Origin of the sequence: Herbaspirillum sp. DW155 (assembly GCF_037076565.1) — a bacterium.
Lineage (GTDB): Bacteria > Pseudomonadota > Gammaproteobacteria > Burkholderiales > Burkholderiaceae_D > Herbaspirillum.
In genome coordinates this window covers 4,246,689-4,362,031 of the sequence record NZ_AP029028.1, presented here as the reverse complement: position 1 = coordinate 4,362,031, position 115,343 = coordinate 4,246,689, and the positions used below count along the sequence as shown (strand labels likewise).

Below are 115,343 nucleotides of genomic sequence, written 5' to 3'. Positions count from 1 at the left end.
TAGAACCTCTGCCGCTGCTGCCACTGCCGACTTGCCCGCTTCCTTCGAGCAGGCCATGGAGGAACTGGAACAGCTCGTCGCCCGCATGGAAGCCGGTGAACTGCCGCTGGAAGCGTCGGTGGCCGCCTACAAGCGCGGCTCCGAACTGGTCAGGTTCTGCGCCGGCCAGCTCGACAAGGTGGACAGCCAGGTCAAGCTGCTCGAAGGCGACATGCTCAAGCCCTTCAGCGCAGCCGATGCTGCCGGCGGGGACGAGTGATGAATGCACAGATGCCGGCCGCCAGCGCGCAGGCCCCGCTTGATTTCGCCGACTGGATGCGCCAGGTGCAAGGCGGCATGGAAGACGTGCTGGATCGTTTCCTGCCCTCGTCGTCGGTCGTGCCGGCGCGGCTGCACGAAGCCATGCGCTACACCGCCATGGACGGCGGCAAGCGCGTGCGTCCGCTGCTGGTCTACGCCGCCGGTGACATCTTCGATACCCCGCGCGCCCTGCTGGACCGGGCCGCTGCGGCCGTGGAGATGATCCACGTGTATTCGCTGGTGCATGACGACATGCCCTGCATGGATGACGATGCGCTGCGCCGTGGCAAGCCCACCGTGCACGTGCAGTATGACGAAGCCACGGCGCTGCTGGTCGGTGACGCCCTGCAGGCGCAGGCCTTCGATATCTTGTCGGCACCGCTGGAGGCCGAACTTGGCAAGAGCGATGCCGGCCTGCCGGCACGTCAGCTGCGCATGCTGAATCTGCTGGCCCAGGCCGCCGGTTCGGTAGGCATGTGCGGTGGTCAGGCCATCGACCTGGCCAGCGTGGGCATGACCCTCTCGCTGGCCGAGCTGGAACAGATGCACCGCCTGAAAACCGGCGCCCTCCTGCGCGCGGCGGTGCTGCTGGGTGCACTTGGCGGCAAGGCTCTCACGGCAGCGGAAAGCGCGGCCCTGGACGAATACGCCCGCGCCATCGGCCTGGCCTTCCAGGTAGTCGATGACATCCTCGACGCCACCGCCGACTCGGCCACATTGGGCAAGACGGCCGGCAAGGATGCGGCCGACAACAAGCCGACCTATGTCTCGATCCTGGGCCTGGCCGAATCGCAGGCACTGGCCGAGAAGCTGCGCGGCAACGCCCATGCGGCGCTGGCGCCCTTCGGCGAGAAGGCGCGCCGGCTGCGCGAACTGGCCGACCTGATCGTGCAGAGAAAGACCTAAGCGACGTAACAAGCGATGTAACCCAGGCATGAAGACGGATCGCGCGGCATGTGCCAGGCGCGGCCCTCAGACCCCAACACGGTAAGAACAGATGCTCCTCACTACCATCAACGACCCGGCCGACCTGCGCCGCCTGTCCCGCCATCAATTGAAGCCGCTGGCTGAAGAGCTGCGCGGTTTCCTGCTGGACTCGGTGTCCAAGACCGGGGGCCATTTGTCCTCCAACCTGGGCACGGTCGAGCTGACCATCGCGCTGCATTACGTCTTCAACACTCCCGAAGACCGCATCGTCTGGGATGTGGGCCATCAGACCTATCCGCACAAGATCCTCACCGGCCGGCGCGAACGCATGGCCACGCTGCGCCAGCAAGAAGGCATCTCCGGCTTCCCGCGCCGCATCGAAAGCCAATACGACACCTTCGGCACCGCGCATTCCTCGACCTCGATCTCGGCTGCGCTGGGCATGGCCCTGGCCGCGAAGACGCAGGGCTCGGACCGGCATGCGATTGCCGTCATCGGCGACGGCGCCATGACTGCCGGCATGGCCTTCGAAGCGCTCAACAATGCGGGCGTGCATGAGGACATCAACCTGCTGGTGATCCTCAACGACAACGACATGTCGATCTCGCCGCCGGTGGGTGCGCTCAACCGCTACCTGGCACGCCTGATGTCGGGCAAGTTCTACGCCACGGCGCGTGACGTAGGCAAGTCGGTGCTCCCTGGCCCCGTGCTGGAACTGGCCAAGCGCCTGGAAGAACATGCCAAGGGCATGGTGGTCCCGGCCACCATGTTCGAGGAATTCGGCTTCAACTACATCGGCCCCATCGATGGCCATGACCTCGATTCGCTGATTCCCACGCTGCAGAACCTGAAGAACCTGAAGGGGCCGCAGTTCCTGCACGTGGTCACCAAGAAGGGACAAGGCTACAAGCTGGCCGAGGCCGATCCGGTGCTGTACCACGGCCCCGGCAAGTTCAACCCCAGCGAAGGCATCAAGCCCAGCGCGGGCGGCAAGCTGACTTACACCCAGGTCTTCGGCGAATGGCTGTGCGACATGGCCGCCGCCGATGACAGGCTGGTCGGCATCACCCCCGCCATGCGCGAGGGCTCGGGCATGGTGGGCTTTGAAAAGAAATTCCCCAATCGCTACTACGATGTGGGCATCGCCGAACAGCACGCCGTCACCTTCGCCGCCGGCATGGCCTGCGAGGGCATGAAGCCGGTGGTGGCGATTTACTCGACCTTCCTGCAGCGCGCCTACGATCAGCTGATCCACGACGTGGCCCTGCAGAATCTGGACGTGACCTTCGCGCTGGACCGCGCCGGCCTGGTCGGTGCCGATGGTGCCACCCACGCGGGCAATTACGATCTGGCCTTCCTGCGCTGCATTCCCAACATGGTGGTGATGGCCGCCTCCGATGAGGATGAGTGCCGCAAGATGCTCTCCACCGCCTATCAGTATCCCGGCCCGGCTTCGGTGCGCTATCCGCGCGGTGCCGGCATCGGCGCGGCAGTGGACAAGACCCTGGAAACCCTGCCGCTGGGCAAGGGTGAAATCCGCCGCCAGGGCAAGGGCGTGGCCATCCTGGCCTTCGGCAGCCTGCTGGCGCCGGCCCTGGGGGCGGGCGACAAGCTCAATGCCACGGTCGCCAACATGCGCTTCATCAAGCCGCTGGATGTGGAACTGGTCAAGCAGCTGGCCGCCTCGCACGATGCGCTGGTGACGGTGGAAGAGGGCTGCATCATGGGCGGCGCCGGCGCGGCCGTCTCGGAGGCATTGGCCGCAGCCGGCATCGACAAGCCGGTGCTGCACCTGGGCCTGCCGGACCGCTTCATCGATCATGGCGATGCGGCGCAACTGCTGGCGCAGTGCGGACTGGATGCCCAGGGCATCGCCCAGTCCATCGCCCAGCGCTTTGGCAAGGATCAGCCCAAGCTGGTGGTCAACAACGCCTGATCGATACAGATTCCCGGGACTTAGTTTTTGCAGCGCTGAAACTAAGAAAATCCGGGGAGAAAACTAAGTAAACGAAACGCCCCGCCGGTTTCCCGCGGGGCGTTTCGTTTCTCTGCGCAGAAAAGGGCAATCAGCGTTCCCGCCCCTTCTGCCACAACACATCCTGTCCGCCTGCTTCACGGTTGAGCACCCGCGCCAGCACGAAGCACAGGTCCGAAAGCCGGTTCAGATATTGCCGCGCCGGTGCATTCACTCCCGCCTCGGCCTTCTCCAGCATCACCACGCTGCGCTCGGCGCGGCGGCACACGGTGCGGCATACGTGCGCCAGCGCGGCAGTACGCGAGCCGCCCGGCAGGATGAATTCCTTCAGCGGGGGCAGGGTGGCGTTGTACTTTTCCAGCAGGGCATCGAGCCGCGCCAGATGGGCATCGGCCAGCACCACATAACCCGGAATGCAAAGCTCCCCGCCCAGGTCGAACAGGTCATGCTGGATCGAGACCAGCTCCTCGCGCAGCGCCGCCGGCAGGGTCTCGCACAGCAGCAGGCCCAGCTGCGAATTCAGTTCATCCACGTCGCCCAGCGCCTGGATGCGCAGGTTGTCCTTGCCCACGCGGCTACCATCGCCCAGGCCGGTGCTGCCGTCGTCGCCGGTACGGGTGGCGATCTTGGAAAGTCGGTTGCCCATCATTGCTCCTTGTTGATCCGGGGGCAGCTTAAGCGCAAGGCCCGTGCAAGGCAAGCGCTTCCCGCCCGATGCGAGCCGTGCCGCATGCGGCGGAAAAATCGTGTAAACAATTCGCTGGATTTGTCCTGCCGGGCTGCCTGGGCAGGGACATTTGCGCAAACTCCGGCCCGCAAGAGAGTAAAATTCATCGCCTGAATGCGTGGTCAGTCCACTTCAGCGGCAGGGGATGCCGCTGCGCGGGCCCTGCATCTTTTTCTGCATGCGACCATAACAAGAACCGAGACACGAGACACGAGACCCCTGAGAGAACCTGCATGAATCACCTAGTTGATGCCCGGAAACTGAAACGCCCCGTTCCCCAGGCCCTGCTCGACGAGCTCAAGGCCCTCTTCGGCGAGCGCTGCTCCACCACCCTGGCCATGCGCGAGCATCATGGCCGTGACGAATCCTCCTACGATCCCATGCTGCCGGACGCCGTGGTCTTCGCCCGCAGCACCGAGGAAGTGGCCGCCTTCGTCAAGCTGTGCAGCCAGTACGATACCCCTATCATTCCCTATGGTGCCGGCACTTCGCTGGAAGGTCACGTGCTGGCCCTGCAGGGTGGCGTGACGGTGGATCTGTCGCAGATGAACCAGGTGCTGGCCGTCAACGCCGAAGACCTGACCGCCACTGTCCAGGCCGGCGTCACCCGCAAGCAGCTGAATCAGGAGATCAAGGACACGGGTCTCTTCTTCCCCATCGATCCCGGTGCCGATGCCTCGCTGGGCGGCATGGCCTCGACCCGCGCTTCCGGTACCAATGCCGTGCGCTACGGCACGATGAAGGAAAACACCCTGACCCTGACCGTGGTCACGGCCCAGGGCGAGATCATCAAGACCGGCACCCGCGCCAAGAAATCCTCGGCCGGCTATGACCTCACCCGCGTGTACGTGGGCAGCGAAGGCACGCTGGGCATCATCACCGAAGTGACCGTGCGCCTGTATCCGCAGCCTGAAGCGATCTCGGCGGCGATCTGCTCCTTCCCCACCGTGGCCGATGCCGTCAATACCGTCATCCAGACCATCCAGATGGGCGTGCCGCTGGCGCGTGTGGAGCTGCTCGATGAAAACGGCGTGCGCGCCATCAATGCCCACGACAAGCTGAGCCTGCCGGTCAATCCGCTGCTGCTGTTCGAATTCCACGGCAGCGAGAATGGCGTCAAGGAACAGGCCGAGCTGGTGCAGGACATCGCCAGGGAATTCCATGCGCTCGGTTTCGAATGGGCCACCCGTCCCGAAGACCGCACCCGCCTGTGGACCGCCCGTCACAACGCCTACTTTGCGCTGCTGCAAATGCGCCCCGGTGCGCGCGCGATTTCCACCGACTGCTGCGTGCCGATCTCGCGCCTGGCCGAATGCGTGCTGGCCACCAAGGCCGACTGCGAAGAGCAGGGCCTGATCCACGCCATCATCGGTCACGTCGGCGATGGCAACTTCCACGTGCAGATGATGGTGGACCCCAACGACCCCGCCGACATCGCCCGCGCCGAAGGGGTCAACGCCCGCATGGTGGCGCGTGCTCTGGGCATGGATGGTACCTGCACCGGCGAGCATGGCGTGGGCCTGCACAAGATGGATTTCCTGATCCAGGAACATGGCGAGGGCGCCATTGCCGTCATGCGCGCCATCAAGCATGCGCTGGACCCGAAGAACATCATGAACCCCGGCAAGATCCTGCGCTGGGAGCAGTGAGGTCGATGTATCTCGCGGGCCAGGAGTGAAAAACTTAGTTTTAAGCGACTGGCCTTTTAGTTTTTCGGCAACACAATATTAGTTTTCATCAGGTTTGCTTGAACCGCAGCAGGAATCCACCATCCATGGCCACCCGCCTTCCCCCCGTCCATGCCCTGTCCGCCTTCGAGGCGGCAGCCCGTCACAATTCGTTCGCGATTGCCGCCGAGGAACTGTGCATCACCCCCTCGGCGCTGTCGCACCGTATCCGTCTGCTGGAAGAGTTCGTGGGCGAGCGCCTGTTCTATCGCGACGGCCGCTCCATCGGCCTGTCCGAATTCGGCCGCCGCTATCTGGACGTGGTGCGCAGCGCCTTGCGCACGCTGACCGATTTCCCCATGCCGCATCGCAATGCCGCCATGCAACCCAAGATCAAGGTGATGTTGCCGCCGACCTTTGCGCGCCACCTGTTGATGCCGCGCATTGCCGACTTCACCCAGCGCCATCCGGAGATCGTGGTCGAGCTGTATCTCTCGGTGCCGCTGTATGACCTGTCCCTGTCGGAGAGTGATGTCGAGATCCGCTTCGGCGCCGGCAACTATCCCAACATCATCACCGAGAAGCTGTTCGAGGAACCGGCCTTCGCTGTGGCCAGCCCCGCCTACCTGAAGACCCTGCCGCCGATGAAGTCGCCCGGCGACCTGCAGCACGCCACCCTGCTGCGTTCGGCGCTGGAGCCGTGGCAACCCTGGTTCGAGGCGGCGGGCCTGAAGGACTGGGTGGAACCTTCGTCGGGTTTGCGCGTGGACGATCTCGGCCTGCTGCTGGAAGCGGTGCGCCACGGTTACGGCATCGGCCTGACGCGCCAGCATTTCGCTGAAGAACTGCTGGCCCGGGGCGAGATCGTGGAGCTGTTCGACGTGCGCCTGCGCACCCCGCCGCACGCCTACTACGTGGTCTACGAGCGCGCCGTGCGCGAGCGGCCCGAGGTCGATACCTTCATCAACTGGATGCAGAACGCCTTCCGCAGCCTCTGACGCAGCTTTGCATCGCCCGCCCCATCCGGCCGCCCTGAAAATAATTCACGGCGGCCGGTAATTCTTTTCAGCGGGGCAGCAGGCAACACGGCGCCGTGCAGGCGGGCAAAATTCGTTACACTTGTCGGACTGAAAAAGCCCGTCTGACGCGGGCTGACAACAAACGAGACAGCGTGAGCTGCAATACCGGACGCACAGAGAGGGGCGTCCACTTCCCACGCCTGCCTAGCTTACCGCCGAGGTCCAGCATGAATGCTCCCGCCCAACCGTCCTTTGCGCCGGCCCGCCAGCGCGAAGTCGTCGATGCCCTGCGCCGGGCCGTGCCCGCGCACTGCGTGCTGTCCGACGAGGAAGACACCCGCCCCTACGAATGCGACGGCCTGGCCGCCTATCGCCAGCTGCCCATGGTGGTGGTGCTGCCCGAGAACGAGGCCCAGGTCATCGCCGTCATGAAGACCTGCCATGCCCTGCAGGTGCCGATCGTGCCGCGCGGTGCCGGCACCGGCCTCTCCGGTGGTGCCATGCCGATTGCCGATGGCGTGGTGCTCTCCACGGCCAAGTTCAACCAGATCCTCAAGATGGACAAATATTCGCGCACCGCCGTGGTCCAGCCCGGCGTGCGCAACCTGGCCATCTCCGAAGCGGCGGCCCCGCACGGCCTGTATTACGCGCCGGACCCGTCTTCGCAGATCGCCTGTTCCATCGGCGGCAACGTGGCCGAGAATTCCGGCGGCGTGCACTGCCTGAAATACGGTCTGACCGTGCATAACGTGCTGCGCGTGCGCATGGTCAGCATCGAAGGCGAGGTGGTCGAACTGGGCAGCGGCGCCCTGGATGCGCCGGGCCTGGACCTGCTGGCCGTCTTCATCGGTTCCGAAGGCATGCTGGGCGTGGTCACCGAAGTCACCGTCAAGCTGGTGCCCAAGCCGCAGGCGGCGCGCGTGATCATGGCGTCCTTCGATGACGTTGTGAAGGGCGGCAATGCGGTGGCCAACGTGATCGCGGCCGGCATCATCCCGGCCGGATTGGAGATGATGGACAAGACCAGCTCGCGCATGGTCGAGCCCTTCGTCAAGGCCGGCTATGACATCGATGCCGAAGCCATCCTGCTGTGCGAATCCGACGGCACCGTGGAAGAAGTGGAAGAAGAAATCGGCCGCATGACCGATGTGCTCAACGCCAGCGGCGCCACCGCCATCGCCTGCTCGCAGAGCGAAGCCGAGCGCTTGCGTTTCTGGTCCGGCCGCAAGAATGCCTTCCCGGCAGCAGGCCGCATCTCGCCCGACTACTACTGCATGGATGGCACCATCCCGCGCAAGAAGCTGGCCGACGTGTTGCTGGGCATCGCCGAGATGGAAAAGAAATACGGCCTGCGCTGCGCCAACGTGTTCCATGCGGGCGACGGCAACCTGCATCCGCTGATCCTTTTCGATGCCAACCTCGCCGACGAATTCCACCGCGCCGAACTGTTCGGTGCCGAAATCCTGGAGCTGTGCGTGGAAGTGGGCGGCACCATCACCGGTGAACACGGCGTGGGCATCGAGAAGATCAACTCCATGTGCGTGCAGTTTTCGCCGGCCGAGCGCGAGGCTTTCTTCAAGTTGAAGCGCGCCTTCGATCCGGCCTTCCTGCTCAATCCTGATAAAGCCATTCCCACCCTGCATCGCTGTGCCGAGTACGGCAAGATGCACGTGCAGCGCGGCCAGCTGCGCTTCCCCGATCTGCCGAGATTCTGACCATGCAAGCACAACAAGACATGGAGGCCGTGCTGGCCTCCTTCCGCGAACGCATTCTCTCCGGGCGCGCCCTGCAGATCCGCGGCGGCGGCACCAAGGACTGGTACGGACAAGTGCCCTCCGGTGATCTGCTGGACACGCGCCCCTACAGCGGCATCATCGACTATGAACCGACCGAGCTGGTCATCACCGCCCGCTGCGGCACGCCGCTGGCCGAGATCGACGCGGCACTGGCCGCGCACAATCAGATGCTGGCCTGGGAGCCACCGCGTTTCGGCGGTGCCGCCACTGTCGGCGGCATGGTCGCGGCCGGCCTCTCCGGTCCGTCGCGCGCCAGCGCCGGGGCCGTGCGCGACTTCGTGCTGGGCGCCGTGCTGATGGATGCGCAAGGTGAGCAACTGCACTTCGGCGGACAGGTCATGAAGAACGTCGCCGGCTATGACATCTCGCGCCTCCTGGCCGGTTCGCTGGGTACGCTGGGACTGATCCTGCAGGTGTCGCTGAAGGTCTTGCCGCGCCCGGTCGCCAGCAGCACGCGCGTCTTCGAGATCAACCAGGAAGGCGCGCTGCGCCTGTTGAACCAGTGTGCCGGCCAACCCTTGCCGCTGGTGGCCAGCGCCTGGGTCGGCAATGTGCTCACGATCCGCCTGTCGGGTGCACAGGCTGCCGTTGATTCAGCGATTGCAAAGCTGGGCGGCACCGAGTTGAGCAATCCTGAAGATTTCTGGACCGACCTGCGCGAGCAGACCCATCCTTTCTTCGCCGACCCGCAGGCACCGCTGTGGCGTCTGTCCCTGCCGTCGGTGGCCCCGCCCGTCGACCTGCCGGGCCGCCAGCTGATCGAGTGGGGCGGGGCACAGCGCTGGCTGCGTCCGCAGGGCCATGTGGATGCCGTCACCATCCGTGCCGCCGCACTGGCCGTGGGCGGCCACGCCAGCCTGCATCGCGGTGGCGACAAGGCCATCGGCGTCTTCCATCCCCTGCAGCCGGCAGTGGAAGCGATCCATCGCCGCCTCAAGCAGCAATTCGACCCGCAGGGCATCTTCAATCCCGGCCGCCTGTACGCCAGCCTGTAAGCGCCTCTCCCGCCAGCGATCATCATGCAGACCAACTTAGCCGATTTCATCCGCAACACCCAGGCCGGCGAGGAAGCCGACAGCATCCTGCGTTCCTGCGTGCATTGCGGTTTCTGTACCGCCACCTGTCCCACCTATCAACTGCTGGGCGATGAACTGGATGGGCCGCGTGGCCGCATCTATCTCATCAAGCAGGTGCTCGAAGGCAAGCCCGCCACGGCCGCCACGCAATCGCACCTGGACCGCTGCCTGACCTGCCGCAACTGCGAATCCACTTGTCCTTCCGGCGTGCAGTATGGAAGCCTGGTCGACATCGGCCGCAAGGTGGTGGAAGAGCAGGTGCCGCGTCCCTTCGGCCAGCGCCTCATGCGCACTGCGTTGAAGGAACTCGTGCCGCGCAAGTGGATCTTCCGTCCGGCCATGAAGGCGGGGCAGATGGTGCGCCCGCTGTTGCCCAAGCTGTTGCAGAACAAGGTGCCGCCGCGTCAGGAGGCCGGCACCTGGCCCACGCGCACGCATGCACGCCAGATGCTGTTCCTCGAAGGTTGCGTGCAGCCCTCGATGGCACCCAACATCAACAGTGCCACGGCGCGCGTGCTCGATGCGCTGGGCGTGCAATTGTTCGCGCCGCCCAAGGCCGGCTGCTGCGGCGCCATCCGCTACCACATGAATGACCAGGACGGCGGCCTGGACGACATGCGTCGCAACATCGATGCCTGGTGGCCCTACATCGAAGGCCGCGATGGCATCAAGGCCGACACCATCGTCATGAATGCCTCAGGCTGCGGCGTCACCGTCAAGGAATACGGCCACCTGCTGCAACACGATCCCGACTATGCCGAGAAGGCGCGCCGCATCTCCCACATGACGCGCGACATCAGCGAGATCCTGCCCGAGTTCGAGCAGCAACTGCAGCACAAGCTCAAGGATTTCAACGGCAAGCGCGTGGCCTACCATCCGCCCTGCACCCTGCAGCACGGCCAGAAGATCCGCGGCAAGGTCGAAGCCATCCTGCGCGCGGCCGGCGTGGACGTCCACCTGTGCACCGACAGCCATCTCTGCTGCGGCTCGGCCGGTACCTATTCGGTGCTGCAACCGGAACTGTCCTACCGCCTGCGCGACAACAAGCTCGGCAAGCTGCAGGCCACCGATCCCGACATGATCGTCACCGGCAACATCGGGTGCGTCACGCATCTGCAATCCGGTACCGATACCCCGGTGCGGCACTGGATCGAATTGCTGGATAGCGCCCTGCAACAGGCATAGTGTTGCGGAGATGACATTCTGATGTCATCGTCCTGTCAGTTCAAAAACTTAGACTTTCGCCTCGACCTAAACAACCGGTGCTGTCAGGTAAAGTCCGATAAGGCTTGTCCTGCCTGGCTGCCCGCACGAGGAGCAGGATCATGGGCGGAACCAGCCGACGCGATTTTCTAAGGATATCGGCCAATGTGGCAGGCGCTGCCAGTGCAGCGGCGCTGTTGCCGGCCTCGATCCGCAAGGCGCTGGCCATTGCGCCCCAGGTGCGCACGGGCAGCATCGAGGATGTCGGGCACATCGTGGTCTTCATGCAGGAAAACCGCTCCTTCGACCACTACCTCGGGCATCTCTCGGGCGTGCGCGGCTACAACGACCGCTTTCCGGTGACGCTGCCCAACGGCCATCCGGTCTGGTTCCAGCCGCGCAAGGATGCGCCGCAATCGCTGATCGCCCCGTTCCGTTACGACACTACCGATCCGGCCATCAATGCCCAGTGCGTGCGCAGCCTGCCGCACACCTGGGCCACCACGCAGGGTGCCATCAACGGCGGACGCGCCGACCAGTGGGCGCAGCAGAAGGGCAACCTGTGCATGGGCTATCACGTGCGCGAGGACATTCCCTTCCACTATGCCCTGGCCGATGCCTTTACCATCTGCGACCAGTATTTCTGTTCCATCCCCGGCAACACCCATCCCAACCGCATGTATCTGATGACCGGCATGGTCGATCCGCTGGGCACAGGCGGCGGGCCGCTGCTGGACAATACCGATTACATCGACAATCAGGTCAGCGACATCAAGCTGCCGCCCTTTACCTGGACCACCTATCCCGAGCGGCTGGAGCAGGCCGGGATTTCGTGGCAGGTCTATCAGCAGGGCACGGACTTCGACAAGTTCAGCGGCAACTACGGCACCAACATGCTGGCCTGCTTCGAGAACTTCGTCCACGCGCCCATCGGTTCCTCGTTGCATGCGCGTGGCATGAGTACCCGCACCGTGGCGCAGTTGAAGGACGATGTGGAGCAGGGCAGGCTGCCGCAGGTCTCGTGGCTGTTGCCGCCTGCAGTCTATTCCGAACATCCCGATTACACGCCGCTCTATGGCGCGCGCTACCTGTCCGACATTCTCGACGCGCTCACCGCCAATCCCGAGGTCTGGAGCAAGACCGTGCTCTTCATCATGTATGACGAGAACGATGGCTTCTTCGATCACATCGTTCCGCCGCAGGCACCGACCGTGCCCGGTTCCGGCAAGAGTACGGTGGATATCGCCCTGGAGCGGCACGTCCACGTCACCCCGACGCAGCAGGGCCGGTTCAGCGCCGACCAGTTGCCTTACGGGCTGGGACCGCGCGTGCCCATGTTCGTGGTCTCGCCGTGGTCGCGCGGCGGGCGCGTCAATTCGCAGGTCTTCGATCACACCTCGGTGCTGCAATTCATCGAACGGCGTTTCGGCGTGATCGAACCCAATATCTCGCCCTGGCGGCGCGCGGTCTGTGGCGATCTGACCTCGACCCTGGATTTCACCCGGCGCGATGTCTCCACGCCGCGCCTTCCCGATACCACCGGCTACGTCGCCCAGGCCGACCTGCAATGCCAGCGCCCCACTGCCGTCAGCGCACCCGAACCCGAGGCCGGGCTGTCGGTTGCGCCGCAGGAAGCAGGCGTGCGTGTTGCCTGTGCCTTGCCGTATGTGCTGCATGTCCACGGCGAGCACAAGGGCAGCCTCTATCAATTGAGTTTCGACAACGCCGGCCAGCAGGGCGCGCATTTCTGGGTCCATGCCGATGTGCCCGGCAGCAGCGGCAGCGCCCCGCGCGGCTATACGGTGGAGGCCGGCAAGCAGTTGAGCGACACCTGGGCGTTGCCGTCCGAAGGGCGCTACCAGCTCAGTGTGTGGGGACCCAACGGCTATTTCCGCCGTTTTGCCGGAGAGGTGCAGGCACAGTCCGGGCCGCATGAGCCCGAGCTGCGCACCCATTACGATGCGGCGCAGGGCCTGCTCACGGTCAGGCTCCTCAATCCCGGCCCGGCGGCGCTGACGGCCACCGTCACCGATCTGGCCTACGGCCAGCCACCGCGCACCCTGCAGGTGCCGGCGGGACAGAGTGTGAGCAGCACCTGGGCGCTGGCCGCCAGCCATCACTGGTACGACCTGCAATGGCAAGTGGACGGCTGGCCGCACTGGCTGCGCCGCCTGGCGGGCCACCTCGAAACCGGCCAGCCCAGCATGAGCGATCCGGCGGCGATGGCGCCGGTGACCACGGCCATCTGAAGCGCGCGCCGAAACGCCAATGCCCGCTGACAATAAGCTGACAATTCACCAAGAATAGTATTGGCAAAGTCGCCACATTCCGGCTTCTGTGGTCGGTTTGCTGCTTTTTGGGGCAGATTTGCTGCCTTCGGCTTGACGGCGGAGGGCATAAGTCAATAAGCTTCGTCCTTTTTTCCGCACGGCGGGAAAAAACGGTCAGAGTTTCTCATCAGAAACTGACGCTTCCTGACCATCCCGAAGCATGGCGCCCCTGTCACCGTACCGGCCGGCGCCGTCCGCAAGCCTTACATCATCGTCCTCTCACCGTGCCTGGTGCCGGTGGCGAGCGAGGGCAGGAGAACACATGAAGAAACGCATTCCACAAGCCGCCTACATTTTCGCAGCCATGCTGCTGGGCATTCTGGTCGGCTATCTGATTTTCAATCACTACGGCAAGGATGAGGCCAAGGAGCTGGCCGGCTACGTCTCGATCGCCTCGGACCTGTTCCTGCGCCTGATCAAGATGGTCATCGCACCGCTGGTGTTCTCGACCCTGGTGGTGGGCATCGCCCACATGGGCGACGCCAAGTCGGTGGGCCGCATCTTCGGCAAGTCGCTGGGCTGGTTCTTCATCGCCTCGCTGGTGTCGCTGGCGCTGGGCATGATCATGGCCAACCTGCTGCAACCGGGCGCCGGCGTGGCGCTGCCTTCGCCGGATGCCGCCGGTGCGGGCCTGGCCACCAGCAAGTTCACGGTCAAGGAATTCTTCAACCACCTGGTACCCAAATCCATCGTGGAAGCCATGGCGCAGAATGAAATCCTGCAGGTGGTGGTGTTCTCCATGTTCTTCGGCATCGCCCTGGCGGCGCTGGGTGAGCGCGGCAAGAACCTGCTGGCCGTGATCGACGACCTGTCGCACACCATGCTCAAGATCACGGTCTACGTGATGAAGTTCGCGCCGGTGGCCGTGTTCGCCGCCATGGCCGCGACCGTCGCCGTCAATGGCCTGGACATCCTGGTCAGCTTTGCCGTCTTCATGCGCGACTTCTACTTCTCGCTGGTGCTGCTGTGGGTGATCCTGATCGCGGTCGGCTTCGTGTTCCTGAAAAAGCGCATCTTCCACCTGCTGGCCCTGATCAAGGAAGCCTTCCTGCTGGCCTTTGCCACTGCCAGCTCGGAAGCGGCCTATCCCAAGCTGCTCGATGCGCTGGACCGCTTTGGCGTCAAGCGCAAGATTTCCAGCTTCGTCATGCCGATGGGGTATTCCTTCAACCTCGACGGTTCGATGATCTACTGCACCTTTGCCACGCTGTTCATCGCCCAGGCGTATGGCATCCACATGCCCATCTCCACCCAGATCACCATGATGCTGGTGCTGATGCTGACCTCCAAGGGCATCGCCGGTGTGCCGCGTGCTTCCCTCGTGGTGATCGCCGCGACCCTGCACCAGTTCAACATCCCGGAAGCGGGCCTGCTGGTGATCCTGGGTATCGATACCTTCCTCGACATGGGGCGCTCGGCCACCAATGCGGTGGGCAACTCAATCGCCTCGGCCGTGGTGGCCAAGTGGGAAGGCGGTCTGATGAGCGAAGAAGAAGCGGCCCGCGCCGAAATCGAGATCGAACATGAGGCCGAAGCGACGTTGCATAACGAAGCCTGATATCGCTCATCGCTCTGTAGTTCGCAGCGCATGCAATGCCGCCCGGTTCATCGCCCGGCGGCATTTTTCATTGTGGTCCGCGATGCAAGTGCCGTTCGCACTGAGTAGCGGCACAGCCGCGTATCGAAGGCGCGCATGCCGTTGCGCAGCCATGGCGCGCTACCTTCGATACGGGCCTGCGGCCCTACTCAGGTCGAACGGGGGAGCTTGGGCGCTTCGGTTCAGAGGTGATATTCGCCCTGTTCTTCCAACAGCGCCTTGATCTGCTTCTTGACGATCTTGCCGTAGCCCGACTTGGGCATGCTATCCCAATAGACGAAGCGGCGCGGCCATTTGTACTTGCCGATGCGCGTCTCCAGATGCGCCAGCAGCGCTGCGCTGTCGGCCTGCCGGCCGGCCTTGCAGACGATCACCGCCAGCCCGCTTTCGCCCCACTTGGGATCGGGCACGCCCAGCACCGCCACTTCGGACACGGCCGGGTGCGTGAGCAGGGCTTCCTCGATCTCGCGCGGATAGACATTGGAACCGCCCGAGATGTACATGTCGGACGAGCGTCCGGTGATGTAGAGAAAGCCGTCGTCATCCACATGCCCGAGGTCGCCGGTATGGAACCAGTCATGCCTGAAGGCTTTGGCATTGGCCTCGGGATTGTTGTGATAGCCCATGAACACAGCCGGTCCGCGCACGCAGATTTCACCGGTCTGGAAGGGTGGCAGTTCCTGGCCATCGTCATTGAGGATGGCGATCTGCATGCCGGTGCGCGGCATGCCGCAGGTACCGACGCGCGCCTGCGGATGGGCGTCATCCTCGTAGTGCAGGTAGGGTGGCAGGAAGGTGATGTTGCCCGTCACTTCACCCAGTCCGTAATACTGCACCAGCACCTTGCCCAGCTTCTTGAGTGCATGAACCTGATCGGCCCGATACATGGGTGCACCGGCGTAGATGAGGTGCTTCAGCGAGCGATGATCGTAGCGGTCCACCGCCTCATCCTCGACCAGCAGCTTGACGATGGTGGGCACCGTGAAGAGATTGTCCACCTTGTATTTTTCCACCAGTTGCCAGGCTTCTTCCACCACCAGTCGTTCGGACGAGAGCAGGATACTGGCCGCGCCGCGCGCCGTATTGGCGATCGCATGCACGCCCGCGCCGTGCGACAGCGGCGCCACCACCAGCGAACGCGATTGATGTGTGAGACCCGGCATCAGGTCGGCCAGGTGATTGGTCACCACGAAGGCCATCTGCCCATGCGAGAGCATGCCCGCCTTCGGGTGGCCGGTGGTGCCGGAGGTGTAGAAGAACCACAGCGGATCGTCGTAATCGACCTCGGTTTCGCGGAAGGGCCGGCCATCGCCGGCCGCCACCAGCGCTTCGTAATCCAGTTCTCCTGCGCGTGCATCGGCCAGGGCGATCACGTGTTCGAGGACTGGCGAAGCGGCCTTGACGGCATCGACATAGTGCGCGAAGCCACGGTCATACAGCATCACGCAGGCGCCGCTGGACTGGCCGAGATAGGCGGCCTCGGGCGGGGTGATGCGGAAATTGGTGGGCACCCAGACCACGCCCATCTTGAAGGCGGCCCAGGCACTTTCGAAGATCTGCTGGTTGTTGCGCGAGTGGACCAGCATCTTGTCGCCCTTCTGCACGCCGCGTTGGGTGAGGGCATGGGCCAGGGCATCCACGCGCGTGTTGATCTCGCGCCAGCAAATGATGCGGTCGCTGCCATCGGCCTGGCCCTGTGCCAGGATCAGCCCCGGCTCGTCCGGAAAGCGGCGCGCCACGTCCGACAGCAGGCGGCCCAGGTTCATGACTTTGCTCAACATGTCTCACTCGTCCCGATTTTTTATGGAAACGGGCGCGTTGCCGTTTCCTGTTTTTTTGCACATCGTTTCATGTCGCGCGCCGTCTGCCAACGGCAGGACGGCGCGCCCATGCTGAACCCGCTCTTTTAGTTCACACGCTCCAGAATGCTCACATAGTTGGCCACGCCCGCGCCGCCCATGTTGAATACGCCCGCGTAGCGCGCATTGGCGATCTGCATGTCGCCCGCATCATGGGCGGCCTGCATGGCCGCCATCACGTGCATCGACACGCCCGTGGCCCCGACCGGATGGCCCTTGGACTTGAGGCCGCCGGAAGGATTGACCGGCAGCTTGCCGTCCCTGGCAGTGATGCCCTCGGCGATCACGCGCGCGCCCTGGCCGTGCGGGGCCAGGCCCATGGCTTCGTATTCCAGCAGCTCGGCCACGGTGAAGCAGTCGTGGGTTTCCACCAGCGACAGCTCATCCAGGCTCAGACTGGCCTGGCCCAGCGCCTTCTTCCAGGCCAGCCCTGCGGCTTCGAAGCGGGTCGGATCGCGGCGCGACAGCGGCAGGAAATCATTGACCTGCACCGCCGCACGGAACTGCACCGCACGCGGCATGGAGCGGGCCACCTCGGCCGCGCTGATGACCACTGCGGCTGCGCCGTCCGAGATGAGCGAGCAGTCGGTACGCTTGAGCGGACCGGCCACATACGGATTCTTGTCGGAGACGTTGCGGCAGAACTCGTAGCCGAAATCCTTGCGCATGTGGGCATAGGGATTGGCCATGCCGTTCTTGTGATTCTTGGCTGCGATCATCGCCAGCGCATCGGACTGGTCGCCGAAGCGTTCGAAGTAGCTCTGCGCGATCTTGCCGAAGACTCCTGCAAAGCCGCCCGGAATGCCCGCTTCTTCCTTGGCGTAACAGGCCTTGAGCAACACCTCGCCCACTTGCGCGGTGGCCAGTTCGGTCATCTTTTCGAAGCCGATCACCAGCACGTGTTTCGATTGCCCGGCCCTGATCGCCTGCAGGCCGGAGTGGATCGCCGCCGATCCGGTAGCGCAGGCATTCTCCAGCCGCGTGGCCGGTTTGAAGCGCAGCTGCGGCAGCGTGTTCATGACCAGCGAGGAAGGAAAATCCTGATACAGGAAGCCGGCATTGAAGGTGCCGAAGTGGATCGAATCGATGTCTTCCGGTTGCAGCCCGGCATGTTCGATGGCGGCCTTGGCGACCTGGCCGATCAGCACTTCCGGATCGATGCCGTCGAGCTTGCCGAATTGGGAATGGTGCCAGCCGGTGATGCAGGGTGAGGATGCAGAAACAGTCATGGTGTGTCCTTGTGTCCTTGTAAGACGCGGTAGATGTAGCGCGGTCGCTGCCGCAGTTGCTACGTTTCACACAAAGGCAATATGCAAATTCGGTGCCACGCGCAGGCGCCCGTGTGACGACCTCATGAAGCCAGTCGCGCCGGTTCCTTGCGTGGGCATCGGCCTGCATCTTGCCCGTCTCCTGAGAGGGCCGGCGCCAAGCCGCGCCGGGTCTCGCTTTGTTGTTGATGTCGATGCGTGCTGATGTGTGCGGCGGGCGCTCCCCGTCTTTCCCGGCATGCAGGAAACAAGCGGAAAGGGCAGGGCGTGGCCACCGACTGCATGAAGATAGCACGTACTTTACGTTAACGTAAATCACCGTGCCGCAGCAGCCGATGTTGCCTGCGGGCAGCGTGCACAGGTGTCGATCCCTGCGACAGTCAATGCGACAGGTGTCGCAGCCGCACCGCCTGTAAATAAATGCCTGCGACGGTGATTGCGTGCTTGTACTGTGCCGCCCTTATCGCAGAGAATACAGGCGCAGTGCGGATGAGGAGGAGGAAGGCGGCCATGCCGCAGGGATGCCTGGCATCCAACTTGCTCTCTCGACGCACAAGGCATGTTGACAACCCGGCACAGGGAGCTGCACGCCCGATCCAGCAGCCCAGCTTGCGCCGGATTCAGCAAAACCAACTATAAGCAGACAAACAGGAGACAAAACAGATGGAACAATCCACTGGGAAGTTCACGCGCCGCCATTTTCTGAAGACCGCCTCGGTGGCCTCGGCCGCTGCTGCTACCGGCCTGGTATCAAGCTCAGCCCATGCGGCCGAGTTCACCTTCAAGTACGCCAACAACCTGCCGGTCACTCATCCGATGAATGCGCGCGCCAAGGAAATGGCCGCCGCCATCGCGGAACAATCCAAGGGGCGCATCGAACTGCAGCTCTATCCCAACAACCAGCTGGGCACGGACACCGACATGCTCTCGCAGGTGCGGGCCGGTGCGATTGATTTCTTCACGCTCTCGCCGCTGATCCTGGGCACCCTGGTGCCGTCGGCGCAGATTTCCGGCATCGGCTTCGCCTTCAAGGATTACAGCCAGGTCTGGCCGGCCATGGATGGCGAGCTGGGTGCGCACGTGCGCAAGCAGATCGAAGCCAAATCCACGCTCTTCGCCTTTGAAAAGATCTGGGACAACGGCTATCGCCAGATCACCAACAGCACCAAGCCCATCAAGACCGCCGACGACCTCAAGGGCATGAAGCTGCGCGTGCCGCCCAGCCCCTTGTGGACCTCGATGTTCAAGGCCTTCGACGCGGCGCCGACCTCGATCAATTTCGCCGAAGTCTATTCGGCCCTGCAGACCAGAATCGTGGAGGGCCAGGAAAACCCTATGGCCATCATCTCCACCGCCAAGCTCTACGAGGTGCAGAAATACTGTTCCATCACCAACCACATGTGGGATGGCTTCTGGTTCCTCGGCAACAAGAAGTCCTTCGAGCGCCTGCCCAAGGATCTGCAGGAGCTGATGGCGCGCCTCATCAATGAGGCCGGCATGAACCAGCGCGCCGACGTGCGCAAGCTCAACGATTCGCTGGTCGATGAAATGAAAGGCAAGGGTCTGGCCTTCAACAATGCCGATGCCGAATCCTTCCGCGCCAAGCTGCGTGCGGCCGGCTTCTATGCCGAGTGGAAGAAGAAGTTCGGGGACGAGCCCTGGGCGCTGCTGGAGAAGTACACCGGCAAGCTGGCCTGAGCGGTCCGTACGCGGGAGAGCTGACTCTCCCGCCTGACTTCAATTTCGCTGGAGCCTGACGATGGAAGCTGTAATGACTTACCGCGCCCCGGCCCGCATGAACCCGGCTGCGCGCGCGCTGGTCACCCTGAACCGCATGGTGATGCACGTGGTCGGTGCCGTGGCGGCGGCCCTGGTGCTGGCCGAAACCGTGGTGCTGCTGACCGGTGTGATCTATCGCTACGCCTTGCATGATCCGCTGGTGTGGTCCGATGAACTGGCCTCGATTCTCTTCATTTGGCTCTCGATGCTGGGCGCGGTGCTGGCACTGGATCGCGGCGAGCACATGCGCCTGACCGCGATCATCAACAAGTGTTCGGAGAAGGGCCGCATCTGGCTCGAAACCGTGGCCGCGCTGGTGGTCTGCATCTTCGTGCTGATGGTGATCCACCCGGCCGTGGATCACGCGGTCGAACAGATGCCCATCACCACACCGGCACTGGAAATTCCCGATGGCCTGCGCGCAGCAGCCTTGCCGGTCGGCGCGATCCTGATGCTGCTGGCCGCTGTCTCGCGCATGGCGGCCATGACGACGATGCGCCTGCTGCTCTCCGCATTGGCGGTGGTGGCCGTGATCGCGGGCGCGCTGTGGCTGACCAGGCCCGTGCTGCTGGGCATGGGCAATTACAACCTGATCGTGTTCTTCGTATTGCTGATCGGCGTGTGCGTGGCTGGTGGCATTCCTATCGCGTTTGCTTTCGGCACCGCCACCATGGCCTATCTCGCCCTGGCTACCACAGCGCCGCTGATGATCGTGGTCAGCCGCATGGATGAGGGCATGTCCAGCCTGATTCTGTTGTCGGTGCCACTGTTCGTGCTGCTGGGCTCGCTGCTGGAAATGTCGGGTCTGGCCAAGACCCTGATCGACTTCATGGCGGCGTTGCTGGGGCATGTACGCGGCGGCCTGCAATATGTGCTGCTGGGCGCGATGTTCCTGGTGTCGGGTATCTCCGGTTCCAAGGCGGCCGACATGGCAGCCATTGCCCCGGCCCTGTTCCCCGAGATGAAAAAACGCGGTTCCAAACCGGAAGAACTGGTGGCCTTGCTGTCCTCCTCCGGTGCCATGACCGAGACCATTCCGCCTAGCCTGGTGCTCATCACCATCGGCGCGGTCTGCAGCGTATCGATCACGGCGCTTTTCATCGGCGGCCTGATGCCGGCCGCCATTGCCACCATCGCCATTGCGGTCGTGTGCTGGATGCGTGCGCGCCGCGAGCCGATGCCGGAGGTCAAGCGTGCGCCGCTCTCGCTGATCCTCAAGACACTGATCGCTGCCATTCCGGCGCTGGCGCTGCCCATGCTGATCCGCATCGCGGTCATCGAGGGCGTGGCCACGGCGACCGAAGTGGCCACCATCGGTGTGGCCTATACCGTGGTGGTCGGGCTGATCATGCATCTGTTCATGCAGCACCTGAACTTCCGACGCCTTTATCCGATGCTGGTCGAATCGGCCGCCTTGTCGGGCGCCATCCTGCTCATCATCGGCATGGCCACCGCGATGGCCTGGGCGCTCACGCAGTCGGGCTTCTCGGCCAGGCTGGTCGGGCTGATGCAGGGTGTGCCGGGTGGTGGTGCCGGCTTCCTGCTGATCACCATCGTCATCTTCATCGTGTTGGGCAGTCTGCTCGAAGGCATTCCCGCCATCGTGCTGTTCGGGCCGCTGCTGTTCCCGGTGGCGCGTTCACTGGGCGTGCATGATGTGCACTATGCGATGGTGGTGATCCTGGCCATGGGCATCGGCCTGTTCGCGCCGCCCTTTGGCGTGGGCTTCTATGCCGCCTGCGCCATCGGCAAGGTTTCGCCGGATGGCGTCTTCAACCGGGTCTGGGGCTATCTCGCCGCGCTGGTGGTGGCGCTGTTGGTGGTGGCCTTCGTACCCTGGATTTCCATCGGTTTCCTTTGAACCCGTCACTTGTCTTGCGAGCGATCGGGGAGCTTCCATGATTGACCTGCCAACGACGCATTAAAAACGGCGGTCCCTTCTTCCTGTTGGGACCGCCAACATTCACGGAGACATTATGAATCGCAATGATAGCGGCGCCCGCGTGGCGCTCGTGACGGGCGGAGCCATGGGTATCGGCGCCAGCATTTCACAACAACTGGCCGCCAGAGGCCACACCGTGCTGGTGGCCGACATCAACCTGGACGCCGCCACCCGCACCGCACACGCACTGGTCGCAGCCGGTCATCGTGCGGCGGCGGTGCAGATGGATATGGGTAGCGCCGACTCGATTGCCGCCGCCTTCGCCGACATCGGCAAGGACTATGGCCGTTGCGATGTGCTGGTCAACAATGCCGGCGTGGCGCGCACGTATTCCTTCCTCGACTATCCGCTGGAGAACTGGCTGCAGACCATGAACGTGAACGTGACCGGCGTGCTGCTGGCCGGCCAGCATGCGGCGCGGCTGATGGTGCAGCAGCAGTGGGGGCGCATCGTCAACATCTCCTCCATCTCGGGCATCCGTGCCGGTGCGGGACGCACTGCGTATGGCACGTCCAAGGCAGCCGTCATCGCACTGACGCGCCAGATGGCCATCGAACTGGCGCAGCACGGGATCACCGTCAACAGTGTCGCCCCCGGTCCGGTCGATACCCACATGACGCAGGCCATGCATTCCGAGCAGACGCGCGAGAGCTACTACCGTCTGGTGCCCATGCACCGCTATGGCACCGCCGATGAAATCGCCTCGGCGGTCTGCTATCTGGCCGCGGACGAATCGTCCTACATCACCGGCCACGTGCTGCCGGTCGATGGTGGTTTCGTCGCGGGTGGCGTACTGGAGATTTGAGGAGCGCTTCATGGACAAGCTCATGCAAGGCAAGGCCATCATCGTCACCGGTGCCGGCTCGGTCGGAGAAGGCTGGGGCAATGGCAAGGCCGCCGCCGTGCTGTATGCGCGCGAGGGTGGCCGGGTGCTGGCGGTAGACCGCAACATCGACGCCGCATTGCAGACGCAGGAGATCATTCGTGGCGAGGGCGGCGTGTGCGAAGTGCTGGCCGCTGACGTCGCGCGCAGTACTGATGTGAAGGCCGTGGCCGATGCCGCCATGGATCACTTCGGCCGGGTCGACGTGTTGCACAACAATGTCGGCATCGCCGAGACCGGTGGCGCGGTGGAGACCAGTGAAGAGAGCTGGAACCGGCTGGTGGCGGTCAACCAGACCAGCCTCTTCCTGACGCACAAGCACGTGCTGCCCATCATGGAAAGGCAGAGGAAGGGCGCCATCGTCAACATCTCCTCGCTGGCGGCGTTGCGCTGGATCGGCTTTCCCTATCTGGGCTACAGCGCCACCAAGGCGGCGATCCTGGCCTTCACGAAGAACGTGGCGATGCAGTACGCGCCCATGGGCATCCGCGCCAATTGCGTGCTGCCCGGCATGATGGATACGCCGATGATCCGCGAACCTTTGAAGGCGGCCTATGGCGGCGACATCGAACAGATGCGTGCCAGCCGCAATGCGCAATGCCCGATGGGTTTCATGGGGGATGCGTGGGACGTGGCGCATGCCTCGCTGTTCCTCGCTTCCGACCACGCGCGCTACATCACGGGGCTGGACATGATCGTCGATGGCGGGCTGTCGCTGCGTTGCGCGGGGTGAACGGATCGGTTTGAAAGTTGTTTGTCGATCGCGGACAGGCGGGCGTGGAAGCCGACCTGTTGCGGTTTGATGCCCGGGCGTGCAAGCGCGTCCGGGCTTTTTTTTCTCTGAGCATATCGGCCGAGTAGGTGTACTCAACATCAAATGCTTGGGATTTCTCGCAGTATTTCAACAGACGTGAGCATGTCGTCATGCAAACATCTGCGTTTTTCTTTTCAGCCTGGACGGTCAAGCGCCGGAGGGACTGATGATTCAACAGGAACGCAGCGATGTTGACATGCAATTATTGCGACAAAAGAGGCTTGCTGATCTATCCGGTCCGCTATGCCGTGGCCAGTTCGTATGGCGCGCAGGCTGTGCCTGCGCTTTCCGGTAATTTCAGAATCGAAGGCGCGCCCCAGCAGATCGGCGAAGCACGTTATACCTTGCGGGCTTTAAGGCCCGGCTATCTCTATACCTACGACGAGTGTCGCGCACGGCTCAAGGCCTACGTCGTGATGCCTACCGGGCATCTGTGGAATTTTTCGCTTGAATACAGTCCTCCCCATCCGGGGCGGATACGCTTCTCCTGCGTCGAACCAGGAGAAATCGTGCGGGCCTACTGCATCGATATCACTCATACGCCCAACGATCCTGCTACCCGCTTATGGATAGGCTGGTCCAATACGACATGGACCAAGGCCTTGCAACAGAAAGTCGGTGACACGAGCTGGCGCAAGAAGCACATGCAATGCATTGATGTGGCGGCCATGCTGGGCGGTACTGCGTTGCATACGGGAGAGTTCAACGCCAGCAAGCAACAGGTGGCTCATTTTGCCGCCGATGCGGGCGAGATGGCCAAGGCCTTTTCGTTCAGCAACACGCCGCCGGCAGAGGAGAACAAGCGTCACGCATGGGCTGGCAAGATGGCCGACATCATGGCTGCCCAGGCCCCGCATCACAAGGGTTATGTGGTCGCCATCAATGATCCGGTGGGCCTCGTCAATGACCTGAGCGAATTGTGCGTTCCGGGCCTTGCGGCCGGTTTCGATGAAAAGCTCCACCAGGCCAAGACCATCGCCGACCTGCTGGCGATGACCGAACAAGGCGTACGGCGTGAAGCACGCGAGGCCATCGCGTTTGACGCCAAGGTGGCGCAGATGGCGGAGAACCATCCAGACGGCGATACCTATGGGAGCCTCAAGACCGTATGGCGCGTCGTCCAGGCTGGCGGCCCTGCAAGCTACGCCCGCAAGCAGAGCGAGAAGCGCAAGAAATATGGCGTTGATCAGGCAGCGCGCCAACAGGCGGCCGAAGATGAGGCCTGGCATGAATTGACTCATGATGATGGCAAGCCGACGCTGGACCAACAAAGGCTCAAAGCGTTTCCCGCCATCTATGACGCTGCATTGAAGGCATTCGAGCCCCGCTTTCTCAAGCTGGTGACGGCCCATGTCGCATGGCTCAAGAGCGAGCAACTGGCCAACTGGATGGAGGGCGTACATGACGTCAACGACATTCGCAGCGGTCATGCCTACAGCGAGTCGCTGGCGCAATGCATCGGCAAGGCGGTTGCGTCGCCAGCCTGTCAGGATCAGCTGACGCTTTGGATGTCCCAGAGCAGTCTCTCCGATCCGGGCAACCTTTATGGACGCGCACTTCTGTACAACCAGGAAGACCTGATTGCCGCAACCGAGCCTCAACTCAAGGGCAGCGATATTCAGTTCGAGAATATCCTCAATCTCTACAAGGGGGCCGTAGCCCGGCTTGATGCGACCCCGTACGTACCGCAGCTGATCGACCGCCTTGCATTGACGACGGCCAATGTGATTGGCAAGAGCCTCAGGGGCGCCAGCCAGAGCGTAGCGCGTTCTCTGGCGATGATTCACCTGCATCTGCTGGCGGGCGTGACGATCAAGGCCAGCGACATGAGTGCTGCCGATGTGTCGCGCTGGGCGATTACGCAGGCGAGGGCACGTGGCATCGAACTTAAGACGGACCGGCAGCAGACCAGGAGGGATGCATATCAGCAGGCCAAGGGGGCAGTCAGGAGTTCGGCAATGGGGCGGCGCATGATTGCCTATGAACTCGACATCGCCAGCTTGGAACGGGAGGGGCGCATCGCTGCAGGGAGTATCAAGGGTATCGCCATTCCCGACATCGCGCTGGCACAGAAGTGGCTGGGATCCTCCGTGCCAGCCGAATTCAAGCTGGGTGTAGCGACTACGCTCGTGCAGATGCTGGCGTTGAACTTCGCAATGGATGATCTGGCCCACAATGACCAGTTCAATGAACGAGAGACGCAGGTTAAAGCAGCATTGGCAGCTGTCAGCCTGACTGCCACGCTTGTTGAAACGGTGGCGGCTAGCGTGCAGAAATCGGGGGAACATCCGTTGGGGGCGTTCATACTCAGGCAATGGGCGGTCAGCGAAAAACTGGTTCGAGGAATTGTTCAGGGCGCCCGGATCGGCGGGATGCTGGCTGGTGTCTTGGCTGGGGCTTACGATATTTTCTTTAATGCGACGAGTGCATATAAGGATGACAAAATTCTTCTGGCAAGCCTGTATGTAATAAACGGATCGTTAGGAGCTGTTATCTCTGTGATCGCCATTTTCTCCATGAGCTCATTGTTTTGGCCTCTTTTGATTACTTCATTTCTGATGGCCCTGACTATAGCGGCAATCAATGATTCGGCATTGAAAGCCTGGATTTCCCGCTGTGACTTTGCTGTGGGCGAGAAATATTCGTCCTTTGATAAAGAACTCAAGGCTTATCAAGAAGCAGTTGGAGCATGAAACATGGATGAACGCGTCTTTCGATACAAAGCCGGCGAGCCGATTCCCGAATGGGATTGGAAACATCGCTTACCTATTGATCAGCCTGTTGGGCCAGAATGCAAGGATACCAGTACGATCTTCAGGATCAATTCAATCTACATGGACGTTACAGATCAGCCGTATCGGGAGCGACAGTGGCAAGCTGCTGGTGTCCTTACTGCTTGCTTTGGAGCGGTATCAATTTTGTGGTTTGCAGTCTTCATGTTCCGAAATCCTCCTAGGGAATTCGTTATCACTCTACTTTTTCTCTGGCTTGTAGTCTTCCTCAGTTTCGGCTTGTTTCTATATGTTGCAGTGAAGTTCGGGCGCGATGAATTCTTTTCCTTAAGCAGAAGGCCAATTCGTTTCAATCGCAAAGAGAAAAAACTCTATGCTATCCGCCGCCGCCGTTTCTTTTCCACGCCAGGCCAAGGTGACATCACATGGGAAATCCCCTGGGATGAAAACACCATCTTTTGCATACACAGGGGAACGGCCAACCACAAGCACACCTATCACATCCGTCATTACGAAGTGGATGACGAGGGTAACGTAGTCCGAGCCTTTGCGATCGGCAGGAAGTGGGAAGGGCAAGAATGCCTCGATGGCCTGCTGTCGCAGTGGAACTACTGGTGCTGGTACATGAATCATGGTCCGGAAAAGTTGCCCAAGCCACTGCTTTTCTTCAAGGAAAAGGAGGACATGATGGAGAGTTTTCTGTTCTGCATGTACGACTTTGGGATGCGCGCCAGTGCGGCTTATCGGATAACGATGATGCCGTTTATTCTGTTCATGACCTGCCTGCGTCTAATAGCCCTTTGGACTTGCCGCGATCCTGTCTGGCCCGAAGATGTTAGCAGAGTCAGCCGGATCGAACTCGACGATCCCTACGATGAACCGTGCGGAAAAACGCCAATAGGATGGGCTGAGACAGCCGACGCTTTGAACCGCAATCAATATCCAGACGGCGATAAAAAACCAATGGAAAACTGGAGCGGTGAAAAGGATCCAGTCGCCAATGCGCTTTTATGGGCATCTGAAATTCCTCCCAAATTTATTAAAAATGGATGAACGCATTTTTCAGTTTAAAGCTGGTCGTCCCATTCCCGAATGGGATCTGAAGCATCGCTTACCCATAAACAAACCTGTTGGTCCGGAGTGCCAAGATACAAGTACCGTCTTCCGGATCAATTCGACTTTTATGGATGTGTCAGACCAGCCGTACAGAGAACGACAGTGGCTGGCAGGAGGCGTCCTGGTCTCTTGCTTGGGGGTGGTCGGGGGAATCTGGAGCTACTACCTTACGAGGGTGCTGTATCCAGATGCTGGTGGAATTCTAGGTGATCTATATTGCTTGGCCATCACGGTTCTGTTTGGCTACTTCGCTTTCAGGAACGGAAGAGACGAATTTTTTTCACTTAAGCGCCGTCCCATTCGTTTCAATCGCAAAGAGAAAAAAATTTACGCCATTCGGCGTCGCCGGTTCTTTGTCAAGCCTGGTCAAGGCGATATCACTTGGGAAGTCCCTTGGGATGAAAACGCCATATTCTGCATTCACCGCGGATATTCCAATCACAGAAACACCTATCACATCCGTCATTACGAAGTGGATGAGGAAGGTAACGTGATCCGTGCCTTTGCGATCGGACGGAAGTGGGAAGGGCAAGAATGCCTCGATGGTCTGCTGTCGCAGTGGAACTACTGGTGCTGGTACATGAATCACGGCCCGGAAGAGTTGCCCAAGCCACTGCTCTTCTTCAAAGAAGAGGAGGACATGCTGGAGAGTTTCCTGTTCTGCATGTATGACTTTGGGATGCGTGCCAGTGCGGCGTATCGCATTAGCATGATGCCTTTCATTTTGCTCTTGACGAGTCATCGCCTGATGGCCCTTTGGACCTGCCGCGATCCTGTCTGGCCAAACTATGTCAGCAGAGTCAGCGGTATCGAATCCGACGATCCCCATGATGAGCCGCGCGGCAACACCCCAATAGGCTGGGCCGAGACGACCCATGCAATCAATCGCATGGATTATCCCGATGGCGATAAAAAGACAATGGAAAACTGGAGCGGTGAAAAGGATCCAGTCGCCAATGCGCTTTTATGGGCATCTGAAATTCCTCCCAAATTTATTAAAAATGGATGAACGCATTTTTCAGTTTAAAGCTGGTCGTCCCATTCCCGAATGGGATCTGAAGCATCGTTTGTCCATCCGAAACCCGGTTGGTCCAGAATGCAAAGACACGAGTACCATTTTTCGGATCAACTCTACCTATATGGATGTGACAGAGCAGCCATTCAGAGACAGACAATGGCAATCCGGAGCGGTCCTCACTGCTTGCTTTGGAGCGTTATCATTTTTATGGCTTGCCGGATTCATGATCCTTCATCCACCTGAAGAATTTGTCGCCACTCTAATCCTCCCTTGGCTTGTTGTTGTTCTCAGTCTCGGTTTGTTCGTCTACATCGCGGTGAGGTTGGGGCGCGATGAATTCTTTTCCTTAAGCAGAAGGCCCATCCGTTTCAATCGCAAAGAGAAGAAGCTCTACGCTATTCGGCGTCGCCGGTTCTTCGCCAAACCGGGTCAAGGCGATATCACTTGGGAAGTCGCTTGGTCTGAAAACACAATCTTCTGCATTCATCGCGGATATTCGAATTACAGGAACACCTATCACATTCGTCATTACGAAGTGGATGAAGACGGTAACGTTGTCCGTGCCTTTTCGATCGGCCGGAAATGGGAAGGGCAAGAATGCCTCGATGGCCTGCTGTCGCAGTGGAACTACTGGTGCTGGTACATGAATCACGGTCCGGAAAAGTTGCCCAAGCCACTGCTTTTCTTCAAGGAAAAAGAGGACATGCTGGAGAGTTTTCTGTTCTGCATGTACGACTTTGGGATGCGCGCCAGTGCGGCTTATCGGATAACGATGATGCCGTTTATTCTGTTCATGACCTGCCTGCGTCTAATAGCCCTTTGGACTTGCCGCGATCCTGTCTGGCCAAACTATGTCAGCAGAGTCAGCGGTATCGAATCCGGCGATCCCTACGATGAGCCGCGCGGCAACACCCCGATAGGCTGGGCCGAGACGACCCAAGCGATCAATCGCAAGGATTATCCCGACGGCGATAAAACAGCAATGAAAAACTGGCGCGGCGAGAAGGACGCACTCTTGAATGCATTGCTCTGGGCGGCGGATACGCCCTCCCTGAAAGAGGAAATATCCAAGGCCAAGACCGCTCGTCCTTAGACCAAGCTGCCCTATGTCCGGTCATTGTTTGGCCGCCTGCAGCGTGCGCCACACCTCCACCGCCGTCTGCGCAAAAGTCCCGATGCAGGGATTGGTATTGTCCTTGTTCCAGATCACCGCCACTTCCACCATCGGTGCGCCGATGAGCGGCTTGAAGACGGTGGTCTCCAGATGCATGGCCTGCATCGAGGTGGGCACCAGGGCCACGCCCAGGCCTTCGCCGACCAGGTTGACGATGGTCTGCTGCAGGTTGGTCTCCAGCACGATGCGCGGGCGGAAGCCGTGCAGCTGGCAGTGCTGTTGGATCAGGTCGTACACCGCCGGCGCAATCGTGCGCGGAATACTGATGAAGGCATCTTCGGCCAGTTCGGCCGCCGAGATGTCGGGTCTTGCGGCCAGGCGGTGCCCGCGCGGCAGTACCGCCAGCAAGGGCTCGGCATAGATGGTGTGGCTGTCGAGGCGGCGGCAATCCTCGGGGCGGTACATGATGCCCACGTCGATCTTCTCGTCCTCGATGTCACTGGCCAGCAGGTTGGGCACATATTCGCTCAGGCGCATGTCCACTTCCGGATAGGCCGCCGAATAATGGCGCGTGACGGCGGGCAGGATGTTGTAGGCCGAGGACATCATGAACCCCACCTTCAGCGCGCCACTCTGCCCGGTGCTCGACGAGGCCACGTTGCGCTTGGCCCGCTCCAGCGCCTTGAAAATTTCTGTGGTGTCGCGATAAAAATATCTGCCCGCCGCCGTCAGCTGGATGGCGCGTTTGCTGCGGTCGAACAAGGGCGCGCCCAGGGCTTTTTCCAGCGCCGCAATCTGCCGTGTGAGCGGCGGTTGCGAGATGTGCAGCAATTGCGCCGCACGGCCGAAATGCAGGGTTTCTGCTACGGTGCGGAAATAGGTGAGATGTCTCAGCTCGATCATTTGATACCTTCAAGGTATTGATTCTGTCTGTACATTGTATTGGAAGTCATGGAAGGGACTGGCTATTCTTGCCCGCAGACGTGCCTGACGACACGTCCGCCGGCCCCGCCACAGGCGGGTTCCCGCGCATCACGAACCCGCGCCGCAAGACGCCGGGTCGACCAGAAAACAGTCCAAGAAAGCAGTCCAAGACAGGAGACCATCATGCCCACCACCCCGGTAGCGCAGCCCTTGCCTGACAGCGACGTTTGCTCCCCCTCTGCTCACCGTTCGACGTCCTCGCGCACCGCGCCGCGTTACCGCGACCTCGCTCAGCTCGCGGCCGGTGACGCGCTGATGGGCGCGCTGATCGAACGCGGCAAGCGTCTCATCGACCGTGGCATTGCCGTGCTGATCCTGGGCGAGAGCGGTACCGGCAAGGAATATCTCGCCCGCGCCCTGCATGACTACAGCGCGCGCCGCCAGGCCAGCTGGATCGCCGTCAACTGCGCATCCATCCCCGAGAGCCTGGCCGAAAGCGAACTCTTCGGTTACTGCAAGGGCGCGTTCTCGGGAGCGCTGCCCGCTGGCATGAAGGGCAAGGTCCAGCAGGCCGATGGCGGCACGCTCTTCCTCGATGAAATCGGCGACATGCCCCTGGCCTTGCAGACGCGCCTGTTGCGCGTGCTCTCCGAACGCGAGGTGATCCCGCTGGGAGCAACGCGTGCGGTGCCGGTGGACCTGCAACTGATCTGCGCCACCCATCAGGACTTGAAGAGCCTGTTCGCCCAGGGTCGCTTCCGTGAAGACCTCTATTACCGCATCGCCGGCGGCGTGCTGCGCCTGCCTGCGCTGCGCGAACGCAGTGACCGGCGCCGCCTGGTGATGCAGATGATCGCCGATGAGCTGGGCCGCCCGGCCGATGCCGGGGTGCTCGACCCGGCTGCGCTGCAACGCCTGCTGGCCTATCCCTGGCCGGGCAATCTGCGCCAGCTGCATGCGGCCATCCGCTACAGCTGTGCAGTCATGAATGGCGCGCGCATCGAACTGCATGACCTGCCGGAAGAGCTGATCCAGTTCCAGCCGGCCGCGCTGGCGCAGGTGCTGAGCCTGCATCGCCCGGCACCGGCCCGGCCCCTGGATACCGGGCGTGTCGGCACTGTCGGTGATGCGTCGGGGGATGAGCGCACCCGCGTCATCGAAGCCCTCAACGGCAGTCGCTGGAACATCTCCGCTGCTTCCCGGCAACTGGGGATGTGCCGGGCCTCGCTGTATCGCAAGCTGCGCCAGCTGGAGATTCCGCATGTGCGGGATCAGGCCGTGCCGGCTCATGCGGCTCATGCGAATTATGCGGCCTGTGCCGTGGCCTGAATTTCCGTAAATCATTTACGCAGGCTGCATTTTCCTGCATTAAATTTTTGTTAATGCTCTTTCGCTTGTCATTTACTTGACATAAATGCCCGTTACTCTCATGCAGTCAAAAAGGGATAAGGGAAAGCGCCACCATCGGCGCCATGTTCAAGCGAGTGGGGATTGCGTAAGCCGTTATCGTTCGAGCCCGCAGGGCTGCTGACCAGACTGCTCGCGGGCAGAGGCGTGTCTGCGGGGCTGGTGCTGCTCGCGGCCGGGGCGTTGTCGCTGCTCTGGTATTTCACCATCATCCGTATCGAAAACGAGAAGCAGCTGGCCATCGCCGGCTCCATCGCCGACAGCCGCAACGTCGCCGCCATCGTCTCGGCCAACCTTGAGGAAGTGCTGGGCAAGACGCTGCTGTATTCCCGCATCGGCCAGTCCATGCTCAATGGCGAGCAATCCTCGTCAGCGTATTTCAATCCACTGTTCAATGGCGATTCGGCCTACCTGCGGGTGGCCATGTTCGATGCGCGCGGGCGGCTGGTCTATTCCTCCGCACGCCAAAAGAGCGAGCCCGAACTGAGCCGGCTCATCAATGCCGGCTTCATGAGTTCGCTCACCACTGCCGGCGAGCAGAGCACTATGATCATCAAGCCACCGCTGAATCGCGACGGCTACAGCTGGCGCGTGCCGCTGCTGATCCCGCTGCTCGATGGCAAGGGCGCGCTGCAGGGATTCTTCGCGGCCATCCTCGATCTCGGTTATTTCCTCAAGACCTATGAAGAGGTCAGCGTGGACGGTGCCAGTCGCATCGAGATCATCAATGCCGCCGGGCTGCAGCTGGCCGAGCTGGCCGGTGGCATTCTCTCGGGCGGTTCCAATTATGCCGGGCAGGAGTACGCCACCTTCCTGCTGACCGGCAAGGGCGATGGCCTGATCCATGCGCTGCGTCCGGGCGAGGCGGCACAGCAGGTGGGCGTGCAGCGACGGCTCACGCATTATCCGCTGGCGGTGGTGGTCAGCCGCGACCAGCAGGTGCTGCTGGGCAAGCTGCGGCCGGCGCACCGGCAGTATTACCTGCAGGCCATCCTGATCTCGCTGCTGGTGGTGGTGCTCTCGGGTGGCCTGATCAGCATGGCGCACCGGCGCCGTTTCCTGTACGAGAAGCTGGTCTATTCGGAGCGCGAGAAGAGCGGACTGATCCACCAGCTGGAACAGGAAAAGAGCCGCGCCTATCAGCTGGCCTCGCATGACTACCTGACCGGCATTCCCAACCGCATGCTGTTTCATGAGCTGGCCAGCACCGAACTCTCGCGGGCGCGGCGCAGCCGCAATCTGTATGCGCTGTTCTTCCTCGACCTGGACAAGTTCAAGCTCATCAACGATACCCAGGGTCATGCCGTGGGCGATGCGCTGCTGCAGGAAGTGGCCCGCCGCCTGCGCGCGGCCGTGCGCGAATACGACCTGGTGGCGCGTCTGGGCGGGGACGAATTCGTGGTGCTGGTCTCGGAAATCCGCAGCGAAGAAATCGTTGCCGAGATCGCCGACAAGCTGGTCGAAACCCTGCGCGCCCCTTATACCGACCTGCTCGGCTGCGAGGTGGAGACCGCACCCAGCATCGGCATCGCGCTCTATCCGCGCGATGGCCAGAACATCACCACCCTGATGACCAATGCCGACTCGGCCATGTACACCGCCAAGAGCGCGGGCAGCGGCCTGTATCGTTTCTACGATGCCTCGCTCAATGCCATCGCCGTACGCGGGCTGGAGCTGCTGGGACGCTTTCGCCAGGCCATCCGGGAAAACGAATTCTGTCTGCATTACCAGCCCAAGGTGGCCTTGCAGGATTATCGTGTGGTCGGCATGGAGGCGCTGATCCGCTGGCAGCATCCGGAGCATGGCCTGATCTATCCGGGCGAATTCATCGGCCTGGCCGAAACCCATGACCTGGTGCAGCCGCTGGGCCACTGGATCATCGAGGCGGTGTGCCGCCAGCTGGCGCAATGGCGCGATGCCGGCCTGGCGCTGGTGCCGGTGGCCATCAACGTCTCGGCCAAGCAGTTGAATGACGAGCGCCTCATCGCGACCGTGCGCGAGGCGTTGCAGCGCCATCGGCTGCCAGCGCGGTGGCTGGAGATCGAAGTCACCGAGAGCTGCTTCATCACCGACCTCGAGCAGGCGCGCCAGACCCTGGAGAAGCTGCGCGACGAAGGCCTGCGCATCTATCTGGACGACTATGGGACCGGCTATTCCAGCCTCAGTCACATCAAGGCGTTGCCGGTGTATGCGCTCAAGATAGACCGCTCCTTCGTGCGCGACATCCGCAACGACAACAGCGACGGCATGATCGTCGCCTCCACCGTCACGCTGGCGCGCAATCTCGGCCTGAAGGTAGTGGCCGAGGGGGTGGAAACGCGCGAACAGCTGATGCACCTGAAACTGATGGGTTGCGACGAAGTGCAGGGCTTCTATCTGCAGCGCCCGGTCGCGGCCGCGCAGCTGGTGCCGCTCTTGCAGAAAGGCAGGTTTGATCTCGCATGAAGACCTTGATTGCGGCCTTGTTGCTGGCCAGCGCCAGCGCGTACGCCGCGCCGCCGCACACCGCCGCCAGGACCGCCTGCGAACGGCCGCAGCGGCTGCGTTTTTCCTTCGTCCCGCAGGGGCGCGACAGCGACCAGCAATCATCCCTCAATCCGCTGGCGGAGGAATTGCGGGAGCGCCTGAAGATGCCGGTGGATGTGATCGTTCCGACTTCCTACGGCGGCGTCGTCGAAGGCCTGATCGCCGGCGCCATCGATGTGGCGCGGCTGGGTCCGGCCTCCTATGTGACGGCGCACAAGGGCGATCCACAGATCACGCCGTTCGCGTCGATGGAACAGGTGGAACCCAATTTCGCTGCGCAGGGTGGTGTCTCCTCGGTGTATTACGCACTGCTCATCACGCGCCAGCAGGGGCCGTATGACAGCGTGGCCTCGCTCAGGGGGAAGGTGCTGGCACTGGCCGATCCGGAGAGCACCTCGGGCGCGCTGATCCCGCGCCATCTGTTTGCGCGCCAGTACAAGCTGCAGTTCGATCACTATTTCTCGCGCATCGGTTATGCGGGCAATCATGAGAAGGCCGTCATGGCCGTGCTCAGCCACAACGCCGATGCCGCCTTCGTGGCCAGTACCAATCTCTCGCGCATGATCAGCGATGGCCGGCTCAAGAAGAGCGATGTGCGGGTACTATGGCGGTCCGGGGCGATTCCCTTCGACCCCTTCGTCTATCGCGGCCAGTTGTGCGCCGATATCCGCAACAAGATCCGTGAGGTGTTCCTGGACCAGAACGCGCTGCGCGTGAAGCTGACCCTGGACAACCTGCGCGCCACGCACTTCGTGCCGGTGCGCGACGCCGATTACGAGATCATTCGCGCGCTGCCCTGAAGCCTGGCCGGGCGGCGCCTTGCAGCAGAGGAGAGGGTTTGCCCAAGGTATTCGTCTACGGTTCGCTCAAGCGCGGCCAATCCAATGCCTTCATGATGGAAGGCGCACGCTTCGTGGCGCCGGCCCGCAGCGTGCGATGCTGGCGGCTGGTGGCCTTGCCGCACTATCCGGCGCTGGTGCGGGAAGAAGGCCCCTGCCGGATTACGGGCGAAGTGTGGGAAGTCCCCGCACCGATGATGGCGGTGCTGGACCGCTTCGAAGAAGTGCCGGCGCTCTATACGCGCCATGAGATCGAGGTGGAACTGGAGGCCCCGGCCGGCGCCGCTGCGGGCAACTTGCTGATGGCCCATGCGTATTTCATGCCGGCCGCCCTGGCCGCTGCCGGGCGCGAGCTGCACGGGGGCTGCTGGCCGGCATGACGGGCTGGCTGCAGGGAGGTTTATTCCGCCAGCAGCGTCTCGATATCGGAAATCATTTCCTCTGGACGGGTCTGCGGCGCATAGCGCTTGAAGACGGTGCCGTCACGGCGCACCAGGAACTTGGTGAAATTCCACTTGATGGCCTTGCTGCCCAAGAGGCCCGGCGCTTCCTTCTTCAGATACTGGTAGAGCGGATCGGCGTGTTCGCCATTGACGTCGATCTTGGCAAAGAGCGGGAAGCTCACGCCATAGTTCTTTTCGCAGAAGGCGCCGATCTCCTCGGCATTGCCCGGCTCCTGCGCACCGAACTGATTGCAGGGGAAGGCCATCACTTCCAGCCCGCGTGCATGGAACTGGCGGTGGATCGCTTCCAGTCCGTTGTATTGCGGGGTGAAGCCGCACTTGCTGGCGGTATTGACGATGAGCAGCACCTTGCCGCGCAGCTGTTGCAGCGGGAAGGGCGTCTGGTCGGCCAGCTTGGGCTGGAAATCGTAGAGAGTGGTCATGATCGTTCCTTGAAGGCTGGCATCAATGTGGTCGCCATTCTAAACCGCCACGGCCTGCATCACAGCAGCAGGCCCTGTTCCCGCGCCGTCTGTGCACGGATGCGGCCCTGCTGCACCAGCAGCGCCACGCTGGCCTGCAGCGTCTGCATGCCTTGCGCGGCACCGGCCTGCATGGCCGAGAGCAGTTGCGCGCTGCGGCCTTCGCGGATCAGGTTGCGCACCGCCGGGGTGGCTACCAGCACCTCATGAGCGGCCACGCGCGCACCGCCGTCGGCCGCCGGCAGCAGGGTCTGGGCAACGATGCCCTGCAGCGCCTCGGCCAGCAGCGCACGCGCGGCCTCCTGCTCGCCGCCGGGGAAGCCATCGATGATGCGGTCCACCGCCCGCGCCGCCGAGGCCGCATGCAGGGTGGCCAGCACCAGATGGCCGGTCTCGGCGGCGGTCAGCGCAAGGCGCAGGGTCTCGGTGTCGCGCAGCTCACCCACCAGCAGCACGTCCGGATCTTCGCGCAGCGCCGCGCGCAGGGCCTGGGCGAAGCTGGCGACATGGGTGCCGATTTCGCGCTGGGTGATCAGCGCGCGGTGCGGTTCGTGCAGGAATTCGATGGGATCTTCGAGAGTCAGGATGTGCACCGGCCGGGTTTCATTGATGTGCCGGATCATGGCGGCCAGGGTGCTGCTCTTGCCCGCGCCGGTGGGGCCGCTGACCAGCACCAGCCCGTGCGGGCGCAGCGCCAGTTCGGCACACGGCGGCGGTGCGCCCAGCTCGGTGAGCGAGGGCGGCTGCTGGCCCAGGTGGCGGATGGCGGCGGCCGGGCCGCGTTGCTGGTGGAAGGCGTGGACGCGGAAGCGGCCCAGTCCCGGCAGGGCCAGGGCGAAGTCGCAATCGGCCCCGGCGGTATAGCGCGACTGCAGTGCCGCTGGCATCACCGCCAGCAGGGATTGCTGCAGTTGCGCCCCCTCCAGGGCGTGCAGGTTGATGCGGCGGATCGCCCCGTGGACCCGCAACAGCGGCGCCAGCCCTGCACAAAGATGCAGATCGGAAGCCTGATTCCTGACGGCAAATGCCAGTAGGGTGGCAATGTCCATTTATAATCCCGGCAAGGTTGGACCAACAATATCGTTTATCTCCCTGCAGGCTCGCCCCTTCCGGCTCCCGGATTATGTCGTCAATCGCTCAACACTTGCAACACGTGCAACAACAGATCGCCCAAGCGGCCGCCCAGGCCGGGCGGGCAGCGTCCTCGGTGCAATTGCTGGCCGTCTCCAAGACCTTCGGGCCGCAGGCGGTAGCCGAAGCGGTGGCGGCCGGGCAGCGCGCCTTCGGTGAAAATTATTTACAGGAAGCCCTCGACAAGATCGCGGCCCTGCCGGCGCTGGTGCCGGACACTCCGCTGGAATGGCATTTCATCGGCCCCATCCAGAGCAACAAGACCCGGCCCATCGCCGGCCACTTCGACTGGGTGCATTCGGTGGATCGTCTCAAGATCGCGCAGCGCCTGTCCGAACAGCGGCCCGAGGAACTGGCGCCGCTCAACATTTGTCTGCAGGTCAACATCAGTGCCGAAGAAAGCAAGAGCGGCCTGACCCCCGCGGAATTGCCCGAGGTCGCCGTCCAGGTGGCGCAACTGCCCCGGCTGCGTCTGCGCGGCCTGATGGCCATTCCCGCGCCCAGCGACGATATGAAGCAACAGCGCGCCGCGTTTGCTGCCGTGCGTGGCCTGTATGAACAATTGCGCGCCAGCGGACTGGCGCTCGATACTCTGTCCATGGGCATGTCGGCCGATCTGGCCGCTGCCGTGGCCGAAGGAGCCACCATCGTGCGCATCGGCAGCGCCATTTTCGGGGCGCGGCATTACGGGTGAAACGGCCCGTATGAAGTTTTCAACCAAAAATCATCAGCCTCACACAAGACACAAGGAGCGGAAGTGAAGATAGCGTTTATCGGCGGCGGCAACATGGCAGCGGCATTGATCGGCGGACTGGCCGGCAAGGTCGCGGCGGCAGAAGACATCCACGTGGTCGATCTCAATGCCGATGCGCTGCAATCGCTCAAGGACAAGTTCGGCGTCTGCACCGCGCAGGCCATCGATGGCACCATCGCCAGCGTGGACGTGGTGGTGCTGGCCGTGAAGCCGCAGCAGATGCGCGAGGTGGTGGCCAGCATGAAGCCCTTCATCGGCGCGCAGCTGATCGTCTCGATTGCTGCCGGCATCCGCATGGCGGACCTGTCGCGCTGGCTGGATGGCCACCAGGCCATCGTGCGCGCCATGCCCAATACCCCGGCCCTGATCGGCAAGGGCATTTCGGGCGTGGTGCCGCATGCGCAGGTGTCGACCCTGCAGCGCGCACAGGCCGATTCCATCCTCAAGGCCGTGGGCGAGACCGTCTGGCTCGATAGCGAAGACAAGCTCGATGCGGTCACTGCCGTCTCCGGCAGCGGCCCGGCCTACGTGTTCTATTTCCTCGAAGCGATGGAACAGGCGGCCGTGCAGCTGGGCCTGTCGGCGCAAGACGGCCTGCAACTGGCCAAGGCCACCTTTGCCGGCGCCACCGAACTGGCGCGCCGCTCCGATGAATCGGTGGCGACTCTGCGCGAGCGCGTCACCTCCAAGGGCGGCACCACCTATGCCGCGCTGACCAGCCTGGAGCAGGCAGGCGTGAAAGGCGCCATCGTCGATGCCCTGCAAGCCGCCGCCCGCCGCAGCAAGGAGCTGGGCGACGAATTCGGCAAGGCCTGATGGGACGGCCCTTGTACTTTCTGATGCTGCTGGCGGCCTTGCCGCTGGCCGCTGCCGCGCTGCTGTCCGGCTGTGCTTCCACGGCCGACAACGATGGCTATTACACGGTCAAGCGCGGCGACACGCTCTACAGCATCGGTCGTGATTTCGACCAGAGTCCCGCCAATCTGCGCACCTGGAACCGCCTTCGCAATCCTGATGATCTCGAAGTCGGCCAGCGCATCCTGGTGCGCCCGCCCGTGGGTGTGGTGTCCCGTACCGGAGCCGGGGAGACACCGCGCGCGTCGTCCTCCGGCGCGGATTCGGCGCCGCGCAAGAGCGCCCGGCCTGCTGCCCGGCCTGCCCCCAAACCGCAGGACGATGACGATGCGCCGGCCGCTGCCGATGCCAAACTGGACTGGACCTGGCCCACGCAGGGCAAGTCTGCGCCCAGCGCCGACAGCTACAAGAAGGGCATCGACATCGCCGGTAGCAAGGGCCAGTCGGTGGTGGCTGCTGCGGCCGGCAAGGTCACCTATGCCGGTCACGGCATTCGCGGCTACGGCAACATGGTCATCATCAAGCACACGCCGCAGCTGCTATCGGTGTATGCGCACAATGACAGCATCCTGGTCAAGGAAGGCCAGATGGTCACGCGGGGTCAGCAGATCGCCACCATGGGCAACAGCGACACCAACACCGTCAAGCTGTATTTCGAAATCCGCCGCAACGGCAAGCCGGTCAACGTGATGGCGCTGCTTCCGGCACGCTGAGGTGCTCGCGCGCGCTGCCGTTTCAGGGCAACACAGAATCAGGAATCAACATGGCCAAACTGGAAGACATCGTGCGCCGGCAGAAGACCGGCGCCACCTTCGTCATCAGCGCACAGATGCTGCGGATGAGTCCGCGTGACTTCGACGCCATCGCCCAGGTCTGGGACGACGAAGGCGGCCCCGGTTTCAATGTGACCGGGGTGCCGTTTCGCGTGGTGGTGGAGGGGGAATTTTTCATCAGCCGGGTGACGGTGGTACGGACCACGGCTGAGGTCTGAAAGAAGAGCGTCAGTCCCGCCGCTGCAAGCGATAAACCACCGTCTCCAACGCAGTCAAGCCACGTTCAAGGAACTTGGGTTCCTTCTCCAGGATATCGCGCCGGTCGATGGCCACCGCCTCGCTGTGCGGGGCATACAGACGCAGTACTTCGTCCTCGGTCACCGAGAAGGGAGGGCCGTCCATCTTCTGCTGGTCGTATTCCAGCGTGATCAGCAGGCCGCGCGCCTGCGCTGGCAAACGGCCATAGATCTCGGCGACGTAACGCGCGCGCATGGCCGGGGGCAGCGCGATCAGGGCGGCGCGGTCATAGGCGCCCGCGCAGGCGGCCAGGGTCGCGTCTTCCAGCGCGAAGATGTCGCCGCAGATCAGCTCGATGTTGCCGGCCACGTGGTGGCGGCCCTGCGCGCTTTCATGCACCACCGGGGTCAGCTGGTGCTCGCTGAAGAATTGCGTGATGGCCACTTCCGACAATTCCACGCCCAGCACGCGATGGCCCTGTTGGGCCAGCCACAGCATGTCCAGCGACTTGCCGCACAAGGGCACAAGCACCGTGCTGCCTGCGGGCAGCGCCAGTTGCGGCCAGTACTTCTGCAGCAGCGGGGTGACCCGCTCCTGATGAAAATGGGTGCGCCCGTCGCGCCAGCGTTCCAGCCAGAATTCCGCTTCCATCTCGTCTCCCGTGTCAGCGCATCAGGTAATCCAGCGCGACGCCGGCGAAGATCGCCGCGCCCAGCCAGTTGTTGTTGTTGAAGGCCGCGAAGCAGCGCATGCGGTCGCGCTCGCGGATCAGGGTGTAGTGATACAGCGCAAAGCCGCAGGCCACCAGCATCCCCGCCGAGAACCACAGCCCCAGCCCGTATTGCAGCCCGACCACCCAGATCAGCGCCAGCGCCACCGCGTAACACAGCATGACGGCGGCCACATCGTAGCGGCCGAAGGTGATGGCCGAGGTCTTGATGCCGATCTTGAGGTCGTCGTCGCGGTCCACCATTGCATACTCGGTGTCGTAGGCCACCGCCCAGAAGACGTTGGCCACCAGCAAGATCCAGGCCGCCAGCGGCACCGTGCCGGTCACGCTGGCAAAGCCCATCGGAATGCCAAAGCCGAAGGCAATGCCCAGATAGGCCTGCGGGATGGCGAAGAAGCGCTTGAAATACGGATAGGTGCCGGCAATGATGACGGCCGCTACCGACAGTTTCATCGTCAGCGCATTGAGCGGCAGGACCAGCAGAAACGACACCAGGGCCAGCACGCCGGCCACCATGAGTGCTTCCCACGCGCTGATCTTGCCGGACGTCAACGGTCGCTGTTCGGTACGCTTCACGTGGCGGTCGAAATCGCGGTCGGCATAGTCGTTGATGGCGCAGCCGGCCGAGCGCATCAGTGCCGTGCCCAGCACGTAGATGATCAGGATGCGCCAGTCGGGCGCACCGCCGGCGGCCAGCCACAGGGCGATCAGCGTGGGCCACAGCAAGAGCAGGATGCCGATGGGTTTGTGGGCGCGCACCAGCAGCGCGTAAAGCCTGAGCCTGTTCATGGAATGTCCGCAAAAACGAAAGTCCGCATTATAATTCGCGTCGCTGTTCTCGCACTGTCGTGCTTTTCTCCGTTTACTTGGCGGAAGAATGTCGATGTGCTGAGGCAGATGCAGCGGTCCGCTGACAACGAGTAGAACTAAAAAAACTGTTTCCCATTTCCTGAGACATCCCGGGTTTCGTGCTGCAGGGCGGCATGCATTTTCTTTGCCCAACGCCAGCAGTACGGCTAATGTAACGCGGCTGTCATGGAGCGTTGTTAGCATCAAACCCCCTTTTTTCGAGAGGTCCTCTCTGATGAACATGATGAAAACGCTGATCGCCACTGGTGTCCTGGCGACGATCACTTCCTCTGCCTTCGCCGCAACCGAGATCACCTGGTGGCATTCCATGACCGGTGCCCTGGGCGAGCGCGTCAATGCCCTGGCCGACGATTTCAACAAGACCCAGAGCGACTACAAGGTAGTGCCCGTCTACAAGGGGACCTACGATGAATCGATGTCGGCCGCGATCGCCGCCTATCGTGCCGGCAATGCGCCCGACATCCTGCAGGTGTTCGAAGTGGGCACCGCCACCATGATCTACGCCAAGGGCGCGGTCAAACCGGTCTACGAAGTGATGCATCAGGCTGGCGAGAAGTTCGACCAGAACGCCTACGTGCCGGCCGTGGCGGGTTACTACTCGACGTCGAAGGGCATGATGTCCTTCCCCTTCAACAGCTCCACCACCATCATGTTCTACAACAAGGACATGTTCGCCAAGGCCGGCCTGGACCCGCAAAAGCCGCCCGTGACCTGGCAGGAACTGGTCGGCATGGCCGCCAAGATCAAGGCCAGCGGTGCATCGTGCGCTTACACCACGACCTGGCAATCGTGGGTGCATTTGGAATCGTTTTCAACCTGGCACAACGTTGAACTGGCCTCCCAGAACAACGGCTTCGGCGGCCTGGATGCGCGCCTGAAGATGAACAGCCCGCTGCACGTGCGCCACATCGAGAACCTGGCGAACTGGGCCAAGCAGGGTTACTTCACCTACGCCGGTCGCAAGGATGAGGCCAATGCCAAGTTCAACGCGGGCGAATGCGCCATCATCACCGGCTCGTCCTCGGCTTATGCGGATATCCGCAAGAACGCCAAGTTCAAGTTCGGCGTGGCACCGCTGCCTTACTACAACGACGTGCCGGGCGCACCGCAGAACACCGTCATCGGCGGCGCTTCGCTGTGGGTGATGAACGGCAAGAAGGCCGACGAATACAAGGGTGTGGCCAAGTTCTTCAGCTATCTCTCCAAGCCCGAAGTGGCGGCCAAGTGGCACCAGGACACCGGTTACCTGCCGGTCACCAAGGCGGCCTACGAGCTGACCAAGAACTCCGGTTTCTATGAGCGCAATCCGGGCACCGACGTGGCCGTCAAGCAGATGATCGTGAAGACCACCGAGAAGTCGCGCGGCCTGCGCCTGGGCAACTATGCCCAGATCCGCACGGTCTTCGACGAGGAACTGGAAAACGTCTGGACCGGCAAGAAGACCGCCAAGGAAGCCCTGGACTCCGCCGTCAAGCGCGGTGACGAACTGCTGGCCCGCTTCGAGAAGGCCAACAAGGGCAACCAGTAATTTCCCCCAGCAGTACCACCCGTCCCGCCTGAACGCGTTGACGGGCAAGGAACCGGCGGTGTCCTCCATGATCCCGGAGGACAGCGCCGGCTTCCGTTTCGGGATGTCAGGAAGCTGACATCCGGTTCCGATTCATTCAACTTTTGCGGCCGGGCGATCCCTGGTCGGAACGATCGTGGAAAAACGCGCGCGCTTCACCTCGAAGTGGTTGCCTTATCTGCTGGTGGCACCGCAGATCATCATCACTTTGCTGTTCTTCTTCTGGCCTGCGTTGCAGGCGCTGTATCAGTCCATGCTGCTGCAGGATGCCTTCGGCGGCTATTCCGAATTCGTCTGGTTCGATAATTTCAAGACCCTCTTCGGCGACCCGACCTATCTCGAATCCTTCCGCACCACCGCCATCTTCTCGGCGCTGGTGGCCTTCTTCGGGCTGGCCCTGTCGCTGCTGCTGGCGGTCTTCGCCGACCGCGTGCGCCGTGCTGCCTCGATTTACAAGACCTTCCTGATCTGGCCCTATGCGGTCTCGCCGGTGGTGGTCGGGGTGCTGTGGATGTTCCTGCTCAGCCCTTCGCTGGGCATTCTCTCGCACGTGCTGACCTGGCTGGGTCTGCCGTGGGACTACATGATCAATGGCACGCACGCCATGATCCTCATCGTCATCGCTGCCATCTGGAAGCAGATCAGCTACAACTTCCTGTTCTTCCTGGCCGGTCTGCAATCGATTCCCAAGTCGCTCATCGAAGCCGCCGCCATCGATGGTGCGGGGCCGGTCAAGCGTTTCTTCACCATCGTCTTCCCGCTGATCTCGCCGACCACCTTCTTCCTCTTCGTGGTCAACGTGGTCTATGCCTTCTTCGATACCTTCGTCATCGTCGACGCCACCACCCACGGCGGCCCCGGCAAGGATACCGAGATCCTGGTCTACAAGGTCTTCTCGGATGGTTTCAAGGGCGGTGACCTGGGTGGTTCGGCGGCGCAATCGGTGGTGCTCATGGGTCTGGTGATCCTGTTGACCGTGGTGCAGTTCAAGTACGTTGAAAAGAAGGTGCAATACGCATGAAGACCATCTGCATGAAGCGCGATTTCTCATTCCGCCAGCAAGAGGTGGCCGTATGATCGAACGCCGTCCCATCCTCGATTTCCTCAGCCACGTGGTGCTGGTGCTGGGCGTGCTCATCGTGTTCTTCCCGCTCTACGTGGCCTTCGTGGCCAGCACTCAGACCGCCGAGCAATCGGCGCTGTCGCCGCTGTCGCTGGTGCCGGGCGGGGAATTCATGAACAACTACGGCACCGTGCTCTTCAAGGGCGCCTCCGGCCAGGTCACCGCGCCACCGGTGCTGCACATGCTGTGGGTGAGCCTGGCCACGGCGCTCATCATCGCCATCGGCAAGATCTCGATCTCCATGCTCTCGGCCTTTGCCATCGTGTACTTCCGTTTTCCGGGACGCGGCCTGTTCTTCTGGATGATCTTCGTCACCCTGATGCTGCCGGTGGAAGTGCGTATCACGCCGACCTACCAGGTGGTGTCCGACCTGGGCATGCTCAACAGCTATGCCGGACTGAGCATCCCGCTGATTGCCTCGGCCACGGCCACTTTCCTGTTCCGCCAGTTCTTCCTGACGGTGCCCGATGAACTGGCCGAAGCCGCACGCATCGACGGCGCCGGTCCGCTGCGCTTCCTCAAGGATGTGCTGTGGCCGCTGTCGCGCACCAATGTCATTGCCCTGTTCGTGATCATGTTCATCTATGGCTGGAACCAGTACCTGTGGCCGCTCATCATCGCCACCGACACCAGCATGTATCCCATCGGCATCGGCATCAAGACCCTGATTTCCGGCGGTGATTCGGCGGTGGAGTGGAATCTGGTGATGGCCACCATGATCCTGGCCATGCTCCCGCCCGGCCTGGTGGTGGTGGTGATGCAGAAATGGTTCGTCAAGGGCCTGGTCGATTCCGAGAAATAATTTATATCATTTAGATACTTAGATACTTAGATACTTAGATACTTAGATACTTAGATACTTAGAGACTGACAACCATGGCAGCAATCCATCTCAAGCAAGTCCGCAAGACCTATGGCGCCGGCGCCAAGGCGGTCGATGTGATCCACGGCATCGATGCCGAGATCGCCGATGGCGAATTCATCGTCATGGTCGGCCCTTCCGGCTGCGGCAAGTCCACCCTCCTGCGCATGGTCGCCGGTCTGGAAGAGATCAGCAGCGGACAGATCGTCATCGGTGATCGCGTGGTCAATGACCTGGAACCCAAGGAGCGCGACATCGCCATGGTGTTCCAGAACTATGCGTTGTATCCGCACATGACCGTGTATCAGAACATGGCCTATGGGCTGAAGATTCAGGGTCTCTCCAAGGCCGAGATCGATGAGCGCGTGCAGCGTGCCGCCACCATCCTCGAACTCGGTGCGCTGCTGGAACGCACGCCGCGCCAGCTCTCCGGCGGCCAGCGCCAGCGCGTGGCGATGGGGCGCGCCATCGTGAGGAAGCCCGCCGTGTTCCTGTTCGACGAACCGCTCTCCAACCTGGACGCCAAGCTGCGCGTGCAGATGCGCCTGGAAATCCAGAAGCTGCATGCCAGCCTGCGCACCACCAGTCTTTACGTCACCCACGATCAGGTCGAGGCGATGACCCTGGGCCAGCGCATGATCGTGATGAACCGCGGCGTGGCCGAGCAGATCGGCACGCCTGCAGAAGTCTATGCACGTCCGGCGACGACCTTTGTGGCCAGCTTCATCGGTTCGCCGCCGATGAACCTGCTGCAGGGCCGGCTGGCCGCCGATGGCAGCAGCTTCGAGGTCAGCAGGGACGGTGCCGCCGATATCATCCGCCTGCCCCAGCCGGTGTCCGGCGCAGCAGGCCAGGAGCGCATCCTGGGCGTGCGGCCCGAGCATCTGTTGCCGATCCTCGATGGCTCGGCGGCGCAGCTGTCGCTGGAAGTGGAGCTGGTGGAAGCGCTGGGCGCCGAGCTGCTGGTGCATGCCCGCTGCGGCGGACAGGCGCTGGTGCTGCGCTGCCCGGCCAATGTGCCGGTCAGTACCGGCCAGCGGATCGGGGCGTCGTTCGGGGCGTCGGATGTGCATTGGTTTGATGCGCAGACGAGCAAGCGTCTGGGTTGAGCTGGCGCATCGTTGTGACGCTGAACAGGGCCGGTGGGGCGGGTTGCCTATGCTCTGGCGTTCACCTATGATGAACGCCTTACCGGGGAAGATCTCATCATGAAACCTTCTGAAGCCCTTGCCTCTCATCGCACTGCCATCCGCCAAGTCGTGGAAGCGCATCACGCGTGCAACGCCAGGATATTCGGTTCGGTGTTGCATGGTGAGGATACCCCGAACAGTGATCTCGATCTTCTCATCGATCCGACACCGGAAACCACGCTCATGGACGTTGCAGCCATTCAGGTAGAGCTGCAGCGCTTGCTGGGGGTGACAGTCGACGTCCTGACGCCCAAGGCCCTGCCCGAGGCTGCCCGCAGCCGCATTCTGGCCGAGGCCCGTCCGGTATGAACAGGTCCGGGCGCCTGCCCGATTATCTCGACCATATTCTTGAGGCCATTGTGCGCATCGAGCGCTATACGTCAGATATGGCGGAAACGGTCTTCCTCGACAGCGAGCTGGTGCAGGATGCGGTCATCCGCAATATCGAAATCATCGGCGAGGCTGCCAACAATGTCATGCGGGTTGATCCGGAGTTCGCTACCCGCAATGACCATGTTCCGTGGATGATCATGTACACGATGCGCAACCGTGTCGCGCATGGATATGACAAAGTGGATGTCGGTGTCGTCTGGAAAACCATACAGCGCGATCTGCCTGCGCTCTATCGTGACGTCTACGCCTTGAGGACGGCGTTGTCAGCGCCTTGATGGCGCTGACATCTGATTGCCTTTGCGTGACAGGCCCTAGTTGGCCGCCGCCGCTTCCTCTGCCAGCATCTCCACCCCATTGAGCTTGCACGCCAGCACCGCCTGATGCACGGCATCGATGGCAGCCTGCCGCGTAAAGCTCTTGCGCCAGGCGATGACCACGCGGCGCGAAGGTGCCGGGGCCACGAAAGGCACATAGCGCACCATGCCATCGCGTGTATCAGCATCGGGAATGGAGGCGCGCGGCAGCACGGTCACGCCGATGCCGGAGGAGACCATGTGACGGATGGTCTCCAGCGAGGAGCCTTCGAAAGTGCGGGCGATGCCATCGCCATTGGTGGAGAAGCGCGACATCTCCGGGCAGACTTCCAGCACCTGGTCGCGGAAGCAGTGGCCATTGCCCAGCAACAGCATGGTCTCGCTCTTGAGTTCGCGCGCATCGATTTCCTTGCGCTCGGCCCACTTGTGCTGGCGCGGCAACGCCACCATGAATTCTTCATCGTAGAGCGGCATCACGTTCAATCCATGCTCGGGGAAGGGCAGGGCCATGATGGCCGCATCGAGCTCTCCCTGGCGCAGCAGTTCGATCAGGCGCGTGGTGAAATTCTCCTGCAGGATCAGCGGCATCTGCGGCACGCGTTCTATCATGGTCTTCACCAGCGACGGCAGCAGGTAAGGCCCGATGGTATAGATGATGCCCAGACGCAAGGGGCCTGACAGCGGGTCCTTGTTCTGATTGGCGATTTCCTTGATGGCGGCAGTCTGCTCCAGCACGCGCTCGGCCTGGGCCACGATCTGCGCGCCCAGTGGCGTGACCGAGACCTCGGTGCCGCCGCGTTCGAAGATGACCACGCCCAGCTCATCTTCCAGTTTCTTGATGGCCACCGACAGCGTGGGCTGGGCGACGAAACAAGCTTCTGCTGCATGGCCGAAATGCTTTTCCCGCGCGACGGCCACGATGTATTTGAGTTCTGTAAGTGTCATGCTGTTATGCCGGAATCGTTTTCGGGACTATAGCGTATTTTCGTCCGGCTGGTTCTGTGCGGCATCATGGCTCTTTCCCGCCAGTTGGCGCAGGATGGAGGTACATGCGCCTGTGCGGGCAGCCTTCGATTCCGATGTTGGCCGCCTGTCATGTCTTGGTCACAATGGGCAGGTATGTTGTCACGCACTTTTCAGGCGAAGGGGAGTGCCGCGTTCGCCACTTTATCTTGGATACGAGGACATGATGGATAAGGAAGAACTGGTCAAGCGCGTCCACCGCGAACTGGCCGACAGCTATGACGAAGAGATGGAGCTGGAGCTGGAAGACCGCACCGTCGATCCGGTCACCGGCGAATTTTCCAGCGCCCACGGCAACGAGGAAAAGGAATACCGTCGCCTGTATTTCCGCGAACTGTTCCGCCTGCAGGGCGAGCTGGTCAAGTTGCAGGACTGGGTGGTGCAGACCGGCCACAAGGTGGTGATCGTCTTCGAGGGGCGCGATGCGGCCGGCAAGGGCGGCGTGATCAAGCGCATCACCCAGCGCCTGAACCCGCGCGTGGCCCGCGTGGCGGCGCTGCCGGCACCCAACGACCGGGAACGCACGCAATGGTATTTCCAGCGTTACGTCTCGCATCTGCCGGCAGCCGGTGAAATCGTGCTGTTCGACCGCAGCTGGTACAACCGCGCCGGAGTGGAACGGGTGATGGGTTTCTGTACCGACGAGCAGTACGAGGAATTCTTTCGCTCCGTACCCGAATTCGAACGCATGCTCACGCGCGCCGGCATCCAGGTCATCAAGTACTGGTTCTCCATCACCGACGAAGAGCAGCATCTGCGTTTTCTCTCGCGCATCCATGATCCGCTCAAGCAGTGGAAGCTGAGCCCGATGGACCTGGAATCGCGCCGCCGCTGGGAGGAATACACCAAGGCCAAGGAAGTCATGCTGGAGCGTACCCACATCCCGGAAGCGCCCTGGTGGGTGGTGCAGGCGGTGGACAAGAAGAAGGCCCGCCTGAACTGCATCCATCACCTGCTGCAGCAGATGCCCTACGCGGAAGTGCCGCACCCGCCCGTGCTGCTGCCCGAGCGTGAACGCCACGAGGACTACGAGCGCCACCCGGTGCCCGATTCCATGATCGTGCCGGAAATCTACTGATCTGTTGATCTGCTGATCTGCTGATCTGCTGATCTGTTGACGGCAGAGCAGGGCGCCACAACGAAAATGGCCGGAGACGCAGCTCCGGCCATTTGCATTGGGGCAGTTCAGACGGACGGTGCCGTCATCCCGTCTCAGTCGAAGTACTTGGAAATCACTTCACCGAAGGCTTGCTCGGCCGACATGCCATTGAGCATCAGCTTGCTGATCTCATCGGAATGCTGGTTGATCTCATCGGGCAGCATGTGGCGGTTGGCCTTGAAGTATGCGTACTTCTCGCCATCGACCGCTTCGCGCGCACGGGCGGCGGCCGTGGTCGGACGAGCCGTGCCGCCGGCGCTGCGGGCCGAGGCGGCACGTGCCGAACGCGGCGTGCTGCGGGTGCCGCTGCCGCCGGTGGCGACGATGCGCTTGATCTGGTCGAGCGTGAAGATGGGGGTCACGTTGCCGGGGCCGAACTCGGTTTCCTCGGCGCGGTGCAGGTGGTGGTTGCCATCGAAGGCCATCTTCTTGTCGAAGCTGTTGATGACTTCATAGTGCGGCTTTTGCACCGAACCGAACATGCTGAAATGGACGCGATCGCCGTAGGAGGTCATCTGGGTGATCACGCCGTTGAGGAATTCGGCCTTGATCGCCTCGACATTGCCATGCCAGCGCTTGGTTTTGCTTGAACTCAAAATAACTCTTCCAATGATGCAGGCGCGGCCTGTGTCGATGCTTTTGCCATCGATGCGGCAATGCCGCCAAGGTCGCGCGATTAAAAACGGGGGGATAGAAGCAATATTATCCTCCTCCGCGCGTCTTCTTGCATGCCTGCGGCGGACTTTTTTCTTCATGTGGCTCTTCCGGCTGCCGGCCGATGAGCCATTTTGGGCAGGATTTGTGCGGTTTTTCGCAGAAATTGCTTGAAAAGCATCCCTCTTGCCTTCATATCCTTGCTTTCCGGCAAGCGCGGTCCGCGCGCCCCGGTCCCGGGCGAGTCTTCTCTTCCAAAGGTCTTCCATGCGCCGTAGCCTTTTTTCGCTGTTTACCGTTCTCGGACTTCTTGCCGCGTTGCATGCGTGGATCGGCTGGCAACTGCTGCCCGCGCTGACCACCCGCACGGGCTGGATCACGCTGGGTGCGCTGGTGCTGCTGCTGTCCTTCCTGTTGATGCCCATCGCCCTGGCCGTGCCCTACCTGAAACGGCGCGGTCTGTCGGAAAGCGCGGCCGACCGCGTGGCCTGGGCCGGCATGCTGGCCATGGGCGCGTTTTCCTCGGCGCTGCTGCTGACCCTGTTGCGCGAACTGGCGCTGGCGGCGCTGCCCTGGCTGCACCTGCCAACGATCCAGCAGCACCAGATGGCGGAGTTGAGCGCCTGGCTGGTGCTGGCCCTGAGCGCCGCGGCCACCGTGATCGGCTATCTCAATGCCCGCCGCACCGCCGCCGTGGTCGAGGTCAGCGTACCCATCGCCAATCTGCCGCCGGCTCTGGAGGGCTTCACCATCGTCCAGATCAGCGACATCCACGTCGGGCCGACCATCAAGGCGCCCTACCTGCAGGCCATCGTCGACAGGGTAAATGCCCTGCAGCCGGACGTGGTGGCCATCACCGGCGATCTGGTCGACGGCAGCGTGCGCCAGCTGGCGCCGCACACCGCACCGCTGGCCCAGCTGCGCGCGCGGCATGGGGCCTACTTCGTCACCGGCAATCACGAGTACTACTCCAATGCCCACGAATGGATAGACGAGGTGCGCCGCCTTGGCGTGACCGTGCTGATGAACGAGCACGTGGTCCTGCGTCATGAGGGTGCGGGCCTGGTGCTGGCCGGGGTGACGGATTACACCGCCCATCATTTCGACGAATCCCATCGCAGCGATCCGCACGCCGCCATTGCCGATGCGCCCGCAGGCCATCCGCGCGTGCTGCTCGCGCACCAGCCCCGCAGCGCCACGGCGGCGGTCGCGGCCGGCTTCGACCTGCAACTGTCGGGCCATACGCATGGCGGGCAGTTCTTCCCGTGGAATTTCTTCGTGCCGCTGCAGCAGCCCTACGTCGCCGGCCTCAAGCGCCTGCACGGGCTGTGGATTTACGTCAGTCGGGGCACCGGCTACTGGGGCCCGCCCAAGCGACTGCTGGCGCCCTCCGAAATCACCCGCGTGCGCCTGACGTCCGGCTGAGTCAGGACCGGTTCACACCTCATCCCGCAGATCAAGTGTGCAAGTGTGAACAGACCCTAGGCGTCTTCCAGCCGCGCCAGGCGGCGCAGGGTCTGAGGCGGCTGTCCAAACAGGCGCAGACAGGCGCGCCGCATCTGGTCGGCGTCACCAAAACCGGTCGCACGGGCGATGCTCTCCAGGCTGTCCTGTGATTGTTCGATGCGCAGCCGCGCTGCTTCGGCACGCATCTGTTCGATGGCGCGTGCCGGGGTCTGGCCGGTCTCGGCCGCAAAGATGCGGTCGAATTGGCGGCGGCTGAGGCAAGCCACTTCGGCCAGCGTGTCTATCGTCAGCACATGATGGAGATGGGCGCGCGCAAAGCTGAGTGCGCGGCGAATGCGTTCGGAGCCGCCGTCCATTTCTTGCAAGGCCGAGAATTGCGATTGACCGCCCGGACGGCGGTGATATACCACCAGCTCGCGTGCCACCGCCTTGGCCAGTTCGGCGCCGTGGTCGTCTTCGAGCAGCGCGAGGGCCAGATCGATGCCCGCAGAAATCCCGGCCGAGGTCCATACCTTGCCATCGCAGGAATAGATGCGGTCGCTGTCCACCTTCACCTGCGGATACATCTGCTGCAACCTCGCCGCCATGCGCCAGTGCGTGGTGGCGCGCTTGCCATCGAGCAGGCCCGCTGCCGCCAGCACGAAAGCGCCGGTGCACACGCCCGCGATGCGGCGCGAACCGCTGGCCGCCCGCACGATGTAGCGGCGCAGCGCTTCCGAGACCAGTCCCTCGCGCGGCGCGCCGCCCCCGGCCACCACCAGCGTATCGAAGCGGGCGCGGCCAATGCGCTCGGTCTGGATCAGGGCCCCGGCCGAACTGCGGATCATCCCGCCCGGCTCGGAGTGGAGCGTGAGCCGGTAGAGCGTGCGCCCGCTGACCCGGTTGGCAGCATCGAAGGCCGACAGCGGTCCGGTGAAATCGAGCATGCTGCAATCGGCAAAGATGAGGAAGGCGATATCGCGCGCGGGCATGGTGCAGAAAACGTCAGATGGCTTGGAATGCCGGAATTATGACATTCAAGCCATCGGGCTGCACGGCACACTGCAGGTCCTCGTTCTCACCGGAGTTCGCCATGCAGCCTCACGCCAACGCACCAGCCGCCACGATCAGGGCTGCTCCTCCTTGCATCCGTTCATCTCACCGCTGGAAGGTGCTCGCCGCCGGCGTGGCGGCCAATGCCAGCTTCTCGGCGGTCTTCTCCGGCATCCCGGTGACCTCGCTGGTCTTGCGCAGCGACTATCACCTCAGCAATACGCAACTCGGCCTGGCCCTGGGCCTGTTGAGCCTGGGTGTGGCGCTGGGCGAATTGCCCTGGGGTGTCATGACTGACCGCTGGGGTGACCGCAAGGTGCTGCTGGCCGGCCTGCTGGGCACCAGCGCCGCACTGTGCCTGCTGATGGCGCTGGCGCGGCCGGGGCAGGGCGGTGCGCTCTACCTGTGGTTGTGCATCGGGCTGCTGCTGGCCGGCTTGCTGGGCGGCAGTGTCAACGGCGCCAGCGGACGCGCCATCATGGCCTGGTTCGCCGACGGTGAGCGCGGCCTGGCCATGAGCATTCGCCAGACCGCCGTGCCGCTGGGCGGCGGCATCGGTGCCTTGCTGCTGCCCACGCTGGCGGATCGCGCAGGCTTCGGAGCAGTGTTCGGGGCATTGATGGCCTTGTGTCTTGCCAGCGTGATGCTGGTCATACGCTGGTTACGCGAGCCTGCCGTAACGCCGTCATCGCAGGCGGCCCTGATGCCGGTGACGTCCGCCTTGCGCAGCGCACTGGTCTGGCGTCTGGCGCTGGGCACCGGCCTGCTGTGCGCGCCGCAGGTGGCCCTGATCAGCTTTGGCGGCATCTTCCTGCATGAAGCGGGGCAGGCCAGCCTGCTCGCCATCAGCGTGTTGCTGACGCTGGTACAACTGGGGGCGGCCGTGGCGCGTATCGCCAGCGGCCGCTGGACCGACCGCCGTGGTCAGCGCCGTCCTTACCTGCGCGCTTGCGCACTGGGCAGCGCGCTGCTGTTCCTGCGGCTCGGCCTGTCTTCCCTCCGTGACGCTCCCGCCGCGCTGCCCTGGCTGGGCGCGCTGCTGGTGATGGCCGGTGTGGTGGTGTCGTCCTGGCATGGCGTGGCCTATACCGAACTGGCCATAGCGGCCGGCCCGACCCAGGTCGGTACCGCCCTGGGCCTGGGCAACAGCTGTGTCTTCGGGGTGTTCTTCGTGACGGCGCAGGCCGTCCCGCTGCTGCTGCACTGGCACGGTTGGGCCGCAGTGTGGCTGACCACGGCACTGGTGGCACTGCTGGTCTGGCCGCTCTTTCCTTCTGCGCACAGGCCGCGTGCGACCGCCTGATCCGGTAAAAGCGCGGTCTTAGACGACCGGTCTAATTTTCCGCTAGAATGGCCGGCATGCGAGAACACTACGGCGAAAACAAACGCAACATCCTCCAGGCAGGTCAGATGCTCATCGCCCAGAAGGGCTATACCGGTGTCGGCCTGTCGGACATCCTGGCGGCGGCCCGGATTCCCAAGGGTTCCTTCTATCATTACTTCGGTTCGAAGGAACAATACGGTCGCGAACTGATCGAGCAGTATGTGGCCGGCTATCTCGAACGGCTGGACCATGCGCTTTCCGCCAGCCGGGGCGGCAATGCCCGGGAGCGCCTGCTGACCTACTGGGGTTACTGGCTGGAAAGCCAGTGCTGCCAGGAAGTCGGGCAGCGCTGCCTGGTCGTCAAGCTCTCCGCCGAAGTGGCCGACCTCTCCGAAGAAATGCGCCAGGTCCTGCATGGCGGCACGCAGCGTTTCATCGAGCGCATCGCCGGGTGCATCGCCGACGGCATTGCCGAAGGTTCGCTGCATACCGTGCTCGACCCTCTGGCGACGGCCACCATGCTGTACCAGCAATGGCTGGGCGCGAGCCTGCTGTCCAAGCTCAGCCGCGACCGTGCACCGATGGAAGCGGCCATGCTGGTCACGCGGCGCGTGCTGGTGGCGCCGCAGTGATCGGCACCGACAGGCCCTATCGACCGATGTCCCGATGGCACACCTGCGCTCCCCTTAATGCTTAATGAACAGAATACGGAAAGGATTTCCATGACCCAATTGCCCAAGACCAACCGTCGCATCGTCCTCGCTTCGCGTCCGACCGCAGCGCCCACCGCCGAGAATTTCCGCCTGGAAGAAGTCGCCATTCCTGAGGTGCAGGAAGGGCAGATGCTGCTGCGCGGTGAATGGCTCTCGCTGGATCCCTACATGCGCGGTCGCATGAGCGATGCGCCGTCCTACGCACCCCCGGTGGAGATCGATGGCGTCATGACCGGCGGCGTGGTCTCGCGCGTGCTCACCTCGCGCCATCCGGACTTCAAGGAAGGCGACCTGGTGATGGCCTACACCGGCTGGCAGGAATATGCCATTTCCGATGGCAGCGGTGCCAACAAGCTGCCGGCCGATTTCGCGCATCCCTCCCATGCACTGGGCGTGCTGGGCATGCCGGGCTACACCGCCTACGCCGGCCTGATCGACATCGGCCAGCCGCGCGCCGGTGAAACCGTGGTGGTGGCGGCCGCCACCGGCGCGGTCGGTTCGCTGGTCGGCCAGATCGCCAGGCAGCGCGGCTGTCACGTGGTCGGCATTGCCGGTGGCGCGCAGAAGTGTGCAGCGGCCGTCGAGGAGCTGGGCTTCGATGCCTGCATCGACCACCGTGCCGCCGACTTTGCGGCGCAGCTCAAGGCCGCCTGTCCGCGCGGCATCGACGTGTATTTCGAAAACGTCGGCGGTGCCGTGCTCGATGCCGTCTTCCCCTTGCTCAACATCCATGCCCGCGTGCCGGTGTGCGGCCTGATCGCCCACTACAACGGCGGCGGTCTGGCCACCGCCAGCAACGCCATCCTGCGCCGCGTGCTGACCGAGCGCATCCGCGTGCAGGGTTTCATCATCTTCGATTACTACGTCAATCGGCCCGACCTGTATGCCGCCTTCCAGCAGGAGGTCGGCACCTGGCTCCGGGAAGGCAAGCTGCATTACCGCGAAGACGTGGTGCAGGGTCTGGAGAATGCCCCCGAGGCCTTCATGGGCCTGCTGCAGGGCAAGAACTTCGGCAAGCTGGTGGTCAAGCTGGGCTAAGACCACGCCTGTGCGTCACCCGCCGTCATTTCCGGGGAAGCTACCCGGCCACCGGCACGGCCTGTGAGGGCCGTGCCGTCTCGACAAGGATCTGTTGCATGATTCCCTTTTCCGTCCTCGATCTGTCCCCGATCAATCAGGGCAGCACCGCCGCCCAGGCCTTCAACAACAGCAAGGAACTGGCGCAGCGCGCTGAAGCGCTGGGCTATCACCGCTACTGGCTGGCCGAGCACCACAACATGCCCGGCATCGCCAGCGCCGCCACCGCGCTGGTGATCTCGCATGTGGCCGCCAACACCCGACGTATCCGGGTCGGTTCGGGCGGCATCATGCTGCCCAATCATTCGCCGCTGGTGATTGCCGAGCAGTTCGGCACGCTGGAGTCGCTCTATCCCGGCCGCATCGACCTGGGCCTGGGCCGCGCGCCCGGTTCCGACCAGCGCACCGCGCGTGCCCTGCGCCGTCACATGGGCGGCGATACGGCAGACAACTTCCCGCAGGATGTGGTGGAACTGCAGGAATATTTCGATGAGCCCTCGGATTACCAGGCCCTGCGCGCGGTGCCCGGCGCCGGTCTGAAGGTGCCGCTGTGGCTGCTCGGCTCCAGCATGTTCAGCGCCCAGCTGGCGGCTGAACTGGGCTTGCCGTTTGCCTTCGCTTCGCACTTCGCGCCGGGCTTCATGAAGTCGGCCGTGCAGATTTATCGCGAGCGCTTCAAGCCCTCGGCCTCGCTGCAGAAACCTTACGTCATGCTGGCATTGAATGTCTTCGCCGCCGATACCCAGCGCGAGGCCGAGCGCCTCTTCACCTCGCTGCAGCAACAGTTCCTCAACCTCATTCGCGGCACTCCTGGTCAGCTGCGTCCACCCGTGGAGGATATCAACGCGCTGTGGCAGCCGGGCGAACAGGCGCATGTGGAACGCTCGCTGTCCTGCGCCGTGGTCGGCGACCGCGAGACAGTGCAGCAAGGGCTGCAAGCCTTCATCGATGAACACGCGCCCGATGAGCTGATCATCACTGCGCAGATTTACGATCACGCTGCGCGTCTGCATTCCTTCGAGATTGCGGCCGAGGCGCGTCAGGCGTTGAGGGAAGCGGTCACGATCTGATCGTTCTGGGGCGCACCTGTCCCGGTGCGCGCCACCTCCCGGATGCACTCCAAACGGTCCCGCCTGCAAGTCCATCCATCCGCAAGTATCATCGCCACAGCATGTTTCTCTTCATGACAAGAACACCAGGAGTCAGCCATGTTGTACAGCAAGACCTGTCTGGGCGGAATGGTCACCGCTCCCCATCATCTGGCCGCGCAGGCGGGCGCGCAGATTCTGCGCGAGGGCGGCAATGCGGTCGAGGCCATGGTTGCGGCGGCGGCCACCATCGCGGTGGTCTATCCGCACATGAACGGCATCGGTGGCGATGGCTTCTGGCTCATCAGCGAACCGGGCCAAGACCCGGTGGCCATCCGCGCCTGCGGCCCGTCGGCGGCGCTGGCCACCAAGGGTTTCTATGCTGAACACGGCTACGGTGCCATACCCACGCGCGGGCCGCACGCCGCGCTGACGGTGGCCGGTGCCGTGGGCGGCTGGTCGGCCGCTCTCGACTACGCGCGCCGCTTCGGTCGTGCCTTGCCGCTGCCGGTCTTGCTGGCCGACGCCATCCGCCATGCACAGGCGGGCGTGCCCGTCACCCGCTCGCAACATGAACTCACCCGCGACAAGTGGGCTGAACTCAAGGACCAGCCCGGCTTTGCATCCACCTATGCCGCCGATGGCATCCCGGCCCAGGGCAAGGTGCTGAAACAGTCAGCGCTGGCGGCCAGTTTGTCGCGACTGGCAGAGGCCGGGTTGGATGATTTCTATCGCGGTGACCTGGCGCAACGCCTTGCTGCAGGCCTGGAAGCGACGGGCAGCCCGTTGCGCCGCAGCGACCTTGAAGCCTTCCGCGCACAGGTGGTCAAGCCGCTGATGGTGCAGTTAACGTCAGGCCGCGTCTACAACCTGCCGCCGCCCACGCAAGGCGTTTCGGCCTTGATGATCATCGGTCTGTTCGACCGCCTGGGGGTGACCCGGGCCGAAGGTTTCGAACACATCCACGGTCTGGTGGAAGCCACCAAGCGCGCCTTCATCCTGCGCAACCAGCATGTCACCGACCCCGCCCACATGAGCGTGGATGCGTCGCACTGGCTGCTGGACGGCGCCCTGGACCAGGAAGCCAGGCAGATTGACATGCAGCGCGCCGCTCCCTGGCCGCATCCGGCCAAGCCCGGCGACACCATCTGGATGGGAGCCGCCGATGCCCAGGGCCGCGTGGTGAGCTACATCCAGAGCATCTTCTGGGAATTCGGCAGCGGCGTGGTGGTGCCGGAAACGGGCATCGTCTGGCAGAACCGTGGTGCCAGCTTCACCCTGGACGAGGGGGCCAACCAGCTGCAACCCGGCAAGTTGCCCTTCCATACGCTGAATCCGTCGCTGGCCCGCCTCAACGATGGCCGCACCCTGGCCTACGGCACCATGGGCGGAGAAGGGCAGCCGCAGACACAGGCGGCGGTCTTCACCCGTCACGTACTGTTCGGCCAGAACCTGCAGGCCGCCGTGAGCGCGCCGCGCTGGCTGCTGGGTCGCACCTGGGGTGACGTCTCCACCAACCTGAAGCTGGAAGGCCGCGTCCCGCCCGCCATCATCGACGCCTTGCGTCGCGCCGGTCATGAGGTGCAGGTGGTGGAGGACTACACCGACCTGATGGGCCACGCCGGTGCCGTCTGCGTGCATCCGGACGGGGTCATCGAAGGCGCCACCGATCCCCGTGCCGATGGGGTCTGCGCCGGGCTGTAGCCGGTCGTCGGGCGTGCCGGGCTGTCCGAACCCATCGGGAAATGGCGAGGAGACGCGCGTATCGTCACCATCCGTTGTCTTTTTGCATTTCCCGATATCCGGGAAATAGCGTCTATTGCACGCTTTTGCGGGCTTTATATCGGGATTGGCATGAGAGTATTTGAGAGTTTTACGTGATGGAAAAAAATTATCGAAGTTTTTCGGTAAATGCGATGAAAAACCATAGCTGTTCTGGCAAGATGCTTGAAAACCTATGCGGTTCACAGGGGAGCCGTCATGCATTTAGCCGTATCGCAGCATTTTTTCCGAATTGAACAAAAATAAAGCCCCATCTCCGCCGAATCTGTCGTCGTTGATTACGCTGGGGGTGGTCGTCACCGTACTCATCACGACCGTGTCGGTACTGTTCCTGGTGGATCAGTTCACGCGCGGCTATGCGCGTTCGGAAAGCGAAACGCGCATGAAGCAGCTGGCCTGGCAGATGCAGGACGCGCTCGAGCGCGGCATGAACGAGCGCCAGGTCGACCTGCGCCTGCTGGTGCAGCGCCCCTCGCTACGGGCCGTGCATGATCCGGCGCGTATCCGTAACGTCTTCAACGAACTGCAAACCAACGTGCCGCACTATGCATGGATAGGCATGGCACGCCCTGACGGTACCGTCATCGCAGCCAGCAAGGGCATGCTGGAAGGCGCCAGCGTGGCCGACCGGCCCTGGTTCACGGAAGGCAGCAAGGCCGAATACGCCGGCGACTATCATCCGGCTCTGCTGCTGGCGCACAAGCTGACGCCGCAATCGGCGCCCTGGCGTTTCGTCGACCTCTCGGCCCCGGTGCATGACCTCAAGGGCCGTTACGTCGGCGTGGTCGGCATGCATCTGTCGTGGTCGTGGGCCCGCGACATCGCCGCCAAACTGCTGGACCCCACCGGCAAGCGCTACGACGTCGACGTCATCATCGTGCGCAGCGACGGCACCGTCATGCTCGGACCCAAAGGGCTGGAAGAAACCACCATCGACACCGCCAGCCTGCGCGCCGCGCAAGCCACCGAGGACGGTGGCTCGCTCATCGAGACCTGGCCGGACGGCCGTCGCTACGTCAGCGGGTATGCGCGCACCGGCGCCAAGGGCGGCATGCGGCTGCAGTGGAGCGTGATCGTGCGCCAGCCCGAAACCGTGGCCCTGGAAGCCTTCCGCGCGCTGGAGCAGCGCGTGATCGTGGTGGGCGCACTCATCGGAACGCTGCTGGTGATCCTGGCCTTCGTGCTCACGCGGCGCCTGGTGGCCCCCATCAATGCCTTGTCGGCCGCGCTGGAACTGCGTGCCGGCGGCCGCGCCGACGTCACCATTCCGCTGGTCAACAGCTATCGCGAGATCCAGTTGCTGTCCTCGACCCTGGTCAACATGGTCCAGCGCGAAGAGAGCTATCTGCGCGAGGTCCGCTCCCTCAACGAGAGTCTGGAGCAGCGGGTGGCCGAGCGCACCCGCCGCCTGCACGAAACCGCCAGCGCCTTGCAGCAGGCGCTGGACCAGCAGCAGGCCAACCAGATCCAGCTGGAAGAAAGCGCGGCCGAGCTGCGCGCCATCCTCGAAAACGCCCAGGATGCCTTCATCGCCGCCGACGAACAGGGCCGTGTGGTCGAGTGGAACCGCCAGGCAGAACTGCTGCTGGGCTGGCCGCGCGATCAGGTCATGGGCCGCGACATGGCCGAACTCATCATCCCCGCCGACATGCGAGGCGCCCACAATCGCGGCATGTCGCAGTTCCTCAAGGATGGCAGCAGCGTGGTCATCAACAACCGCATCGAGCTGCAGGCCCTGCATCACGACGGCTACGAGCTGCCTGTCGAGATCACCATCGGCCACGTCAAGCGCCAGAGCGGACACCTCTTCATCGCCTTCCTGCATGACATCACCGAACGCCTGGCCTTCCGTGACCAGATGCGTGAACTGGCGCTGACCGACGTGCTGACCAGCCTGCCCAACCGTCGCGCCTTCAGCGACCGCCTGCCCGAGGGCATGATGCGCGCGCGCCGGGCCGATCAGTTGCTGGCCCTGTTCTTCATGGACATCGATGGTTTCAAGGGCGTCAATGACCGCTATGGTCATGAGGCCGGCGACGAACTGCTGGTGGAGTTCGCCCGCCGCCTGCAGCGTTCGGTGCGTGACGTCGATACCGTGGCGCGCCTGGCCGGCGATGAATTCGTGGTCATCCTGGAAAATCTGCAGACCCAGGAAGATGCGGTGATGGTGGCCGAGAAGATCCTGGTCACCATCCGCGAACCCTTCGAGCTGACCCATTCCACCGTCAACATCTCCAGCAGCATCGGCGTGGCCGTCTACCAGCCCAACCTGGATGGCGAAGTCGGCCCCGAGGAATTGCTGGCCATGGCCGACAAGGCCATGTACAAGGCCAAGCGCCTGGGCAAGAACCGCGTCGAGCTGGGCCGCGTGAGCGACGTCTGAGTCCACGGCGCACCTCGCTTTCGTTCTGGTCACGCACGTACCAGGGTCTGTTCACCTTTCGGACTAAGTAGCCTGCGCAGCAGGCATAAGGGGCGCTGCGCCGTTCCCGCCGGGGCCGGGTTTGTCACGCTAACGTCGGTGCGTCTTCGACACGCCCCTGCGGGGCTACTCAGTCCGAACGGGTGTTGGTTGTTTCCCGGTATACGTTCCTTTCTCCCTTCCATCCAGCTTTGCTCTGAACCTTGTTCCTGGCGATCCGCCACGTCTCGTTTACGTTTTGTTTACGCTCGCGTGCGCAACATTTACCAGGATTTAATGCTGCCTTCTCTATCGTTCGACTGTCTCCGCTTCCGTCTTTCGGAAGGGAGCCAAACAACGTCAACAATGGAGTGGGAAATGTGGCAAACGGATTTTCTCAACATAGGCATGCTGCTGCTCTGCGGCCTCTCGATGTGGGCCTTCATCGCCCTGTGCAGCCGTCTCGAACGGCGCGAAGGGGACAAGCAATGAACTTCATGACCCTGCTGGGGCTGGTGGTTTCCATCGCCCTGTTGATCTACCTGGTCTACGCCCTCATCAAGCCGGAGGATTTCTGATATGGACAGCAACAACTACCTGCAGCTGGGCCTCTACCTGGCCGTGCTGCTGCTGCTGGCTTTCCCGATGGGCTGGTACATGGCCCGCGTGATGGAAGGCAAGTCGCGCGTGAACCGTCTCTTTGGCGGCATCGAACGCGTCTTCTGTCGCCTCTGCGGCATCAGCCGCGAACACGACATGGACTGGAAGCAGTATGCCATCGCCGTGGTGCTGTTCAATTTCATCGGCGCCGTCGCGGTCTACCTGCTGCAGCGCGTGCAGCAATGGCTGCCGCTGAATCCGGCGGCACTGCCCAATGTCACCCCGGATTCCTCCTTCAACACGGCGGTGAGCTTCGTCACCAATACCAACTGGCAGGGCTACGTGGGCGAATCCACCATGAGCTACCTGACCCAGATGGCGGCGCTGGCGGTGCAGAACTTCTTCTCGGCCGCTACCGGCATCGCCATTGCCTTCGCGCTCATTCGCGGCTTCGCCCGCCACAGCAGCAAGGGCATCGGCAATTTCTGGGTGGACATGACCCGCAGCACGCTCTACGTGCTGCTGCCGCTGTCGGTGGTGATCTCGCTGGTGCTGGTGCAGCAGGGCAGCATCCAGAACTTCCATGCCTATCAGGAAGTGAAGACGCTGGAAGTGACCAACTACACCATCCCCAAGCTGGATGAGCAAGGACAGCCGCTCAAGGATGCCAAGGGCGAACCCGTGACCGAAGCGCAAAGCACCGACAAGCAGACCCTGCCGATGGGCCCGGTGGCCTCGCAGGAAGCCATCAAGATGATCGGCACCAATGGCGGTGGCTTCTTCAATGCCAACTCGGCGCACCCGTACGAGAATCCCACGCCGCTGTCGAACTTCCTGCAGATGCTGGCCATCCTCATCATCCCGGCCGGTCTGTGCATCAGCTTCGGCACGCTGGTGGGTGACCGCCGCCAGGGCTGGGCCATCCTGGCCTCGATGACGCTGCTGTTCGTGGTGATGACGCTGGTGCTGATGCATTCGGAGAGCCAGCCCAACCCCATGCTGGCCTCGCTGCACGCCTCCGGCCCCAGCATGATGGAAGGCAAGGAAACCCGCTTCGGCATTCCGGCCTCGGCCCTGTTCGCCTCCATCACCACTGCCGCTTCCTGCGGTGCGGTCAATGCCATGCATGACTCGCTCTCGCCTCTGGGCGGACTTGTGCCGATGCTGCAGATGCAGCTGGGCGAGGTGGTCTTCGGCGGGGTCGGCTCGGGCCTGTACGGGATGCTGATCTTCGCGGTGCTGGCCGTGTTCATCGCCGGCCTCATGATCGGCCGCACGCCCGAATACCTGGGCAAGAAGATCGGCGTGTTCGACATGAAGATGATGTCCATCGCCATCCTCATGACCCCGGCCCTGGTGCTGATCTTTACCGCCCTGTCGGTGATGGTGGAGGGTGGCCTGGCCGGTATCGCCAACCCCGGTGCGCATGGCTTCTCCGAAATCCTGTACGCCTTCAGCTCGGCTGCCAACAACAATGGCAGCGCCTTTGGCGGACTCTCGGCCAACACGCCGTACTACAACCTCACCACCGGCCTGTGCACCTGGCTGGGCCGCTTCGGCATCATCGTGCCGGTGCTGGCGATGGCCGGTTCGCTGGCCGGCAAGAAACGCCTGGCCGCCACCTCCGGCACCTTGCCCACGCATGGCCCGCTGTTCGTGGCACTGCTGATCGGCGCGGTGATTCTGGTGGGTGCCCTGACCTATGTTCCGGCGCTGGCGCTGGGACCGGTGGTCGAGCACCTGCAGATGATGGCGATGTAAATGATGGATGGATTCCCGCCGGCACACGTCGGCGGGAGCAACCCGTAACGGATACCTTTATGACTACCCCTTCCAGCAATACCCCGGCCAGCAGCCAACCCGCCGTGCCGGCCGATGCCATTCCCTCCGCCGCCCAGACTGCGCGCTGGATGTTCGATCCCAAGATCGTCAAGCCGGCCCTGGCTGATTCGGTGCGCAAGCTGTCACCGCGCGTGCAGTGGCGCAATCCGGTGATGTTCGTGGTCTACCTGGGCAGCATCCTGACTACGCTGCTGTTCATCCAGGCCGTTGTCGGCAAGGGTGAGGCGCCGGCAGGCTTCATCTTCGCGGTCGCCGCCTGGCTATGGTTCACGGTGCTCTTCGCCAACTTCGCCGAAGCGCTGGCCGAAGGCCGCAGCAAGGCCCAGGCCGCCGCCCTGCGCGGCGTCAAGAAAAGCGTCATGGCCAAGAAACTGCGCAGCACTGAACTGGTCCGGGGCGGCGCCGCTGCCGCCGCCCGGCAGTGTGAAGTCGTCGAAGGCGGCTCCCTGCGCAAGGGCGATCTGGTGCTCATCGAAGCCGGCGACACCGTGCCTGCCGATGGCGACGTCATCGAAGGCGTGGCCACCGTCGACGAGAGCGCCATCACCGGCGAATCGGCACCGGTGATCCGCGAATCCGGCGGTGACTTCTCGGCCGTCACCGGTGGCACGCGGGTGCTGTCGGACTGGATCGTGGTGCGCGTCTCGGTCAACCCGGGTGAAGCCTTCCTCGACCGCATGATCGCCATGGTCGAAGGCGCACGCCGCCAGAAGACCCCCAATGAGCTGGCCCTGACCCTGCTGCTGGTGGCGCTGACACTGGTGTTCCTGCTGGTGACGGTGACCCTGCTGCCGTTCTCGGTCTTCTCCGTCAATGCGGCCGGCTCCGGCTCGCCGGTCACCGTGACGGCACTCATTGCCCTGCTGGTCTGCCTGATCCCCACCACCATCGGCGGCCTGCTCTCGGCCATCGGCGTGGCCGGCATGAGCCGCATGATGCAGGCCAATGTCATCGCCACCTCCGGCCGCGCCGTGGAAGCCGCCGGCGACGTCGACGTGCTGCTGCTGGACAAGACCGGCACCATCACCCTGGGCAACCGTCAGGCCGCCGCCTTCATGCCGGCCCCGGGCGTGGGCGAGCGCGAACTGGCCGACGTGGCACAACTGGCTTCGCTGGCCGATGAAACCCCGGAAGGTCGCAGCATCGTGGTGCTGGCCAAGAACCGCTTCAACCTGCGCGAACGCGAGATGGCCAACCTGGGGGCGCAATTCATTCCCTTCTCGGCCCAGACCCGCGTCTCCGGCATCGACATCGGCGAGCGCCGTATCCGCAAGGGTGCTGCCGACGCCATCCGCAAGCTGGTGCGCTCGGCCGACCAGCGCCTGCCGGCCCAGGTCGAAGCCGACGTCGAAGCCATCGCCCGCCGTGGCGGCACGCCGCTGGTGGTGATCGAATGGAGCAACCAGAGCGACCTGCTCCAGCTGGGTTCCCCGGTGCGCATCCTGGGCACGGTGGAGTTGAAGGATATCGTCAAGGGCGGCATCAAGGAGCGCTTTGGTGAACTGCGTCGCATGGGTATCAAGACCGTGATGATCACCGGCGACAACCGCCTGACTGCGGCGGCCATTGCTGCCGAAGCCGGGGTCGATGACTTCCTCGCCGAGGCCACGCCGGAACAGAAGCTGGCCCTGATCCGCCAGCATCAGGCTGAAGGCAAGCTGGTGGCCATGACCGGCGACGGCACCAACGACGCCCCTGCACTGGCCCAGGCCGACGTGGCCGTGGCCATGAACAGCGGCACCCAGGCGGCCAAGGAAGCCGGCAACATGGTCGACCTCGATTCCAATCCGACCAAGCTGATCGAGATCGTCGAGATCGGCAAGCAGATGCTGATGACGCGCGGCAGTCTGACCACCTTCAGCATCGCCAATGACGTGGCCAAGTACTTCGCCATCATCCCGGCCATGTTCGTGGCCAGCTATCCGCAGCTGGGCGCGCTCAACGTGATGCATCTGGCCAGTCCTGAATCGGCCATCATGTCGGCGGTGATCTTCAATGCGCTGGTGATCGTGGCGCTGATTCCGCTGGCCCTGCGCGGCGTGCGCTATCGCGCGCTGGGTGCGGCCGTGCTCTTGCGCCGCAACCTGCTGATCTATGGCGTGGGTGGGCTGCTGGTGCCGTTCGTGGGCATCAAGCTGATCGACATGCTGCTGGCCGCCTTTGGCCTGGTCTGAACCTGAATCCGACTCTCAAGGAGTGTCCCATGAAAACCTCGACTCCCCATCCGCTGCGTCCGGCCATCACGCTCTTCATCCTTTTGGGCGTGCTGCTGGGCGGCCTGTACCCGCTGCTGGTGACGGGCCTGGCGCAAGCCTTCTTCCCGCATCAGGCCAATGGCAGCCTGATCGAACGCCAGGGCCAGCTGGTCGGCTCTGAACTGATCGGCCAGAACTTCACCAGCCCGGCCTATTTCTGGGGCCGGCCGTCGGCTGCCGGCACCTTCCCCAACAACGGCCTGGCCTCCGGTGGCAGCAATCTCGGCCCGACCAATCCGGCCCTCAAGCAAGCCGCAGAAGATCGCGCCAAGGCCTTGCAGGAGGCTGATCCGGGCAACAAGAGCGCTATCCCCATGGACCTGCTGACCGCCTCGGCCAGCGGCCTTGATCCGCACATCAGCCCGGCGGCCGCCGCCTATCAGGTAGCCCGCGTGGCCCGCGTGCGTGGCATGACGGTGCAGCAGGTGCGCGACCTGGTGCACGCCAACAGCGAGGCGCCGCAATGGGGCCTGTTCGGTGAACCGCGCGTGAACGTGCTCAAGCTCAATCTGGCGCTGGATGCGGCAGCACCCATGCCCAGGACGGATGCCAAACAATAGGATCACCCTCCGACCCGTTCGCCCTGAGTCAGGCGCGTCTTCGATACGCGACTGCGCCGTCACTCAGTCCGAACGGTAATGGAGATGCCCGCCGCAGCCGGTGCTACGTCCAGTGCGTAGCACCGGCTTTTTGCCTCTACAATGCTCCAACTCTGATACTGCGCCTATGAACACCCGCCCCGATCCCGACGACCTGCTTGAACGCGTGATGCGCGACGAAGAACGCCAGGCGCGTGGCCGCCTGAAGATTTTCTTCGGCTTCTCGGCGGGGGTGGGCAAGACCTTCGCCATGCTCGAAGCGGCCCAGGCGCTGGCCGCGCAAGACGTGGACGTGATCGCCGGCGTGGTAGAGACCCACGGCCGCGCCGAGACCGAGGCGCAGCTTGCCGGCCTGACGCGCCTGCCGCTGCGCATGGTGCCTTACCGTGACCGGCAGTTGCCCGAGTTCGATCTGGATGCCGCGCTGGAACGCAAGCCCGGCGTGATCCTGGTGGACGAGCTGGCGCACTCCAACGTGCCCGGCTCGCGCCACGCCAAGCGCTGGCAGGACATCGATGAACTGCTGCGCGCCGGCATCGATGTCTACACCACCCTCAACGTGCAGCACATCGAAAGCCTCAATGACGTGGTGGGCCAGATCACCGGTATCCGCGTCTTCGAGACGGTGCCCGATCATGTCTTCGATGGTGCCGATGACGTCATGCTGGTCGACATCCCGCCTGATGAACTGCTGGCGCGCCTGCAGCAGGGCAAGGTCTACCTGCCGCAGCAGGCCGAGAAGGCCGGTCGCAATTTCTTCCGCAAGGGCAATCTGATCGCCCTGCGCGAAATCGCCCTGCGCCGCACCGCCGACCGGGTTGACGCGGACATGCGCCAGTATCGCGCCGACCGCTCCATCGCCCAGCTGTGGCAGGCGCGCGAACGCATCGTGGTGGCGGTGGGCAGCGGTGCCGGCGAGGAACGCCTGATCCGCGAAGCAGCCCGTCTGGCCGCCAAGCTGCAGGCCGAATGGCTGGCCGTACATGTGGACCTGCCCGGCCAGCGTCAGGCGATGGACGCACGCGAGCGCGTGGTGGCCTATCTCAAGCTGGCGCAATCGCTGGGTGCGGAAACGGCCAGCATCAGTGGTGAGGAACTGGCCGCGGCACTGCTGCAATTTGCCCGCAGCCGCAATGCCGGCAAGCTGGTGATCGGCCAGCCCGCAGGCGGCCTGCATCATCTGCTGCGCTGGCCGCGCGGCACACTGGCCCAGCGCATCGCGCGTGGCGGCGCCGAGATCGACCTCTACACCATCGCCCGCAGCCGTACCCGCCAGCAGGGCGAAACCGCCCGCACCGATGGTGCCGCCAGTGCCGCCGAAGAACTGCTGACACGCCGTCGCCGTACGCGCGGCACGCTCTGGGCGCTGGCCAGTTGCGCCATCACCACCACGCTGGCCTTCGTGCTCGACGGCAAGCTGCATCCGGCCAACGTCATCATGCTCTACCTGGTGGGGGTGATGCTGGTGGCGATGCGCTATGGCCGCGCGGCCTCGGCGCTGGTATCGGTGCTGTCGGTGCTGTCCTTCGATTTTTTCTTTGTCGATCCGCGTTTCTCCATCACGGTGTCCGACGCGCAGTATCTGCTGACGCTGGCGGTGATGCTGGCGGTATCGCTGTTCATCAGCTCGCTCACCGCACGCCTGCGCCGCCAGGCCAGCGTGGCCATGCAGCGCGAGGGCCGGGCGGCCAATCTCTACATGTTGGGCAAGGAATTGTCGGCACTGCTGACGCTGGACCAGATCCTGGAAATCGGGCGCCGCCATCTGGCCGCCGTGTTCGGTGCGCGCATCGCCTTCTTCCTGCCGGACAGCGCCGACCAGTTGCGTCTGGCCGAGCCGGAGCAGGAGGGCGGAGCCCATGTCCTGAAGAGCGTCGATGCCGGTGTCGCGCAGTGGGTCTATGACAATGGCCAGGCGGCCGGCAAGGGCACGGCCACCTTGCCCTCGGCGGCGGCGCTGTACCTGCCGCTGACGGCCACCATGCGCACGCGCGGCGTGCTGGCCTTTGCCATCGAGGCGCCCAGCGAAGAAGAACGCCAGCTCGCCGCAGCCCAGCTGGCTCTGCCCGAGAACCGCCAGATGCTGGAGATCTTCTGCTCGCAGATCGCCATGGCCATCGAGCGTCTGCACTATGCCGAGGTGGCCCAGGATGCGGTGGTCACGATGGAATCCGAACGCCTGCGCAATTCGCTGCTCTCGGCCATCTCGCATGACCTGCGCACGCCCCTGACCTCGCTGGTGGGCAGTGCCGAGGTGCTGGCTGCCAATGCGCGGCTGGATGATGATGCCCGCGCCATGGCCCTTACCATCAGCGAACAGTCGCAGAAGATGGTCGGCCTGATGAACAACCTGCTGGACATGGCGCGCCTGCAGGCCGGCGTGGTGACCTTGAACCGCCAGTGGAATGCACTGGAAGAACTGGCCGGCTCGGCCCTGCGCCTGCTGGCCAAGGCGCTCGAAGGGCGTCAGGTGGAAACGCGCATCGCGTCCGGGCTGCCGCTGCTGCGGGTGGATGCGGTATTGCTGGAACGGGTGCTGGCCAATCTGGTGGAAAACGCCATCAAGTATTCGCCGCCCGGCAGTCCCATTGCCATCAGCGCCCATGTGGAAGACAGCGAGGGCGCGCCCCAGGTCAAGGTCAGCGTGGCAGACCAGGGACGCGGTTTCCCGCCGTCCATGACGCAGCACGCCTTTGAAAAATTCACGCGCGGCGACAATGAGTCCAGCACCCCCGGCGTCGGCCTGGGCCTGGCCATTTGCCGCGCCATCATCGAGGCGCACCAGGGCCGTATCTGGATTGCGCCGCAGGAAGCCGGGCAGGGCGCGACCGTCTGCTTCATGCTGCCGGTGGAAACGCAACCGGCCCTGCCCGAGGAATAAGGACATCCCATGCAAGAACACGCAGGCAACATCGTCTTCATCGAAGATGATCCGCACATCCGCAAGCTGGTCAAAAGCGCTCTGGAACAGGAGGGCTTCATCGTGCATGAGGCCAAGACCGCGCGCGAGGGCGTTACCGAAGCCGGCACCCGCAAGCCCGACCTCATCATCGTCGACCTCGGCCTGCCCGATGGCGATGGCAAGCAGGTCGTCAGCGAGATCCGCAACTGGAGCAGCGTGCCCATCGTGATCCTCTCGGCGCGCACCCAGGAATCGGAAAAAGTGGAAGCCCTCGACGCCGGTGCCGATGACTATCTCGTCAAGCCCTTCGGCATGCCCGAGCTGCTGGCCCGCATGCGCGCCCAGCTGCGCCGCCATGCGCGCGCATCAGGCGCGGGCCAGTCCAGCGGCCGCTATCGGCTGGGTGAGGTGGTGGTGGACCTGCCGGCCCGCAGCGTCTCCCGCAATGGCGAGGCACTGCATCTGACGCAGATCGAATATCGCCTGCTGTCCACGCTGCTGCGCGATGCCGGCCGCGTCATCACGCACCGCCAGTTGCTGGTGGCTGGCTGGGGACCGTCGCATGCGGAAGACGGTCATTACCTGCGCATCTACATGCAGCGCCTGCGCCAGAAGCTGGAGCACGATGCGGCCCAGCCGGTGCACATCCTCACCGAGATCGGCGTGGGCTATCGGCTGGCCGACGTGATCGCTGAATGAGCCGCGAGCGCTGAGGATTCAGGGCCAGTTCAGCAGCGGCAGCGCCAGCACGACCATCGCGATGCAGCCCAGGTTGAGCAACACGCGCTGGCGCTTGAGCACGAAGGAGAGCAGCCAGGCACCGGCCACAAAGACGATGAAACTGGCCAGGTATTGCTTGCCTGCTGCCGTCACTTCCAGCTCCGGCGCATCGGCCAGCCCCGAGAACTTCCAGGCGCAGGCCAGCCCGGCCAGCACCGCGCAATTGAAATAGGTATTGACGGTGGGGAAGCTTTCTTCCAGATGGTCGGAGACTTCCACGCTTTCGCATCGTCCATCCCGATAGAGCGCTTCCAGCCAGTGCCGCTCGCCGCGCCAGCGATACAGCGTGGCGCCGTCCTCGCGCGTGTGCTGCGCGTGGGGTGCGCCCAGCCGGGAGGTCAGGAAGTCAGGTGCGCTCAGGCGCCACTGGGCGGTCTGGGCCGCACGAAAGCGCTGCTCCAGCCCGCGCGCCTTGCGGCGCCGGGCCAGTTGCTTCAGGGCCAGTTGAGCCAGGGCAAGGGAGTTGAAGAGATAGATCCATTGCAGGATGGTGGCGTAATCGGCTTGCATGGGCAGGTCGGTCAGATGGGCAGAGGGATGGGATGCCGCATCTTGCCGTCAGCCCGGCCGCTTGTCCAGCCCGGCTGTGCGCTGCCTGTCGGTCTGTCGAGGCGGCACCAAGGCCGGTTCTCATTTGATCTGCACGGGCAAATCAAATGGGAACCGGTCCTGGCGCGATGAATGTGTACCGGGGTGGTGCTAGCGCGAGATGAACCTAAAGATCCCCCCAGAGATCGATCTGGCGGCGGATCTGGCCAGTGCGCGCATCGCAGATGAAGAGAATCTCCCGCAGATCATGCCGCACCACGTAGCGGAAATATTCGCGGTCGGTGCGTGCGACGAACTCCTCGCTCTCGATCTTGCCCGGCAGGACAGCGGCCACCTGGTGCCGACAGTCTTCGCGATGCTGCAGGGCTTGCGGCGAGGGTCCGTAGTCTTCCGCCGCGCGGTAAGGTGATACCGCCCAGCTCAGCTGAGCGACACCGACGCAGAGCAGCAGCATCAGCAGCGCGACCAGCACGTGACGATAGCGGCGGCGCTGCGCGGTGCGCAGGAACAGATGACGTGGCGAGAGCGGGTGGAGGCGATCTTCGCCACGTTTCCAGTGCAGACGGCTACGCATGATGATGCACCTCCTTGTTCATTGCCCATTGCCCATTGCCAATTCACACGATGGTCCGGCCTCAGAAGCTCTTGTTGAGCGAGGCCACCCACTGGTTGCTGCCGATGTTCTTGCCGCGCAGGGTATAGCCGGCATCCGGCGCGTTGCTGCCGGTGTAGGCCAGGCCCAGCACATAGCCGGAGAAATCGCGCGTGAGGCCAAGCTTCCAGTCGGTATAGGAGAGGCTGGAAGCGTTGGGGCCGGTGTAGTGCTGGCGTCCGATGTGGGCCAGGCCGGTGATGCCGTCGAAAAGCTCATGGGTCAGCGAGAGATCGGCGTAGCTGCTGCCACTGGTATCGGCATTGCCGAAGGTGTTGCCCGTGCTGACCGAATACTTGAAGGCGATCCATTTGGCGTCCACGCCCAGGTAGACCTCGGTGGTATCGGGTCTGGTCATGCCGGCCGGGTAGCTGCCCGGATAGGCGTAGTGCAGCACACCGATGTCGCCGGTGAGCCAGTCGGTCAGGGCAGGCTTCCAGCCGCCGTAGATATCCGTCTCCAGACTGGCCGAGGCTGCGGAATTGGTATCGGAGATCCAGCTGATGTTGGACATCCAGATCCCGGCATACAGGCCATTGTCATGGGTCAGATCGAAGCCGCCTTGCAGGGCGGGCTTTTGATTGGTCTGCGTGGTCCCACGGAAGACGTACTGGCTGACGATGCCGATGTTGCCTGTCAGGTGCAGCGGCGAGGCGCTGGCGTCGCTGGCAGCCGGCGCTGCGCCAGCTTCCTGCGCCTGGGCCGGGGCGATCACGGCGATGGCCAGCAGGGCAGCGGCGGCGGCCAGGCTCGCCAGTCCGGCCAGTTGCGCATTGCGCAGGCGACGCTGGCCCAGTGGTGCCAGCGATTCCTGGGTGGTGTCTTCGACTTGTTGTGAGGTACGGCGGTTCATGCTGGATGCTCCATGGGTTGAAGAGCATCAAGCTTAGTTTTTGCGGCGTTTAATCCGGATAAAACTTTGGGTTGGTGGTGTAAAAAAGCTGTAAAGAAGGTGCTGTAAAAGAGGCGGTAAGCCGCTCAGGGTGGAGAGGATAGCAATTTATGAGCAGGCCGCGAGGCTGGAATGATCGATAGAAATAGCGTTTCTTCGGATCGAATCAATTTCTAACTTTTTTATCGTCTGGCGTGGCTGATTTTTCTTTGCGTCGGGCGCCATCGTGTTGTCGTTGTGCCTGCCCCATCTGATCGCGGACGATGCAACCCGTCTTCCGCTCCCTCATGAAAACCCGATCAATCCCCCCGCTCAGTCCAGCTGGGCGCACGCTTTTCCAGAAACGCCTGTATCCCTTCCATCGCCTCGGCATCCATGATGTTGCAGGCCATCACCTCGGCCGCATGGGCATAGGCATCCGGCAGGGCCATCCGCTGCTGGCGGTACACCATGGCCTTGCCGCGCGCAATCGAGATGGCGGGCTTGCTGCAGATCTCGCGGGCCAGTGCTTGGGTGGCGGCATCGAGTTCGCTCTCGGGTACGGCCTGGTTGATGAGTCCCCACTCGGCGGCCGTGGCGGCATCGATGAACTTGCCGGTCACCAGCATCTCGAAAGCCCGCTTGATCGGCAGGTTGCGCGTGAGCGCCACCGCCGGGGTGGAACAGAACAATCCGACGTTGATGCCCGAGACCGCAAAGCGCGCCTGCTCGCTGGCCACTGCCAGATCGCAACTGGCCACCAGCTGGCAGCCGGCCGCCGTGGCCAGCCCCTGCACCTTGGCGATCACCGGGACCGGCAGCGCGCGCAGCGATTGCATCAGGCGGCTGCAGCGCTCAAACAACTGCTGGTAGTAAGCCTGCTGGGGCGTGGCGCGCATTTCGCGCAGGTCGTGGCCGGCGCAGAAGGCGCGGCCATTGGCGGCCAGGATCACGCAGCGCACCCGGGCATCCTGCGCCAGGGCATCGAGCTGCGCCTGCAAGGCGGTCAGCATGGCTTCCGAGAGCGCATTGAACTGCGCTGGCCGGTTCAGGGTGAGGGTGGTGATGCCGTGCTGGTCGTGCCGCAGCAGCAGGTCCGGGCTGGTCGCTTGCATGGTGGGTCTCCGAATGGGCGCCCGTGTCATGTCATCGCCGGGCCTGTCAGAAGACTACCTCAAGCGCCGGGGCGAGGTCCAAAGTTCACTTCACTGGCTGATCAGGAAAGATGAACGAACAGAATGCCGCCGTACGGAAAAAAGTCGGAATCTGGTCAGAACCTTCACCCCGGATCGTCAGGGGCAGGGCGGCCAGCCGTCCGGCAAGGGTTTGCGCCGGCTGGCCGGTATCTTCGTTCATATGGGCTAAATCCGAGGGGCTGGCGGGGCGATGCACCAGCGCCATGTCCGGAGTGGTGCATGCTGCACCAAACGGGTATTCGCAGATGAATAATCTGTCAGTCGATTATTTTGCAGCAGTAAGTGCTGCCGACGGTCTTTCTTCCCCTCCAATACGGCAGCACTATTTGCCGCCTCTTCTCTACCATGAGAGCCGTTTGGATGCGCTGCAGCATGCGCCGGACGGCTTGGATTTTCCGGCTCCTGCAGCGCTCCGTCTTTCCCTCATGGAGCCCAGATGTCCACCGCCATTGCCGCACCCGCCACCACCCGTCCTGCCTCTTCCCGGCCGCAGCCGATGAGCCGGTTGTTTCTGGTCTGCGTGGTGCTGGCGATCTGCATCTGGGGCGGCAACTGGCCGGTGATGAAGTTCGGCAGCCAGTTCATTCCGCCGTTGTGGTTCGCGGCCAGCCGTTTCCTGTCGGCGGCGATCCTCAGTTTCATCATCGCCGCTGCCCTGGGCAAGCTGCGCTTGCCCACGCGCCAAGAGTGGCCGGTGGTGGCCGGCGTGGGTGTCTTGCAGATGGGCCTGTTCACGGCGCTGGTCACCGGGGCCTTGCACTTCGTCATGCCGGGCCGCGCCTCGCTGATCGCCTATGCCACCTCGATCTGGGTGGTGCCGGGTGCCGCGCTCGTCCTCAAGCACAAGCTGAGCACCCAGCAGTCGCTGGCCACCGTCTGCAGCTATGCGGGCATGGCCGTGATCGTGCTGCCGGCGCTGCTGCATGCGGACATGCACAGCATGATCGGCTACCTGATGCTGGGCGCGGCCTCGCTGTCCTGGGCCACCAACATCCTGCAGATCAAGATGACGCCGGGCGTGAAGCTGGACTTCGACCTGCTGCCCTGGCAGACCCTGGTGGCCGCCGTGCCGCTGTCCCTGCTGGCCCTGGTGGTCGATGGCGCACCGACCTTCCTGGCCGATCCGCATTCCTGGGGTGTGATCGCCTACACCGGTCCGCTGGCCACGGCCCTGACTTTCCTGATCGTATTGCAGATGACCCAGCGCCTCTCGCCGGTGACGGTATCGGTGTGCATGCTGGGCGTGCCGGTGGTGGGTCTGGCGCTGTCCTCGCTGATCTTCGGCGAGAAGCTCTCCGGTGATCTGCTGCTGGGCATGGGTTTGCTGTGCCTGGGACTGGTGTTGCCGGCACTGCCTTCGGTGGGCCTGCGCCGTGCCGTCAGCAAGGCATGAGCCGGGCCCGGCTCAGCGATCGGTGAGATAACGCGCGATCCGTTCACCCAGCAGCTCACGCAGCGCACGCACCGTGGGCGAGAGGCTCATGCGATGCGTGCAGACCAGATTCAGCGGCGAGGCCTCGCCCGCATAATCTTCCATCAACGCTTCCAGCCTGCCGTTGCGCAGGTCGGCCAGCACGTCCAGCCGCGACTTGTAGGCGATGCCGCGGCCATCCACGGCCCAGCGGTGCACCAGTTCGCCATCGTCGCACACGCGGTCGCCGCTCACCTGCACCTGTACCGGGCTGCCCTCCTTGAAGAAGGTCCACTGCGAATGCAGCATGTCCGAGAGCAGATAGCGCAGGCAATTGTGCTGGCGCAGGTCGGCCGGTGTGCGCGGGCGGCCGTGGCGCGCCAGATAGTCGGGCGAGGCGCACAGCACGCGGCGGTTCTCCGGTGCCAGCGGCAGGGCCACCAGGCTGGAATCCTCGGGCGGACTGTAGCGGATGGCGACCTCCACCGGCTGGCGGAACATGTCGGCCACGCGGTCGCTGATGCGCACCTGCAGGCTCACCGCCGGATGCTGGGCCTGGAATTCATCGAGCCACTGGCACATCAGATTGCGGCCGAAATCCGAGGGCACCGACAGCGAGAGATTACCGCCGACCATGCGCCGTCCATGGGCCACGGCATCGCGCCCGGCATTGACTTCGGCCAGCGCGTTGCGGGCGTATTGCAGATAGCGCTCGCCATCGGGCGTCAGGCGCAGGCTGCGCGTGGAGCGGGCCAGCAGGCGCGCGCCGAGTTCGCCTTCGAGCCGCTTCATGGCGGCGCTGGCGACGGCCGGAGTGACGTCGTGCTGGCGGGCTGCGGCGGAGAGGCTGCCGTTGTCGGCAGCGCAGACAAAGATGGCGAGGTCTTCCAGGCGGATCATGATGGGGCAGGAGACAAGGTGATGAGATCGAAACCCGCATTTTACTTTCAATTATTTTTTGAAAATGTTTCTGCCCCGCTGCGCTTTTTTGAAACCGCATCCTGCCCGATGATGTCATGCAAGCCGCACCAGTGAATTCAGGAGCATTAAGCAAGATTTAATGCTCAACGCCAAACCATTCAACGGAAGGAAATACCATGAGCCTGCTCCACGCCGCCCGCAAACGCCACTCCACCAAGGCCTTCGATCCCAGCCGCAAGATTCCCGAATCCCTCATCGCTGAACTGCGCGAGCTGCTGCGCCTGGCCCCGTCCTCGGTGAACTCGCAGCCCTGGCATTTCGTGGTGGCCTCCAGCGATGCCGCCAAGGCCCGCATCGGCAAGGCTGCCGAAGCCGGTTATCCCTACAACCTGCCCAAGATCATCAACGCCTCGCACGTGATCGTGCTGTGCGCCCGTACCGCCATCAGCGAGCCGCATCTGGAGGCGCTGCTGGAAAAAGAAGAAGCCGATGGCCGCTTCGTCAATGCCGAGGCCAAGGCCGGCCAGCGCGGTTCGCGCCTGCTCTACAGCAACCTGCATCGCTACGAGTTGAAGGACGCCCAGCACTGGATGGAAAAGCAGGTCTACCTGGCCCTGGGCACGCTGCTCCTGGGCGCGGCCGAACTGGAAGTGGATGCGGTGCCGATGGAAGGTTTCAATGCCAAGGTGCTGGATGAGGAACTGGGCCTGCGCGAGAAGGGCTTCACCAGCGTGGTGCTGGTCGGCCTGGGCTACAGCGGTGCCGATGACTTCAATGCCAAGCTGCCGAAGTCGCGCCTGGCGGCCGAGACGGTCTTTACCGATCTGTAATCGACAAAGGGCGCTGGTCCCTCGTCCTCATCCTCATCCTCATCCTCCTCATACCCACATCATCAGCGTGTTGGCCGTGGTCTGCAGCGCCGGCACGCCGCGCGCGATGGCTTCCTCGCGCGAGCAGGCGGCGATGTTGGAGGTCACGCTCAGGGCGCCGATGACGCGGCCATTGCGGTTCTTGACCGCGATGGCGATGCCGCGCATGCCCATCTCGAACTGGTTTTCGGTGATGCCATACCCCTGCTTGCGCATGGTGACGATCTCGGCAAAGAGCGCGGCCTTGTCGGTCATGGCCATGTGGGTGTGCGGGATCAGGGTCACGCGGTCGAGATAGGCGGCGATCTCGTCATCCTCGCGCATGCCCAGCAGTACGCGCCCGGCCGTGGTGGTGTAGGCGGGCAGGCGGGTGCCCGGTTCGAATCCGGCATTGACCAGTTGCGCGGCGGTGACGCGGGTGACGTAGACGATCTCGTCGCCATCGAGCAGCGAGAAATTGGTGGACTCCTGCAACTGCTGCGTCAGGCGCTGCAGGAAGGGTACCACCGCGCGCGGTACGCGGGCCGATTCCAGATAGGACTGGCCCAGGTTCAACAGGCGCGGCATGAGCCAGAATTTCTTGCCATCGGAGGCCGCCATGCCGGTGTGCACCAGCGTCAACAGATAGCGGCGCGCGGCGCTGCGGGTCAGGCCCACGCGCTCGGCCACTTCGCTGGCGGTCAGCTGGGGCGAGTCACTGTTGAAGGCGGTGATGACGTCAAAACCCTTCATCAGGCCTTCGATCAGGTCGCGCTTCTGGATGTCCAGTTCTACCGACTGTTGGTCGATCATCGTAAATAAATGCCAGAAATGAGTGATTGCCGAACAAGTTGCGCGATTATCGCACGTTTTGCTTCATATCGGCCTTTTGGCGGGGGTGGGGCTTGGCTATACTCGCCTCCGAGACAAATCATCGGGATCATGATGAACACCATAGAAAACAATCCTGTCCCCATCAATCCGCTGGGCATCGACGGCATCGAGTTCATCGAATACGCCACCACCGAACCGCTGGCGCTGGGTGCCGTGCTGGAGCGCATGGGTTTCGAGCAGGTCGGCCGCCATCGTTCGCGTGAGGTGGTGCTCTACACGCAGGGCGAGATGAACGTGATCGTCAATGCCGACGTCTCGGCCTGGTCGGGTTTCGACCATGAAGTGCAGGCCACCAACCTGAGCGCCATCGCACTGCGCGTGCGCGATGCCAACGAGGCCTATCGCCGCGTGACCGAACTGGGCGCCTGGCCGATTCCCACGCGCGCCGGCGCGATGGAACTGAACATCCCCGGCGTGCATGGCTGCGGCGACTCCATCATCTACTTCGTCGACCGCTACAAGGATTTCTCGATCTACGACGTCGACTTCAAACCGTCCAGCCAGGAGCGCCGCCAGACCACGGCGCTGTCGGGCCTGCATTTCTTCGGTCTGGTGCAGGCCGTGGGGCCGGAGCGCACACGCGAATGGATCGACTTCTATTCCAGCCTGATGGGGTTCTCGGTGCTGCCGGAAGGGGAGTTCTTCGGCATCCTGCCCAAGGGCTCACTGCTGGTCAGCCCCTGCCGCCAGTTCTACATCCAGCTGGTGGAGCCGCCCGAGGGCACCGAAGACATCCATTGGGAAGAAGAATGGCTGCGCCTCGGCCTGGGCACGCCCGACGTGTTGCAGGCAGTGCGGCAATTGCAGGAGCGCGGCGTGATCTTCGTCGACCGCGCGCCTACCCAGATCAGCGAGCGCGGTGCGCTCACCCAGCTCTACAAGGGCGGCGTCAGTTTCGAACTGGTGCGCAGCCAGAAAGCAAAGAATTGAAATCATGAAGGAAATCACAGGCACTACCCGCATCTTCCCCGTCATCGGCTGGCCGGTGGAACAGGTGAAGGCACCGACCCTCTTCAATGCCTACTTCAAACGGCACGGTCTGGATGCGCGCGTCATCCCTTTCAAGATCGAACCGGAGCGTTATTGCGAGGCCGTGCGCATGTTCATGAAGACCGAGAACGTGGGCGGCATCTTCGTCTCCATCCCGCACAAGCCCATGACCCTCGATGCGGTCGAGCAGGCCACCCTGCGCGCCCGCGTGGCCGGCGCCTGCAATGCGGTCTACCGCGATGCCGAAGGTGTCATCTGGGGCGACCTGATCGATGGCGAGGGCTTCATCCGCGCGCTGGCGCGCACCGCCGCCGACCGTCCGCTGGTATGGAACAAGACCCGTGCGCTGGTGGTGGGCACCGGTGGCGTGGGCTGTGCCATCGTCGCCTCGCTGGCGGCACAGGGCGTGGCCGAGATCAGCGTCTTCGATACCAACCGCGCCGGGGCCGAAGCCTTGCTGGCGCGCGTGCAAGCGGCCTTCCCGGCCACCCGCGTGCGCTTTGCACAGCCCGATGCGAGCGGCTTCGACCTGCTGGTGAACTGCACGCCGCTGGGCATGCACGTGGGCGATCCCATGCCCTTCGCACTGGACGGCGTGAGCGCATCGGCCATCGTCGCCGACTGCGGCATGAAGATCGAGATGAGCCAGCTGCTGGTGCAGGCACAGGCCAGGGGCTGCCGCATCCAGAAGGGCAAGGAGATGCTGATCGAGCAGGCGCCGCTGTATCTCGAATTGTTCGGCTGGCCGGGCGTGGCCGCCGATGACTTCCGCACACTGGGGGCATTGTGAACCTCGACAATTTCGGCATGGATACCATCACCCTGCCGGGTGGGCTGGAATCCAAGTTGCAGGTTTCCAAGGCGGCCGGCTTCTCGCAGCTCATGTTGTGGTCCAGAGACCTGGTGGGCTATCCCGGCGGGCTGGATGCGGCCGTGAAGCTGGTGCGCGACAGCGGCGTGCGCGTCACCGGCATCCAGGTCATGCGCGACTACGAAGGTCTGCAAGGCAGCCTGCACGACTACAAGGTCGACGTGGCGCGCAACCTGCTGCAAATCTGCAAGGCGGTCGGTGCGCCGCTGCTGATGGTGTGTTCGTCCACCTCGCAACATGCCAGCGGCGACACCCGCCACATCGCACGCGACCTGGCCAAGCTGGCCAACCTGGCGGTGCCGCTGGGCATCCGCGTGGGCTTCGAAGCCTTGTCCTGGGGGCGTCACATCAACCAGTACATGCAGGCCTGGGAAGTGGTGGAGATGGCCGATCACGCCAACCTCGGCGTGGTGATCGATTCCTTCCACATCCTCGCCAACCGTGGCGCGCTGGAAGACCTCGATGCCATTCCCGGCAAGCGTATCGTGATGGTGCAGCTGTCGGACTTCATGTGGCGCGAGATCCGCACCCCCGAAGAGCGGCTGGAGACGGCGCGTCATCTGCGCGTGTTCCCCGGCGAGGGCGAGCATTCGCCGGAGCTGTCGGACATGGTGCGGCGCCTGCATCGCGGCGGCTATCGCGGGGACTACAGTTTTGAAGTGTTCAATGACGATTACCTGCAGATGTCGCCGGCCGTCGTGGCCGAGCGCGCGCGCCGGTCCGCCAAGTGGGTGAGCGACCAGGTGTTGCGACGCGGCCTGCGGGTGCGCGAAGCGGTGGGCGCGTGAACGCGCTGAGCGATCTTTAACCTGCAGTCAACAATCGGCAATCAGCAGCATCAGCATCAGCATCATCATCATCAGCAGCAGCACCGACGGCTCGCCACAACAAGACCATAGCGAGCGGGTTTGACGATGCGGTACCGCATTTCAAAACGCGGACCGCATGACGACAACAGAGGAGACCCCATGACACCGCAGCGCCCTTCATCCTGATCCGTCCGCCCCCTCCCTGAACACGCAGGGGAACGGTGGGCCCACGTCTTCCTCCCGATCCGAACATGCCGCATCGCGCCGGCAGGGGACGCATTGCGTGTGGCGGGAGTCACGCCCAACCCGATACCGACAACATCACAACCACAACAGAGATCCGAGACATGACAACACGATCCACCCGCCCGTCAGGCACACTGCGCAAGCCCGTCGCCCTGGGCCTGCTGCTGGCCTCCTGCGGTACGGCGCTGGCCCAGAGCACCGGCAACGTCACCTTGTATGGCACCGTCGATCAATACCTGGGCTACATGCGCAGCAGCAGCGGCAAGAGCCTGTGGGCGCTCAACGATGGCGCCATCCTGCGCAGCCGCATCGGCATCAAGGGTGTGGAAGACCTGGGCGGCGGCTATGCGGCCACCTTCACGCTGGAAAACGGTTTTGCCGGCGACACCGGCGGTCTGGCCGACAGCACGCGCCTGTTCGACCGCCAGTCCTGGGTCGGCATCAGGACGCCGGCCGCCGGTGAATTCCGCGTGGGCCGCCAGAACAGCGTGCCCTTCTTCATCGGCGGCGCCATCGATTACACCGAGCGCACCACCTACGGCTCCATCATCAATACCTTCGGCGTACCGTCGCGCTTCGACAATGACCTGTCATGGAAGTCGCCGCGCTGGGCCGGTTTCCAGGTCGATATCCACTATGCGATGCCCGAGACGGCCGGTGAAGGACTGGGGCGCCGTGGTGTCTATCAGTTCGGCTTGGATTACACTAACGGCCCGTATCGTGCCGGTTATGCCGGATTGATGGCAAAACCCAATGCCGGCGGCCTGTACGACAATACGGTGCAATACCATAACCTGTATGCCGACTACGACTATGGTCCGGGCAAGATCTACCTGGCCTACGTAAGGAGCAACAACAGCACCGCCAACGCCAATGGCAACAATGCCGCCACCATCCTCAACAATGTCAGCAATCCCAATAATTTCTTTGCCGGTAACGATCCCAATATCCAGCGCTTCTACAACGTCTACCAGGTCTCGGCGGATTATCGCCTGACCCCGCAGCTGCGCATCGGCGCACTGTATGGCGTGATGGTCGACACCTCCCACAAGGATGGTGGTGCACAGGGCGGCAACGTGGGCGCCTACTACGACCTCTCCAAGCGGACCACGCTCTATGGATTCGCCAACATCATGAAGAACCAGGCCAATGCCGGCTGGCGCTTCAGCGGTTCGGCCGGACCGGGCAGCAACCTGGCCGGGAGCGACGTCAATGGCAAGAGTCTGATCGGCTTGCAGATGGGCATCCTGCATCGCTTCTGAGGCGCGCCATTCCTTTACACCGGCAAGCCGGTCCGCATCCTCCCGACACAGCGGACGGCCTGCCCAGCAACACCACGGAGACACCATGCAATCCTCTCATTCCCGCGAACATTCGCAGCAGAGCAAGAAGGCCGCCGCCAGCGGCTGGATCGGCTCGGCGCTCGAATACTATGATTTCTTCATCTATGCCACTGCAGCTTCGCTGATCTTCCCGCAGCTGTTCTTCCCCAAGGGCGATCCGACCACCGCCATCATCGCCTCGCTGGCCACCTATGGCGTGGGCTATGTGGCCCGTCCCATCGGTGCGTTCCTGCTGGGCCACCTGGGCGATACCCACGGCCGCAAGAAGGTGCTGCTGTGGTGCATGTTCCTGATGGGTTTTTCCACCATCGGGGTCGGGCTGTTGCCGACCTATGATCAGGTAGGCCTGTGGGCACCGGCACTGCTGGTGATCCTGCGCCTGGCGCAGGGCTTTGCGGTGGCCGGTGAAATCTCCGGCGCCAGTTCCATGATCCTGGAACATTCGCCCTTCGGCCGGCGCGGCTACTACTCCAGCTTCAGCCTGCAAGGCGTGCAGGCCGGGCAGATCCTGGCCGCTGCGGTGTTCCTGCCGCTGGCGCACTACATGCCGGCCGAGCAGTTCAACGTGTGGGGCTGGCGCATTCCCTTCCTGCTGAGTTTCCTGGTGATCATCGCCGGCTGGATCATCCGCCGCACCGTCGATGAAACCCCGCTCTTCAAGGCCGCCGACAAGGCCGAGCTGCAACGCCGCTCGCCGGTGGTGGAGGCCTTCCGCGACAGCTCGCCCGACATGCTGCGCGTGGTCTGCATGGCGCTCATGAACGTGATCCCGGTGGTGGCCACCATCTTCGGCGCGGCCTACGCGGTGCAGCCGGCCTATGGCATCGGCTTTGCCAAGGATGTCTATCTGTGGATTCCGGTGGTGGGCAATCTGGTGGCGGTGCTGGTGATTCCCTACGTGGGCAAGCTGTCGGACCGCACCGGCCGCCGTCTGCCCATCATGGTCGGCTCGCTGCTGGCTGGTCTGTTCTCCTTCGCTTACCTGTATGCGATCAGCATTCGCAATGTCGAGCTGGCCTTCGTGATGTCGGTGCTGATGTGGGGCGTGGTCTACCAGGGTTACAACGCGGTCTTCCCCAGCTTCTTCCCCGAACTGTTCCCGGCACGTTCGCGGGTCTCGGCCATGGCCATCGGACAGAACCTGGGCACGGCCATCACCGCCATGCTGCCGGCGCTGTTTACGGCCGTCGCCCCGCCCGGCTCGAACAATATCTGGCTGACCGTGGGCGGCATCGCCTTCGGCATCACCGTGGTGGCGGCGCTGGCGGCGTTCTCCGCACGCGAGACCTATCGCATCCCGCTGGAAAAACTGGGCGAGCGTGATGCCCAGCCGATGCCGCTCAACGAGTATGAGCGCCTGCGTGCACAGGCCGATCTGGAAGGGCGGTACGCCAAGTCCTGAGAGGCCTTGCCTGAAAAAAGACGCTGTTCCTTGTGAGGGAACAGCGTCTTTTTTATTTTCAGTCGTGCTCGGGATCGCTGCGCGGGGGAGGGGGCAACGGTGTTTTCTGTTGCGGCTGCGCATGTCCTCTGCCCGTTGCCGGCGGCCTTGTATGGACAGGCTGACCCGCGACGAGGCCAGCGGCTGTCCGCTGGCGGCCAGCTCTGGCGCGGGGATGCGGGCGCTCGCACTGATCTTGTATGGATCGTCCGGGGGTGTTGTTTCACGAGAAATTTTTCATGGCGTTCAGCAACGCAAGGCAGATGCCGTCGTATCGGGCCGCGCCCGCCCAGGCTTTGCGGATGTCAGGATTTTTTCTTTTTCTGATCCATGCAACTTTCGGTCTGTCCGGCAACCTTAATCAGGTGATACGCAAACGTATAATGACGAAAACTCATTAGAACCCATTTCATAAATAGGCGTGAGATGCGTTCTGTCCAGAAAGGGCGCTGGCAAGGCGCGCGACGCGTCGTGTGGCGGTGCCACACGCAAGGAGTGCAACGCGGCCAGCGCCCTTTCTGGACAGAACCCGGAGGGAGCGGCCCGTTTGGGCGAATTGCTGCGTTACGAATTTGGGTCAAGACGCCCAGTCTTGACCCAAATTCGCGCCTTGCACTTCATCCCAAACGGGACTCGCTCGCACTCACGCCTATTTATGAAATGGGTTCTAAACCTTTGCGAAATAAAAACGCGAGTCTTCCTTCCCCATGAATCATCACCCGCCGTTCCCTCCTGCTGCTGCTGCCGTCACGACCTCGCGGCCCAGCCGCATCTCGCTGCTCAGTACCGGCATTGCCGGTTTCGACGAGATCCTCGGTGGTGGCCTGCCGGCCGGCAGCCTCTATCTGATCCAGGGGCTGGCCGGCAGCGGCAAGACCACGCTGGCCTCGCAGGTGGGGTTTGCCCAGGCGCGCAGTGGCAACAAGGTGATGTTGTTGACGCTCATTGCCGAATCCCACGCCAAGATGCTCAATCACGTGAGCAATTTTGACTTCTTCGACGAGAGCCTGGTGGGCGGCCAGATGCAGATGCTCAGCGGCTATGGCGCGCTGGCCAGCGAGGGCCTGCGCGGCCTGCTGCGCCTGATCAGCGCCGAACTGAACCGCCATCGCCCGGCCATGCTCATCATCGACGGTTTCCGTTCGGTGCGCGATTCGGGGCCCTCGGACCTGAACCTGTCGGAATTCATGCATTCCCTGAACTCGCTGGTGTTCACCATGCATTGCACCACCCTGCTGCTCTCGCCGGTGGAAGGCAACATGCCCGAGTCGGAAAACACCCTGGTCGATGGCGTCATCGAACTGAGCCAGTACGAATCCGGCATGCAGCTGGTGCGCGAGATCAAGGTCTTCAAGCTGCGCGGCGCCAACCACCTGCTGGGCAAGCACGTCTTCGAGATCAACCAGAGCGGCGTGGAGATATTCCCGCGCTTCGAAGCCACCGCCACCCGCGCCGGCAAGGTGCCGGGCACCTCGGACCGTTATGTCAGCGTGGGCATCCCTTCCTGGGACAAGTGCATCGGCGGTGGCGTGGTCAGCGGTTCGCTGACCTGTCTCTTGGGCAGTCCCGGCGTGGGCAAGACGCTCATGGGACTGCACTTCATCGAACAGGGACTGAAGGACGGCCAGCAATGCCTGATCCTGGGCTTCTACGAATCGCCCGAACGCCTGCTGGCCAAGGCGCGCAAGGCCGGCATGCAGCTCGATGAACATATCGACAGCGGTGCCCTGCAGATGATGTGGCAGCTGCCGCTGGAAATGCTGTGCGACGACCTGGCCAAGCGCATGCTGGACAACATCGCCCGGCGCGGCGTGACGCGCCTGTTGATCGATGGCGTGGACGGCCTGCGCAGCATCGTGGTGCAGCAGCAGCGCATGCGGCCCTTCCTGGTGGCGCTGACCAATGAGCTGCGCGCGCGCGGCGTGACCACCTTCATCACCGAGCAATTGCCGTATTTCCGCGAATCGCGGCCCCAGGTCGATCCCAGTTCCTCGCAGCTGTATGAAAACATGATGCTGCTGGAATACGTGGTCAAGGATGACGTCAACCGCCGTCAGATTTCGGTGATGAAGCTGCGCGAAAACGGCTACGACGGTGCCAGCCGTCTGATGAACATTTCCGACGCCGGCATCGAGATCGATGGCCTGGTCACCCCTCTTCCCGCGCCGCTTGCGGATGGACGCTGACCATGCCCGGTGTGTCAGCTCCACAGCAGGGCGCGCAGCCTCTGCTCCTGATCGTCGACGATGAGATCGACATCACCGATACCTATGCCATGCTGCTGGAGCTGCATGGCTATCGCGTGGTGACGGCCATCCACGGTGCCGATGCGCTGACCAAGGCGCAGCAGGAGTGGCCCGATCTGGTCATCTCGGACTGCATGATGCCGGTGATGAACGGTCTGGAGCTGTGTGCGGCGCTGCGTGCGCTGCCCGGTGGCGCAACGCTGCCCGTCATCCTTTGCAGTGGCGCCCCGGAGCGCCACAATCTGTCGCAATCCAGTCACAACCTGTTTTTGCGCAAGCCGGTGTTCTTCGACCATCTGGTCACAGAAATTCAGCGCCTCCTGAGCGCGCATGCCTGACCATTCCTGACCTCTGAATCCGCGTCCGCCCAAGCTCTGCGCTGGTGCCGGACGCGGCCTCGTGCCGTCCTTCCCCTCCTTTGCGCGACGCCTCCCTGACGGCCTGTCAGCCGCCTGCACCATGCGTTAGCGTAATGTTGTCCAAGTTTCAGGAATTTCCTGATATCGCGTTTTATCCCCAACCATCACCATCACTCACAACAAGTCACCGTGACCTCAGGTAGGGGATAGAGTGCGGGGCAAGGGTTTGGCGAGGGCAGGAGGAGACATGATGGCAACTGACAACGAGGCCGCGACCGTACTGGTCGTGGAAGATCATCCCGAGTCGCGCGAGATGCTGTGCGGCATCTTGCGGCAGGGTGGGCTGCAGGCCGTGGGGGCGGCCGATGGCGTGGATGCCATCGCGCAGTTGCAGGTGCAGGCACCGGCCCTGGTGCTGACCGATTTGCGCATGCCGCGCATGGATGGCATGGAGCTGGCGCGTTACATCAAGTCGCATGAACGGTTTGCGCAAATTCCCGTGGTGCTGATCAGCGCGCACTTGCCCGCTGCCAGTGCGCGCATTCCTTCGATTGCCGCTTTTCTGCTCAAACCATGTTCGGTCGACCACCTGCTGGGGACCGTCACCGGCCTGCTGCGTCAACACGCGCAAAGCCAGGCCCGGTGGAGTTTTCAGGTGTAAGGGGTCTGCGAGTTTTTATGATTTTATCCGCAGATATTTTCTGTATAACGTTATGACTCTGAAAAGCATTTGCGCGCCCGGGGGTGGTGTGCAGTCCCGTTGCAACAGACAGGCGGGGATGCGCCGGCAGTCATAAAAAAAAGGTTCGTCCGGAACACTAGAGTGATGAAAGTACTTATCGTAGAAAGCGATCTCGACTGGCGTAACACGTTGAGCGCACATGTGGGGGAATTAGGTTACGAGATCTCGGTCTGCTCTGCACTGAGCCAGGCCAGGGACATCCTCAAGAGCCGTCAGCCCGACATCCTGTTATCCGACACCGGTTTGCCCGACGGCAGCCTGTTGCCCGAACTGGCTTCGCTGCGGCAGAATTTCCCGTCCATGGGCATCATCGTCCTGACTGCCGCCACGCGCAGCGAGGAGCGGGTGCGCTGTATGAGCGAGGGCGCCGATTACTACCTGTGCAAGCCGCTCAGGCTGGAAGAAGTCTCGGCCACCCTGACGGCCCTGGCGCGCCGCATGAAGACCGCGCCGCACCAGAGTTCGCCGCAGGCCGAGAAGTGGGCCTTCCATCGCCGCTCGGGGCGCCTGTCCAGCAATGGCAACGTGGTGCTGCAATTCACCGACAAGGAAAGCACCGCCCTGGCCGCGCTGCTGCAAAGCCCCAACTATCCGGTCTCGCATGGTCAGTTGTTCGACCTGCTGCGCTCCGGGGGCGAGGAGTACGATGCCCATCGCATCGACGCGCTGATCTACCGCGTGCGCCAGAAACTGCGTTCGCTGGGCGAGCCGCCCATGCAGATCCGCAACATCTATGGCGAAGGCTTCCTGATGCTGCGCCGTTCCTCGGCGGTCGACATCGTTCTGGAATCCTGAGCGCAACCGATGCGCGGGCTCGCCACGGCGGGTCCGCGCAGGCGCGGTGAAATCCGGCCGGTTCGTTCACTTCTGCGAGAAGCTCGCTTTGCAGGGAAGCTGCAGAGCGGGCTTTTTCATTTTCACGGTGTGAGAAACTTCATGCGGCCCGAAACCGGCATGGATGCTGCCCGCTCGTCCGATGGCGGCAAGAAATGCTGCATTGCGAAAGTTTGGCCGCTTTTGCGGTATCATTAGGCAAGTTTCGACGCTAAATCGTATTTCTTCGCTTTACGTTTTCCGCTGAATCTGTCCTTCGCAGACATGCCGTCTGCGGCCACCCGACCGAACAAGTTGAAGCAGGCCTTCCGGCCCGCTGCTGCATTGCCGTGAGCTTCGTTGTTCATGGCCGATGCGCACGGCACACCGGATGGCGGCTTTGCCGTTAGTGAACCAACATGACCACTTCCGCTGAATTGACCGGGGCTCTCAGTGAGTCCCAGCACCGACCGCTTACTTCCTCCGACTACCGCACCCTGAGCCTGTCCGCCCTGGGTGGCACGCTGGAGTTCTACGATTTCGTCATCTACGTGTTCTTCGCGGCGGTGGTCGGCAAGCTGTTCTTCCCGGCCGACATGCCCGAATGGCTGCGCATGCTGCAGACCTTCGGCATCTTCGCCGCCGGTTACCTGGCGCGCCCGGTGGGCGGCATCATCATCGCCCACTATGGCGACGTGATCGGTCGCAAGCGCATGTTTACGCTCTCCATCTTCCTGATGGCGGTGCCGACGCTGGTCATCGGCCTCTTGCCGACCTACGCCAGCATCGGCGTGGCCGCGCCCATCCTGCTGTTGTTGATGCGCACCCTGCAGGGCGCGGCCATCGGCGGAGAAATGCCGGGCGCCTGGGTGTTCGTGGCCGAACACGTGCCGGCCAACCGCTACAGCTTCGGCGTCGGTTCGCTGACCGCCGGCATTACCGGCGGCATCCTGCTGGGTTCGCTCATGGGCATCTTCATCAACAGCGTCTACGCCCCGGCTGAAGTGGCGGCGTATGCCTGGCGCATTCCCTTCATCCTGGGTGGCGTGTTCGGGCTGGTGTCGGTTTATCTGCGCCGCTATCTGGAAGAGACGCCGGTGTTCCGCGAACTGGCCGCGCGCCGCAAGGAGTCCAGCGAGCTGCCCTTGAAGACCGTGCTGCGTGAACACCGTGCGGCCAGCGTGCTGACGGCCGGCATGACCTGGTGCCTGTCGGGCGCGGTGGTGGTGGTGATCCTGATGACGCCTTCCTACCTGCAGACCGTGCATCATCTGCCGGCCAAGCTGGTGATGCAGGCCAACTGCGCCGGCACGCTGATGCTGACCATCGGCTGCCTGGCCATCGGCTGGCTGTGCGACCGCATCGGCACCCGCGCCAGCATGATCATCGGCTGGGGTGGCCTGGGTCTGTCGACCTGGTGGTTCTATGGTCAGTTGCCGGGCTCGCCCGAGTCGCTCATCTGGGGCTATGCGCTGGTGGGCCTGTTCGTGGGCAGCATCTCGCTCACGCCCATCGTCTCCACCCGCGCCTTCCCGCCGGCGGTGCGCTTTACCGGCTTGTCCTTCGCCTACAACATGGCGTATGCGGTGTTCGGCGGCCTGACGCCGGTGCTGATCTCGCTGTGGATCAAGGCGGACCCGCAAGGTCCGGCGCTGTACGTGATCGGCCTGTCCATCCTGGGCGTGCTGCTGGCGTTCGTGCCGATGAGCAGCAAGGGTTACAAGGCCTGATCGTAAAGGCAGCTGCAAGTTGAACAGGCCCGGTACCGCGAGGTACCGGGCCTTGTCGTTTGATGGCGCCGGTCGCTAGTTGACCAGCTCGCGCTTCAATTCAGAAATCAGCGCAGGGTTCAGCGACCCGCCGCACAGGAACGCGGGCCATTGGCCCCTCACCAGATTCATCTCGCGCTCGTCGCGGCACAGCAAAATCACCGGCACGTCGGACAACTGCTTCTGCGCCTTCAGGTAATGCGCCAGACGCAGGCCGCTCATGCCGTCCATGGCCAGTTGCGCCAGTACCACGTCGGGCTTGTCCAGCACGATGTGTTCGATGGCGTCACTGCCACTGCTGGCGATCTGGATGTCGATGTCGTTGATGGCCAGCCATTCGGTGAGCGCACGGCTGACTTCAGGCTGGGGGGTGGCGATCAGGGCGGTCTTGTGCATGACGGGACTCTCGTGAAGTCTGGGGTAGGCTCATCATGTACTGGCGGCAACATGTCCGCCATCGGGGTTTTCCTGATCCCTTCCCGGGGCCCGCCGCTCAGGCCATGCTGCTCATGGCTTCGCAACTCTCGGCGCAGCGCTGGCAGGCGGCCGCGCATTCCTGCATGCCTTCATTGTCGTTGCAGCGGTCCTGACACTGGCGGCAGACCTCGGCACAGACCGCGCAGATCTGGCGGCAATACTGCGACCCCGCCAGTTGCCAGTTGGCCGACAGCTGGCACAGTTCGGCGCATTCCAGCAGCAGGCGCACATCGTCGGCAGCCAGGTCTTGCGCGGCGGCCGGGCTGATGCCGAAGGCCGCCTTGCGGCAGGCTTCATGGCACTGCTGACAGGCCTGCATACAGGTCAGCATCGACGCTGATGAACTCATCGGCCGGGTGGATTGGTCCGGCTGGCCGGACTGGCCGACATTGCCGGTATCGAAAACGGTCTGGGTGCTCATGATGGACTCCTTGTATGGATGAATGCCAGCGATGTTTGCAGACATGCTCAGGTGTTGACGATTTCCCCGCCGTTGGGATGCAGCACTTGCCCCGTCATGTAGGAGGCGCCTTCGGTGGCGAGGAAGACATAGGCCGGGGCCACTTCATCGGGCTGTCCCGGTCGGCCCAGCGGCACGTTCTTGCCGAAGCTGGCGACTTCTTCCTCGCTGAAGCTGGCGGGAATCAGCGGGGTCCAGATCGGACCCGGCGCCACCGCATTGACGTGGATGCCGGCCGGGGCCAGCTGCTGCGACAGCGAGCGCGTCAACGCCACGATGGCGCCTTTGGTGGCGGCATAGTCGACCAGGTGCTTGCTGCCGCGATAGGCCGTCACCGAGGTGGTGTTGATGATGCGTGCGCCGCGCGTGAGGAAGGGCATGGCTTCCTTGACCATGTAGAACATCGAGAAGATGTTGGTGCGGAAGGTGTGCTCCAGCTGTTGCTGCGAAATCTGTTCGATGCTCTTGGCCGGATACTGCTGGGCCGGTTGTTGACCAGCACGTCCAGGCGGCCGTAGGCATCCATCACCGCACGCACGGCACTGCGGCAGAACTCGGGCGAGCCGACGTCTCCCGGCAGCAGCAGGCAGGGTGCGTCCAGCGCCTGCACGTCCTTCTGGGTCTGGCGCGCATCCTCTTCTTCATCCAGATAGACGATGGCCACACGCGCGCCTTCGCGGGCGTAGGCCAGCGCGACGGCGCGGCCGATCCCGCTGTCGCCGCCGGTGATGAGTGCCACCTTGCCGGCCAGCCGTTGTCCGGGCGTACCGGCCGGTGCGCTGTGCGGACGCGGCTGCATCTCCTGCTCGCTGCCGGGCTGTCGGGATTGGTGCTGGGCCGGAAGGCCCTCGGTCTGGTTGTCGCTCATGCTGTCCTCCGTGGGCAATGGGGTGATCCCACATGGTAGGAAGCGGTGAGGAGTTGGTCTGTAGTCCCGCACCGTGATCTGGGCGCGGTCCCTCACTGACGGTGATGACGGAGAGGCTGAAGATGAGCCGGCGCATATTCTTATGCACAGAGCTTCGTTGACCCTGGTGTGGTGCGCCGACACACTGGCGGGCTCATCTTGAGTTGCGCAAATGATTTATAGTCGAAGCCTGAACCGGCGCAGACCGGTCACTTCAGGGCCACTTCAGGGCCACTTCAGGGCCACTTCAGGGTCACTTCAGATCGAAGAGGGAGACATGTCCACACTGCATCCATCCGGCAAGCAGCTCTGGCGCTTGCGCGAATTCGTGACCGGTTTTGCCGGCCTGCTCGATGCGCGTGCCGACGAGGCCGCCATCCTGCACGGCGGCGCTGCATTGCTGCGGCAACTGGTGGCCCAGGATGACTGGCTGCCCGAGACCTATGCCCAGCCCCATCCCGAGCGTTACCAGCAGTTCCTGCTGCATGCGGATTCGGCGCAGCGCTTCTCGGTCGTGAGCTTTGTATGGGGACCGGGGCAACGTACACCCATACATGACCATACGGTCTGGGGTCTGATCGGTGTGCTGCGCGGGGCCGAGCATGCGCAATCCTATGCCTGGCAAGACCAGACGCTGCAGCCCGTGGGCGAGCGCGCGCTGTTGCAGGCGGGGCAGGTCGAGGCGGTGTCGCCCAGCCAGCCCGGGCTGCATGACGTGCACCAGGTCAGCAATGCCCATGCCGATCGGGTCTCGGTCAGCATCCATGTCTATGGCGCCAACATCGGTGCCGTGCGGCGCTCCGTCTATCATCCCGAGAAAGGGCGGGTACCGTTCATCTCGGGATATTCCAATACCACCTTGCCCAACATCTGGGACCTGTCCATCGAAGCCGCCACATCATGAGTCAAGAACAAACCGCCGCCCATTTGCCCGTCGTGAGCTATGCCGAGGTGCGCGCCGCCTTGCTGGCCCGTGAAGAAATCGCCCTGCTGGACGTGCGCGAGGAAGCGCCGCATGCGCAATCCCATCCGCTGTTTGCGGCCAATTTTCCGTTCTCGCATCTGGAACTCAATGTCTTCGCGCGCCTGCCGCGTCGTGATGTGCGTATCGTCACGCTCGATGATGGCGAAGGCCTGGCGGTACGCGCTGCCTTGCGCCTGCGTGGGCTGGGCTATACCCGCGTCGGGGTGCTGGCCGGAGGCGTGCGCGGCTGGCGCGAGGCGGGCGGCGAGCTGTTCCAGGACGTCAACGTGCCCAGCAAGGCCTTTGGCGAGCTGGTGGAAGCGAAGCGCCATACGCCGTCGCTGGCGGCCGAAGAGGTCAAGGCCCTGCTCGACAGTGGCGAAGATGTGGTGGTGGTCGATGCGCGCCGTTTCGACGAATACCAGAACATGAACATCCCCGGCTCCATCAGCGTGCCCGGCGCCGAGCTGGTGCTGCGCCTGCCGGCCATCGCACCGGACCCGAAGACGCACGTCATCGTCAACTGCGCCGGGCGCACGCGCAGCATCATCGGCACGCAATCGCTGGTCAATGCCGGTCTTCCCAATCCGGTCCATGCACTGCGCAATGGCACCATCGGCTGGACCCTGGCGGGTCAGGCGCTGGAGCATGGCCAGGCGCGCCGCTTCCCGGAATCGGTCGAGGCCAGCCAGCGCGAGCAGGCGCGGCGTCAGGCACGCAGCGTGGCCGACCGCGCGGGCGTCAAGCGCATCGCGCTGGCGCGGCTGGAAGAACTGGCGCGCGCTGACCGCACCCTCTATCGGTTCGATGTACGGACCCCCGAGCAATACCGATCCGGACATTTGCCTGGCTTCCTCTCTGCGCCCGGTGGTCAGCTGGTGCAGGAGACCGAGATGAATGCCCCGGTGCGCGGCGCGCGCATCGTGCTGGTCGATGATGATGGCGTGCGGGCCGACATGACGGCCTCATGGCTGGCACAGATGGCGTGGGAAGTGTATGTGGTCGATGGCGCCACGGCAGCAGACTTCACGGTCACGGGCGAGGCACCGCGCGAACTGCCGGTGGCGTCCAGCGGGCCCGGACAACGCATCAGCCCGCAGCAGTTGCAGCGCTGGCTGCAGGCTGACAGCGGCACGGTGGTGCTGGATGTGGCGCTGAGTGCGCGTTATGTGGCCGGGCATATTCCGGGCGCCTGGTTCGTGCTGCGGTCGGACATCGCTGCCGCTGCGCGCCGTTTCCCGCAAGCCACCCGTTTCGTGCTGACTTGCGGCAGCGCCTTGCTGGCGCAGTTTGCCGTGCCCGACCTGCAGGCGCTGGTGAGCCAGCCGGTGTATCTGCTGGAGGGGGGCAATGCCGCCTGGGCGCAGGCCGGCCTGCCTCTGGAGCAGGGCGAGACGCACCTGCTGTCGGCACGCATCGACCGCTATCGGCGTCCCTATGAAGGTACCGACAATCCGGCCAGCGCCATGCAGGCTTATCTCGATTGGGAATTCGGATTGGTGGAGCAACTGGGGCGGGATGGGACGCATGGGTTTTTTGTGATTTGATAAGACGTATCGTGTCGTCTTGTTGACGGGTTGTCGCTTAACAGCGTCACATTCTTGTCACAGGAATGAAATATGATCCGCCGTCTATCCAAAATCACAACGCGGGCGTGTACGGTGGAAAGTCATTTCAGTCTGACTCCGGCGACAGGGAGCAAGTTGTTCCAACCCACAGCGGGAGCGCTGGCGGTACAGGTGCCGGTGGTCCAGTTCGATGAGAACAATGCCACCGTGCTGGAAATCTTCGGCCAGCACAAGGAACTGGTGAGCCTGCCGGTGGTGGAGCGTCAGCGTCCCATCGGCCTCATCAGCCGCCACATCTTCATGTCCCAGATGTCCAAGCCGTATCACCGCGAGCTGTACGAGCGCAAGAGCTGCATCGCGTTCATGGACAAAGACCCCCTCATCGTCGAGGCCGACACCCCCATCGAAACCCTGGGCGCGCTGGCCGTGGCCTCGGGCGACAAGACCCTGGCCGATGGCTTCCTGATCGTCGAACAGGGCCGCCTGGCGGGCCTCGGCGCCGGGCTGGCACTGATGCGCGAACTGGTGGCCATGCAGGAAGAGAAGAACCGCCAGGTCATGCAAAGCATCGACTACGCCAGCGTGATCCAGCGCGCCATGCTCAGCGCCTCGCGCGCGGCCATGACCGAGGCGCTGGCCGATGCCTGCCTCGTATGGGAGCCGCGCGATGTGGTGGGCGGCGACTTCTATCATTTCGAACCTCATCCCGGCGGTTGGTTTGCCGCCGTGGCGGACTGCACCGGTCATGGCGTGCCGGGTGCCTTCCTGACCCTGATCGCTTCCTCTTCCTTGAAGCAGGCCCTCGAACTGCACGGTCCGCACGATCCGGCGCGGCTCATGCGCGAGGTCAACCGCAGCATGAAGCGCGTGCTGGGTCAGCACGGCCAGTCCGGCAAGCCGTCCGAATCGGACGATGGCATGGATGCCTGCTTCTTCTGGTTCGACAGCGCTGCCCGCACGCTCACCAGCAGCAGCGCCAATATGCCGCTGTTCCTGCTGGTGGCCGATGGCACTGAGGTGCTGACGGTGGAGGGCAAGCGTGCCGGGCTGGGCTACGTCGATACCCCCGACGACATGCAATGGGACAACCACAGCCAGCACCTGGCACCGGGCGCCATGATCTTCGTCTGTACCGATGGCGTGATCGACCAGATCGGTGGTCCCAAGCACATTGCCTTCGGCAAGCAGCGCCTGCGCCGTACCCTGCTGGAACACGGCCACCTGCCCATGCCGGCGCTGGGACGCAGGGTCGCGGAGATCCACGCGCATTACCAGGGCACGCAGCGGCGGCGCGACGATCTCTGTTTCTTCGGTGTCCGTCTGGACGCTGCTCTTCAAGACTCTCAACACGGAACACACGCATGAACGGTATCCAGCAGGAGTGGGCGGAGTTCCACAGCTACGTCGCACGGCGCGACATCGTTTTCTACTACGTCGGGTATTTTTCGCAGACCATCATCGCGGCCATGGCCGAGGCCGTGAAACTGCGCGCCGAGCATACCGGCGCGCTGGCGCAGACGCGCCGCAAATTGTTCTCTTCCTTCATCGAGATGGCACAGAACATCGTCCACTACTCGGCAGATCTGCATGAAAAGGAAGGAAAAGTCACAGAGCCGCCGATGCGCCATGGCGCGGTCTACATCACCCAGACCGATGGCCGTTACTTCCTGCATTGCGCCAATCCGGTGGATGCCGAGATGGCCGACAGGCTGCGCTCCAAACTGGAACACCTGCGCTCGCTGACCAACGACGAAATCAAGGCCGCCTACAAGGAAATGCTGCGCACCGAGGCAGCACCCGACAGCAAGGGTGCCGGCCTGGGTTTCCTGACGATGGCGCGCGATGCCAGCGCACCGCTGGACTTCGAGTTTTCCCAGCCGGGCGCCGATGGCGCGCAGACCTTCTATCTCAGGGCCACCATCTGATGGCCCGCCGCCACTGACCCACGACACCATGGACAATTTATTCATCGCCGCCAGCGCCAGTTCCCCCGAGGTGGATTTCCGCTTCGACCAGCGCAGGCTTTCGCTCAAGGGCGAATCCTATCCCGAAAACGCGGCCCAGTTCTGGGGTGAGATCATCGCCACGCTGCGCCGCTTCCTGGCCGAGGACGACAAGGGCGACGCCATCACCGTCAACGTGGCGCTGGCCTACTTCAACAGTTCCAGCACCAAGATGTTGTTCTCGCTCTTCGATGCCTTGAACGAGAAAGCCGAGAGCGGCACCGAAGTCATCCTCAACTGGTACCACGACGAGGAAGACGACACCATCTTCGAATTCGGCCAGGAATTGCAGGAAGACTTTGCCGCGCTGGTCTTCCACGATCACGCGGTCCAGAGCTGATGGGCAGCGACCTTTTCGCGGCTGAAGCCGAGGCCCTGCACCGCGCCAATGCGGTACTGGCCGACCCCGCCAGCGACCCCGCCGCCCACCGCGCGGCGCTGGAGGAACTGGTGCAGCACTACGGCCAGCTGATGCGCCAGAGCCGCCGCCTGATCTCGCGCAGCGACCGCACCGAGCGCGAACTGAACCTGCTCAATGCACGCCTCAAACAGCTCAGCGACGAGCTGGATTACAAGGCCCGGCACGATAACCTGACCGGTGCCCTCAATCGCGGCGCGGTGTTCGAGCGCGCCCATCAGATTCTGGAAAAATCATCGATGTCGCTGATCGTGCTGGACATCGATTTCTTCAAACGCATCAATGATGAGTTCGGCCATCCCGCCGGCGACGCGGTGATCCGCGAACTGGTCGGGCGCCTGCGCACCACCCTGTCGGGCCACGGCGTGATCGGCCGGGTCGGCGGCGAAGAATTCACCATCCTGCTCGCTGAGGTGGCGCTGGAACAGTCGGTGATCCTGGCCGGCAAGATCCGCCAGGCCATTGCCGGTGAACGTTTCCAGTGCCTGCCGGCGCGACCGGTCACCTCCAGCTTCGGGGTGGCGTGGGCTCACGCCGGCAGCGATTTCGAAGACGCCTATGCGCGTGCCGACCAGGCCTTGTACCAGGCCAAGCGCGGCGGACGCAATCGGGTGGAATCGGAAGAGTCGGTCACCGGCTGAAGGCCGGCGACCAGGAGTAGCAGCAAGGAGAAACGGGCAGAAGACCTTGCCGGTGGGCCCGTCAGTTTTTCTCAGTAGCGCGTCATCGCCGCCACCAGCGCGGCCAGCGAGCCGGCTTTCATCTTGCGCATGACCTGCTGGCGATGCGCCTTCACCGTGCGTTCGGAAGTCCCCAGTTCGGCGGCGATCTGCTTGTTCAGCCGTCCCGTCACCAATCGATCCAGTACTTCACGTTCGCGCCGCGTCAAGGTCTTCAGGCGCTGGTGATGTTCCAGCCGCTGTTGCATCAGCGGGCCGGATTCATCAAAGGGCATGAGCGCACCCCGGAAGGCTTCCACCAGCTGCTGGCGCAGCATTGGCTGGCTGCCGTTCTCGGCCACCGCTGCCGGGTAATGGTGCTGGCTGGTGTCGTTGGCCGCATGAGGGCTGTCCTCCAGTGAACCCACCGGCGTCGCCCCCGTGAAGACGATCAGCGGCCGCCCCAGCGCACGTTCATCGAGCAGCGAACGCAGCCTCGGTGCGTCCAGATTCTGCATGTGCACTTCCAGGACCAGCCCGCCGGGGGCATTGCCGTTGGTCTCCTGCAGGAATTTGTCGGCCGACCGATGGTGGGCGACCTGGAATCCGGCGGCCTCGAGCAGGCGGACCAGCGGGCCGCCGAGCGCTTCTTCTCCACCGACGATGTGAGCGAGATGTGCAGTTGTCACGTTTTTCTCCCTTGAGCGATATGAACGCATCGGACGAATCTAATGGGCTTCACCGCCGCTCGTCGGGCTGGCCGATTGCCGGGTAACGAGGACATGCGGGAAGAAAAACGCAGTGTCGCCGCGCTATGGAACTTGGTCGAGAGAAAGGAAGTTTTATGGGGAAGACTTAGAATTGATTCGAGAAATTATTCAAATAATTTCTGGATCAAGACCATGGTCAGTGGCAACACGCCACTCCGCGCGGCCTGACGGGGACGAGGGCGAGCGGGCGAGTTCCTTGCCGTCGTTGCGCCGGGCGACCCCGGTTGTGGTGGAAAAACGGCAGGGGTGGGGGACATCGGCCAGGCAGCGTTGCGCAGCCTGGCCGCAGCGGGTGGGTCAGTGCAAGAGGATCTTGGCCTTCAGCGGCATTTCGTCGATCTGCTCGAAGCGCCGCAGGCGCGCCAGGATGGCTTCGTCCAGCACGTGTTCCTTGTTCAGCAGCAGCACGCCGGAGCGGGTGCGCAGGTCCTCGGCCAGCTTCATGCCCACGCGCAGGTCCTGTGGGGCCAGCAGGCGGGTCTGCTGTTCCATGGCCAGGCGCTGCTCTTCCATCATGGCGATGAAGGTGTTGACCACCAGCGGGTCATAGCGGTGGCCGGCATGGGTGCGCAGCATCGACAGGGCTTTCTCGGGGCTGACGTTATGGCTGGTGATGCCGCCATTGCACAGGCCCTCGAAGTCGCGCACCACGGCCAGGATGCGCGAGCCCAGCGGAATGGCGTCGCCCGAGAGGCTTTCCGGTACGCCCCGGCCGTCATAGCGTTCGTGCTGGTGGCGGATGATCTCGCCGGTCTCGGCCAGGGTCGGAATGGGCGTGAGTAGCATCTGCCCTTTCACCGGATGCCACAGGAAGCGCTGCAGTTCGTCACTGCTCATCTTCTCGATGGGCTTCTTCACCAGTTCATCCGACAGGTCCAGCTTGCCGATACCGTGCAGCATGCCGGCCATCATCATCTCCTTGGCGTGATGGCTGTTCATGCCCATGCGCAGCGCCAGTTGTTCACACCAGCGCGCAATGCGCGCCGACTGGCCGTTGGTCAGTCCGGCGCGTAGTTCGCTGATGTCGGAGAACACGTGCAGCATGCTGAGGAAGGCTTTCTGTTCCTCTTCCTGGGCGTTTTCGAGGAACAGCACGGTCTGGCGTAGTTCTTCGGTGCGCGACTGCACCTGGCGTTCCAGCTGGCGGTTGAAGTCGGCCAGCTGCAGGTTCTGCTCGCGCACCTTGCGTTCCAGCGCCATCTTCTGCTTGCGCAGTTGCTGTTCCTCCAGGGCGTGGGCGACCGTCATGAGCAGTTCGCGGTCTTCCCACGGCTTGGCGAGGTAATGGTGGATGCCGCCGTCGTTGATGGCCGAGATGGTGCTGCCGATCTCGGAGTAGCCGGTCAGCAGGATGCGCATGGTGGACGGCCACTGCTGCCTGACCTGGGCCAGGAACTGGGCGCCGTTCATGCCGGGCATGCGCATGTCGGAGATCACCAGGTCCACTTCGGCGCTGGCCAGGATGTCCAGGCCGGCTTCGGCACTGGTGGCGGTCAGCAGGCGGTAGCCCTGGGGGCGGAAGGTGCGCTTGAGCGCCGACAGGATGCTCTGCTCATCATCCACCAGCAGCACGCACGGCGGCGGCAGGGCGAACGGGTCGGCTTGTTGCAGGGTCTGGAGTTCCTGGCTGTGGATGGCGGTCATGATGCTTCTCCTGGTTCGCCCGAGGCCATGCTCGACGGCTGGGCGCTGGCGGGATCGATGGGCAATTCGATCCGGAAGGTGGTGCCTTTGCCCGGTGCACTGCTGACATGAATATCGCCGCCATGCTTCTTGATGATGCCGTAGGACAGCGACAATCCCAGGCCAGTCCCGCTGCCGACCGGCTTGGTGGTGAAGAAAGGTTCAAAAATGCGGTTGATGTGTTCCGGTGCGATGCCGTGGCCGGTGTCGCTGATGCTCACGGCCACCCGTTCGCCCACGCGCTCGGTACGGATGGTGACGCTGCCGCGGTCATGGATGGCCTGGGCCGCATTGACCAGCAGGTTCATGAAGACCTGGTTCAGTTCCGAGGCCAGGCACTTGACCATGGGCAGTTCGCCATATTCCTTGACGATGGTGACCTTGTACTTCAGCTCGTTGTTGGCGATGTTGAGGGTACTGTCCAGGCCGCGATGCAGGTCGGCCATCTGCCAGTTGCTCTCGCCGGTGCGCGAGAAATCCTTGAGCGACTGCACGATGCTCTTGACGCGCTGCAGACCCTCGTTGGATTCGGCCAGCAGCTCGGTGACGTCTTCGCTCAGGAATTGCAGGTCGGCGCGATCCTCGAAGGACTGCAGTTCCGAGTGCGCCACGGTCGAGGGCAGGCTGCCGCTGGTGACGCACTGGTACAGCTTGATGCCTTCCAATAGCGTGGCCACGTAGTTGCCCAGGGTGTTGAGGTTGGCGTTGACGAAGCCGATCGGGTTGTTGATCTCATGCGCCACGCCGGCGGCAAGCTGGCCGATGGAAGCCAGCTTCTCGGACTGCATCAGTTGCGCCTGGGCCATCTTGAGCTGCTCGATCAGGGCCCGTTGCTCCTCGGCCTGGCGTTGCAGGGCGTCTTCCAGTTGCTTGCGGCCGGTGATATCGGTCATCAGGCCGATCACTTCCAGGGGCATGCCGTCGGCATCGCGGATCAGGCGCAAGGTGTCGTGCATCCACAGGTAGCTGCCATCGTGGGTGCGGAAACGGTATTCGTAGATCTTCTGGTCTTCCACGAACAGCATGGCCAGGCTGGAGAAGATCGCGGCGGTGTCGTCGGGATGGATGTGGTTGAACCAGAAGTTGGGGTCGTCCAGCATTTCCCAGGGTTCGTAGCCCAGCAGGCGAGAGGCGTTTTCGCTCACGAAGGTGAGCTTGAAATCACCCGAAGGCACGCTGCTGTAGATGATGGCCGGCGTGTTGCCGATGATGTGACGGTAACGTGCATTGGCCTTGACCAGCGCGCCGGTATCGAGTGCCTCTTCGGCCTGCGGGCGCAGGCTGGCGCATTCGTTGACCATCGATGCATCGCAGTGTCCCATCTTCGCCTCCGTGGCAATGGCCCCGTCACAAGGACCGGAGCCGCGCTCCGTGTTCATGTTGCGCAGCTGGCCGAGGTCGCATGGCTGCGCTGGCGCAGTGTGCCTTGCCTCTCGGTGGGCACCACCTCGCCACGCTGCTGCGCCACGCGTGCGCTGGCCTGGTTCAGTTCCCGATAAGCCTGCTCGGCGGCGTCGATCTCCGCGCGGCTGACCTTGATGCGCACCGAGACGTACCCGGTGCAGACCCCACGCTCCCACATGGGCATGACATTGGCCCTGACCCAGTAGAAGTCGCCATTCTTGCAGCGGTTCTTGAGCAGCCCCGTCCAGGGCAAGCCGGCCTTGAGCGCGCTCCAGAGCTCGCCGAAGACCAGTTCCGGCATGTCCGGATGACGCACGATGTTCTGCGGCGCACCGATCAGCTCCTGCTCGGTGAAGCCACTGATGCTCACGAAGGCCGGATTGACGTAGCGGATGCGGCCCTGCAGATCAGTTCTCGAGACGATCGAGGCATGGGCGTCAATCTCGCGCTCCTGGTCGGTCACCGGCAGATTCAGACGCATCATCGACTCCCAAGAATTGATCCATGGAATCATTAAAGCACAAATTCATTTAAATCGCTAAAAAAATGATTGGCCTGTCTGTTAATTAGTAAATTCGTTGCGCGCGTCCAACTGAGGCAGCGCCGGCCAGGCCAATCGGCTACCTTCGGAGTGTTTTTCCTAGGTGATTGATTTTAAAGGAGGAAGTGATAATTTTCCGGCGCTTTCTGAGAGTCGTTCTCAGGATGTGCCAAAACAATTCATTCATCTATAAATTGTTTAAATTGATTTAATTGTTTAAACACGGTCTAATGATGAGCATCAAACGAAAGGCTGTCGATTCGGACCAGCCGCAGACAAGGTAGCGGCACAAGGGGGGAAAGTGAACAACAAGAACAGGGTGGTGGTGCTGACCATCATTGCCGTCATCGTCGCCGCCACGGCGCCGGTGACCGGCATGCTGTGGCTGTCGCGCCAGGCGGTGATCCAGGCCGAGCATGAGCGGCTCACGCGCTATGCCCAGACCGTGATCGAACGCGCCGAAACCACCTTCCAGTCCACCCAGCTGTCGCTGAAGGCCTTGTCCCCCCTGTTGCTGCTTCCCTGCTCGGATGAACACATTGCCCAGATGCGGCTGATCACCGTCAATTCCGGCGCCATCGAAGAAATGGGCTACTACGAATACGGCCAGCTCAAGTGCACCTCCTGGGACCGCCAGGCCCAGGCCCAGGCGCTGCGCCGCCCGCAGCCCACGTCCGTCTTCACGACGGGGGACGGGGTGGGCGTGGCGTTGAATCAGAGTTCTTTCGTCACGGATGGCCCCAGCATGATGGCGGTCCAGTACGGCGCCCACGTGGCGCTGGTGCATCGTGAGCGGTTTGTCGACGTGGTGCTGGAAGAGGGCGTGCACGTGGTGCTGGCACGCAATGGCATCGGCCTGGTGGCGCAATATGGCATGCCGGTCGCGGCCGGCATCGCCGGGCGGGCGCTGCGCGGGCCGGGTAATCAGGATTTCGACGGCTTCTTTGTCTCCACCGTCAGCCACGATGGCTGGACGGCGGCCGCCATCATCGATGGCCAGCACGTGCTGGAGACCATGACCAGCGAGCAGCACTGGTTCGTGCCGGTGGGCGTGCTGCTGGCCTTGGCGCTGGTGGTGCTGGTGTTGCGGGTCTCGCAGGCGCGGCTCTCGCCGCTGGCCGAATTGCAGCTGGCCGTGCGCAAGAAGGAATTCATCGTCCACTACCAGCCCATCATCGAGCTGGCCAGCGGCCGTTGCGTGGGGGCCGAAGCGCTGATCCGCTGGCGCCGTCCGGATGGCAGCATCGTGCGGCCGGACCTGTTCGTGCCGCTGGCCGAGGAGAGCGGCCTGATCCTGCCGATGACCGATCTGGTCATCGCCACCGTGGTCAGGGAACTGGGGGATACCTTGCGCGCCGACCGCGCGCTGCACGTGGCGGTCAACGTCGCCGCCCAGGATATCAAGACCGGCCGCATCCTCGATGTGCTCGGCCAGACGCTGGCCGGGGCCGACATCCGCACCGGCCAGTTCTGGATGGAAGCCACCGAACGCGGCTGCATGGATATCGCCGCCGCGCGCGTGACCCTCGCGCGGGCGCGGGAGCTGGGCCACTCCATGGCGCTGGATGATTTCGGCACCGGCTATTCGAACCTGCAATATCTGCAGGGCCTGCCCATGGATGCGCTGAAGATCGACAAGTCCTTCGTCAGCACCATCGGCACCGGGGCGGCGACCAGTGCCGTGATCGACCACATCATCGCCATGGCCAAGAGCCTGCAGCTGCACATCGTCGCCGAAGGCGTGGAAACGCTGGAGCAGGCTGCTTACCTGAGCGAACATGGTGTCGACTTTGCCCAGGGCTGGCTGTTTGCCAAGCCCATGCCGGCGGCGCAATTCATTGATTTCCACCGGGTGACACTGGCCGATTACGGTGCCGGTCCGGAGATCATCCGCCGCCCCGAATCCGACACCGGACCTGGCGTACCGGATTCCCTGACGCTGCAAGCCTGAGTCGGCGCCGGCGGGCCGGCCTGCCGGCGCCGTTCAGGCCGGGTCCGCCAGGCCGCCGTGCAGGCGCAGGGCCAGCGCCAGGGCCTGGTCCATGCCCGCCATATGCCGCACCAGCATGGCCGGGATCATCCCCATCACGATGTCGGCCAGCGGCGCGTTGCCGTCATCCAGATACGGCCGCAGGCGATGCAGCAGGGCCAGCAGCTCGGCATGGTCGCGGCGGTGGGCGCGCAGTTCGGCGTAGCCGATGGCGTCCATCATCTTCTCCTCTTCCCGGAATCCTTCCTCGATCTGCGCCACCAGGGCGGCATAGGCGCTGGCAAAGCGCGCCGGCGGCACCACCGCCAGGGCCGCCACACTTTCCAGCACCTCGCGGTGCTCGGCATCCATCTCGGCCAGCAGGGCCGGAATGCGTTGGGCCAGCATGCCCGCATCGGTACTGTCGGGCAGGGGAGCAACGGGATCGGCAGTATGGGTCATGACCAGCCTCCTGCAGCAGGATGCGACCCCACGCGGGTCGGGGCGGAGACATCCATATCGCCTGCAAGAGCAGGGCTTGCCGGAGGGATGTTCACTATCGATTCTAGGAGCTTGGTCTCGAAATATTTTGAGATAGCTCAATCCGGTCAGGATTGGTCGGCATCAGCGCAGCATGCGCATCCAGGTATCCAGCACAAATCACAAAGCACAAAGCACCACGCCACCGGTGAGGGTGGCGTGGTGCGGGTGTTGCCGGCCGACAGGGTGTCGGCCGTGCGCTTGTAAAAAGCGCCGTTGCTGGCTCTGCAAGTAGGTGCCGTCAGGGGGGCAGCACCTTGCGCAGCATTGCTGCCAGGTCAGGCGGTGAAAACTTTGCGACGTAGCCATTGGCGCCCACCGAGCGCACATGGTCTTCGTTGGCGGCGCCGGTCAGTGAAGAATGGATCACCACCGGCAATTGCTTGTAGAGGTCCGAGGCCTTGATCTTGCGGGTCAGGGTGAAGCCATCCATCTCCGGCATTTCCAGGTCGGTCAGCACCATGGCCACCTTGTCGGTGAGCGGCTTGCCTTCCTGCTCTGCCTGCCCGGCCAGCTCCTTGAGCTTGTTCCAGGCTTGCAGGCCGTCGTTGGTCATGATGTAGGGCAGCTTGAGGTCGGTCAGGCATTGTTCGATCAGGGCCCGCGCCATGCGCGAATCATCAGCGGCCAGCACCACCGAGCCCGGCTTGATCTTCAGTTCGTTGCTCTCGGCGGGCGCCGGCTGCATCTGCTCCTTGACCGGCGAGACCATGTTGAGAATCTGTTCCACGTCCAGCACCTGCACCAGGCGGCCACCGTCCTGGGCTGAATCGAGACGGGCGATGCTGGTGACCACGTTGCCGTGGGCGCTGGAGTCGGCCGGCAAGACCTGGCTCCATTCCAGACGCACGATCTCTTCCACCGATTCCACCGCGAACGCCTGCGTATGGCGGGCAAACTCGGTGATGAGCAGGATGTTCAGGCCGTGCCCGGCCTTGCAGCCCGCCACGGCCGGCAGGTCCACCACCGACATCACCTGGCCGCGGATGTTGACCATGCCCAGCATCGGCGAGCGCATCCCGGCGGCCGCGGTGATCTCCATCATGGGTACGATCTCGCGGATCTTGAAGACGTTGATGCCATACAGTTCGCCGGGCTTGTCCGTGCTGCCGTCGGGGGTGCCGATACGAAAGAGCAGCAGTTCGAATTTGTTGCTGGAGGTCAGGTTGGTGCGTTCGTCGATTTCTTTTTGAAAGGCGTCCATGGTGTCCCCGATAGATTGGTCAGAATTGTTCCCAGTCGCCGTCATCGCCGCTGTCTTGCGGGCGCCGGGTCGGGGCGGCCGGCGTTGCAGCCGGGGCCGGGCGGGCGATGGCCTTGGCACGCGGGGCGCTCACGGCGGCGCGGGCCGGCGTGACGTCGCGCGGTGCGGCCGTGCGCATGGCGGGCTGCGCAGTCGGGGCCGGGCTGGTGCTGGCCGGCACCATCGCGGCGCTGCTGTCGAGGCGGAACACGCCCACCGTCTGCGTCAGACGCGCGGCCTGTTCCTGCAGGGCCTTGGCGGCAGCGGCGGCCTGTTCGACCAGGGCGGCGTTCTGCTGGGTGTTTTCATCCATATGCGTCACGGCATTGTTGATCTGTTCGATGCCCTGGCTCTGCTCGGCACCGGCCGCCGTGATCTCGGCCACGATGTCGGAGACGCGCTTGACGCTGGCCACCACCTCATCCATGGTCTGACCGGCTTCGCCGACCAGCTGGGTGCCGGTCTCGACCTTGGCCACCGAATCGTCGATCAGGGTCTTGATTTCACGCGCTGCCGAGGCACTGCGCTGGGCCAGCGAGCGCACCTCCGAGGCGACCACCGCGAAGCCGCGTCCCTGTTCCCCGGCACGGGCCGCTTCCACGGCCGCGTTCAGGGCCAGGATGTTGGTCTGGAAGGCGATGCCGTCGATGACCGCGATGATGTCCACGATTTTGCGCGAGGATTCATTGATGGCACCCATGGTATGAACTACCTTGCTCACCACCTGGCCTCCGGCCTGGGCCACCTCCGACGCAGAGACCGCCAGCTGGTTGGCCTGGCGTGCATTGTCGGAGTTCTGGCGCACGGTGGAAGTCAGTTCTTCCATGGCCGAGGCGGTTTCTTCCAGGGCGCCGGCCTGCTGTTCGGTACGGGAGGACAAGTCCATGTTGCCGCTGGCGATTTCGGCCGAGGCGGTGCTGATGGTGTCGGTGCCCATGCGCACTTCGTGGACGATCTTGAGCAGGTTGTCGTTCATCTGCTTCAAGGCGGTCATCAACTGGCCGGTTTCGTCGCGGCCGGCGTTGTCGGGGATGCGTGCGGTCAGGTCGCCGTCGGCCACCTGGCGGGCAATGGTCACGGCATGGGTCAGCGGACGGGCCACCAGACGCGCAATCCACCAGGACAGGCTCAGGGCCAGCACGATGCAGCAGGCGATAAGGCCGGCGATGGCCAGGCGGGCTTGCTCATACACCCGGGTTGCCTCCAGCGCGGAGGCGGCGGCGCCCTTGGCGTTGATCTCGGTCAGCTCATTGATCTGGTCTTGCAGCTTGCGATAGACGGCGGTGGAGCTGGTGCTGAGCACTTCATGGCCGGCCTGCTTCTGGCCTTGCGAGAACAGTTTGTCCATGCGTTCATGGGCGGCCTTGTAGGCGTCCATGTTGCGCGCGAATTCGGGGAATATCTCTTTTTCGCGCGGCTCCGAGATCAAGCTCTGGTAGCGCGCCACTTCCTTCTCCAGCAGCGCCATCTGCTTGGTGGCGCGCTCGCGGGAAGCCTGTTCTTCCTTCTTGTCGTCGGTGAGCAGCTGCTGCATGTCGAAGCTGCGCGAGCGGGCCAGCGCCAGGCTGATCTTGCCCAGGCTTTCAACGCCAGGCATCCAGTCACGGGCCAGTTCCGTGGAAGTCTTGTTGACCTGTTCCAGCTGTACCAGCGAGAACCCGCCAAGCGCGACGATGAAGACCAGCACTACCAAAAAGGCGGCATTGAGCTTGTGGGCGATTTTCAGATCGTAGAACCATTTCATGATGACGACTCCTGATAGTTGCGCGCGTAGTTGAAATGGATATTGGCGCGCTCAGGAACCATCATAGGATGGCTCAGCAAATAAATCAAATAAAACAAATTAAGCAGTTGTTTTATTTCCTTAGGGATTTTCCTGAATCAGGCTCATCCTTGCCGGTTTCATGGTTTTTGCAGCCATTTTTCCACGGCGTTCATCAGGCCGACCTGGGTGAAGGGCTTGCTGAGGTAGTCGTCCATCCCTGCATCCAGGCAGCGCTGGCGGTCGCCTTCGATGGCGCTGGCGGTGAGGGCGATGATGGGGGTGCGCGGGCGTCCCTGGGCCTGCTCGAAGGCGCGGATCTCGGCGGTGGCCTGGTAGCCGTCCATGACGGGCATCATGCAATCCATCAGCACCATGTCGTAGTTGCCGCTGCGCAAGGCTTCCAGTGCCTGCTGGCCGTTTTCCACCTCGTCCAGGATGCAGCCCCGCCGCGCCAGCAGGATGCGCAGCAGCTGGCGGTTGATCTCGGTATCCTCGGCCACCAGGATGCGCGCGCCGGTGAGCGTGGCCGGGGCGGCTGCGGCAGCAGGCGGTGGCGCCAGGGCGGCCGCCGCTGCCACCGGGGCTGCCGTGGCTGGCTCGGGCGGGCTGGCGGCGCTCTGCGGTGCGGGTGGACTGTCCTCCCTTACGCTGGTGGGCGCCACGCCTTCAGGGCAAAGGATGTCGAAACTGAATTTGGTGGATTGTCCGGGCACGCTCTGGCAGGCGATCCGGCCGCCCATCAGTTCCACCAGATTCTTGCAGATGGCCAGCCCCAGCCCGGTGCCGCCGAAGCGACGGGAGATCGAGCTGTCGGCCTGGGTGAAGGGCTGGAAGAGCTGGCTCAGGGCTTCGGGCGAAATGCCGATGCCGCTGTCGGCAATGGCAAAGAAGAGCCGGAAGCGCGGCGGCATCGTCTCTTCCTGCTGGGCCGACATGCTCAGCCGCACGTAGCCGGCCTGGGTGAACTTGATGGCGTTGCTCAGCAGGTTGCCCAGCACCTGTTTCAGGCGCGAGGGGTCGCCGACCAGGCAGAGGGCGTCGTCGCAATCGATGCGTACGTCCAGCTGCACTTTCTTGTTGTGGATCGAAGGCCGGTACAGCTCGGCCACCTCGCGCACCAGCCGCGCCGGATGGAAAGGCACCTCTTCCAGATCGAGCTTGCCGGATTCGATCTTGGAAAAATCGAGAATGTCATTGATGATGCGCACCAGCCCGCCGGTGGCATTGTGGATGCTGTCGGCGTAATGCCGCTGCTTGGTCGACAGGCCGGATTCCATGAGCAGCTCGGACAAGCCCAGGATGCCATTCATGGGCGTGCGGATTTCATGGCTGACCATGGCCAGGAAGCGTGACTTGGCTTCGTTGGCGTGGTCAGCTTCTTCCTTCATCTGCATCGCCAGCTGGGCATCCTGTTCACGCCGCCGCACCTGGCGCAGGGCCACCCCGAAGCCGCCGATCAGGCCGATCAGGCTGATGACGGCCACCAGCATCAGGGGATACATCGATTCCAGCCATTCGCCGAAATACACCTTGTCGGTCACGCCGATCTCCAGGTACATCGGCGTATCACGCACAGGCCGGTGAATGCCCAGCCAGTGCGACTGCATGAAGTAGTAGGGCTCCTTGCCGTCTGCGCCGGCCGGGCGCGGCGGGCGAAGGTCGGCCAGCGGCCTGATATCGCGCCGCGACGTGGTGTCATGCACCAGTGAAGTGCCGATCAGCGGCTTCTCGTCCTGGCGCGCCAGCACGATGGAGAAGGGTTTTTCCTTGATCACCGCAGTGAAGAAATCTTCAAAGAACGAGCAGGGCAGGGCCACCACCACGATGGCCAGCATGCGCCCTTCGCGGTCGTTGATGCGGCGGGTGAGATAGAAGGTCTGTGCGCCGGAGGCGCGCGACCTGACCGTTTCACTCAGGAAATCCTCGGTCGAGGCATTCTGGCTGTGGTGGAAGTAATAGTCGCGGTCGGTCAGGTCCAGCGGTACCGGGGGGAATACCCGTGACTGGGCGATGACGCGGCCCTGGGCATTGCCGATGCCGATGCCCTGAATGAAGGGCAGACCACGGATCTTCTCGCGCAGGGTCTGGGAATAGGCGGCGGTGCTGACATGCGCGCGCAGCTGGTCCTCGTCGTTGACATTGGCCATTTCGATGTCGGACTGGATGCTGTCCAGTACCAGGCTGGCCGAGGAGATGGTCTGGGCGGTGCTTTCGGCCAGCGCCGTGGAGAGGGTTGCCAGGTCGCTGCGCCAGTCATTGAGGCTGGCGCGGTACAGCAGTGCGCCGGAAACGATGACGGTGGCTGCCAGCAGGCCCAGCAGCAAGCCGCCGAGCGTGACGGCGGATTTGCGGATGCGCGGCGTGGCGGGCATGGAAGAAGTCATGGGCTGGCAGGGCAGAGCAGAAGCTGCCCTTGCAGGTCAGGACTGCGCCAGAGCGCGCGCGCAGCGCCCGATTTCTTCCAGCACCAGCGCAAAGCTGGCCTGCAGTTGCCGCAGTTCTTCCGGGGACGGCGCCTGACCGTTGCGCGCGGCCTGCTCGGTCTGCTGCAGCAGCGTCGTGAGAGCCTGCGCCTGGAACAGCGCGCTCATGCCTTTCAAGGTATGGCTCTCATGCCGGCTGCGCTCGGCGTTGCCCGCCAGGGCGGCCTGCTCCAGCCGCGCGAAGATCGGTGGCGCGCTTTCGACGAAGGTGCGCGCCAGCGCAGCAACGGTGCCGGCGTCCCCGCCCACGGCTTCCAGCAGGTGGCTGGGGTCGATATGGTGATAGTCGTCAAGTGACTGGACCAGATGCACGTTTTTCCCCTCTGTTCTCGTCGTGGCCAATTTACTTCGGCTCTTGTAACGGTAATGTGAAGCTGAATGTAGATCCTTGATGTTGTTTGGACTGTAACATGAGTTGGCCTCCCATGAGCGTCACCAGGCGTTGCGCGATGGTCAGACCGAGGCCGGCACCATCCTTGGCGCGCCGTTCGCTGTTATCGGCCTGGGTGAATTTCTCGAAAATGGTATCGAGTTGCGCGGCGGGAATACCGATGCCGGTGTCCTTGATACGGATCGCCAGCTGGTCGCCGCTGCGCTCGACCTCCACCAGGATGCGCCCGGTGTCGGTATAGCGCACCGCATTGCCGATCAGGTTGTCGAGCACGCGCAGCACCTTGCGCTGGTCGCACACGACGATCTGCGGGACTTCATCGCTGATGCGGCATTCCAGCTGCAGGCCCTTGGATTGGGCGCTCTGGTAATGGCGGGCGATGGCCTGGCCGACCAGTTCGCGGATATTCTCGGGCTCGGCGTGGATGGCTACCCGGCGGTCTTCCAGCGCAGTCACTTCAAGGATGGCCTCGACCAGCTCCAGCAGGCGGTTGCCGCTGTCATGGATGGCCGTGGCGTATTGCGCCAGGGGCGACCCGCCCAGTTCTTCGCGCAGCGCGTCCGAATAGCCCAGCACGCCATTGAGCGGGGTGCGGAATTCATGCGACATGTTGGACAGGAAGCGCGACTTGGCCTGGCTGGCCTGCATGGCGTCCTGGCGGCTCCTGAGCAGCGAGCCGGCCATCCAGATCAGCACGGCGTTGAAGATCAGCACGGCCAGCGTGATCAGGGAGGCCAGCGTCAGGGTGCGGTTGCGTTCGCGGTAATAGGGCGCCAGGCGTTCTTCGATGTCGATGCCCACCGAGGCGTAGAGCGGATAGTCGCGCAGCTTGTGGAAGGCATAGATGCGTTCGCGGCCGTCGACTCGGCTCACCGCCTCGATGATGCCGGTGCCCTGGGCCAGCATGGCGGCGTAGACCTTGCCGCCGGTCACCTGTTCTCCCATGGCATCCATGTCGCCGGTGCGGCGCACGCGCGCCACCCCATCGGCACCCACCAGGGTGATGACGCCATGGCGGCCGACGTCGATCTGGTGGTACAGGCTGGTGAAGTATTGCGGATCCATGGACACCACGATGACGCCGCCGAAGCCGCCATCCGGGCGGTTGATGCGGCGGGTGAGCTGCAGCGACCATTTCTGCGAGACGCGTCCCAGCACCGGCTTGCTGATGAAGAGCTTGTCTTCACCGCCCTGCATGTGCACCTGCACGTGCTCGCGGTCGGACAGGTTCAGCGGCGTGAAGGGTTTGCTGGAGAGCACCACGTCGCCCTTGGCATCGACGACGGTGAAGAGGTTGTAGACGTTGCGGGCGACCAGGCCGTTGCTGACCTCGGTGGCCAGGTCCAGCGACTGGCCGCGTTCGGCATAGCGGTAGCGCAGATAGACAGCGGCCTGGTCGGCCGCCTCGATGGTGCGGTAGGCGTGTTCGAGGAACAGCCGCGACAGCGACTGGGCGTCACGGCGGGCGTCTTCGAGGTTGTTTTCCCGGCTGTTGTTGAGTTCCTTCAAGGCACCCAGCCACAGGCCGCAGATCAGCAGCAGCGAAAACAGGCCCAGGGCCAGGCGCAGGTCGATGCGCGCGAACCGGAGAGAAAGAGAGGGGTGTTTCCGGTCATTCATGGCACTGCTGGCCTTTCCTCGGTGATCCCTTAGCGGGTCTCGCGCTCCCTGCGGGCACTGCAGGCCCGCATGTAACCGCGCAATTCATCAAAATTGACCGGTTTGGGGAAGAACACCACCCCGGCCGGAATACCGCCCCGCTGCGCCATTTCTTCTGCATCCAGGCTGCTGACGATGGCGATGCTCACATCGCGCAACTCCGGATCGTGGAGGATGGTCTTGACCACTTCGTAGCCATCCATGCCTTCCATGACGATATCGGCCAGCACCACGTCGGGTTTGCTGCGCGCGATCTCCAGGAGCGCCTTGTAACCGTTGTCGCAATACACCAGGTCCAGCGGCAGTCCCCAGGAAGCCATCGCGCTGGCGTAAAGCTCGCGCTGCAGGCGGTTGTCCTCGATGATCAGCACGGCCGTGCGGCCATTGCCGGGACGCGCTGCCGGACTGCTGCGCCCATGCTCGGACTCGCCGGCCGACGACGACCCCGGCGTGGCCTTGTACGCCTGCACGGCTGCCAGCGGGATGCGGCGATGTCCGCCCTTGGTCTTCCAGGCCTCGATGATGCCGGCCTCGACCAGTTGCTGAACGGAGGACACCGAGATGCCCAGGATGTGGGCCGCTTCCTGCGTGGTGCAAACCTCGGAGCTGGTTGTCTTTGCGGTTTTCATAAATCCATTATCGGTATTTTACACAAATAAATCAAATTCATTAGATAGAATTTGAAATCGGTATAATCGTTTTTCAACGAAAAGCAACAGTGGTGCTGATTGGCAAGCCTGTGACCGCCCATTATGCAGAGAATTTCGTGAGTTCGTCAGATTTTGTGTATTTTGCCTGCTTTTACAGGCTCCGGCAGCAATTACCACCCTTTGAGAGGGGCTGCCGGTGCGGCCTTCAAAGGGTGTCGAGCCGGCTGCGCAGGTCGGCTGCGCGTTGCTGCAGGGCAGCCACATCGTCCGGCGGCATCTTTTTGATCTGCTGATAGGCCATGCCCATGCGCGCATTGTTGCCGAAGCTGCTCTGGTGACGCAGGAAGAAATCCCAGTACAGGGCATTGAAGGGACAAGCCCCGGCACTGGTCTTTTGCTTGGGGTCGTAGGCGCAGCCCTGGCAATAGTCGCTCATGCGGCCGATGTAGGCGGCGCTGCTCACATAGGGTTTGGTGGCGATGATGCCACCATCGGCCCACTGGCTCATGCCCAGGGTGTTGGGCAGCTCCACCCATTCGAAGGCATCGATGTAGATGCCCAGGTACCAGTGATGCAGCGCCTTGGGGTCCAGCCCGGCCAGCAGGGCGAAATTGCCGATCACCATCAGGCGCTGGATGTGATGGGCGTGCGCCGTCTGCAGCGACTGGCCGATGGCGTGGCGCAGGCAGTTCATGCGGGTCTGGCCGGTCCAGAACCAGGCCGGCAGGGGCAGCCGGTGCGCCAGCGCGTTGCGTTCTTCATAGCCGGGCATCTGCGACCAGTAGATGCCGCGTACATATTCACGCCAGCCGATGATCTGGCGAATGAAACCTTCCACCGCCGCCAGTGGCGCGCGGCCTTCGCGACAGGCGGCCTCGGCGCGGCGCACCACTTCCAGCGGATGCAGCATCTTCACGTTGAGCGCGAACGACAGCAGGGAATGGAACAGGCGCCGGGCCTGGCTGCTCATGGCGTCTTCGTAGTCGCCGAAGTGCGGCAGCACGGCGGTGATGAAGTGCTCCAGATGCTGCAGGGCTTCGGCGCGGTCCAGCGGCCAGCGCAACTGCGTGGCCTGCGGATCGCCGAAGCTGCGCACGCCCTGGGCCTGCAGCATTTCCCACAGCGCGCCGTGGTCATGCGGCTGGCGCCAGTCTTGCGGCTCGGGCGGATTGCCGGGCCAGCGCTTGCGGTTGTCGTGGTCGAAATTCCACTGGCCGCCCTCGGGCTTGCCTTCGCCATCGAGCAGCAACTCGAAGCGGCGCCGCATCTGCCGGTAGAAATGCTCCATCAGCCATTGCTTGCGGCCTTCGAAGAGGCGCGGCAATTCGTGACGGGCGGTGAGGAAGTGTTCGCTATCCACTACGCAAATCTGTCCCTGGTGCGCTTGCGCCCAGGCGTCGCCCCATTGCTGCAAAACCTGGTCGACGCGCCATTCGTCCGGCGACTGCCATTGCACGCAGCGGGCCTGGTAATGCGCAGCCAGCGCTTCCAGGTTGTCCACCAGCGACTGGCGGTTGCTGGGGTCGTCCAGCCGGATATAGCGCACCCGGTGACCGGCCGCCCGCAGGTGCTGCGCGAAGGCGCGCATGGCGGCGAAGAGGGCCAGGATCTTTTGCGCATGGTGCAGCACGTAGTCGGTTTCGGAACGCACTTCCATGAGCACGTAGACCACCTCTGGATCGAGATGGTCGAACCAGGAGTGTTGCGGATTCAACTGGTCGCCCAGGATCAGGCGCAAGGTGGAAGCCGGGTGGACCGGCGCATGGGCATTCTTCTTCATGGTGAATCGACGTTCAGTCGCTCATACGCTGTGCCGGCGCCCATAGCGCCCCAGCGCCAGGAAGGCCGCCAGTTTCAGCGCGCAGGGCAGGGCGGCATAGACCAGCGGCAGGCTGTGGCTGGGCCCCTGTCCAGGGTGGTAATCGAGGGCCGACAGCAGCGGCAGGGCGATCCCCGCCAGCGCCAGCGCCAGCTTGCCCAGCATGGTGAGGATGCCGAAGGCCGCACCGGTGGAGCCCGGCTGGGTCACCACGCGCGCCAGCAGCACCGGCGGCAGCAGCAGGTCGGCGCCCAGCGCCGCCCCGGTGGCCAGGCACACGGCCAGAAACGCCCAGCGCTCGCCCGGCCCCAGCAATATCGCACCGATGAAGCCGGCAATGGACAGCAGCATGGCCTGGCGCCAGCAGGCGATGGCGCCCAAGCGCCGGGCCAACGCGCTCCACAGCGGCAGGCCCAGTGCGGCCGCGCCAAAGTAGGCGGCCAGGAAGAGTCCGGCCAGTGCGCGTTCCTGCAACTGATCTTCGATGAAGAACAGCGCCAGCGTGGCCGCAATGGCGGCCGACAAGGCATTGAGCAGATAGGGCGGCAGCAGCGAGCGGAACGCCCGGTTGGCCCACAAGCCACGCAGCGACACCAGCCAGCGCTGGCCCTGCACCACCATCGGCGGCGCCGGCTGGCGCAACAGCAACAGCAGCGCCACGCCCAGCACCGCAGCGAAGAACAGGCAATACCAGGTGAGGCGCTGATCGACCATCGCCGGGTCCGCTGCCAGAATGCCCACCGGCACCACGCTGGCCACGATGACACCGGCCAGGCCGGCGCCTTCGCGCCAGGCAACCGCGTGCATGCCTTGTTCCGGCAGGCGCGAACCCCAGGACAGATAAGCGATGCTCAGCATGCTGTGCGCCCCATAAGCCAGCACCAGCATACCGACCAGCCACAGCATGGCGGCCTGGGCCGTGGAAGGGGGCTTCCAGAGGGAGATGAAGCTTAACGCAAGCACCACCCCGGCAGCCGCCATCCAGCGCTTCTGGCGCTGTGCCGAGCGGTCCAGCAGGTGACCAAAAAGGGGATCCTGCAGCATGTCCAGCAGGCGCGCCGCAAACAGCACCCAGCCCAGCGGGGCCAGCGCCACGCCGACGTGGCTGGCGTAATACGCCGGGATCTGCACGAACAGCGGCAGCGCCGCCATTGCCAGCGGCGCACCCAGTACGCCATAGGCGGCGTTGCTGGCGCGCGTGGCGGAGGCCGAGGGTCGCTCCGGCACCGCGCTCAAGGGGTCTCCCCGAGCAGGCGGCGGCGCAGGCTGTCGTCGCGGCTGGGCTGGCCCAGCCAGATGTTGAAGAAGGAACGCGCCAGTTCCGGATCGGCGATCTCGGCCAGCAGCCTTTCCCGGTCATAGAGGCGCATGCCGCGCTGGGGCAGGTAGACGCCGACCAGTTCGTCGCCATCGGCTACATCGATGAAGGCGCGCTGCAATTCGTTTTTCCAGCGCGCCAGGGTGGGGCCGGCGATGGGCGCCGGGCTCATGCGCTGGATTTCCTCGATGGAGGTGGTGGCCAGCTTGTCGCGGCTGATCTTGACCTTGTAGTCCAGCTGCAGGGCAAAGGGCTGGCTCTCATCCAGCGGCTTTTGTGGCGCCCACAGGGTGGCGTGATAGATGCGGAAACCCAGCCAGGTCATGGTGCCGCTGCCGACCGTCTGCAGTGAACCGGGCAGCGCCTCGCGCCAGGGCTGGGCCGCATGCGCCGCACGGCCGGGCCAGAGCGCCGCCAGCGCCAGCAGGAAGACGCAGCAGGCCAGGCGCAGGCGCTGCCGGCGCAGCAGATCGGGGGAGCGGACGGTGACGTTGGGCATCGGGAGACTCCTCAGGGACAAGACGCGGCACAAGCAGCAATACAGTTGGCAATACAGTCGGCCATGCTCGGCAATACAGTGCGCAATACAGTGGCACGCCAGCCGGCAATACACTTCCAGAACCTGCTCAGGCTGCAAGGGAGCCTAGATTACTACCAATGTCAGATAAATGCTACCAATGAGTATCTTTATTTTACCAATTGGTATTTCGATGTTACTGACGCCGGGCACCCTCACCGCGTCCATTTGCGCTCGTAGTCCATCTCCGCAAAATGCTGCACCAGAAAATCCACAAACACCCGCACCCTGGCCGGCAGATGCTTGCGGCCCTGGTAGGCGATGTTGATGGTCAGGCGCGGCAGATCCCATTCGTCCAGCACCGGGACCAGACGGCCGGCCACCACGTCGTCATAGATGATGTAGTTGGGCTGGATCAGGATGCCCAGTCCTTCCAGCGCGGCGGCGCGGATGATCTGGCCATCGTTGGATTGCATCAGGGCGGCAATGTCCACGGTGCGTTCGCCGCCGTCCCGATGGACGAAGCGCAACTGCCCGGGATGGTTGGCATGGCTGTAGACCAGCAGGTCATGGCACGCCAGGTCTTCCAGCGTGCGCGGAACTCCGCGTGCAGCCAGGTAGCCGGGCGAGGCCGCCAGGATGCGCCGGGTCGAGGCCAGCCGGCGCACGGCGATGTTGGAATCCGGCTCGAACTCGCGGGTGCGGATGGCCACGTCGATGCCGCTGTCGAGCAGGTCGACGTAGCGGTTGGCGGCCACCACGTCCAGCGTGATGTCCGGATAGAGCCGATGAAAGCGCGGCAGCAAGGGGCTGATGTGCTTCATGCAGAAGGACAGCGAGGAGGTCACCCGCAACAGTCCGCTCGGGGCGGCGCTATTGGCGTTGACCAGTTCCTCGGCTTCTT

101 protein-coding genes and 1 pseudogene (2 of these 102 cut by a window edge) are annotated in these 115,343 nt (G+C 63.3%); 65 read left to right on the top strand and 37 right to left on the bottom strand.

Going from position 1 to position 115,343, the window contains the following annotated elements:
- The 3 genes from AACH55_RS19745 to dxs form a co-directional block, all read left to right on the top strand.
- Window positions 1-259 carry the 3' portion of an exodeoxyribonuclease VII small subunit gene (locus AACH55_RS19745; RefSeq protein ID WP_338716340.1) on the top strand. Its footprint begins 5 nt before the window's first position, so 259 of the gene's 264 nt are visible here — the last part of the coding sequence; its start codon lies beyond the left edge, outside the window; the stop codon is at window positions 257-259.
- A complete protein-coding gene (locus AACH55_RS19740; protein WP_338716339.1) occupies window positions 259-1,206 on the top strand; it encodes a polyprenyl synthetase family protein in 948 nt (315 codons plus the stop codon). Before AACH55_RS19745 ends, AACH55_RS19740 begins: the two co-directional genes overlap by 1 nt.
- A 91-nt stretch (window positions 1,207-1,297) precedes the next feature.
- Window positions 1,298-3,163 (top strand): 1-deoxy-D-xylulose-5-phosphate synthase, encoded by a 1,866-nt coding sequence (gene dxs / locus AACH55_RS19735; protein ID WP_338716338.1) that lies wholly within the window; start codon window positions 1,298-1,300, stop codon window positions 3,161-3,163.
- A gap of 130 nt (window positions 3,164-3,293) precedes the next feature.
- Here the strand turns inward: dxs and AACH55_RS19730 are convergent, their stop codons facing one another.
- On the bottom strand, window positions 3,294-3,848 hold the full coding sequence (locus AACH55_RS19730) for a cob(I)yrinic acid a,c-diamide adenosyltransferase (protein ID WP_338716337.1): 555 nt from the start codon (window positions 3,846-3,848) through the stop codon (window positions 3,294-3,296).
- Between the two features lie 314 nt (window positions 3,849-4,162).
- Between AACH55_RS19730 and AACH55_RS19725 the strand changes: the two genes are divergently transcribed.
- The 7 genes from AACH55_RS19725 to AACH55_RS19695 all read left to right on the top strand — a co-directional run bounded on the left by AACH55_RS19725 (window position 4,163) and on the right by AACH55_RS19695 (window position 14,578).
- Complete coding sequence (locus AACH55_RS19725; protein ID WP_338716336.1) at window positions 4,163-5,578, top strand: FAD-linked oxidase C-terminal domain-containing protein; 1,416 nt, start codon at window positions 4,163-4,165, stop codon at window positions 5,576-5,578.
- A gap of 125 nt (window positions 5,579-5,703) precedes the next feature.
- Window positions 5,704-6,594: a LysR substrate-binding domain-containing protein gene (locus AACH55_RS19720; protein WP_338716335.1), complete on the top strand. Its 891-nt coding sequence runs from the start codon at window positions 5,704-5,706 to the stop codon at window positions 6,592-6,594.
- Window positions 6,595-6,842: 248 nt separating this feature from the next.
- The gene (locus tag AACH55_RS19715; RefSeq protein WP_338716334.1) at window positions 6,843-8,330 is read left to right on the top strand and encodes an FAD-linked oxidase C-terminal domain-containing protein; all 1,488 of its coding nucleotides are present in this window, start codon (window positions 6,843-6,845) and stop codon (window positions 8,328-8,330) included.
- A 2-nt stretch (window positions 8,331-8,332) separates the two neighbouring features.
- Window positions 8,333-9,406 carry a glycolate oxidase subunit GlcE gene (glcE, locus tag AACH55_RS19710; RefSeq protein WP_338716333.1) on the top strand — a complete coding sequence of 358 codons (1,074 nt, stop codon included), beginning with the start codon at window positions 8,333-8,335 and terminating at the stop codon, window positions 9,404-9,406.
- Between the two features lie 24 nt (window positions 9,407-9,430).
- On the top strand, window positions 9,431-10,672 hold the full coding sequence (gene glcF / locus AACH55_RS19705) for a glycolate oxidase subunit GlcF (RefSeq protein ID WP_338716332.1): 1,242 nt from the start codon (window positions 9,431-9,433) through the stop codon (window positions 10,670-10,672).
- A 140-nt stretch (window positions 10,673-10,812) separates the two neighbouring features.
- Entirely contained in the window at window positions 10,813-12,939 is a 2,127-nt protein-coding gene (locus AACH55_RS19700) for a phospholipase C, phosphocholine-specific (protein ID WP_338716331.1), read from the top strand.
- A 343-nt stretch (window positions 12,940-13,282) separates the two neighbouring features.
- The gene (locus AACH55_RS19695; protein ID WP_338716330.1) at window positions 13,283-14,578 is read left to right on the top strand and encodes a dicarboxylate/amino acid:cation symporter; all 1,296 of its coding nucleotides are present in this window, start codon (window positions 13,283-13,285) and stop codon (window positions 14,576-14,578) included.
- A 221-nt stretch (window positions 14,579-14,799) separates the two neighbouring features.
- Here AACH55_RS19695 and AACH55_RS19690 read toward each other — a convergent pair whose 3' ends face one another.
- Together AACH55_RS19690 and AACH55_RS19685 are read right to left on the bottom strand one after the other, a co-directional pair.
- A complete protein-coding gene (locus tag AACH55_RS19690; protein WP_338716329.1) occupies window positions 14,800-16,398 on the bottom strand; it encodes an acyl-CoA synthetase in 1,599 nt (532 codons plus the stop codon).
- Window positions 16,399-16,523: 125 nt separating this feature from the next.
- The gene (locus AACH55_RS19685; RefSeq protein WP_338716328.1) at window positions 16,524-17,705 is read right to left on the bottom strand and encodes an acetyl-CoA acetyltransferase; all 1,182 of its coding nucleotides are present in this window, start codon (window positions 17,703-17,705) and stop codon (window positions 16,524-16,526) included.
- Between the two features lie 702 nt (window positions 17,706-18,407).
- Here AACH55_RS19685 and AACH55_RS19680 point away from each other — a divergent pair.
- From AACH55_RS19680 to AACH55_RS19645, 8 genes are all read left to right on the top strand, one after another.
- Window positions 18,408-19,442: a TRAP transporter substrate-binding protein gene (locus AACH55_RS19680; protein ID WP_338716327.1), complete on the top strand. Its 1,035-nt coding sequence runs from the start codon at window positions 18,408-18,410 to the stop codon at window positions 19,440-19,442.
- A gap of 73 nt (window positions 19,443-19,515) precedes the next feature.
- Complete coding sequence (locus AACH55_RS19675) at window positions 19,516-21,384, top strand: TRAP transporter large permease subunit (protein ID WP_338716326.1); 1,869 nt, start codon at window positions 19,516-19,518, stop codon at window positions 21,382-21,384.
- Window positions 21,385-21,499: 115 nt separating this feature from the next.
- Window positions 21,500-22,270: an SDR family NAD(P)-dependent oxidoreductase gene (locus AACH55_RS19670; RefSeq protein ID WP_338716325.1), complete on the top strand. Its 771-nt coding sequence runs from the start codon at window positions 21,500-21,502 to the stop codon at window positions 22,268-22,270.
- A gap of 10 nt (window positions 22,271-22,280) precedes the next feature.
- Window positions 22,281-23,081 (top strand): SDR family NAD(P)-dependent oxidoreductase, encoded by an 801-nt coding sequence (locus AACH55_RS19665; RefSeq protein ID WP_338716324.1) that lies wholly within the window; start codon window positions 22,281-22,283, stop codon window positions 23,079-23,081.
- Window positions 23,082-23,350: 269 nt separating this feature from the next.
- Entirely contained in the window at window positions 23,351-25,855 is a 2,505-nt protein-coding gene (locus AACH55_RS19660; protein ID WP_338716323.1) for a T6SS effector BTH_I2691 family protein, read from the top strand.
- A 3-nt stretch (window positions 25,856-25,858) separates the two neighbouring features.
- Window positions 25,859-26,947, top strand: coding sequence for a DUF6708 domain-containing protein (locus tag AACH55_RS19655; protein WP_338716322.1), 1,089 nt, complete (start codon window positions 25,859-25,861; stop codon window positions 26,945-26,947).
- On the top strand, window positions 26,940-28,019 hold the full coding sequence (locus tag AACH55_RS19650; protein ID WP_338716321.1) for a DUF6708 domain-containing protein: 1,080 nt from the start codon (window positions 26,940-26,942) through the stop codon (window positions 28,017-28,019). The genes AACH55_RS19655 and AACH55_RS19650 overlap by 8 nt, the downstream gene beginning before the upstream one ends.
- On the top strand, window positions 28,012-29,121 hold the full coding sequence (locus AACH55_RS19645; protein ID WP_338720363.1) for a DUF6708 domain-containing protein: 1,110 nt from the start codon (window positions 28,012-28,014) through the stop codon (window positions 29,119-29,121). The genes AACH55_RS19650 and AACH55_RS19645 overlap by 8 nt, the downstream gene beginning before the upstream one ends.
- 21 nt (window positions 29,122-29,142) lie before the next feature.
- Here AACH55_RS19645 and AACH55_RS19640 read toward each other — a convergent pair whose 3' ends face one another.
- Window positions 29,143-30,045: a LysR family transcriptional regulator gene (locus AACH55_RS19640; RefSeq protein ID WP_338716320.1), complete on the bottom strand. Its 903-nt coding sequence runs from the start codon at window positions 30,043-30,045 to the stop codon at window positions 29,143-29,145.
- A gap of 204 nt (window positions 30,046-30,249) precedes the next feature.
- On the opposite strand from AACH55_RS19640, the gene AACH55_RS19635 reads away from it, so the two are divergent.
- The 4 genes from AACH55_RS19635 to AACH55_RS19620 all read left to right on the top strand — a co-directional run bounded on the left by AACH55_RS19635 (window position 30,250) and on the right by AACH55_RS19620 (window position 35,218).
- The gene (locus AACH55_RS19635; RefSeq protein WP_338716319.1) at window positions 30,250-31,395 is read left to right on the top strand and encodes a sigma 54-interacting transcriptional regulator; all 1,146 of its coding nucleotides are present in this window, start codon (window positions 30,250-30,252) and stop codon (window positions 31,393-31,395) included.
- A 237-nt stretch (window positions 31,396-31,632) separates the two neighbouring features.
- Complete coding sequence (locus AACH55_RS19630; protein ID WP_338720360.1) at window positions 31,633-33,918, top strand: EAL domain-containing protein; 2,286 nt, start codon at window positions 31,633-31,635, stop codon at window positions 33,916-33,918.
- Entirely contained in the window at window positions 33,915-34,799 is an 885-nt protein-coding gene (locus AACH55_RS19625) for a phosphate/phosphite/phosphonate ABC transporter substrate-binding protein (RefSeq protein WP_338716318.1), read from the top strand. The genes AACH55_RS19630 and AACH55_RS19625 overlap by 4 nt, the downstream gene beginning before the upstream one ends.
- Window positions 34,800-34,837: 38 nt before the next feature.
- A complete protein-coding gene (locus tag AACH55_RS19620) occupies window positions 34,838-35,218 on the top strand; it encodes a gamma-glutamylcyclotransferase family protein (protein WP_338716317.1) in 381 nt (126 codons plus the stop codon).
- 20 nt (window positions 35,219-35,238) lie between these two features.
- Here AACH55_RS19620 and AACH55_RS19615 read toward each other — a convergent pair whose 3' ends face one another.
- Together AACH55_RS19615 and AACH55_RS19610 are read right to left on the bottom strand one after the other, a co-directional pair.
- On the bottom strand, window positions 35,239-35,724 hold the full coding sequence (locus tag AACH55_RS19615; RefSeq protein ID WP_338716316.1) for a glutathione peroxidase: 486 nt from the start codon (window positions 35,722-35,724) through the stop codon (window positions 35,239-35,241).
- A gap of 59 nt (window positions 35,725-35,783) precedes the next feature.
- On the bottom strand, window positions 35,784-36,812 hold the full coding sequence (locus tag AACH55_RS19610) for a PilT/PilU family type 4a pilus ATPase (protein WP_338716315.1): 1,029 nt from the start codon (window positions 36,810-36,812) through the stop codon (window positions 35,784-35,786).
- 74 nt (window positions 36,813-36,886) lie between these two features.
- On the opposite strand from AACH55_RS19610, the gene AACH55_RS19605 reads away from it, so the two are divergent.
- The 4 genes from AACH55_RS19605 to AACH55_RS19590 all read left to right on the top strand — a co-directional run bounded on the left by AACH55_RS19605 (window position 36,887) and on the right by AACH55_RS19590 (window position 39,494).
- The gene (locus AACH55_RS19605) at window positions 36,887-37,588 is read left to right on the top strand and encodes a YggS family pyridoxal phosphate-dependent enzyme (protein ID WP_338716314.1); all 702 of its coding nucleotides are present in this window, start codon (window positions 36,887-36,889) and stop codon (window positions 37,586-37,588) included.
- A 63-nt stretch (window positions 37,589-37,651) separates the two neighbouring features.
- Window positions 37,652-38,464 (top strand): pyrroline-5-carboxylate reductase, encoded by an 813-nt coding sequence (gene proC / locus AACH55_RS19600; protein ID WP_338716313.1) that lies wholly within the window; start codon window positions 37,652-37,654, stop codon window positions 38,462-38,464.
- On the top strand, window positions 38,464-39,216 hold the full coding sequence (locus AACH55_RS19595; protein ID WP_338716312.1) for a peptidoglycan DD-metalloendopeptidase family protein: 753 nt from the start codon (window positions 38,464-38,466) through the stop codon (window positions 39,214-39,216). The genes proC and AACH55_RS19595 overlap by 1 nt, the downstream gene beginning before the upstream one ends.
- Before the next feature lie 50 nt (window positions 39,217-39,266).
- Complete coding sequence (locus AACH55_RS19590) at window positions 39,267-39,494, top strand: hypothetical protein (protein ID WP_338716311.1); 228 nt, start codon at window positions 39,267-39,269, stop codon at window positions 39,492-39,494.
- A 10-nt stretch (window positions 39,495-39,504) separates the two neighbouring features.
- Here AACH55_RS19590 and AACH55_RS19585 read toward each other — a convergent pair whose 3' ends face one another.
- Window positions 39,505-40,164, bottom strand: a complete 660-nt coding sequence (locus tag AACH55_RS19585; RefSeq protein ID WP_338716310.1) for a thiopurine S-methyltransferase — start codon at window positions 40,162-40,164, stop codon at window positions 39,505-39,507.
- Between the two features lie 13 nt (window positions 40,165-40,177).
- A complete protein-coding gene (gene ubiA / locus AACH55_RS19580) occupies window positions 40,178-41,032 on the bottom strand; it encodes a 4-hydroxybenzoate octaprenyltransferase (protein ID WP_338716309.1) in 855 nt (284 codons plus the stop codon).
- Window positions 41,033-41,327: 295 nt separating this feature from the next.
- Here ubiA and ugpB point away from each other — a divergent pair, with 295 nt between their 5' ends.
- From ugpB to AACH55_RS19550, 6 genes are all read left to right on the top strand, one after another.
- A complete protein-coding gene (ugpB, locus tag AACH55_RS19575; protein WP_338716308.1) occupies window positions 41,328-42,641 on the top strand; it encodes a sn-glycerol-3-phosphate ABC transporter substrate-binding protein UgpB in 1,314 nt (437 codons plus the stop codon).
- Between the two features lie 175 nt (window positions 42,642-42,816).
- Entirely contained in the window at window positions 42,817-43,701 is an 885-nt protein-coding gene (gene ugpA, locus AACH55_RS19570; protein ID WP_338716307.1) for a sn-glycerol-3-phosphate ABC transporter permease UgpA, read from the top strand.
- Window positions 43,702-43,753: 52 nt separating this feature from the next.
- Window positions 43,754-44,605, top strand: a complete 852-nt coding sequence (gene ugpE, locus AACH55_RS19565; RefSeq protein WP_338716306.1) for a sn-glycerol-3-phosphate ABC transporter permease UgpE — start codon at window positions 43,754-43,756, stop codon at window positions 44,603-44,605.
- 74 nt (window positions 44,606-44,679) lie between these two features.
- Entirely contained in the window at window positions 44,680-45,774 is a 1,095-nt protein-coding gene (locus AACH55_RS19560; RefSeq protein ID WP_338716305.1) for a sn-glycerol-3-phosphate import ATP-binding protein UgpC, read from the top strand.
- 99 nt (window positions 45,775-45,873) lie between these two features.
- Window positions 45,874-46,164: a nucleotidyltransferase family protein gene (locus AACH55_RS19555; RefSeq protein WP_338716304.1), complete on the top strand. Its 291-nt coding sequence runs from the start codon at window positions 45,874-45,876 to the stop codon at window positions 46,162-46,164.
- Entirely contained in the window at window positions 46,161-46,523 is a 363-nt protein-coding gene (locus AACH55_RS19550) for a DUF86 domain-containing protein (RefSeq protein ID WP_338716303.1), read from the top strand. Before AACH55_RS19555 ends, AACH55_RS19550 begins: the two co-directional genes overlap by 4 nt.
- A 36-nt stretch (window positions 46,524-46,559) precedes the next feature.
- On the opposite strand, the gene AACH55_RS19545 is transcribed toward AACH55_RS19550, so the two are convergent.
- The gene (locus AACH55_RS19545) at window positions 46,560-47,507 is read right to left on the bottom strand and encodes a LysR substrate-binding domain-containing protein (protein ID WP_338716302.1); all 948 of its coding nucleotides are present in this window, start codon (window positions 47,505-47,507) and stop codon (window positions 46,560-46,562) included.
- A gap of 244 nt (window positions 47,508-47,751) precedes the next feature.
- On the opposite strand from AACH55_RS19545, the gene ppk2 reads away from it, so the two are divergent.
- The gene (ppk2, locus tag AACH55_RS19540) at window positions 47,752-48,663 is read left to right on the top strand and encodes a polyphosphate kinase 2 (protein ID WP_338720358.1); all 912 of its coding nucleotides are present in this window, start codon (window positions 47,752-47,754) and stop codon (window positions 48,661-48,663) included.
- A gap of 134 nt (window positions 48,664-48,797) precedes the next feature.
- Here ppk2 and AACH55_RS19535 read toward each other — a convergent pair whose 3' ends face one another.
- Window positions 48,798-49,340, bottom strand: coding sequence for a hypothetical protein (locus AACH55_RS19535; RefSeq protein WP_026052079.1), 543 nt, complete (start codon window positions 49,338-49,340; stop codon window positions 48,798-48,800).
- Between the two features lie 325 nt (window positions 49,341-49,665).
- Here AACH55_RS19535 and AACH55_RS19530 point away from each other — a divergent pair, with 325 nt between their 5' ends.
- Window positions 49,666-50,823, top strand: coding sequence for a metallophosphoesterase (locus tag AACH55_RS19530; RefSeq protein ID WP_338716301.1), 1,158 nt, complete (start codon window positions 49,666-49,668; stop codon window positions 50,821-50,823).
- Window positions 50,824-50,879: 56 nt separating this feature from the next.
- Here the strand turns inward: AACH55_RS19530 and AACH55_RS19525 are convergent, their stop codons facing one another.
- Entirely contained in the window at window positions 50,880-51,836 is a 957-nt protein-coding gene (locus AACH55_RS19525; RefSeq protein WP_338716300.1) for a GlxA family transcriptional regulator, read from the bottom strand.
- Window positions 51,837-51,937: 101 nt separating this feature from the next.
- On the opposite strand from AACH55_RS19525, the gene AACH55_RS19520 reads away from it, so the two are divergent.
- From AACH55_RS19520 to AACH55_RS19465, 12 genes are all read left to right on the top strand, one after another.
- Window positions 51,938-53,200: an MFS transporter gene (locus AACH55_RS19520; protein WP_338716299.1), complete on the top strand. Its 1,263-nt coding sequence runs from the start codon at window positions 51,938-51,940 to the stop codon at window positions 53,198-53,200.
- A gap of 56 nt (window positions 53,201-53,256) precedes the next feature.
- Window positions 53,257-53,853, top strand: a complete 597-nt coding sequence (locus tag AACH55_RS19515) for a TetR/AcrR family transcriptional regulator (protein ID WP_338716298.1) — start codon at window positions 53,257-53,259, stop codon at window positions 53,851-53,853.
- 90 nt (window positions 53,854-53,943) lie between these two features.
- Window positions 53,944-54,972 carry an NADP-dependent oxidoreductase gene (locus tag AACH55_RS19510; protein ID WP_338716297.1) on the top strand — a complete coding sequence of 343 codons (1,029 nt, stop codon included), beginning with the start codon at window positions 53,944-53,946 and terminating at the stop codon, window positions 54,970-54,972.
- A 98-nt stretch (window positions 54,973-55,070) separates the two neighbouring features.
- Window positions 55,071-56,081: an LLM class flavin-dependent oxidoreductase gene (locus AACH55_RS19505; protein ID WP_338716296.1), complete on the top strand. Its 1,011-nt coding sequence runs from the start codon at window positions 55,071-55,073 to the stop codon at window positions 56,079-56,081.
- 138 nt (window positions 56,082-56,219) lie between these two features.
- The gene (locus AACH55_RS19500; RefSeq protein WP_338716295.1) at window positions 56,220-57,803 is read left to right on the top strand and encodes a gamma-glutamyltransferase family protein; all 1,584 of its coding nucleotides are present in this window, start codon (window positions 56,220-56,222) and stop codon (window positions 57,801-57,803) included.
- A gap of 352 nt (window positions 57,804-58,155) precedes the next feature.
- A complete protein-coding gene (locus AACH55_RS19495) occupies window positions 58,156-60,264 on the top strand; it encodes a diguanylate cyclase (RefSeq protein ID WP_338716294.1) in 2,109 nt (702 codons plus the stop codon).
- A 506-nt stretch (window positions 60,265-60,770) separates the two neighbouring features.
- A complete protein-coding gene (kdpF, locus tag AACH55_RS19490; RefSeq protein WP_338716293.1) occupies window positions 60,771-60,860 on the top strand; it encodes a K(+)-transporting ATPase subunit F in 90 nt (29 codons plus the stop codon).
- Between the two features lies 1 nt (window position 60,861).
- Entirely contained in the window at window positions 60,862-62,643 is a 1,782-nt protein-coding gene (gene kdpA, locus AACH55_RS19485; RefSeq protein WP_338716292.1) for a potassium-transporting ATPase subunit KdpA, read from the top strand.
- A gap of 59 nt (window positions 62,644-62,702) precedes the next feature.
- Window positions 62,703-64,898: a potassium-transporting ATPase subunit KdpB gene (gene kdpB / locus AACH55_RS19480; protein ID WP_338716291.1), complete on the top strand. Its 2,196-nt coding sequence runs from the start codon at window positions 62,703-62,705 to the stop codon at window positions 64,896-64,898.
- 29 nt (window positions 64,899-64,927) lie between these two features.
- Window positions 64,928-65,539, top strand: coding sequence for a potassium-transporting ATPase subunit KdpC (kdpC, locus tag AACH55_RS19475; protein WP_338716290.1), 612 nt, complete (start codon window positions 64,928-64,930; stop codon window positions 65,537-65,539).
- A gap of 166 nt (window positions 65,540-65,705) precedes the next feature.
- A complete protein-coding gene (locus AACH55_RS19470; protein WP_338716289.1) occupies window positions 65,706-68,459 on the top strand; it encodes a sensor histidine kinase KdpD in 2,754 nt (917 codons plus the stop codon).
- A gap of 9 nt (window positions 68,460-68,468) precedes the next feature.
- Complete coding sequence (locus tag AACH55_RS19465; protein WP_338716288.1) at window positions 68,469-69,179, top strand: response regulator; 711 nt, start codon at window positions 68,469-68,471, stop codon at window positions 69,177-69,179.
- Between the two features lie 18 nt (window positions 69,180-69,197).
- Here the strand turns inward: AACH55_RS19465 and AACH55_RS19460 are convergent, their stop codons facing one another.
- The 5 genes from AACH55_RS19460 to AACH55_RS19440 all read right to left on the bottom strand — a co-directional run bounded on the left by AACH55_RS19460 (window position 69,198) and on the right by AACH55_RS19440 (window position 72,688).
- A complete protein-coding gene (locus AACH55_RS19460) occupies window positions 69,198-69,770 on the bottom strand; it encodes a hypothetical protein (RefSeq protein WP_338716287.1) in 573 nt (190 codons plus the stop codon).
- A 205-nt stretch (window positions 69,771-69,975) separates the two neighbouring features.
- Window positions 69,976-70,383 carry a hypothetical protein gene (locus AACH55_RS19455; RefSeq protein ID WP_338716286.1) on the bottom strand — a complete coding sequence of 136 codons (408 nt, stop codon included), beginning with the start codon at window positions 70,381-70,383 and terminating at the stop codon, window positions 69,976-69,978.
- A gap of 61 nt (window positions 70,384-70,444) precedes the next feature.
- On the bottom strand, window positions 70,445-71,314 hold the full coding sequence (locus AACH55_RS19450) for a TorF family putative porin (RefSeq protein WP_338716285.1): 870 nt from the start codon (window positions 71,312-71,314) through the stop codon (window positions 70,445-70,447).
- 338 nt (window positions 71,315-71,652) lie between these two features.
- The gene (locus tag AACH55_RS19445; RefSeq protein ID WP_338716284.1) at window positions 71,653-72,447 is read right to left on the bottom strand and encodes an enoyl-CoA hydratase; all 795 of its coding nucleotides are present in this window, start codon (window positions 72,445-72,447) and stop codon (window positions 71,653-71,655) included.
- A gap of 85 nt (window positions 72,448-72,532) precedes the next feature.
- Window positions 72,533-72,688: a hypothetical protein gene (locus AACH55_RS19440; protein ID WP_338716283.1), complete on the bottom strand. Its 156-nt coding sequence runs from the start codon at window positions 72,686-72,688 to the stop codon at window positions 72,533-72,535.
- Window positions 72,689-72,964: 276 nt separating this feature from the next.
- Between AACH55_RS19440 and AACH55_RS19435 the strand changes: the two genes are divergently transcribed.
- A complete protein-coding gene (locus AACH55_RS19435) occupies window positions 72,965-73,921 on the top strand; it encodes a DMT family transporter (RefSeq protein ID WP_338716282.1) in 957 nt (318 codons plus the stop codon).
- Between the two features lie 12 nt (window positions 73,922-73,933).
- On the opposite strand, the gene AACH55_RS19430 is transcribed toward AACH55_RS19435, so the two are convergent.
- On the bottom strand, window positions 73,934-74,839 hold the full coding sequence (locus tag AACH55_RS19430) for a LysR family transcriptional regulator (RefSeq protein WP_338716281.1): 906 nt from the start codon (window positions 74,837-74,839) through the stop codon (window positions 73,934-73,936).
- Between the two features lie 197 nt (window positions 74,840-75,036).
- Between AACH55_RS19430 and nfsB the strand changes: the two genes are divergently transcribed.
- Window positions 75,037-75,690, top strand: coding sequence for an oxygen-insensitive NAD(P)H nitroreductase (gene nfsB, locus AACH55_RS19425; RefSeq protein WP_338716280.1), 654 nt, complete (start codon window positions 75,037-75,039; stop codon window positions 75,688-75,690).
- A gap of 48 nt (window positions 75,691-75,738) precedes the next feature.
- Here the strand turns inward: nfsB and AACH55_RS19420 are convergent, their stop codons facing one another.
- Window positions 75,739-76,521, bottom strand: a complete 783-nt coding sequence (locus AACH55_RS19420) for an IclR family transcriptional regulator C-terminal domain-containing protein (protein ID WP_338716279.1) — start codon at window positions 76,519-76,521, stop codon at window positions 75,739-75,741.
- A gap of 129 nt (window positions 76,522-76,650) precedes the next feature.
- On the opposite strand from AACH55_RS19420, the gene AACH55_RS19415 reads away from it, so the two are divergent.
- The 9 genes from AACH55_RS19415 (at window position 76,651) to AACH55_RS19375 (ending at window position 86,444) form a co-directional block, all read left to right on the top strand.
- Entirely contained in the window at window positions 76,651-77,532 is an 882-nt protein-coding gene (locus AACH55_RS19415) for a 4-hydroxyphenylpyruvate dioxygenase (protein WP_338716278.1), read from the top strand.
- 4 nt (window positions 77,533-77,536) lie between these two features.
- On the top strand, window positions 77,537-78,382 hold the full coding sequence (locus AACH55_RS19410) for a ThiF family adenylyltransferase (RefSeq protein WP_338716277.1): 846 nt from the start codon (window positions 77,537-77,539) through the stop codon (window positions 78,380-78,382).
- A complete protein-coding gene (locus AACH55_RS19405; RefSeq protein WP_338716276.1) occupies window positions 78,379-79,251 on the top strand; it encodes a sugar phosphate isomerase/epimerase family protein in 873 nt (290 codons plus the stop codon). The genes AACH55_RS19410 and AACH55_RS19405 overlap by 4 nt, the downstream gene beginning before the upstream one ends.
- A 368-nt stretch (window positions 79,252-79,619) precedes the next feature.
- Complete coding sequence (locus AACH55_RS19400; RefSeq protein ID WP_338716275.1) at window positions 79,620-80,780, top strand: porin; 1,161 nt, start codon at window positions 79,620-79,622, stop codon at window positions 80,778-80,780.
- Window positions 80,781-80,865: 85 nt separating this feature from the next.
- Window positions 80,866-82,263 carry an MFS transporter gene (locus tag AACH55_RS19395; protein ID WP_338716274.1) on the top strand — a complete coding sequence of 466 codons (1,398 nt, stop codon included), beginning with the start codon at window positions 80,866-80,868 and terminating at the stop codon, window positions 82,261-82,263.
- A 746-nt stretch (window positions 82,264-83,009) separates the two neighbouring features.
- Window positions 83,010-84,488: an ATPase domain-containing protein gene (locus AACH55_RS19390; protein ID WP_338716273.1), complete on the top strand. Its 1,479-nt coding sequence runs from the start codon at window positions 83,010-83,012 to the stop codon at window positions 84,486-84,488.
- Window positions 84,489-84,490: 2 nt separating this feature from the next.
- Entirely contained in the window at window positions 84,491-84,886 is a 396-nt protein-coding gene (locus tag AACH55_RS19385) for a response regulator (protein ID WP_338716272.1), read from the top strand.
- 268 nt (window positions 84,887-85,154) lie between these two features.
- Complete coding sequence (locus tag AACH55_RS19380) at window positions 85,155-85,568, top strand: response regulator (protein WP_338716271.1); 414 nt, start codon at window positions 85,155-85,157, stop codon at window positions 85,566-85,568.
- Between the two features lie 165 nt (window positions 85,569-85,733).
- On the top strand, window positions 85,734-86,444 hold the full coding sequence (locus AACH55_RS19375) for a response regulator transcription factor (protein ID WP_338716270.1): 711 nt from the start codon (window positions 85,734-85,736) through the stop codon (window positions 86,442-86,444).
- A 233-nt stretch (window positions 86,445-86,677) separates the two neighbouring features.
- Here AACH55_RS19375 and AACH55_RS19370 read toward each other — a convergent pair whose 3' ends face one another.
- Window positions 86,678-86,830, bottom strand: a complete 153-nt coding sequence (locus AACH55_RS19370; RefSeq protein WP_338716269.1) for a hypothetical protein — start codon at window positions 86,828-86,830, stop codon at window positions 86,678-86,680.
- Between the two features lie 51 nt (window positions 86,831-86,881).
- On the opposite strand from AACH55_RS19370, the gene AACH55_RS19365 reads away from it, so the two are divergent.
- Window positions 86,882-88,192, top strand: coding sequence for an MFS transporter (locus AACH55_RS19365; protein WP_338716268.1), 1,311 nt, complete (start codon window positions 86,882-86,884; stop codon window positions 88,190-88,192).
- 75 nt (window positions 88,193-88,267) lie between these two features.
- Here AACH55_RS19365 and AACH55_RS19360 read toward each other — a convergent pair whose 3' ends face one another.
- From AACH55_RS19360 to AACH55_RS19350, 3 genes and pseudogenes are all read right to left on the bottom strand, one after another.
- A complete protein-coding gene (locus AACH55_RS19360; RefSeq protein WP_338716267.1) occupies window positions 88,268-88,627 on the bottom strand; it encodes a response regulator in 360 nt (119 codons plus the stop codon).
- A 97-nt stretch (window positions 88,628-88,724) separates the two neighbouring features.
- Window positions 88,725-89,129, bottom strand: coding sequence for a four-helix bundle copper-binding protein (locus tag AACH55_RS19355; protein WP_338716266.1), 405 nt, complete (start codon window positions 89,127-89,129; stop codon window positions 88,725-88,727).
- A gap of 47 nt (window positions 89,130-89,176) precedes the next feature.
- Window positions 89,177-90,036 (bottom strand): annotated as a pseudogene (locus AACH55_RS19350) (SDR family oxidoreductase).
- A 316-nt stretch (window positions 90,037-90,352) separates the two neighbouring features.
- Here AACH55_RS19350 and AACH55_RS19345 point away from each other — a divergent pair.
- From AACH55_RS19345 to AACH55_RS19320, 6 genes are all read left to right on the top strand, one after another.
- Entirely contained in the window at window positions 90,353-90,979 is a 627-nt protein-coding gene (locus tag AACH55_RS19345) for a cysteine dioxygenase (RefSeq protein WP_338716265.1), read from the top strand.
- On the top strand, window positions 90,976-92,586 hold the full coding sequence (locus AACH55_RS19340) for a rhodanese homology domain-containing protein (RefSeq protein WP_338716264.1): 1,611 nt from the start codon (window positions 90,976-90,978) through the stop codon (window positions 92,584-92,586). Before AACH55_RS19345 ends, AACH55_RS19340 begins: the two co-directional genes overlap by 4 nt.
- A 72-nt stretch (window positions 92,587-92,658) precedes the next feature.
- Entirely contained in the window at window positions 92,659-93,972 is a 1,314-nt protein-coding gene (locus AACH55_RS19335) for a SpoIIE family protein phosphatase (RefSeq protein ID WP_338716263.1), read from the top strand.
- Entirely contained in the window at window positions 93,969-94,532 is a 564-nt protein-coding gene (locus tag AACH55_RS19330; protein WP_338716262.1) for a SiaB family protein kinase, read from the top strand. The genes AACH55_RS19335 and AACH55_RS19330 overlap by 4 nt, the downstream gene beginning before the upstream one ends.
- A 28-nt stretch (window positions 94,533-94,560) precedes the next feature.
- Entirely contained in the window at window positions 94,561-94,950 is a 390-nt protein-coding gene (locus AACH55_RS19325; RefSeq protein WP_338716261.1) for a DUF1987 domain-containing protein, read from the top strand.
- Window positions 94,947-95,669: a GGDEF domain-containing protein gene (locus AACH55_RS19320; protein WP_338720356.1), complete on the top strand. Its 723-nt coding sequence runs from the start codon at window positions 94,947-94,949 to the stop codon at window positions 95,667-95,669. Before AACH55_RS19325 ends, AACH55_RS19320 begins: the two co-directional genes overlap by 4 nt.
- A gap of 71 nt (window positions 95,670-95,740) precedes the next feature.
- Here AACH55_RS19320 and AACH55_RS19315 read toward each other — a convergent pair whose 3' ends face one another.
- From AACH55_RS19315 to AACH55_RS19300, 4 genes are all read right to left on the bottom strand, one after another.
- Window positions 95,741-96,376 carry a LuxR C-terminal-related transcriptional regulator gene (locus AACH55_RS19315; protein ID WP_338716260.1) on the bottom strand — a complete coding sequence of 212 codons (636 nt, stop codon included), beginning with the start codon at window positions 96,374-96,376 and terminating at the stop codon, window positions 95,741-95,743.
- Window positions 96,377-96,754: 378 nt separating this feature from the next.
- The gene (locus tag AACH55_RS19310; protein ID WP_338716259.1) at window positions 96,755-98,101 is read right to left on the bottom strand and encodes an HD domain-containing phosphohydrolase; all 1,347 of its coding nucleotides are present in this window, start codon (window positions 98,099-98,101) and stop codon (window positions 96,755-96,757) included.
- Window positions 98,098-99,462, bottom strand: coding sequence for an ATP-binding protein (locus AACH55_RS19305; protein WP_338716258.1), 1,365 nt, complete (start codon window positions 99,460-99,462; stop codon window positions 98,098-98,100). Before AACH55_RS19305 ends, AACH55_RS19310 begins: the two co-directional genes overlap by 4 nt.
- Before the next feature lie 53 nt (window positions 99,463-99,515).
- Entirely contained in the window at window positions 99,516-100,025 is a 510-nt protein-coding gene (locus AACH55_RS19300) for a PAS domain-containing protein (protein ID WP_338716257.1), read from the bottom strand.
- A gap of 361 nt (window positions 100,026-100,386) precedes the next feature.
- On the opposite strand from AACH55_RS19300, the gene AACH55_RS19295 reads away from it, so the two are divergent.
- Entirely contained in the window at window positions 100,387-102,036 is a 1,650-nt protein-coding gene (locus AACH55_RS19295; protein WP_338716256.1) for an EAL domain-containing protein, read from the top strand.
- Window positions 102,037-102,069: 33 nt separating this feature from the next.
- On the opposite strand, the gene AACH55_RS19290 is transcribed toward AACH55_RS19295, so the two are convergent.
- The 11 genes from AACH55_RS19290 to AACH55_RS19240 all read right to left on the bottom strand — a co-directional run.
- The gene (locus AACH55_RS19290; protein ID WP_338716255.1) at window positions 102,070-102,516 is read right to left on the bottom strand and encodes a hemerythrin family protein; all 447 of its coding nucleotides are present in this window, start codon (window positions 102,514-102,516) and stop codon (window positions 102,070-102,072) included.
- Window positions 102,517-102,835: 319 nt separating this feature from the next.
- Window positions 102,836-103,798 (bottom strand): chemotaxis protein, encoded by a 963-nt coding sequence (locus tag AACH55_RS19285; protein ID WP_338716254.1) that lies wholly within the window; start codon window positions 103,796-103,798, stop codon window positions 102,836-102,838.
- Between the two features lie 19 nt (window positions 103,799-103,817).
- A complete protein-coding gene (locus AACH55_RS19280) occupies window positions 103,818-105,581 on the bottom strand; it encodes a methyl-accepting chemotaxis protein (protein WP_338716253.1) in 1,764 nt (587 codons plus the stop codon).
- A 158-nt stretch (window positions 105,582-105,739) separates the two neighbouring features.
- Window positions 105,740-107,986: a response regulator gene (locus AACH55_RS19275; protein ID WP_338716252.1), complete on the bottom strand. Its 2,247-nt coding sequence runs from the start codon at window positions 107,984-107,986 to the stop codon at window positions 105,740-105,742.
- 36 nt (window positions 107,987-108,022) lie between these two features.
- The gene (locus AACH55_RS19270; protein ID WP_338716251.1) at window positions 108,023-108,397 is read right to left on the bottom strand and encodes an Hpt domain-containing protein; all 375 of its coding nucleotides are present in this window, start codon (window positions 108,395-108,397) and stop codon (window positions 108,023-108,025) included.
- A gap of 31 nt (window positions 108,398-108,428) precedes the next feature.
- Window positions 108,429-110,096, bottom strand: a complete 1,668-nt coding sequence (locus tag AACH55_RS19265; protein ID WP_338716250.1) for an ATP-binding protein — start codon at window positions 110,094-110,096, stop codon at window positions 108,429-108,431.
- Window positions 110,097-110,125: 29 nt separating this feature from the next.
- A complete protein-coding gene (locus AACH55_RS19260) occupies window positions 110,126-110,764 on the bottom strand; it encodes a response regulator (RefSeq protein WP_338716249.1) in 639 nt (212 codons plus the stop codon).
- 226 nt (window positions 110,765-110,990) lie between these two features.
- Complete coding sequence (locus AACH55_RS19255) at window positions 110,991-112,565, bottom strand: cryptochrome/photolyase family protein (RefSeq protein WP_338716248.1); 1,575 nt, start codon at window positions 112,563-112,565, stop codon at window positions 110,991-110,993.
- A gap of 21 nt (window positions 112,566-112,586) precedes the next feature.
- Complete coding sequence (locus AACH55_RS19250; RefSeq protein WP_338716247.1) at window positions 112,587-113,840, bottom strand: MFS transporter; 1,254 nt, start codon at window positions 113,838-113,840, stop codon at window positions 112,587-112,589.
- A complete protein-coding gene (locus AACH55_RS19245; RefSeq protein ID WP_338716246.1) occupies window positions 113,837-114,421 on the bottom strand; it encodes a chalcone isomerase family protein in 585 nt (194 codons plus the stop codon). Before AACH55_RS19245 ends, AACH55_RS19250 begins: the two co-directional genes overlap by 4 nt.
- A gap of 233 nt (window positions 114,422-114,654) precedes the next feature.
- On the bottom strand, window positions 114,655-115,343 hold the 3' portion of the coding sequence (locus AACH55_RS19240; protein ID WP_338716245.1) for a LysR substrate-binding domain-containing protein. Its footprint extends 229 nt past the window's final position; only the last 689 of its 918 coding nucleotides appear in the window; the start codon falls outside the window, past its right edge; the stop codon is at window positions 114,655-114,657.

Excerpts from the sequence above, each read along its gene's own strand:
- AACH55_RS19740 (WP_338716339.1), top strand. The coding sequence starts at position 259 with ATGAATGCACAGATGCCGGCCGCCAGCGCGCAGGCCCCGCTTGATTTC.
- dxs (WP_338716338.1), top strand. The coding sequence starts at position 1,298 with ATGCTCCTCACTACCATCAACGACCCGGCCGACCTGCGCCGCCTGTCC.
- AACH55_RS19730 (WP_338716337.1), bottom strand. The coding sequence starts at position 3,848 with ATGGGCAACCGACTTTCCAAGATCGCCACCCGTACCGGCGACGACGGC.
- AACH55_RS19725 (WP_338716336.1), top strand. The coding sequence starts at position 4,163 with ATGAATCACCTAGTTGATGCCCGGAAACTGAAACGCCCCGTTCCCCAG.
- AACH55_RS19720 (WP_338716335.1), top strand. The coding sequence starts at position 5,704 with ATGGCCACCCGCCTTCCCCCCGTCCATGCCCTGTCCGCCTTCGAGGCG.
- AACH55_RS19715 (WP_338716334.1), top strand. The coding sequence starts at position 6,843 with ATGAATGCTCCCGCCCAACCGTCCTTTGCGCCGGCCCGCCAGCGCGAA.
- glcE (WP_338716333.1), top strand. The coding sequence starts at position 8,333 with ATGCAAGCACAACAAGACATGGAGGCCGTGCTGGCCTCCTTCCGCGAA.
- glcF (WP_338716332.1), top strand. The coding sequence starts at position 9,431 with ATGCAGACCAACTTAGCCGATTTCATCCGCAACACCCAGGCCGGCGAG.
- AACH55_RS19700 (WP_338716331.1), top strand. The coding sequence starts at position 10,813 with ATGGGCGGAACCAGCCGACGCGATTTTCTAAGGATATCGGCCAATGTG.
- AACH55_RS19695 (WP_338716330.1), top strand. The coding sequence starts at position 13,283 with ATGAAGAAACGCATTCCACAAGCCGCCTACATTTTCGCAGCCATGCTG.
- AACH55_RS19690 (WP_338716329.1), bottom strand. The coding sequence starts at position 16,398 with ATGTTGAGCAAAGTCATGAACCTGGGCCGCCTGCTGTCGGACGTGGCG.
- AACH55_RS19685 (WP_338716328.1), bottom strand. The coding sequence starts at position 17,705 with ATGACTGTTTCTGCATCCTCACCCTGCATCACCGGCTGGCACCATTCC.
- AACH55_RS19680 (WP_338716327.1), top strand. The coding sequence starts at position 18,408 with ATGGAACAATCCACTGGGAAGTTCACGCGCCGCCATTTTCTGAAGACC.
- AACH55_RS19675 (WP_338716326.1), top strand. The coding sequence starts at position 19,516 with ATGACTTACCGCGCCCCGGCCCGCATGAACCCGGCTGCGCGCGCGCTG.
- AACH55_RS19670 (WP_338716325.1), top strand. The coding sequence starts at position 21,500 with ATGAATCGCAATGATAGCGGCGCCCGCGTGGCGCTCGTGACGGGCGGA.
- AACH55_RS19665 (WP_338716324.1), top strand. The coding sequence starts at position 22,281 with ATGGACAAGCTCATGCAAGGCAAGGCCATCATCGTCACCGGTGCCGGC.
- AACH55_RS19660 (WP_338716323.1), top strand. The coding sequence starts at position 23,351 with ATGTTGACATGCAATTATTGCGACAAAAGAGGCTTGCTGATCTATCCG.
- AACH55_RS19655 (WP_338716322.1), top strand. The coding sequence starts at position 25,859 with ATGGATGAACGCGTCTTTCGATACAAAGCCGGCGAGCCGATTCCCGAA.
- AACH55_RS19650 (WP_338716321.1), top strand. The coding sequence starts at position 26,940 with ATGGATGAACGCATTTTTCAGTTTAAAGCTGGTCGTCCCATTCCCGAA.
- AACH55_RS19645 (WP_338720363.1), top strand. The coding sequence starts at position 28,012 with ATGGATGAACGCATTTTTCAGTTTAAAGCTGGTCGTCCCATTCCCGAA.
- AACH55_RS19640 (WP_338716320.1), bottom strand. The coding sequence starts at position 30,045 with ATGATCGAGCTGAGACATCTCACCTATTTCCGCACCGTAGCAGAAACC.
- AACH55_RS19635 (WP_338716319.1), top strand. The coding sequence starts at position 30,250 with ATGCCCACCACCCCGGTAGCGCAGCCCTTGCCTGACAGCGACGTTTGC.
- AACH55_RS19625 (WP_338716318.1), top strand. The coding sequence starts at position 33,915 with ATGAAGACCTTGATTGCGGCCTTGTTGCTGGCCAGCGCCAGCGCGTAC.
- AACH55_RS19615 (WP_338716316.1), bottom strand. The coding sequence starts at position 35,724 with ATGACCACTCTCTACGATTTCCAGCCCAAGCTGGCCGACCAGACGCCC.
- AACH55_RS19610 (WP_338716315.1), bottom strand. The coding sequence starts at position 36,812 with ATGGACATTGCCACCCTACTGGCATTTGCCGTCAGGAATCAGGCTTCC.
- AACH55_RS19605 (WP_338716314.1), top strand. The coding sequence starts at position 36,887 with ATGTCGTCAATCGCTCAACACTTGCAACACGTGCAACAACAGATCGCC.
- AACH55_RS19595 (WP_338716312.1), top strand. The coding sequence starts at position 38,464 with ATGGGACGGCCCTTGTACTTTCTGATGCTGCTGGCGGCCTTGCCGCTG.
- AACH55_RS19590 (WP_338716311.1), top strand. The coding sequence starts at position 39,267 with ATGGCCAAACTGGAAGACATCGTGCGCCGGCAGAAGACCGGCGCCACC.
- AACH55_RS19585 (WP_338716310.1), bottom strand. The coding sequence starts at position 40,164 with ATGGAAGCGGAATTCTGGCTGGAACGCTGGCGCGACGGGCGCACCCAT.
- ubiA (WP_338716309.1), bottom strand. The coding sequence starts at position 41,032 with ATGAACAGGCTCAGGCTTTACGCGCTGCTGGTGCGCGCCCACAAACCC.
- ugpB (WP_338716308.1), top strand. The coding sequence starts at position 41,328 with ATGAACATGATGAAAACGCTGATCGCCACTGGTGTCCTGGCGACGATC.
- ugpE (WP_338716306.1), top strand. The coding sequence starts at position 43,754 with ATGATCGAACGCCGTCCCATCCTCGATTTCCTCAGCCACGTGGTGCTG.
- AACH55_RS19560 (WP_338716305.1), top strand. The coding sequence starts at position 44,680 with ATGGCAGCAATCCATCTCAAGCAAGTCCGCAAGACCTATGGCGCCGGC.
- AACH55_RS19555 (WP_338716304.1), top strand. The coding sequence starts at position 45,874 with ATGAAACCTTCTGAAGCCCTTGCCTCTCATCGCACTGCCATCCGCCAA.
- AACH55_RS19550 (WP_338716303.1), top strand. The coding sequence starts at position 46,161 with ATGAACAGGTCCGGGCGCCTGCCCGATTATCTCGACCATATTCTTGAG.
- AACH55_RS19545 (WP_338716302.1), bottom strand. The coding sequence starts at position 47,507 with ATGACACTTACAGAACTCAAATACATCGTGGCCGTCGCGCGGGAAAAG.
- ppk2 (WP_338720358.1), top strand. The coding sequence starts at position 47,752 with ATGGATAAGGAAGAACTGGTCAAGCGCGTCCACCGCGAACTGGCCGAC.
- AACH55_RS19530 (WP_338716301.1), top strand. The coding sequence starts at position 49,666 with ATGCGCCGTAGCCTTTTTTCGCTGTTTACCGTTCTCGGACTTCTTGCC.
- AACH55_RS19525 (WP_338716300.1), bottom strand. The coding sequence starts at position 51,836 with ATGCCCGCGCGCGATATCGCCTTCCTCATCTTTGCCGATTGCAGCATG.
- AACH55_RS19520 (WP_338716299.1), top strand. The coding sequence starts at position 51,938 with ATGCAGCCTCACGCCAACGCACCAGCCGCCACGATCAGGGCTGCTCCT.
- AACH55_RS19515 (WP_338716298.1), top strand. The coding sequence starts at position 53,257 with ATGCGAGAACACTACGGCGAAAACAAACGCAACATCCTCCAGGCAGGT.
- AACH55_RS19510 (WP_338716297.1), top strand. The coding sequence starts at position 53,944 with ATGACCCAATTGCCCAAGACCAACCGTCGCATCGTCCTCGCTTCGCGT.
- AACH55_RS19505 (WP_338716296.1), top strand. The coding sequence starts at position 55,071 with ATGATTCCCTTTTCCGTCCTCGATCTGTCCCCGATCAATCAGGGCAGC.
- AACH55_RS19500 (WP_338716295.1), top strand. The coding sequence starts at position 56,220 with ATGTTGTACAGCAAGACCTGTCTGGGCGGAATGGTCACCGCTCCCCAT.
- kdpF (WP_338716293.1), top strand. The coding sequence starts at position 60,771 with ATGAACTTCATGACCCTGCTGGGGCTGGTGGTTTCCATCGCCCTGTTG.
- kdpA (WP_338716292.1), top strand. The coding sequence starts at position 60,862 with ATGGACAGCAACAACTACCTGCAGCTGGGCCTCTACCTGGCCGTGCTG.
- kdpB (WP_338716291.1), top strand. The coding sequence starts at position 62,703 with ATGACTACCCCTTCCAGCAATACCCCGGCCAGCAGCCAACCCGCCGTG.
- kdpC (WP_338716290.1), top strand. The coding sequence starts at position 64,928 with ATGAAAACCTCGACTCCCCATCCGCTGCGTCCGGCCATCACGCTCTTC.
- AACH55_RS19470 (WP_338716289.1), top strand. The coding sequence starts at position 65,706 with ATGAACACCCGCCCCGATCCCGACGACCTGCTTGAACGCGTGATGCGC.
- AACH55_RS19465 (WP_338716288.1), top strand. The coding sequence starts at position 68,469 with ATGCAAGAACACGCAGGCAACATCGTCTTCATCGAAGATGATCCGCAC.
- AACH55_RS19460 (WP_338716287.1), bottom strand. The coding sequence starts at position 69,770 with ATGCAAGCCGATTACGCCACCATCCTGCAATGGATCTATCTCTTCAAC.
- AACH55_RS19455 (WP_338716286.1), bottom strand. The coding sequence starts at position 70,383 with ATGCGTAGCCGTCTGCACTGGAAACGTGGCGAAGATCGCCTCCACCCG.
- AACH55_RS19450 (WP_338716285.1), bottom strand. The coding sequence starts at position 71,314 with ATGAACCGCCGTACCTCACAACAAGTCGAAGACACCACCCAGGAATCG.
- AACH55_RS19445 (WP_338716284.1), bottom strand. The coding sequence starts at position 72,447 with ATGCAAGCGACCAGCCCGGACCTGCTGCTGCGGCACGACCAGCACGGC.
- AACH55_RS19440 (WP_338716283.1), bottom strand. The coding sequence starts at position 72,688 with ATGAACGAAGATACCGGCCAGCCGGCGCAAACCCTTGCCGGACGGCTG.
- AACH55_RS19435 (WP_338716282.1), top strand. The coding sequence starts at position 72,965 with ATGTCCACCGCCATTGCCGCACCCGCCACCACCCGTCCTGCCTCTTCC.
- AACH55_RS19430 (WP_338716281.1), bottom strand. The coding sequence starts at position 74,839 with ATGATCCGCCTGGAAGACCTCGCCATCTTTGTCTGCGCTGCCGACAAC.
- nfsB (WP_338716280.1), top strand. The coding sequence starts at position 75,037 with ATGAGCCTGCTCCACGCCGCCCGCAAACGCCACTCCACCAAGGCCTTC.
- AACH55_RS19420 (WP_338716279.1), bottom strand. The coding sequence starts at position 76,521 with ATGATCGACCAACAGTCGGTAGAACTGGACATCCAGAAGCGCGACCTG.
- AACH55_RS19415 (WP_338716278.1), top strand. The coding sequence starts at position 76,651 with ATGATGAACACCATAGAAAACAATCCTGTCCCCATCAATCCGCTGGGC.
- AACH55_RS19410 (WP_338716277.1), top strand. The coding sequence starts at position 77,537 with ATGAAGGAAATCACAGGCACTACCCGCATCTTCCCCGTCATCGGCTGG.
- AACH55_RS19400 (WP_338716275.1), top strand. The coding sequence starts at position 79,620 with ATGACAACACGATCCACCCGCCCGTCAGGCACACTGCGCAAGCCCGTC.
- AACH55_RS19395 (WP_338716274.1), top strand. The coding sequence starts at position 80,866 with ATGCAATCCTCTCATTCCCGCGAACATTCGCAGCAGAGCAAGAAGGCC.
- AACH55_RS19390 (WP_338716273.1), top strand. The coding sequence starts at position 83,010 with ATGAATCATCACCCGCCGTTCCCTCCTGCTGCTGCTGCCGTCACGACC.
- AACH55_RS19385 (WP_338716272.1), top strand. The coding sequence starts at position 84,491 with ATGCCCGGTGTGTCAGCTCCACAGCAGGGCGCGCAGCCTCTGCTCCTG.
- AACH55_RS19380 (WP_338716271.1), top strand. The coding sequence starts at position 85,155 with ATGATGGCAACTGACAACGAGGCCGCGACCGTACTGGTCGTGGAAGAT.
- AACH55_RS19375 (WP_338716270.1), top strand. The coding sequence starts at position 85,734 with ATGAAAGTACTTATCGTAGAAAGCGATCTCGACTGGCGTAACACGTTG.
- AACH55_RS19370 (WP_338716269.1), bottom strand. The coding sequence starts at position 86,830 with ATGAACAACGAAGCTCACGGCAATGCAGCAGCGGGCCGGAAGGCCTGC.
- AACH55_RS19365 (WP_338716268.1), top strand. The coding sequence starts at position 86,882 with ATGACCACTTCCGCTGAATTGACCGGGGCTCTCAGTGAGTCCCAGCAC.
- AACH55_RS19360 (WP_338716267.1), bottom strand. The coding sequence starts at position 88,627 with ATGCACAAGACCGCCCTGATCGCCACCCCCCAGCCTGAAGTCAGCCGT.
- AACH55_RS19355 (WP_338716266.1), bottom strand. The coding sequence starts at position 89,129 with ATGAGCACCCAGACCGTTTTCGATACCGGCAATGTCGGCCAGTCCGGC.
- AACH55_RS19345 (WP_338716265.1), top strand. The coding sequence starts at position 90,353 with ATGTCCACACTGCATCCATCCGGCAAGCAGCTCTGGCGCTTGCGCGAA.
- AACH55_RS19340 (WP_338716264.1), top strand. The coding sequence starts at position 90,976 with ATGAGTCAAGAACAAACCGCCGCCCATTTGCCCGTCGTGAGCTATGCC.
- AACH55_RS19335 (WP_338716263.1), top strand. The coding sequence starts at position 92,659 with ATGATCCGCCGTCTATCCAAAATCACAACGCGGGCGTGTACGGTGGAA.
- AACH55_RS19330 (WP_338716262.1), top strand. The coding sequence starts at position 93,969 with ATGAACGGTATCCAGCAGGAGTGGGCGGAGTTCCACAGCTACGTCGCA.
- AACH55_RS19325 (WP_338716261.1), top strand. The coding sequence starts at position 94,561 with ATGGACAATTTATTCATCGCCGCCAGCGCCAGTTCCCCCGAGGTGGAT.
- AACH55_RS19310 (WP_338716259.1), bottom strand. The coding sequence starts at position 98,101 with ATGACCGCCATCCACAGCCAGGAACTCCAGACCCTGCAACAAGCCGAC.
- AACH55_RS19305 (WP_338716258.1), bottom strand. The coding sequence starts at position 99,462 with ATGGGACACTGCGATGCATCGATGGTCAACGAATGCGCCAGCCTGCGC.
- AACH55_RS19300 (WP_338716257.1), bottom strand. The coding sequence starts at position 100,025 with ATGCGTCTGAATCTGCCGGTGACCGACCAGGAGCGCGAGATTGACGCC.
- AACH55_RS19290 (WP_338716255.1), bottom strand. The coding sequence starts at position 102,516 with ATGACCCATACTGCCGATCCCGTTGCTCCCCTGCCCGACAGTACCGAT.
- AACH55_RS19285 (WP_338716254.1), bottom strand. The coding sequence starts at position 103,798 with ATGGACGCCTTTCAAAAAGAAATCGACGAACGCACCAACCTGACCTCC.
- AACH55_RS19280 (WP_338716253.1), bottom strand. The coding sequence starts at position 105,581 with ATGAAATGGTTCTACGATCTGAAAATCGCCCACAAGCTCAATGCCGCC.
- AACH55_RS19275 (WP_338716252.1), bottom strand. The coding sequence starts at position 107,986 with ATGACTTCTTCCATGCCCGCCACGCCGCGCATCCGCAAATCCGCCGTC.
- AACH55_RS19265 (WP_338716250.1), bottom strand. The coding sequence starts at position 110,096 with ATGAATGACCGGAAACACCCCTCTCTTTCTCTCCGGTTCGCGCGCATC.
- AACH55_RS19260 (WP_338716249.1), bottom strand. The coding sequence starts at position 110,764 with ATGAAAACCGCAAAGACAACCAGCTCCGAGGTTTGCACCACGCAGGAA.
- AACH55_RS19255 (WP_338716248.1), bottom strand. The coding sequence starts at position 112,565 with ATGAAGAAGAATGCCCATGCGCCGGTCCACCCGGCTTCCACCTTGCGC.
- AACH55_RS19245 (WP_338716246.1), bottom strand. The coding sequence starts at position 114,421 with ATGCCCAACGTCACCGTCCGCTCCCCCGATCTGCTGCGCCGGCAGCGC.